This window comes from Paenibacillus sp. LPE1-1-1.1 (assembly GCF_040676435.1).
GTDB lineage: Bacteria > Bacillota > Bacilli > Paenibacillales > Paenibacillaceae > Pristimantibacillus.
Map to the genome: position 1 here is coordinate 863,144 of NZ_JBEGHY010000001.1, position 115,343 is coordinate 978,486.

At 49.4% G+C, this 115,343-nt stretch carries 95 protein-coding genes and 1 pseudogene; 21 read left to right on the plus strand and 75 right to left on the minus strand.

Annotated features, from left to right (window positions below; all coding sequences use genetic code 11):
- Positions 1-261 precede the first annotated feature (261 nt).
- The gene (locus tag MRBLPE1_RS04010) at positions 262-615 is read left to right on the plus strand and encodes a hypothetical protein (protein WP_364141833.1); all 354 of its coding nucleotides are present in this window, start codon (positions 262-264) and stop codon (positions 613-615) included.
- A gap of 125 nt (positions 616-740) precedes the next feature.
- Here the strand turns inward: MRBLPE1_RS04010 and nasC are convergent, their stop codons facing one another.
- The 5 genes from nasC to nirB (MRBLPE1_RS04035) all read right to left on the minus strand — a co-directional run bounded on the left by nasC (position 741) and on the right by nirB (MRBLPE1_RS04035) (position 9,338).
- The gene (gene nasC, locus MRBLPE1_RS04015) at positions 741-2,882 is read right to left on the minus strand and encodes an assimilatory nitrate reductase catalytic subunit NasC (protein ID WP_414698828.1); all 2,142 of its coding nucleotides are present in this window, start codon (positions 2,880-2,882) and stop codon (positions 741-743) included.
- A 4-nt stretch (positions 2,883-2,886) separates the two neighbouring features.
- Entirely contained in the window at positions 2,887-5,256 is a 2,370-nt protein-coding gene (nirB, locus tag MRBLPE1_RS04020) for a nitrite reductase large subunit NirB (protein WP_364141835.1), read from the minus strand.
- Positions 5,257-5,357: 101 nt separating this feature from the next.
- The gene (locus MRBLPE1_RS04025) at positions 5,358-6,536 is read right to left on the minus strand and encodes an MFS transporter (protein WP_364144474.1); all 1,179 of its coding nucleotides are present in this window, start codon (positions 6,534-6,536) and stop codon (positions 5,358-5,360) included.
- Positions 6,537-6,568: 32 nt separating this feature from the next.
- Positions 6,569-6,904: a nitrite reductase small subunit NirD gene (gene nirD, locus MRBLPE1_RS04030; RefSeq protein WP_364141837.1), complete on the minus strand. Its 336-nt coding sequence runs from the start codon at positions 6,902-6,904 to the stop codon at positions 6,569-6,571.
- 16 nt (positions 6,905-6,920) lie between these two features.
- Entirely contained in the window at positions 6,921-9,338 is a 2,418-nt protein-coding gene (gene nirB, locus MRBLPE1_RS04035) for a nitrite reductase large subunit NirB (protein WP_364141840.1), read from the minus strand.
- A 1,193-nt stretch (positions 9,339-10,531) separates the two neighbouring features.
- On the opposite strand from nirB (MRBLPE1_RS04035), the gene MRBLPE1_RS04040 reads away from it, so the two are divergent.
- Both MRBLPE1_RS04040 and MRBLPE1_RS04045 read left to right on the plus strand, forming a co-directional pair.
- Positions 10,532-10,654, plus strand: a complete 123-nt coding sequence (locus MRBLPE1_RS04040) for a sporulation protein YjcZ (protein ID WP_364141842.1) — start codon at positions 10,532-10,534, stop codon at positions 10,652-10,654.
- A 189-nt stretch (positions 10,655-10,843) separates the two neighbouring features.
- Positions 10,844-11,650, plus strand: coding sequence for a DUF2935 domain-containing protein (locus tag MRBLPE1_RS04045; RefSeq protein ID WP_414698849.1), 807 nt, complete (start codon positions 10,844-10,846; stop codon positions 11,648-11,650).
- A gap of 142 nt (positions 11,651-11,792) precedes the next feature.
- Here MRBLPE1_RS04045 and MRBLPE1_RS04050 read toward each other — a convergent pair whose 3' ends face one another.
- The 6 genes from MRBLPE1_RS04050 to MRBLPE1_RS04075 all read right to left on the minus strand — a co-directional run bounded on the left by MRBLPE1_RS04050 (position 11,793) and on the right by MRBLPE1_RS04075 (position 19,044).
- Complete coding sequence (locus tag MRBLPE1_RS04050; RefSeq protein ID WP_364141846.1) at positions 11,793-12,674, minus strand: carbohydrate ABC transporter permease; 882 nt, start codon at positions 12,672-12,674, stop codon at positions 11,793-11,795.
- A gap of 13 nt (positions 12,675-12,687) precedes the next feature.
- A complete protein-coding gene (locus MRBLPE1_RS04055) occupies positions 12,688-13,569 on the minus strand; it encodes a carbohydrate ABC transporter permease (RefSeq protein ID WP_364141847.1) in 882 nt (293 codons plus the stop codon).
- Between the two features lie 94 nt (positions 13,570-13,663).
- Complete coding sequence (locus tag MRBLPE1_RS04060) at positions 13,664-14,989, minus strand: extracellular solute-binding protein (RefSeq protein WP_364141849.1); 1,326 nt, start codon at positions 14,987-14,989, stop codon at positions 13,664-13,666.
- 110 nt (positions 14,990-15,099) lie between these two features.
- The gene (locus MRBLPE1_RS04065) at positions 15,100-15,888 is read right to left on the minus strand and encodes a response regulator transcription factor (protein ID WP_364141851.1); all 789 of its coding nucleotides are present in this window, start codon (positions 15,886-15,888) and stop codon (positions 15,100-15,102) included.
- A complete protein-coding gene (locus MRBLPE1_RS04070) occupies positions 15,863-17,644 on the minus strand; it encodes a cache domain-containing sensor histidine kinase (protein ID WP_364141853.1) in 1,782 nt (593 codons plus the stop codon). The genes MRBLPE1_RS04065 and MRBLPE1_RS04070 overlap by 26 nt, the downstream gene beginning before the upstream one ends.
- A gap of 185 nt (positions 17,645-17,829) precedes the next feature.
- The gene (locus tag MRBLPE1_RS04075) at positions 17,830-19,044 is read right to left on the minus strand and encodes a chromate transporter (protein WP_364141856.1); all 1,215 of its coding nucleotides are present in this window, start codon (positions 19,042-19,044) and stop codon (positions 17,830-17,832) included.
- Between the two features lie 258 nt (positions 19,045-19,302).
- On the opposite strand from MRBLPE1_RS04075, the gene MRBLPE1_RS04080 reads away from it, so the two are divergent.
- From MRBLPE1_RS04080 to MRBLPE1_RS04105, 6 genes are all read left to right on the plus strand, one after another.
- Complete coding sequence (locus MRBLPE1_RS04080) at positions 19,303-20,976, plus strand: ribonuclease J (RefSeq protein WP_364144477.1); 1,674 nt, start codon at positions 19,303-19,305, stop codon at positions 20,974-20,976.
- Between the two features lie 164 nt (positions 20,977-21,140).
- Positions 21,141-21,983: a Ku protein gene (locus MRBLPE1_RS04085; RefSeq protein ID WP_364141859.1), complete on the plus strand. Its 843-nt coding sequence runs from the start codon at positions 21,141-21,143 to the stop codon at positions 21,981-21,983.
- Positions 21,980-22,870 (plus strand): DNA ligase, encoded by an 891-nt coding sequence (locus MRBLPE1_RS04090; RefSeq protein ID WP_364141862.1) that lies wholly within the window; start codon positions 21,980-21,982, stop codon positions 22,868-22,870. Before MRBLPE1_RS04085 ends, MRBLPE1_RS04090 begins: the two co-directional genes overlap by 4 nt.
- Positions 22,867-23,028: a hypothetical protein gene (locus tag MRBLPE1_RS04095; protein ID WP_364141864.1), complete on the plus strand. Its 162-nt coding sequence runs from the start codon at positions 22,867-22,869 to the stop codon at positions 23,026-23,028. Before MRBLPE1_RS04090 ends, MRBLPE1_RS04095 begins: the two co-directional genes overlap by 4 nt.
- Before the next feature lie 2 nt (positions 23,029-23,030).
- Positions 23,031-23,345, plus strand: coding sequence for a hypothetical protein (locus tag MRBLPE1_RS04100; protein ID WP_364141867.1), 315 nt, complete (start codon positions 23,031-23,033; stop codon positions 23,343-23,345).
- Positions 23,346-23,641: 296 nt separating this feature from the next.
- Complete coding sequence (locus MRBLPE1_RS04105; RefSeq protein ID WP_414698829.1) at positions 23,642-24,304, plus strand: TetR/AcrR family transcriptional regulator; 663 nt, start codon at positions 23,642-23,644, stop codon at positions 24,302-24,304.
- Between the two features lie 87 nt (positions 24,305-24,391).
- On the opposite strand, the gene MRBLPE1_RS04110 is transcribed toward MRBLPE1_RS04105, so the two are convergent.
- The 10 genes and pseudogenes from MRBLPE1_RS04110 to MRBLPE1_RS04155 all read right to left on the minus strand — a co-directional run bounded on the left by MRBLPE1_RS04110 (position 24,392) and on the right by MRBLPE1_RS04155 (position 33,843).
- On the minus strand, positions 24,392-25,387 hold the full coding sequence (locus MRBLPE1_RS04110; RefSeq protein ID WP_364141873.1) for a cell wall hydrolase: 996 nt from the start codon (positions 25,385-25,387) through the stop codon (positions 24,392-24,394).
- A 147-nt stretch (positions 25,388-25,534) separates the two neighbouring features.
- Positions 25,535-25,669 (minus strand): annotated as a pseudogene (locus MRBLPE1_RS04115) (AraC family transcriptional regulator); the annotation flags it as partial.
- A gap of 21 nt (positions 25,670-25,690) precedes the next feature.
- Positions 25,691-26,953, minus strand: coding sequence for a glucuronate isomerase (locus MRBLPE1_RS04120; RefSeq protein ID WP_364141876.1), 1,263 nt, complete (start codon positions 26,951-26,953; stop codon positions 25,691-25,693).
- A 100-nt stretch (positions 26,954-27,053) separates the two neighbouring features.
- Positions 27,054-27,353 (minus strand): hypothetical protein, encoded by a 300-nt coding sequence (locus tag MRBLPE1_RS04125; protein ID WP_364141879.1) that lies wholly within the window; start codon positions 27,351-27,353, stop codon positions 27,054-27,056.
- 31 nt (positions 27,354-27,384) lie between these two features.
- A complete protein-coding gene (gene larC, locus MRBLPE1_RS04130; protein ID WP_364141881.1) occupies positions 27,385-28,782 on the minus strand; it encodes a nickel pincer cofactor biosynthesis protein LarC in 1,398 nt (465 codons plus the stop codon).
- Position 28,783: 1 nt separating this feature from the next.
- On the minus strand, positions 28,784-29,458 hold the full coding sequence (gene larB / locus MRBLPE1_RS04135; RefSeq protein ID WP_364141884.1) for a nickel pincer cofactor biosynthesis protein LarB: 675 nt from the start codon (positions 29,456-29,458) through the stop codon (positions 28,784-28,786).
- Positions 29,455-30,270, minus strand: coding sequence for an ATP-dependent sacrificial sulfur transferase LarE (larE, locus tag MRBLPE1_RS04140; protein ID WP_364141887.1), 816 nt, complete (start codon positions 30,268-30,270; stop codon positions 29,455-29,457). The genes larB and larE overlap by 4 nt, the downstream gene beginning before the upstream one ends.
- A 26-nt stretch (positions 30,271-30,296) precedes the next feature.
- Complete coding sequence (locus MRBLPE1_RS04145) at positions 30,297-31,844, minus strand: gluconokinase (RefSeq protein ID WP_364141890.1); 1,548 nt, start codon at positions 31,842-31,844, stop codon at positions 30,297-30,299.
- Positions 31,808-33,085, minus strand: a complete 1,278-nt coding sequence (locus tag MRBLPE1_RS04150; protein ID WP_364141892.1) for a lactate racemase domain-containing protein — start codon at positions 33,083-33,085, stop codon at positions 31,808-31,810. Before MRBLPE1_RS04150 ends, MRBLPE1_RS04145 begins: the two co-directional genes overlap by 37 nt.
- Entirely contained in the window at positions 33,082-33,843 is a 762-nt protein-coding gene (locus tag MRBLPE1_RS04155; RefSeq protein ID WP_364141895.1) for an SDR family oxidoreductase, read from the minus strand. The genes MRBLPE1_RS04150 and MRBLPE1_RS04155 overlap by 4 nt, the downstream gene beginning before the upstream one ends.
- Positions 33,844-34,015: 172 nt before the next feature.
- Here MRBLPE1_RS04155 and MRBLPE1_RS04160 point away from each other — a divergent pair, with 172 nt between their 5' ends.
- Positions 34,016-34,999, plus strand: coding sequence for a LacI family DNA-binding transcriptional regulator (locus tag MRBLPE1_RS04160; RefSeq protein WP_364141897.1), 984 nt, complete (start codon positions 34,016-34,018; stop codon positions 34,997-34,999).
- A 395-nt stretch (positions 35,000-35,394) separates the two neighbouring features.
- Here the strand turns inward: MRBLPE1_RS04160 and MRBLPE1_RS04165 are convergent, their stop codons facing one another.
- Together MRBLPE1_RS04165 and MRBLPE1_RS04170 are read right to left on the minus strand one after the other, a co-directional pair.
- Positions 35,395-36,711, minus strand: a complete 1,317-nt coding sequence (locus MRBLPE1_RS04165) for a multi antimicrobial extrusion protein MatE (protein ID WP_364141900.1) — start codon at positions 36,709-36,711, stop codon at positions 35,395-35,397.
- 166 nt (positions 36,712-36,877) lie between these two features.
- A complete protein-coding gene (locus tag MRBLPE1_RS04170; protein ID WP_364141903.1) occupies positions 36,878-37,714 on the minus strand; it encodes a phytanoyl-CoA dioxygenase family protein in 837 nt (278 codons plus the stop codon).
- Between the two features lie 128 nt (positions 37,715-37,842).
- Between MRBLPE1_RS04170 and MRBLPE1_RS04175 the strand changes: the two genes are divergently transcribed.
- Complete coding sequence (locus tag MRBLPE1_RS04175) at positions 37,843-38,775, plus strand: helix-turn-helix transcriptional regulator (RefSeq protein WP_364141905.1); 933 nt, start codon at positions 37,843-37,845, stop codon at positions 38,773-38,775.
- A 110-nt stretch (positions 38,776-38,885) separates the two neighbouring features.
- On the opposite strand, the gene fsa is transcribed toward MRBLPE1_RS04175, so the two are convergent.
- Together fsa and tkt are read right to left on the minus strand one after the other, a co-directional pair.
- On the minus strand, positions 38,886-39,551 hold the full coding sequence (fsa, locus tag MRBLPE1_RS04180; RefSeq protein ID WP_364141908.1) for a fructose-6-phosphate aldolase: 666 nt from the start codon (positions 39,549-39,551) through the stop codon (positions 38,886-38,888).
- Between the two features lie 40 nt (positions 39,552-39,591).
- Positions 39,592-41,577: a transketolase gene (gene tkt, locus MRBLPE1_RS04185; protein WP_364144480.1), complete on the minus strand. Its 1,986-nt coding sequence runs from the start codon at positions 41,575-41,577 to the stop codon at positions 39,592-39,594.
- Positions 41,578-41,701: 124 nt separating this feature from the next.
- Here tkt and MRBLPE1_RS04190 point away from each other — a divergent pair, with 124 nt between their 5' ends.
- Entirely contained in the window at positions 41,702-42,580 is an 879-nt protein-coding gene (locus MRBLPE1_RS04190; RefSeq protein WP_364144483.1) for a LysR family transcriptional regulator, read from the plus strand.
- Positions 42,581-42,695: 115 nt separating this feature from the next.
- Here the strand turns inward: MRBLPE1_RS04190 and MRBLPE1_RS04195 are convergent, their stop codons facing one another.
- From MRBLPE1_RS04195 to MRBLPE1_RS04225, 7 genes are all read right to left on the minus strand, one after another.
- Positions 42,696-44,534 carry a DUF2264 domain-containing protein gene (locus MRBLPE1_RS04195; RefSeq protein WP_414698850.1) on the minus strand — a complete coding sequence of 613 codons (1,839 nt, stop codon included), beginning with the start codon at positions 44,532-44,534 and terminating at the stop codon, positions 42,696-42,698.
- Positions 44,531-44,716, minus strand: coding sequence for a hypothetical protein (locus MRBLPE1_RS04200; protein ID WP_364141914.1), 186 nt, complete (start codon positions 44,714-44,716; stop codon positions 44,531-44,533). The genes MRBLPE1_RS04195 and MRBLPE1_RS04200 overlap by 4 nt, the downstream gene beginning before the upstream one ends.
- Positions 44,717-44,804: 88 nt before the next feature.
- Positions 44,805-46,406 (minus strand): response regulator transcription factor, encoded by a 1,602-nt coding sequence (locus tag MRBLPE1_RS04205; RefSeq protein WP_364141917.1) that lies wholly within the window; start codon positions 46,404-46,406, stop codon positions 44,805-44,807.
- On the minus strand, positions 46,399-48,228 hold the full coding sequence (locus tag MRBLPE1_RS04210) for a cache domain-containing sensor histidine kinase (RefSeq protein WP_364141920.1): 1,830 nt from the start codon (positions 48,226-48,228) through the stop codon (positions 46,399-46,401). Before MRBLPE1_RS04210 ends, MRBLPE1_RS04205 begins: the two co-directional genes overlap by 8 nt.
- Positions 48,229-48,299: 71 nt before the next feature.
- Complete coding sequence (locus MRBLPE1_RS04215) at positions 48,300-49,697, minus strand: ABC transporter substrate-binding protein (protein WP_364141923.1); 1,398 nt, start codon at positions 49,695-49,697, stop codon at positions 48,300-48,302.
- A gap of 136 nt (positions 49,698-49,833) precedes the next feature.
- Positions 49,834-50,676 carry a carbohydrate ABC transporter permease gene (locus MRBLPE1_RS04220; protein ID WP_364141926.1) on the minus strand — a complete coding sequence of 281 codons (843 nt, stop codon included), beginning with the start codon at positions 50,674-50,676 and terminating at the stop codon, positions 49,834-49,836.
- Positions 50,677-50,696: 20 nt separating this feature from the next.
- Positions 50,697-51,635, minus strand: a complete 939-nt coding sequence (locus MRBLPE1_RS04225) for a carbohydrate ABC transporter permease (RefSeq protein ID WP_364141929.1) — start codon at positions 51,633-51,635, stop codon at positions 50,697-50,699.
- A 233-nt stretch (positions 51,636-51,868) separates the two neighbouring features.
- Here MRBLPE1_RS04225 and MRBLPE1_RS04230 point away from each other — a divergent pair, with 233 nt between their 5' ends.
- Entirely contained in the window at positions 51,869-52,246 is a 378-nt protein-coding gene (locus MRBLPE1_RS04230) for a PH domain-containing protein (RefSeq protein ID WP_364141932.1), read from the plus strand.
- Positions 52,247-52,697: 451 nt separating this feature from the next.
- On the opposite strand, the gene MRBLPE1_RS04235 is transcribed toward MRBLPE1_RS04230, so the two are convergent.
- The 10 genes from MRBLPE1_RS04235 to MRBLPE1_RS04280 all read right to left on the minus strand — a co-directional run bounded on the left by MRBLPE1_RS04235 (position 52,698) and on the right by MRBLPE1_RS04280 (position 65,963).
- Positions 52,698-53,513 carry an ABC transporter permease gene (locus MRBLPE1_RS04235; protein WP_364141934.1) on the minus strand — a complete coding sequence of 272 codons (816 nt, stop codon included), beginning with the start codon at positions 53,511-53,513 and terminating at the stop codon, positions 52,698-52,700.
- Positions 53,510-54,541, minus strand: coding sequence for an ATP-binding cassette domain-containing protein (locus tag MRBLPE1_RS04240; RefSeq protein WP_364141936.1), 1,032 nt, complete (start codon positions 54,539-54,541; stop codon positions 53,510-53,512). The genes MRBLPE1_RS04235 and MRBLPE1_RS04240 overlap by 4 nt, the downstream gene beginning before the upstream one ends.
- 244 nt (positions 54,542-54,785) lie before the next feature.
- Positions 54,786-56,300 carry a glycoside hydrolase family 28 protein gene (locus tag MRBLPE1_RS04245; RefSeq protein WP_364141939.1) on the minus strand — a complete coding sequence of 505 codons (1,515 nt, stop codon included), beginning with the start codon at positions 56,298-56,300 and terminating at the stop codon, positions 54,786-54,788.
- The gene (locus MRBLPE1_RS04250; protein ID WP_364141941.1) at positions 56,297-57,877 is read right to left on the minus strand and encodes a glycoside hydrolase 43 family protein; all 1,581 of its coding nucleotides are present in this window, start codon (positions 57,875-57,877) and stop codon (positions 56,297-56,299) included. The genes MRBLPE1_RS04245 and MRBLPE1_RS04250 overlap by 4 nt, the downstream gene beginning before the upstream one ends.
- A complete protein-coding gene (locus MRBLPE1_RS04255; protein ID WP_364141943.1) occupies positions 57,874-59,454 on the minus strand; it encodes a glycoside hydrolase family 43 protein in 1,581 nt (526 codons plus the stop codon). Before MRBLPE1_RS04255 ends, MRBLPE1_RS04250 begins: the two co-directional genes overlap by 4 nt.
- Positions 59,451-60,584: a glycoside hydrolase family 88/105 protein gene (locus tag MRBLPE1_RS04260; protein WP_364141946.1), complete on the minus strand. Its 1,134-nt coding sequence runs from the start codon at positions 60,582-60,584 to the stop codon at positions 59,451-59,453. Before MRBLPE1_RS04260 ends, MRBLPE1_RS04255 begins: the two co-directional genes overlap by 4 nt.
- Positions 60,585-60,623: 39 nt before the next feature.
- Positions 60,624-61,502: a carbohydrate ABC transporter permease gene (locus tag MRBLPE1_RS04265; RefSeq protein WP_364141949.1), complete on the minus strand. Its 879-nt coding sequence runs from the start codon at positions 61,500-61,502 to the stop codon at positions 60,624-60,626.
- Between the two features lie 78 nt (positions 61,503-61,580).
- Positions 61,581-62,540, minus strand: coding sequence for an ABC transporter permease (locus MRBLPE1_RS04270; protein WP_364141952.1), 960 nt, complete (start codon positions 62,538-62,540; stop codon positions 61,581-61,583).
- A gap of 90 nt (positions 62,541-62,630) precedes the next feature.
- Entirely contained in the window at positions 62,631-64,169 is a 1,539-nt protein-coding gene (locus MRBLPE1_RS04275; RefSeq protein WP_364141955.1) for an extracellular solute-binding protein, read from the minus strand.
- A gap of 264 nt (positions 64,170-64,433) precedes the next feature.
- Entirely contained in the window at positions 64,434-65,963 is a 1,530-nt protein-coding gene (locus MRBLPE1_RS04280; protein ID WP_364141958.1) for an extracellular solute-binding protein, read from the minus strand.
- Between the two features lie 144 nt (positions 65,964-66,107).
- On the opposite strand from MRBLPE1_RS04280, the gene MRBLPE1_RS04285 reads away from it, so the two are divergent.
- Positions 66,108-68,414: an AraC family transcriptional regulator gene (locus tag MRBLPE1_RS04285; RefSeq protein WP_364141960.1), complete on the plus strand. Its 2,307-nt coding sequence runs from the start codon at positions 66,108-66,110 to the stop codon at positions 68,412-68,414.
- Positions 68,415-68,478: 64 nt separating this feature from the next.
- On the opposite strand, the gene MRBLPE1_RS04290 is transcribed toward MRBLPE1_RS04285, so the two are convergent.
- From MRBLPE1_RS04290 to MRBLPE1_RS04340, 11 genes are all read right to left on the minus strand, one after another.
- Positions 68,479-69,078 (minus strand): ABC transporter ATP-binding protein, encoded by a 600-nt coding sequence (locus MRBLPE1_RS04290; RefSeq protein ID WP_364141962.1) that lies wholly within the window; start codon positions 69,076-69,078, stop codon positions 68,479-68,481.
- A complete protein-coding gene (locus tag MRBLPE1_RS04295; RefSeq protein ID WP_364141965.1) occupies positions 69,075-69,920 on the minus strand; it encodes an ABC transporter ATP-binding protein in 846 nt (281 codons plus the stop codon). The genes MRBLPE1_RS04290 and MRBLPE1_RS04295 overlap by 4 nt, the downstream gene beginning before the upstream one ends.
- 9 nt (positions 69,921-69,929) lie before the next feature.
- Positions 69,930-70,808 (minus strand): ABC transporter permease, encoded by an 879-nt coding sequence (locus MRBLPE1_RS04300; protein ID WP_364141968.1) that lies wholly within the window; start codon positions 70,806-70,808, stop codon positions 69,930-69,932.
- A complete protein-coding gene (locus MRBLPE1_RS04305) occupies positions 70,798-71,835 on the minus strand; it encodes an ABC transporter permease (protein WP_364141971.1) in 1,038 nt (345 codons plus the stop codon). Before MRBLPE1_RS04305 ends, MRBLPE1_RS04300 begins: the two co-directional genes overlap by 11 nt.
- 1 nt (position 71,836) lies before the next feature.
- Positions 71,837-73,447: an ABC transporter substrate-binding protein gene (locus MRBLPE1_RS04310; protein WP_364141973.1), complete on the minus strand. Its 1,611-nt coding sequence runs from the start codon at positions 73,445-73,447 to the stop codon at positions 71,837-71,839.
- Between the two features lie 216 nt (positions 73,448-73,663).
- Positions 73,664-74,557: a response regulator gene (locus MRBLPE1_RS04315; RefSeq protein WP_364141976.1), complete on the minus strand. Its 894-nt coding sequence runs from the start codon at positions 74,555-74,557 to the stop codon at positions 73,664-73,666.
- Between the two features lie 6 nt (positions 74,558-74,563).
- Positions 74,564-75,853, minus strand: coding sequence for a sensor histidine kinase (locus tag MRBLPE1_RS04320; protein WP_364141979.1), 1,290 nt, complete (start codon positions 75,851-75,853; stop codon positions 74,564-74,566).
- Positions 75,854-75,994: 141 nt separating this feature from the next.
- Positions 75,995-76,645, minus strand: coding sequence for an amino acid ABC transporter permease (locus MRBLPE1_RS04325; RefSeq protein ID WP_364141982.1), 651 nt, complete (start codon positions 76,643-76,645; stop codon positions 75,995-75,997).
- 15 nt (positions 76,646-76,660) lie between these two features.
- On the minus strand, positions 76,661-77,314 hold the full coding sequence (locus MRBLPE1_RS04330) for an amino acid ABC transporter permease (protein WP_364141984.1): 654 nt from the start codon (positions 77,312-77,314) through the stop codon (positions 76,661-76,663).
- Positions 77,315-77,381: 67 nt separating this feature from the next.
- Entirely contained in the window at positions 77,382-78,227 is an 846-nt protein-coding gene (locus MRBLPE1_RS04335; RefSeq protein ID WP_364141987.1) for an ABC transporter substrate-binding protein, read from the minus strand.
- Positions 78,228-78,246: 19 nt separating this feature from the next.
- A complete protein-coding gene (locus MRBLPE1_RS04340) occupies positions 78,247-78,975 on the minus strand; it encodes an amino acid ABC transporter ATP-binding protein (protein WP_364141990.1) in 729 nt (242 codons plus the stop codon).
- A 290-nt stretch (positions 78,976-79,265) separates the two neighbouring features.
- Here MRBLPE1_RS04340 and MRBLPE1_RS04345 point away from each other — a divergent pair, with 290 nt between their 5' ends.
- Positions 79,266-80,702, plus strand: coding sequence for a PLP-dependent aminotransferase family protein (locus MRBLPE1_RS04345; RefSeq protein ID WP_364141993.1), 1,437 nt, complete (start codon positions 79,266-79,268; stop codon positions 80,700-80,702).
- Between the two features lie 62 nt (positions 80,703-80,764).
- On the opposite strand, the gene MRBLPE1_RS04350 is transcribed toward MRBLPE1_RS04345, so the two are convergent.
- Positions 80,765-80,899 carry a hypothetical protein gene (locus tag MRBLPE1_RS04350; RefSeq protein ID WP_308998417.1) on the minus strand — a complete coding sequence of 45 codons (135 nt, stop codon included), beginning with the start codon at positions 80,897-80,899 and terminating at the stop codon, positions 80,765-80,767.
- Between the two features lie 42 nt (positions 80,900-80,941).
- Positions 80,942-81,892 (minus strand): carbon-nitrogen hydrolase family protein, encoded by a 951-nt coding sequence (locus MRBLPE1_RS04355; RefSeq protein WP_364141997.1) that lies wholly within the window; start codon positions 81,890-81,892, stop codon positions 80,942-80,944.
- A gap of 243 nt (positions 81,893-82,135) precedes the next feature.
- On the opposite strand from MRBLPE1_RS04355, the gene MRBLPE1_RS04360 reads away from it, so the two are divergent.
- The gene (locus MRBLPE1_RS04360) at positions 82,136-82,276 is read left to right on the plus strand and encodes a hypothetical protein (protein ID WP_364142000.1); all 141 of its coding nucleotides are present in this window, start codon (positions 82,136-82,138) and stop codon (positions 82,274-82,276) included.
- Between the two features lie 94 nt (positions 82,277-82,370).
- On the opposite strand, the gene MRBLPE1_RS04365 is transcribed toward MRBLPE1_RS04360, so the two are convergent.
- From MRBLPE1_RS04365 to MRBLPE1_RS04390, 6 genes are all read right to left on the minus strand, one after another.
- Positions 82,371-83,759 carry an ADP-ribosylglycohydrolase family protein gene (locus MRBLPE1_RS04365; RefSeq protein WP_364142003.1) on the minus strand — a complete coding sequence of 463 codons (1,389 nt, stop codon included), beginning with the start codon at positions 83,757-83,759 and terminating at the stop codon, positions 82,371-82,373.
- A 43-nt stretch (positions 83,760-83,802) separates the two neighbouring features.
- On the minus strand, positions 83,803-84,615 hold the full coding sequence (locus tag MRBLPE1_RS04370; RefSeq protein WP_364142006.1) for an MBL fold metallo-hydrolase: 813 nt from the start codon (positions 84,613-84,615) through the stop codon (positions 83,803-83,805).
- Between the two features lie 40 nt (positions 84,616-84,655).
- The gene (locus tag MRBLPE1_RS04375; RefSeq protein ID WP_364142009.1) at positions 84,656-85,498 is read right to left on the minus strand and encodes a sugar phosphate isomerase/epimerase family protein; all 843 of its coding nucleotides are present in this window, start codon (positions 85,496-85,498) and stop codon (positions 84,656-84,658) included.
- Entirely contained in the window at positions 85,488-86,243 is a 756-nt protein-coding gene (locus MRBLPE1_RS04380; protein WP_364142012.1) for an N-acetylmannosamine-6-phosphate 2-epimerase, read from the minus strand. Before MRBLPE1_RS04380 ends, MRBLPE1_RS04375 begins: the two co-directional genes overlap by 11 nt.
- 38 nt (positions 86,244-86,281) lie before the next feature.
- Complete coding sequence (locus MRBLPE1_RS04385; protein WP_364142016.1) at positions 86,282-87,241, minus strand: Gfo/Idh/MocA family protein; 960 nt, start codon at positions 87,239-87,241, stop codon at positions 86,282-86,284.
- Between the two features lie 75 nt (positions 87,242-87,316).
- Complete coding sequence (locus tag MRBLPE1_RS04390) at positions 87,317-88,684, minus strand: N-acyl-D-glucosamine 2-epimerase (protein ID WP_364142019.1); 1,368 nt, start codon at positions 88,682-88,684, stop codon at positions 87,317-87,319.
- A gap of 231 nt (positions 88,685-88,915) precedes the next feature.
- Between MRBLPE1_RS04390 and MRBLPE1_RS04395 the strand changes: the two genes are divergently transcribed.
- Positions 88,916-90,454 (plus strand): DUF4127 family protein, encoded by a 1,539-nt coding sequence (locus MRBLPE1_RS04395; protein WP_364142022.1) that lies wholly within the window; start codon positions 88,916-88,918, stop codon positions 90,452-90,454.
- Positions 90,455-90,545: 91 nt separating this feature from the next.
- Here MRBLPE1_RS04395 and MRBLPE1_RS04400 read toward each other — a convergent pair whose 3' ends face one another.
- The 11 genes from MRBLPE1_RS04400 to MRBLPE1_RS04450 form a co-directional block, all read right to left on the minus strand.
- On the minus strand, positions 90,546-91,607 hold the full coding sequence (locus tag MRBLPE1_RS04400; protein ID WP_364142025.1) for a Gfo/Idh/MocA family protein: 1,062 nt from the start codon (positions 91,605-91,607) through the stop codon (positions 90,546-90,548).
- 37 nt (positions 91,608-91,644) lie between these two features.
- Positions 91,645-92,418 (minus strand): N-acetylmannosamine-6-phosphate 2-epimerase, encoded by a 774-nt coding sequence (locus tag MRBLPE1_RS04405; protein WP_364142028.1) that lies wholly within the window; start codon positions 92,416-92,418, stop codon positions 91,645-91,647.
- Positions 92,415-93,374 carry an ROK family protein gene (locus MRBLPE1_RS04410; RefSeq protein WP_364142031.1) on the minus strand — a complete coding sequence of 320 codons (960 nt, stop codon included), beginning with the start codon at positions 93,372-93,374 and terminating at the stop codon, positions 92,415-92,417. Before MRBLPE1_RS04410 ends, MRBLPE1_RS04405 begins: the two co-directional genes overlap by 4 nt.
- 42 nt (positions 93,375-93,416) lie before the next feature.
- Complete coding sequence (locus tag MRBLPE1_RS04415) at positions 93,417-94,412, minus strand: carbohydrate ABC transporter permease (protein WP_364142034.1); 996 nt, start codon at positions 94,410-94,412, stop codon at positions 93,417-93,419.
- 14 nt (positions 94,413-94,426) lie between these two features.
- The gene (locus MRBLPE1_RS04420; protein WP_364142037.1) at positions 94,427-95,329 is read right to left on the minus strand and encodes a carbohydrate ABC transporter permease; all 903 of its coding nucleotides are present in this window, start codon (positions 95,327-95,329) and stop codon (positions 94,427-94,429) included.
- A 2-nt stretch (positions 95,330-95,331) separates the two neighbouring features.
- The gene (locus MRBLPE1_RS04425) at positions 95,332-97,902 is read right to left on the minus strand and encodes a DUF5696 domain-containing protein (RefSeq protein WP_364142040.1); all 2,571 of its coding nucleotides are present in this window, start codon (positions 97,900-97,902) and stop codon (positions 95,332-95,334) included.
- Between the two features lie 4 nt (positions 97,903-97,906).
- Positions 97,907-99,970 carry a YIP1 family protein gene (locus MRBLPE1_RS04430; protein ID WP_364142043.1) on the minus strand — a complete coding sequence of 688 codons (2,064 nt, stop codon included), beginning with the start codon at positions 99,968-99,970 and terminating at the stop codon, positions 97,907-97,909.
- Between the two features lie 20 nt (positions 99,971-99,990).
- A complete protein-coding gene (locus tag MRBLPE1_RS04435) occupies positions 99,991-100,863 on the minus strand; it encodes a carbohydrate ABC transporter permease (RefSeq protein WP_364142046.1) in 873 nt (290 codons plus the stop codon).
- A gap of 2 nt (positions 100,864-100,865) precedes the next feature.
- Positions 100,866-101,738, minus strand: coding sequence for a carbohydrate ABC transporter permease (locus tag MRBLPE1_RS04440; protein ID WP_364144485.1), 873 nt, complete (start codon positions 101,736-101,738; stop codon positions 100,866-100,868).
- Between the two features lie 96 nt (positions 101,739-101,834).
- Complete coding sequence (locus MRBLPE1_RS04445) at positions 101,835-104,729, minus strand: extracellular solute-binding protein (protein WP_364142049.1); 2,895 nt, start codon at positions 104,727-104,729, stop codon at positions 101,835-101,837.
- 86 nt (positions 104,730-104,815) lie between these two features.
- Complete coding sequence (locus MRBLPE1_RS04450; protein WP_364142052.1) at positions 104,816-106,207, minus strand: ABC transporter substrate-binding protein; 1,392 nt, start codon at positions 106,205-106,207, stop codon at positions 104,816-104,818.
- Positions 106,208-106,760: 553 nt separating this feature from the next.
- Between MRBLPE1_RS04450 and tlp the strand changes: the two genes are divergently transcribed.
- Positions 106,761-106,976 carry a small acid-soluble spore protein Tlp gene (gene tlp, locus MRBLPE1_RS04455; protein WP_364142055.1) on the plus strand — a complete coding sequence of 72 codons (216 nt, stop codon included), beginning with the start codon at positions 106,761-106,763 and terminating at the stop codon, positions 106,974-106,976.
- A gap of 108 nt (positions 106,977-107,084) precedes the next feature.
- Here tlp and MRBLPE1_RS04460 read toward each other — a convergent pair whose 3' ends face one another.
- Entirely contained in the window at positions 107,085-107,951 is an 867-nt protein-coding gene (locus MRBLPE1_RS04460; protein ID WP_364142058.1) for a MurR/RpiR family transcriptional regulator, read from the minus strand.
- 112 nt (positions 107,952-108,063) lie between these two features.
- Positions 108,064-109,077, minus strand: coding sequence for a phosphotransferase (locus MRBLPE1_RS04465; RefSeq protein WP_364142061.1), 1,014 nt, complete (start codon positions 109,075-109,077; stop codon positions 108,064-108,066).
- A 194-nt stretch (positions 109,078-109,271) separates the two neighbouring features.
- On the opposite strand from MRBLPE1_RS04465, the gene MRBLPE1_RS04470 reads away from it, so the two are divergent.
- The 3 genes from MRBLPE1_RS04470 (at position 109,272) to MRBLPE1_RS04480 (ending at position 114,578) form a co-directional block, all read left to right on the plus strand.
- Positions 109,272-110,849, plus strand: coding sequence for an FAD-dependent oxidoreductase (locus MRBLPE1_RS04470; RefSeq protein WP_364142064.1), 1,578 nt, complete (start codon positions 109,272-109,274; stop codon positions 110,847-110,849).
- 182 nt (positions 110,850-111,031) lie between these two features.
- Positions 111,032-113,737 (plus strand): family 10 glycosylhydrolase, encoded by a 2,706-nt coding sequence (locus tag MRBLPE1_RS04475; protein WP_364142067.1) that lies wholly within the window; start codon positions 111,032-111,034, stop codon positions 113,735-113,737.
- Positions 113,738-113,756: 19 nt separating this feature from the next.
- Complete coding sequence (locus MRBLPE1_RS04480; protein ID WP_364142070.1) at positions 113,757-114,578, plus strand: creatininase family protein; 822 nt, start codon at positions 113,757-113,759, stop codon at positions 114,576-114,578.
- A gap of 112 nt (positions 114,579-114,690) precedes the next feature.
- Here the strand turns inward: MRBLPE1_RS04480 and MRBLPE1_RS04485 are convergent, their stop codons facing one another.
- Positions 114,691-115,239 (minus strand): SGNH/GDSL hydrolase family protein, encoded by a 549-nt coding sequence (locus tag MRBLPE1_RS04485; protein WP_364142073.1) that lies wholly within the window; start codon positions 115,237-115,239, stop codon positions 114,691-114,693.
- Positions 115,240-115,343: the final 104 nt, after the last annotated feature.

Consider the following 115,343-nt stretch of genomic DNA (forward strand, 5'->3'; position numbering starts at 1 on the left):
AAATATTCCGGAAACTTTATTTCTAAGTCTCTTAAATAGTCATATGACATTGAAATACTGTTACGGTCACAAACACACAAACAAGCTGCTCCAATCAAACATAATCTACACTATACTCCATCGTGAGCATGTTTATGGAATAAGGGCGGCCTCTACTGAATGAGAGATTGAAATGAAGCAGTTATTTTGCGGGCCTGCCTTATCTTACTAGCTAATGGAAATTAGCGAGGAGACATCATAGAGCAAAGGAACGTGGTAAACGTGAAGCGAAAGAAAAGAGTCCGTACAAGCGAAGTTCTTCCTGCTGCAAGCGAACCAATCAGCGATCCCGACATGTTGGCACCCGCAGAACTCCCTTCTGCACAATCGTTAGAAAGCGAAAACAAGGCGCCGTCACGCTTCTCCGGCTTTGACGGAATTATGTCAATCATGGGGAAAGTCCAACAATTTTGGGGCATCTTTCAACAAATACAGCCTGCATTCAAAATGGTAGGATCATTGATGGGCCCGAAAGCATTTGTATCTAGCATGCCCAGCAAGAAAACAAGAGTGAAAAGTAAAACGTCCCGCAAAAGATCACGGCTGGACGCAGCCCGCCGCCTTAAATCAAAGTAACCGGGCATCGAGAAGAAACGTTTATCGGTGACCTCATGCCGTTTCATTCCCGCGATGCACAGAAACCCCAAAGGACTAGGTCCCTTGGGGTTTCGGCTTTTCACTTTCACCATTCGAAGTCTCTTCTACATCGATTCGACAAGGGGCTTTGCGTTAACCGCACATACTTTAAACCCCGGCATTTTGCAGGTCGGATCGAGCGCTTGATTCGTAATTTTGTTGACATTTTGGATATCGCCCCAATGCATGGGTACAAATACCGTATCCTCACGAATCTCCCTCGTCACTTTGCTTCGGACGACGATGCTTCCCCGCTTCGATTCCAGCTTGATCAGCGAGCCGTCCTCGATCCGGTATTTTTGTGCCGTCTTCGGATGAATTTCCATAAAGGATTCAAAGCTGCGCGCCGCCAGCGTATGGCTCCTCCGGGTTTGAACGCCCGTCAAATATTGCGAGAGCACCCGGCCGGTTGTCAAATAGAGCGGGAACTCCCCGCTGACCTGCTCCGCAGGAAAATGGTTTTCTACCGCAACGAGCTCTGCCTTGCCTCCGGGATGCGCGAACGCCGTTTCGAATAATCGCTTCTCTCCAGGGTGGTCCAGGCTTGGACAAGGCCAATAAACCCCTTCTTCCTTCCGCAGCCGATCATAAGTAATGCCGTAATAATCAGCAATCCCCCCTCGGCTAGCAATCCGAAGCTCCTCGAAGATTTGTTCCGCGGCCGTATAGGAGAAATACCACTCTTTCCCGAGAGCCTCGGCAATGCCGCAAAGAATTTCCCAATCATGCTTCACTTCATCCGTAACTTCCCGGCTCGCTTCCCGTAATAGGACACGCCCTTCTAGGTTCGTTAAAGTCCCTTCGTTCTCCAAATACGAGGAGGTCGGTAAAATCAAGTCCGCCATTCGTGCCGTCTCCGAGAGGAACATGTCGGCCACCACCAGGAATTCCAGCTTACGCAGTCCCTCCTCCACAAAGTTGGCGTTCGGATTGGACACAATCGGATTGGAGCCCATGACAAACAGCGCACGAATTTCCTCTTCATGGATTTTTTCCATCATTTCATAGGCTGAGACGCCTTTTTCAGGCAATTCTTCGGGCAGCACACCCCATACTTCAGCAATATAGGCGCGATCAGCCGGATTTTCAATCAACCTGTAGCCTGGCAGCTGATCAGCCTTTTGCCCATGCTCCCTGCCTCCTTGGCCGTTTCCTTGCCCGGTAATCGCTCCGTAGCCGCAGCCTTCCTTCCCGATCTTCCCGGTAATCAGAACCATATTCAGGAAATTGCGCACAGCCATATACCCGTCCGTCTGCTGCTCTACTCCCCTTGCGGTAAACACCATGCCGGTTGCCGCTTTGCCAAACACTTCAGCAGCCCCGCGAATTTGCTCGAGCGGAACTCCCGTAATGTCAGCGATATCGTTTAAGTCAACACTCGCCAGATGCTCCTTCAACTCGCTAAAGCCTTTCGTCCGTTCTTTGGCAAAAGCTTCATCCACATAACCATCGTCCACGATCACTTTTAACATGCCGTTGACCAATGCGGCATCCATTCCCGGTTTCACCTTTAAATGAAGATCCGCAAGCTCGGTCGTACCCGTGTTGCGAGGATCAATCGCGATGATGAATGACCCGTTCTCCTTCGCCCGCGTGAAATAAGGCATAAGCGTAGGCTGGCATTCCGCAATATTCGTCCCCGCCAGTATAATGCAGCGTGCCATTGGAATGTCGGACAGCTGGTTCGTCAAGCCGCGGTCCATTCCAAATGCCTTATTGCCGGCCGATGCCGCTGCCGACATACAAAAACGCCCATTATAATCGATATATTTGGTCCGCAGCGCGACCCGCGCGAATTTCCCAAGCAAATAAGCGGATTCATTGGTAAGTGATCCGCCGCCGTATACTCCTATGGCATTGCTGCCGTATCGCTGCTCCGTTTGCGTGAAATTGGATTGTATGAGCCGATAGGCTTCCTCCCAGCTGACTCTAACGAATTCCCCATTGACCTTAGCCATTGGAAAGGCGAGACGTTCGCCGCTGAGGGCATGCTGATATGCGTTCATCCCTTTGATGCATAGCCGCCCTTCCGAAGCCGCGTTGGGCTTTGGAAGAACGGTATAGGTATTGCGTTCCTTGCCGAAATGCTCCACGATTTGCATTTTACACTGCACGCTGCAAAAAGGACATTGCGTATCCATGACATGATCATGTCCGGCAGCTGCTTCGAGTTCAGGGTTATCGGTTAGTGCCTTTAATGGTTTCATCTGATCACCTTATCACTGCAGCTGTCGGCTGCTGATTTGCTTGCTCTGGCGAAGCTGCGAGCTTCTCCTCCATGCGGTTTCCTAATAATTTCAAGAGAAACGGATCGAACAGCGCTTCCCTGATTTGCAGCAGACCCATTCGTTCAATCCATTGCGACAACCGTTCCGCGAAATGTCCGGTTTCCCTGTAATATTGAAGGAAGGCAGCCGCAAGCGTCAGCAGTTCCTCATCCGTTGCAGCCGTACAAAGCAATTGTCCCGCCTTTACCAGCCTTTCGCCGCTGCCGCCGACATACATTTCCCAGCCGCCAGGCACCCCAACGATCCCGATATCCTTCGACAGCGAAGCCGCGCGGTCGTGCGGGCTTGCCGATACGCCAATCTTTATCTCTTGCGGCAATTGCGCCCGCTCCAGCTTCTTCTCCAAGGCAACGCCGAGAGCGATGGAATCCTGCATCGCGTCGGCTGCAAAGCTGATGCCGCTGCATGTTCCTACGCCGCTTATGGTCTTCCCGTATGACGGTCCGCTATCCGTCATTGCCAATCCCGATCTGACGGCAGATACATCCGCTGCCGCAATACCGAGCAAGCCAAGCTGCGGACCTTCCAGCAGCTTCACAACAGGAATGCCGTATTTGTCGACAAGGTCAGCGATTTGTCTCAGCTGATCCGCGGTTGTTAGGCCTCCGTACATTTTCGGCATAACCGCATAAGTACCGTCGGCTTGCATGCCTGCCGGTTTATTCGCAGCTGTATTTAGTACGGATGTGCCGTGAACCCCTGCATAATAATCCAGCGCGGGACGGCATGTTTCACACCCTGTCTCCGTTTGCCAATCCAATGCGGTCATGATTTCAGCCGTATCGGCAAAACGCCGGTTCTGAATTTCAATCATCAGCTCATCATGGCTAAACGACGTGCAGGCACAAACCGTTTCTTTCTCCGCGGTCTGACCGAAGCCGTGTAGATGCACATAATCCAAGATGCTGCTCACCATCGTTTTACAGCTGCCGCAGGAGCTGGATGCTTTTGTGCATTTTTTTACTTCATCCACCGTTTGCAAGCCTTGCTCTTCGATAGCCTGCATAATTGTCCCTTTGGTTACTCCATTGCAGGAGCAGACCAGTTCCTTATCGGACATGGCCGCGATTGCGGCAACCCCCGATTCCTGGCCGCGCGCGCCGGCTCCGTTCATTTCCTTCTCATAGACGGAGATATCCGTCTGCTGCTTAATCATTCCTAAGAGTTTCGTGCCCTCGCTGATCTCACCAAACAGAACCGCGCCTACAATCTTATTATCGCGTATGACGATTTTTTTGTACGTGCCGCGGATACCGTCGATCCATTTCAACGACTTGACTTCGTCGCTGTCCATAAATTCACCGGCCGAGAATACGTCTACGCCCGAGACCTTCAGCTGCGTCGCAAGCACCGAACCGTGATAGCCTTCATTTTCCACACCGCAGATGGTTTTCGCGAGCACCTTACCCTGCTCATAAAGTGGTGCAACGAGGCCGTATACAATGCCGCGATGCTCCGCGCATTCGCCTACCGCATATACGTTCGGCACGCTCGTTTGCATGTAATCGTTAACGACGATCGCGCGGTTGGTTTCGATCTTGCCATCCTTAGCCACCTGCACATTTGGTCTGACGCCTACGGCCATGACAAGCAGATCCGCATCCGTTTTCGTGCCGTCCTTGAACTTCAGCCCGACCACGCGGCTCCGTCCGATAATTTCTTCCGATTGCTTCTCGAGCAAAAAACGCATCCCTTGCTTTTCGAGCTCCTTCTGAAGCATTTTGGCGGCCGTTCGGTCAAGCTGCCTTTCCATGATACTGTCAAAAATATGAACGACATCGACCTTCATGCCGAGGTTCAATAATCCCCGGGCCGCCTCGAGTCCAAGCAAACCACCGCCGATAACGACGGCCTTTTCATAGTTTTTCGAGGTTTCGACCATCGTTTCGCAATCGCGGATGTCCCGAAAAGCGGTGACGCCTTGTTTATTCGCTCCCGGCAACGGCAGCATAAAGGGCAAGGAACCCGTAGCAAAGATCAATTCGTCATAGTTAACGCTCTTCCCAGATTCGGTCATGACTTTCTTGCGGTCAACATCCACATTCGTTACGGTTTCGTTCGTAAAAAGCTGGATGTGATGGTCTTTATACCACTGCCAGTCATTGATCGTGATATCTTGGATGGTCGTATCGCCCTGAAGCACCTTAGACAACAAAATACGGTTGTAGTTAGGATGAGGCTCTTTGCCGAAAATCGTAATTTCAAAAGCATCCCGATCGATGTTTAAAATTTCTTCGACACAGCGAACGCCCGCCATCCCGTTTCCGATCACAACTAATTTTCTTTTCGCCATCATTAAACCTCCAATTAAATTGAAACGGCTGCCGTCTTTTTTAGAAGAACCGTTCCGTTTGCATTTCCGGTTTTCCGGCTTGCACTGCAGGTGCCGGGCAACTATGCGGAATACTCCATGTTTTTCTGGACTCCCGTTGGTTTCGGCCTCAGTGCGGAATAATTAAGGATTAAGCATGCCAGGGCGAAAATAACCATAAAAATAAATCCTAAGTTGTATTGGCCGGTCGCGTCCTTGACGATACCGAGCACGATCGGAGGAAAAAACCCGCCGATGCCCCCCGCTGCGCCAACAATGCCCGTAACCGCTCCCGTATTCCCTGAAGATACTTCAGGCACCATTTTGAACACGGCCCCGTTGCCTAATCCAAGAAGCAAAGAAATGAACAAACATAAAGAGCTGAAAGCGACGAAATGATCCAGCGTTATAGACAAGACAAGCGCAGCGGCCAATATCCCGAAAAAGACAACCGTGAGTATATTCTTGCTGCCGAACCGGTCTGCCAGATAGCCGCCCGCCGGCCGAATCAACGTAGCCGCCAAGACGAAACCGGCAGTTCGAAGACCTGCGTCGAAAGCGCTCAACTGAAATAGATCTTTAAGGAGGGTTGGCAGGTAAACGCTGAAAGCAACGAAACCGCCAAAGGTCAGAAAATAAAAGAACGACAAACGCCAAGTTGCTTTATCCTTCATAACGGACAAGGATTGTTTCAAGGTTTTGGGTTCGGCCGGCTTTGGCGCATCCTTGGTAAAGGTATGAAACACCAATGCCATAACCGCTATTCCGATTGCCAGGCTAAAAAACACCCAAGATATGCCGTACGACGTTGAAATCGAGGGAAGCAGGAAATTCGCTCCCGCTCCCCCCAAATTGCCTAGGCCGGCAATGCCCAGAATAAATCCTTGGCGCTGCGGCGGATACCATCTGGACACAAAAGTCAAAGAGATAGCAAAGGTGGTGCCCGCCATGCCGATGAATAAGGCGCATATCAACATCATAACGTAAGAATCCGCGAATCCTGCCGCAACCATAGGCAGAATCAAGAACAGCATCGTGAGCGTGAACACTTTCCTGCCGCCGTGGCGGTCCGTTAGAATACCCATCGGAATCCGCATGATCGAGCCGAGCAATACGGGGGTTGCAATCAATATGCTCTTTTCCAGCGTACTCAGGTTAAATAGCTCCTGAATCTGTCCTGCAATAGGCGGAAATACCGACCAGATCATGAATGATACGGTCATCGCGACCGTTGAATAGATAAGTGCTTTTGTTTGATTCATTGCCATTGGCCCAATCTCCCCGAATGATTTCCTTAGGATGCTTTATAAGCTGTTTCTTCCACATAAAGAAATAAGTCGCCGCTCTCAGGATCTGCTTCCACCTTGAAGGAAACGACGCAGCCTTCATCCGGCTCCTGTACCTGTCCGTCCTTCAGATTGATTTTCCAATCATGCAGCGGGCAAAAAACATGATGGTCGCAAACGATTCCTTCGGAAAGCTTGCCGCCTTTATGCGGGCATTTATTTTCAATCGCTTTGATTTCACCGTTCGAAAGTTTGAATAATGCAATTTCCAAATCTCCGATGGAGATTACTCTTGAGCGCATGCTCTCGATTTCCGAAATATGGCCGATTTTAACTTGTTTCATGCTGATGACACCCTTTCTAGTTCATTGTGGGAATAGGTAGATTTTCGAATGTTGTGCGCAATTTATCAGTTTCCACAATTTCTTTCCATGGATCTTGTGTCAGGCTGAGCGCCAGTTCAATCCGTTCGACGAGTGCCAATCGGTCTTCTTTCTTCTCCAAGGCAGCTTTAATCGTATCCAGGCCGACTCTTTCAAGCCATTCCGCAGTACGTTCGTTATATTTGCCGGTTTCACGGTAATACTGCATGTAGGCTCCCGTCCATTCCAGAACCTCTTCTTCCGTCTTCACCTTAACGAGCAGGTCGGTGACTCTTACTTTCGTACCGCCGTTTCCGCCGACATGAATTTCCCATCCGCCGTCGATTGCAACGACGCCAAAATCCTTGATCGTCGCTTCCGCACAGTTACGAGGGCAGCCGGATACGGCCATCTTAAATTTCGCCGGTGTGCTCAAACGTTCGAAGCGCTTCTCCATTTCGATCCCCATGGCCATCGAATCCTGCGTTCCGAATCTGCAGAACGTCGATCCTACGCATGTTTTAACCGTACGAAGCGTTTTACCGTATGCGTAACCCGACGGCATGTCGAGATCCGTCCACATCGAAGGCAAATCTTCCTTCTTAACGCCCAGAAGGTCGATCCGCTGTCCGCCTGTAATTTTTACTAGCGGCACTTCATATTTCACCGCTACTTCGGCAATTTTCTTCAGATCCTGCGGTGTCGTTACCCCACCGTAAATTCTCGGAACAACAGAGTACGTGCCGTCCTTCTGAATATTGGCATGATTTCTTTCGTTAACGAATCTCGATGCACGCTCGTCTTCGTGCTCCTCCGGCCACACCATGCCGAGGTAGTAGTTCAACGCCGGACGGCATTTGGAGCAGCCTTCCGGATTGTTCCAATTTAGTACGTGCATAACTTCCTTCGAAGTCGTTAATCTCATCTCGCGGATACCGTCAACCACTTCATCACGGCTAAGCGTCGTACAACCGCAAATGCCTTCCTTGACCGTTTTCACGCCGTCCGCGCCAAGTACATACGTCAGCACATCTGCAATTAGCGGTTTACAGCCGCCGCAGGAAGCGGAAGCTTTCGTGCACGCTTTAATATCATTGACGCTCGCGCATCCTTTTTCATTGATCGCCGTTACAACTGCTCCTTTGGAAACGCCGTTACATCCGCAAACTATTTCATCATCGCTCATCGAGGCAATCAAATCAGCGTTGGAAGGAGCCGATCCGCCCGAGCCGAGCAATATTTCTTTTTCTTTCCCCGTTACATCCTCGCCGCTGCGGATCATGGAGAACAGGCGCGCGCCATCGCTTATATCGCCGAATAATACAGAGCCGACAACCTTGCCGCCCCGAATGACGACTTTCTTGTATACGCCGCCGAACTCATCCTGCACACGAACAGCGCGTGTATCAACATCATCCAAGTATTGACCCGCCGAAAACACATCCACACCCGAAACCTTCAGCTTCGTAGAAACGACGGAACCGTGATAGCCGTCCGTTTCTAGGCCCGCCAGTTTCTTGGCAAGCACGGCGGCTTGCTCGTACAATGGCGCGACTAGTCCGTATGAAATGCCGCGGTGCTCCACGCATTCGCCAACCGAGTAAACATTCGGAATATTCGTTTCCATGAAATCGTTGACGAGAATCCCGCGGTTAACTTCAATGCCGCTCTTCTTAGCCATCGCCATGTTAGGTTTAATGCCGACTGCCATAACCAGAAGATCTGCAGACTCTTCGGAGCCGTCCGTAAATCTAAGGCCAGTTACCCGCTCTTTCCCTAAAATCTTCTCTGTATGTTTGCCGAGAAGGAATTTCATGCCTTGCTCCTGAAGTTCCTTCTGCAGCATGAGCCCAGCCGTTTCGTCCAGCTGTCTGTTCATCAGAATTTTGTTGCTATGAATGACGGACACTTCCATATTCAGATTCAGCAGTCCCCGCGCTGCTTCTAGTCCCAGCAAACCGCCGCCGATAACAACCGCTTTTTTGTACGTTTTCGCCGTCTCCATCATCGTTTCGCAATCTTTAATGTCGCGGAATGCGATAACGCCTTTTTTGTCCGCGCCTGGCAGCGGAAGCATGAAAGGCAGCGAGCCGGTTGCAATAATGACATCATCGTAAGGTACTTTAATGCCGCTTTCCGTGCTTACGATCTTACGTTTTGTGTCGATGCCGCTTACCGTATGCCCTGCGTGGAGGATAATATTGTTTTCTCTGTACCAGTCCCAACTATTGATAACAATGTCATTCATATCCGCATCGCCTGCTAGAACAGATGACAACATGATTCGGTTATAGTTCGGATGAGGTTCGCTTCCGAAGATGGTAATGTCATACCGGTTCGGGACCAGCTTCAAAATCTGTTCGATACAATTTACACCCGCCATACCGTTACCTATCAAAACCAGCTTCTTCTTCATCCCATTCACACTCCTAAATAGTTAAGCATCATAAATCAGACCATTAATCACTAAGATAAGCTATCAAACTTACGTCATATTTACTAACATCAAATTCCTTAACACTAATTTACCGCATTTTGCCGAATATCTCAATGGTTTTTTGTGAGGTAATTTAACATTTATAATAAAATAGCGTATGAATTTTATTCCTAACGTTCTAATGTTCGTGTTTTCGGCTTTTTTTCACTATGAAAACGTTTTAAAATGTAAATCGATTCCAGTTGAAACGAAGTTAAAGTATTCAAATTTCTGATGTGTTACTTTACTTCCCATATCTTTTGGCCGAGCTTTAATGAAATGCTGCTCTTTTTTCACTTCAACGAAAAAAAGCGGCGAGTATTGCTGAACAAAAAAAAGGTGTTCCCTTTTGTTGGAAACACCTTTTACCCATTCCCGATCCATCGGTTTTGAACATCGATTATATTAACTTTCAAATGGTTATGATTCTAGCAGCGGATTAGAAACAAATAGATCATGCGTGAAGCCTTTTATGATTTCCAATACCGTTCATCCCCAACGAATGCCTCATTAAGTTTACTTATGCAATCGTCTTCGGCCTTGCTATAATTAGCCACAGACAGCATCCCTGCAATAATGAACAATAATTTCATCTAAACCACTCCTCATCATCTATTAGCTAATAAATACTTTGCGTCAAATTATATGACACTTAAATCTAGTTATTTTCTTACGGAATTGTTTTATATGTCACATAATATAACACCGTAACTTTAGAGTCAATTCATGGAAAGCGAAAATGCTATTCGGTTTTTTTATGGAGATGTTCAGTTATTCTAATAAAGAAAGATTGCAGCCTCCACCATCTGCTGTTGCCGTTCTTCTGCCAATAAGAGCAAGCAAATAAAAAAACTCCCTTGCTAAGCAAGGGAGTTAATAAATTTCAACGTTGTTACACTCCGGCTTCATGAAACATATCGGATGATTTTTTGTAAGCGACCGTTCCAAGGAGCAGAGTCGGGATACTGCTCAGTAAAATAAATAAGGCAAACAGCTTCGTTTTTAAAACGAATACTTTTCCAAGTAAGCCATCATTTGTCTAGGCTGCTGTCATTACGGTACAAACGTCCATACGCAAAGTGCCGTCCATACATAATCTACAGGGTACTCAGAACTTTGGGAGGTGAAAAGGAATGGGCGGATTTGTAGGCGGTGCTAACAACAGTGTTGGCATGATCCTGGTATTGTTCATTTTGTTGGTCATTATAGCGTGCAGCTGCGGTGTTTTTGGCGGCGGATACGGCAAAGGCTATTAATTTCACCGCATCTGTATAGCAGCGTAAGTTCGCAGCTTGGTATACGCGGTACTATCGTTAATCATAGCAGCAGGCTGCCGGGATTTTCCCGGCAGCTTTTTACATACGAATAAGGCATCAGAACCAACCAAAAAGCATACGGAGAGGCCTGCCGTCATACAGTATTTGGAGTATGATCACTCGAAGGAGATGATATCATTGCCAGATCCGTTTGTAGCACGGTCTTTAGAGGAAGTAAGATTTTGGTCGCGGATAATGAAGGAGCATTCCTTATTTTTGAGACTGGGCTTCCGATGCGAAGATACTCAGCTGATAAATGAAGCAAATCAATTCTACGCCATTTTTGAAACGATAGAAAATAAAGCCAACGCATACACGATGGGAACGGATCCCGCCGTAATCAGAAGATTTAATGAAGAAGTCCATACTGCCGTGTCCTATATTTGGGCCTTCAAGAGAAAGGTGCTTGGTTTGATTCTGACCTGCCAGCTTCCCGGCGCAAACAACTTTCCATTGCTAGTAGATCACGTGAGCAGGGAAGCCAATTATTTCAGGAACCGGTTAGCGGAATTAAATCTAGGCAGATTGGAGCCATTGCCTGACGCGATCATAGACGAGAATGTATTCTTCCTGAGAATCATGGCCGACCATGCCAAATTTATTAGTCATCTGTTAGATCCATCAGAGCGGCAGCTGGTTGAGCAGGCCAATAACTTCAGTCAAGAATTCGACCAACTGCTGTTTCAAGCCAAGGATTTGGAGTCCATGCGTCCTCAATCGCAAACGGTCCCGCTTCTTGACCAATTTCTTGATCAAAATCGGGTTTCCGTAAAATCGCTTCGCGACTTTAAGAAAACGGCGCGGGACTTAATTGAAGCCTGCCGGATTAAAAGCATCATCCATCCGCTGCTGGCGGATCATGTGTTTAGGGAAGCGGAACATTTCCTAATCATCATCGATATGTTCGATGAAAGCCTTACTGGTAAAACCGGATGACGTTCCAGCTCTGGCAGAGCTGTTAAGAGAAGCACAAAGGCCATGCAAACTGGTGCTGGGCATAGCAAAAAACGAGTACCGTCTCTTGAAGACAGTACTCGTTTTTGTTTGTGATTGTTAGCGGGGCAAGATTGGTCCCCTCTCAGCCTTTGACCGAACCTGCGGCAATCCCTTCGACAATCCGATTGCTAAGGAAGAGAAACGTAATCAAGATCGGCAAAATGCTGATCATGAGCGTTGCGCCGATTGCTCCCCAGTCCGTCGTATATTGGCCGATAAAATTTTGAACGCCCACGGTTAACGTTTTGTAAGCATCCGAGCTAATAAACGTATTAACAAAAATAAATTCATTCCAGTTGTAAATCATGTTTATGATCGCCGTCGTTGCAAGAACGGAGCTCGTCATCGGAAACACGATCTGCACGAACATCCGGTTAACCGAACAGCCGTCTATGATCGCCGCTTCCTCGACCTCGCGCGGCAGCGCATAATAAAAACCTAGCAGTATCATAATCGTTATCGGCATATTAAACGCGACATACGACAAAATGAGAGACAAAGGATGATCCGTTAAACCGACTTTATTAAACAGACTAAACAGCGGTATGAGGGTCGAATGAACGGGAATCATCATCGCAACCATGAATAAACCTAGCACGAATGAGCTGCCCTTCCATTTCATCCTTGTAACGGCATAGGTAACTAGACTGCCTAGAATGACGGTCAGCAGCGTAGCCGCAATCGTAATCCAAACGCTGTTGAAAAAATAAATATCGATGTTCCCTGCGCTCCACACCTTCTCGTAGTTTTCCCAGCGAGGATTTAACGGAAGCGACAGCGGAGGAAGATTAAATACTTCCTGATTGTTTTTAAGCGAGAAAAACAAAAGCCATACGAGCGGAAACAATTGCATCGCGGCCACCGCAATCAATACGGCATATAACACGGAATACCCAAGCTTAGAGCCAATGCCCGGACCTGATTCCGTTATCCCATGCCGGTTCTTTGCGTTTCCAGAAATCATGAAACGTTCCTCCTTACGAGTATTGGATCGTATCTTTGGTTGCGGTTAATTTGCGAATGACCCAAGTAACAGCAAGGCAGATGACCAGAAGGAAAAAGCCGATAGCGCTTCCGTATCCAAAGTCGTATGCCCGAAACGCCTCGTGATACATATAAGAGGCCATCACTTCGCTGGATCCGTTTGGACCGCCATCTGTCATAACAAAAATCAGATCGAAATATTTCAAAGAACCGACCACGGCCAAAACGATTGTTACTTTAATGACTTCCATTACGAGCGGAAGTTTAATTTTCCATGCAATTTGCAGCGCATTCGCCCCGTCAATCTTAGCTGCTTCCTCTAGCGATGCCGGGATGTTCTTGAGCGCCGCATAATAGATTAAAATATAAAAACCCGCGTATTGCCAAAGAATCGGTATAAACAAAGCGAATAATACGATTGAGGACTCAGCGAGCCACGCGGGAGGGTTTGCGATACCCAGTGATTCCAACACACTGTTCAAAACACCGTTTGTCGGATGGTAGATTTTGAGCCAAAGCTGCGCAATGGCGACCGATGAAAGCAGCATTGGAAGAAGATAGATTTTGCGAAATAGATTTGCTCCTTTAATACGAGCAGCCAATACCATCGCGACGATGAGATATAGCAAAAGACTGATTCCGGAAAACAATGCCAACAGAAGCGAATGCCATGCGCTGTTCCAGAATGTTTGGTCTTTGAATAATGCGAGATAGTTGTCCAGCCCAACGAATTTCATTGCGCCGATACCATTCCACTCGTTTAATCCGTAGTAAGCGGTCAGAACGATCGGGATGTATACGATAGCCAGAATCAGAAGGAGAGACGGCAGCACATATAGCGCGATTATTTTTTTGTTCGAAAGCACTTTGTCCAATTGGTCCGGCTCCTTTCCGCCAAATTTGATTTTGCGGAAGACCTATTTGGTAGTTATACCTATAGATCTTCCATCCCTGCATAGGATCAAAACCTTATTTTCCTGCGGAAATTGCCTTGTCGTGTTCCTCGGAGAACTTCTCCGGTGTCGCCGCTTTCCCGAACAGTGCTTGAATCATATTAAGATGCGTCTCGGCAGCGTTGGCCTCCATTTGTACATCCGCAAACAAAGTAATGCTGCTTGCTTGATTCATTTCATTAAAGAGGTCTTTGTACAGCTGTGGCAGCTCCATGCTCGAAGCATCAACTTTGGTAGCGGGAATGACGCCTGCTCCGGTTACGGATTGCTCCCCCCATTTGGTAACGAAATATTCTACGAATGCCTTGGCTTCTGCTTTGACCGCCGAATTCTCGGCAACGAATAGCCCAACGCCCGGACCGCCTACCCAGCTGTTGATGTCTCCTTTGCCGCCCTCAACCGTCGGGAATTTGAAGAAGCCTACGCTGTCGCGGAAATCCTGCGGAATGTCTTCGTTTGTCGTGAAGTTCGGCAGCTCCCATGTACCCATCATGTACATTGCGGCTTTGCCGTTCAGAAACTCCGACTTCGCTTCTTCGTTCGATAGTCCGTTAAATCCTTTTACGAATGCGTTGCTGTCGACAAGCGTTTGCACCTCAGTCGCTGCTTTTACCAAACCTTCATCCATGAATGATCCGGACCCGTTAATTGCGCCGGATAATGCTTGCTGGCCTGCCATACGGTCAGCCAGGTACATATACCAGAGAGAACCGGTCCAACGATCCTTGTTGCCGAGTGCTATCGGAGCTACGCCATTATCGGACAGCGTTTTCACAACGGCCTTTAATTGCTCGTAGGTTTGCGGTATTTCAAGCTTATATTTCTCGAATATTGCTTTGTTGTAATATACCGGCGCAATATTGAATTCCAGTGGAAGCGCATACGTCTTACCGTCAATGGCATAAGCTTCCGTCGTGCCTGATACGAACTTGCCATTTAGCTCGCCGCTTAACAAATCATCTACCGGCGTGAACAGATTCCCTTTCACATAAGGCTGCAAAAATCCCGCTGCCCACGTAACGCCGACATCCGGTAATTTATTGGAAGCGGATAGTACCTTCAGCTTGTTCTTGTACTGCTCATTATCCAAAACCTCTTGTTTGACCGTAACGTTCGGATGCTCGGTCTGATATTCTTTAATAATTTGATTTACGATTTTGTTTTGTCCTGCGGATACGCCTTCCGGCCATAGATGCATAAAGTTAACTGTTACTTTGTCCTTGCCGTCGCTAGCGCTGCCATTCGCGGCGCTGCTGCCCTCATTGCTGTTTTTACCGCAGCCTGCTGCCACCAATACGAGACAAATGATTAATGAAACCGTAATCCATTTTTTGCTGAACACGTTTACATCCCCTTCTTTCTAATCGTTAGCGCGATGAAACCGCTTTAATTAGATTGTAGCAACTTACCGAAGTTGCCGTAAGGTAACAAGCATTGGGACTAATACCACTATTATTGGATTCGCTCATCGTGATCCGATAAGCCTTGGCGATATTGTCCCGGACTGACATTCTCGATCGTCCGAAAGACTTTCACGAAATACTTTGCCGTTTGGTAGCCAACCTGCTCAGCGATTTCTGCTATCGATAACCGGGTATTCACAAGCAGTTCCTTTGCCCTTTGTATTCTTCTTCTGCTTAAATAGTCGCTAAACGTAAGCCCTGTCTGCTCTTTAAACAGGACGCTGAAATAACTGGCATTCATATGCAAATGCTCAGCTACCGCACGCATCGACAACTGCTCGCTCAGATGCTCGTCTAAATAACGATGCGCTTCGCGTACCTGCGCCCCGTACTGCTTCTCCTCCTGCACCGTCTCCAGCAGCTTCGGGTCAAAAAGCTTCTCCATCCTCTCAATCCGGTTCATATCCTCTTCCCGTTTCAATGCCGTCTCTACCGCTTGAACGAGCTTACTTTTGTCCAAAGGCTTTAATAAATAGGAGACAACTCCCAGCTGGAGCGCTTTTTGGGCGTAATCGAATTCTGGATGCCCCGAAATCACGACCACAACCGGCGGATGCGCCATTACGCTTAACCTCTCGACTAATTCAAGTCCGCCAACCTCGGGCATTCGAATGTCGGTTACGAGTAAATTGACATCGTTCTGCTGCAGCCAGGATAACGCTTCTACCCCGCTGGACGCCGTTTCTATCCGATACCGGCCGAGGGACCACGCTTCCAATGTTTTACGAATGCCTTGCCTTGTTCTTGGTTCATCATCCACGATTAGTATTGTTTTCACGCTTGGTATGCCCTCCGAATCTATTCGGTATTTCAAAAATAATGGTTGTGCCCTTCCCCAGCTCGCTTTGAATATCCAATCCGCTGCTTTCCAGCTGGTAATAAAGCCTAAGCCTGCGCTCAACGTTGGAAATTCCAACGCCGGTTCCCTTGGACCCGCTCACATGCCCTTCTTTCATGGACGCTTGCAGGGCACGAACGGTATTCGTATCCATTCCAGGGCCGTCGTCGGTTACCATAATTCGCGTATACCCGGATCGGCTCGAAGATTCCGCGTGCAGCAAGACCGTGCCTGGCCCGATCCGCTGCTCTACGCCATGCAGAATCGCATTCTCGACCAGCGGTTGAATGAGCAGCTTCGGAAGCGGTATGCTTCGGCAATCATCATCGGCTTCGATCCGCCATGACAGCCTATCGACCATTCGCATCTCCATGATCTTTAAGTATCTTTCCGCATGATCTAACTCGTCGCCTATCGTCACCCATTCATCATCGTCAGTCCGATTGATGACGTAGCGGAACAATCCCGACATGGCAACAACGATTTGCGCAAGCTCCTCTTCCCCCTTCTCGTCCAGCTCCCAATAAAACGCTTCCAATGTATTGAACAGAAAATGCGGATTAATCTGCGATTGCAGCGCTTTAAGCTCCGTTCGGCTTTGAATGATTTCCTTTTGATAAACAACCTCGATTAGCTCATTCAAAGAATCGACCATCTGGTTATACGTATTGTTCAGCTCGTTGATTTCCATCGTTGAGGATGTGTTCGGATTAGCCTTCAATGTGCCGAACCTTGCGCCCCGCATCGCCTTTATCAAGTTTAGGATTGGCCTTGTGATCATCGTCGACAAAATAAAAGTTAAAACGAGGAACAGTAAGCCGCCGACCGCCCCAGAGACGATGATGGCTGTACGGAGCACGGAAATACCGGCAGTCGCATAATTCACAGGGGTTAATATGGCCAGCTTCCACCCTGTTTCCTTCGACTGCTGTTGAATAACGATATAGGACTCGCCCTCAACTGTAATGGTTTCGCCCCCGTGGTCCAGCATCATTCCCGCATCTACGTCAGCCGGAAAATCCGAAAAGATATTTTGCCCGGTCCCGTCAAAAAGACCCATGGTCTCCCGCGTTTCGTTTTCATTGTCCGCCTCGTTATCCGTTAGCTCAAAATAGCTTTTTTCGATATAAACCACTAAATAACCAGCATGGACAAAGGACCGGTCCATCAGGCGCACATGGCGTATGGCAATGACAACATCCGGGTCCTGCGGATCGAAACCAAACCAAACGAGGCGGCCCTTTCCGCTGTCTGCGCGCTTAATCCATTCCTCCGGCACCCGATTTTCCAGGCTTACATCGTCAAGCGGGAACAATCTTCTGTAATCCGTGGTGTACATTTCAAGCGACCGGATGCCCGTAGCGTACGCCTCGTATTTACGCGCATCCTGTTGGAGCGATTGACGCTCTTCGAAACGGATCGGCTTGCCGTCAATTTCTTGCGCCAATAGTCGCTGGATGGAAGGATTCGTAGCAACCTGCGCCGTAAGCGTATCGATTTGACCGAGCAGTACGTCCAGCTTGCCCATCGCCTGAACGGCCGTCTGTTGAATATGCTTCTCCGCGCTGTTTCGCAAAAGGACAGAAACCTGATCATACACGAAGTAGCCGACCGATGCCAGAACGATGACCATGACTAGCATAAATCCGATGAATATCTGGTTTCGCAGCGTATTAAGCTGTCCTAGCTTTTTCAATATTTACATTCCCTTCTTAAGAAGCTATATCGAAACTACTATACACAATCCCCGAGAATAAAAGAAAGCCCCGACTTAAAGCATTTCATTCCATTTATCATAAGAGACGCAATTTCAGCTTGAATAAAATGAAAAGGAAAAGGGGTAATGAACGATAAAACCGTTCATTACCCCTTTTTTACTTGTTAAAGGAGACCAAGCATGATTCCGCCTGCCGATCCCGTAACAACGATCAACCAGGAAGGCAGCTTCCAAATGGCAAGCATAACAAACAAAATGGCGGCCAGCGCGAAATCACCCGGTTCCATAATCGCGGTCGTCCATAAAGGATCGTACAGCGCCGCTAGTAAAATACCAACAACGGCAGCATTAATTCCGATTAACATGCCTTGGATTTTTGGATTGTTCCTCAAAACATTCCAAAAAGGAAGAGCGCCGGCAACAAGAAGGTAAGCCGGCAGAAAGATGGCCGTCGTCGCAATAATCGCACCCGATAAGCCTCCGGCAACGGTTCCGAGATAACTCGCAAACGTAAACAGCGGCCCCGGTACGGCCTGCGCTGCCCCATACCCTGTTAGGAAATCCTCCTTGCTTACCCATCCCGCGGAAACGATTTCGTGCTCGAGAAGCGGTAAAACCACATGGCCTCCGCCAAATACAAGAGAACCTGTACGGTAAAAACTGTCGAACATCGCCAGCCATTCGAGATCCGACGCTTGTCTGAGAAGAGGCAGCGCAATTAGCAGCATAAAAAAGAGAACGAGACAGGTCACGGCAAAGGAACGGCTGATCGTTATGTTCAATACAGGGGCTGCTTCCGCTGCCTTCTTACGGTACAGCCATAGCCCGATAAGCCCGGCTGCAGCAATAATGATGATTTGGGAGTACGCCGTCTGCCAAAATAACATAATCGAGGCTGCCATCACCGCGATCATCGCCCTATCCCGGTCTGGCGCAAGCTTCTGCCCCATCCCAAGGACGGCATGGGCGACGACGGCTACAGCTACGATCTTCAATCCATGGATCCAACCCATGAATCCGATGTCATAGCTTTTAATTAGGAAAGCGAACGCCACTAACGCAAGGATCGAAGGAAGCGTGAATCCCAGCCAAGCCGCCAGACCTCCTAACCACCCTGCCCTTACGATCCCTGCTCCAATGCCGACTTGACTGCTCGCGGGTCCCGGCAGAAACTGGCACAGCGCCACAAGTTCCGCGTAACTTCGTTCATCCATCCACTTTCGACGGCGGATATACTCATTATGAAAATAACCAAGATGCGCAATCGGCCCTCCAAAAGATGTTAATCCGAGTTTTGCGGAAGCGCCGAAAACCTCTATTACGGCTGTAAACCTTCCTATCTTTTTATCTTGTTTTACGGTTTCTCGAATCGTTTCCATTTCGTTTTCTAGCTCCCTTGATCAAAAATGAAACTGCAGGCTGCTTTCATTGTAACCCGTGCTGGGACGAGATTCAGCCCTTTTTTGCTTTTTAACAAATTCTTTATATATTCGCCTTGCAGTAAAAATGAAATCAAAATGGCAAGCCTATGCTGCATATAACAATGACATTAATGGCACAATAATCCGAGTTTTAAGCTTAACTTTTTCTTGAAAAGCTTAATGATGATTGTACCGGAGGGACAAACAGTGAATAAGATGAGCATAGAAACGGATACGCTTTCGATCTTCGCCCTTGGCGGCGTGTATGAAATCGGCAAAAATATGTATGTTGTACAGTATGGGGACGATATTGTCGTCATTGACTGCGGCTCGAAATTTCCTGACGAAACCCTTCTAGGCATCGATCTGATTGTCCCTGATATTTCTTATCTCTTGGACAATAAAGATAAAGTACGCGCTTTGGTGGTTACCCATGGGCACGAGGACCATATCGGCGGTATACCGTATATTTTAAAACAGCTGAACATTCCCTTATACGGTTCGCGTTTGACGCTCGGCTTAATTAAAGGAAAGCTGAAAGAGCACCGTCTCAAAGAAACGACATTGCATGAAATCCAATCTGACTCTTTGATTGAATTAGGCGCCATGAAGCTTTCTTTTTTCCGAACGAACCACAGCATACCTGATTGCCTTGGGATTGTATTGGACACTCCAGAGGGAACAGTCGTTCATACCGGAGATTTTAAATTTGACCTCTCGCCCTCCAACAAACAATTTCCCGATATTCACAGAATGGCTGGCATTGGCGAAAAAGGGGTTCTCGTTTTATTATCCGAGAGCACGAACGCCGAACGGCCGGGCTTTACCCCCTCGGAGAGATTGGTCGGAGAACGGATCGAAGAAGTGTTCCAGAAAGCGCAAAACAAAATTTTCTTGTCGACTTTCGCTTCCAACGTCAACCGCCTGCAGCAGGTAGTAGATGCTGCGATCATTACAAACCGCAAGCTGCTGCTGCTCGGCAGAAGCATGGTCAATGTGGTGGCGATTGCGCAGGAGCTCGGATATATCAACATACCCGATGGGATGCTGATTGAGGCAAAGGAAGCCAATTCGCTTCCGAGAGAGCAAGTAGCCGTTTTGTGTACGGGAAGCCAAGGAGAGCCGCTGGCCGCGCTTTCCCGCCTTGCAAGCTCCACCTATCCGCATACCGAAATTTCACCTGGAGATACGGTTATTTTAGCGTCTTCCCCCATTCCCGGCAATGAAAGAAACGTTGCGAGCATGCTGAACCATCTCTATTTGCTTGGCGCAAACGTCATCCATGGATCTAGTGCTGCCTCAGGCATGCATGTCTCCGGTCATGGCAGCCAGGAAGAACTTAAGCTTATGCTAACGCTGATGAAACCTAAGTTTTTTGTTCCCATTCACGGGGAATATCGAATGCTGTATCAGCACCGGCAATTGGCAGAATCCGTAGGCGTCGAAAGCGACCATATCTACATTTTAAATAACGGTGATATCCTTGATATCAAAGGCGAAAATGTCCAGCAGCTGCGCAAAGTCACAGCCGGAAATACGCTTGTCGATGGACTCGGGATCGGTGATATCGGAAATATCGTCTTACGAGACCGTAAACACCTCGCCGAGGATGGTATTCTAGTAGTGGTGATTACGCTTAGCCGAACCGAAGGGACCATTCTATCGGGACCTGATATCATTAGCCGCGGCTTCGTCTATGTGAGAGAATCCGAAGCCCTGCTCGGTGAAGTCAGCCAGTTAGTAATAAAAACGATCGGAGACCTTCAAGAGAACGGAAATGACGGGAAATGGTCTATTCTCAAGCATCGAATCAAGGAATCGATAAGCAAATATTTATACGCCAAAACAAAGAGAAGACCGATGATTCTGCCCATCATAATTGAAGTGTAGATGAAGACGCAGATAAAGACGCAGTTCCCCTCACCTCTTTTTAGAGCTGCAGGGGATTTTTTTGTTGCGCGCATCCAGATCGTTAGATGTCACGGAATATATTTCAAAGCCGTATACTTTTTACCGCCCAGAGCACCCTAAAAGAAAAAATGGATGTGATAGACATGCATACGGTCTGGAAAGGCGCAATCAGCTTCGGGTTAGTCCATGTGCCGGTAAAAATGTATACCGCCACCGAGGATAAAGACATACATTTTCGAAGCCTGCATAAGGAATGCGGGATGCCGATTAATTACGCAAAAACTTGCCGGCACTGCGAAAAGGAAATCGGCCCGGATGAAATCGTGAAAGGTTTCGAATATGAGAAAGACAAGTTTGTCATCGTTAAAGAAGAAGAGCTCGATAGCATTAAAGATGAATCCGCTAAAACGATCAAAATATTAGATTTCGTTGACTTACAGGATATCGATCCGCTGTATTTTCAAAAAGCCTATTACTTATCACCTGACATGGCTGGAGCCGGCGCATATAGTTTGCTGCTTGAGGCCATTAAACAAACGGGGAAGATCGGCATTGCCAAAATATCCATCCGAAGCAAAAGCAGCTTGGCTGCCATCCGGGTGGTCGGAAACTGCATTTGTTTAGAAACGATGTATTTTCCGGACGAAATCCGCTCATTAACCCAGGTTCCTAATTTACCTCCCGTAAGCGTGGTGAACGAGAAGGAATTATCGATGGCCAAAGCACTCGTGGAGCAGCTCAGCGAGACGTTTGATCCGGAAAAATATACGGATGATTACCGTTTGGCGTTAACTGCATTAATCGAGCAAAAGATGGCCGAGGAAAGCATCGATATCGTATCCTCCCCTGCCGCAGAAGGACGCTCTAACGTAATTGATCTCTTGGCTACCTTGCAAGCCAGCTTAGATGCTACCAAGATGACCCCGCCTGCGGCTGCGCCAAAAAGAAAGCGCACCGCGAAGAAAGCGAAGGATCATGTCTCATGAGCATGCTCCTTCCTTCTGTCCCGATGGCGCCTGTAACCTCGCCCGATATACCGGTTGGTCCGGATTGGGGGTATCAAATTAAATGGGATGGCGTGCGCACGCCGGTACGGCTGGATGGCAGAAATGGCGTCGAGCTTTTTTCGAAGCGAATGGAGCCCCGAAACGGTACCTTTCCGGAAATCGTCGATCTCTTAAAGCCAATCAACATTGGGGCTTCGGTTTTGGATGGAGAAATCGCGTATTTCGATGGCACAAGGCCGAATTTCCAACGTGTTCGGCTTGGCGTCCGCAAAAGAAAATATGACGAATCCCTCATTTACGTCATGTTCGACTTATTGTATGACGACGGAGAAGATATAAGGTCCCTCCCTTTCAAGGAGCGGTATGCGCGGCTTGCCGCCAAATTCCCGAACAAGGAGCCGCGGCTGTTTGTCAGTGACCTGTTTTATGATGGACCCGCCCTTTGGAACTGGGTTAATGACCGGGAATGGGAAGGCATCATCTCCAAGCATTTGGACAGCCCTTACGTCGAAGGCAAGAAACATAATCATTGGTTTAAAAAGCGGAAAGAAGTACGGATCGTCGCAGATGTGGTAGGAGTGAAGCTGAAGGATAAAAAAGTATCCAGTCTCGTGCTGCGTTACGAGGATCGGTACATTGGCCATGTCTCCGGCTTGGACAACGCATCGAAACAGGTGCTTGAGCAATTCATGCGAACCCATCGCGGGAGTTGTCCTTTTCCGGAATTGTCGGCAGGCATGAAAAAGTCTGACGTCATTTGGTTGAGTGTGCCGTTCCCCTGCCGCGTGACTGCTCTGGAGTTTACCGATACCGGTCTGCTGCGGCAGCCCAAATTAATTGGATTCGGAGGCGGTGATGAATCATGAAAGAGGGAGATAACGTACGGTTGAGAGGTTATCCCAAAGATTCAAAAATAGGCAAAGTCCGCAGGGTATCTAATCTGTATGTTGAGGTTTCCTGGATAATGGGCAGCGGCTGGAAGCACGTTGTTGAGCATGATATTCATGATTTGGAAGGAGTATAGGAATGCTCAATGAAAAGACAACGTTAGTTACCTGCATCGGCTGTAACGGGGTAAGCCAGATCCCTGTCGAGGATTTACTGGATCATCTGTGCATTCACTGCGGCAAATCAACAATCGAAATGAAAGAGAAGGACAAGGAATCATTAGTAAGCGATATCGATAAGGCTTCGGATGAGCTGGATTATGTTGTCGGAGGGGTCATGCAAGGCAGCATGGGACCCGACGAAGCCGTGGAATGGCTCGAACATGATGCAAGTGAAATCGGCAATACGCTGGATAAAGCACGTGAATATATCGAGGATAACAAAATGGGATAAGTGCGAGGGGCAATGAAGGTAGTCACCATCGTTGCCTTTTCACCCCTATTGCATTCAGCGTATGCTCTTTCCTGCAAGATCAGATTGATTAACCTTATTCTTATATGTAACGGATTCACTGCGCGGTCGAAGCATGCTTCCGACAAGCCGGAGACCTTGCTTTCGCGTAATGAACCGTGATAACTGCGCCCCAATATAATTTTGCATGCCCGGTACGACAAACAGCTTTCCTTCCTCCAAAGCCCGAAGGGCAACCTCTACAACTTTTTCCGGTGTGTCTTTCTTTCCGACAGAGTATGAGCGATCATGACAATTCCTCCGCAAACACGAACACACGACAGTTAAAAACCTACCAAGAAGTCCGTTTGCAAAATAATGAGAATCTCCGCAAGCTTGTTATTGATGCTGCGGCAGCGCTTTTACAAGAAGAGGGACCGGAAGCCGTAACCGTGCGCAGAGTATCACAGAAAATGGATTGCTCGACGAAAATTATTTACAGCTTGTTTGTCAATAAAGAAGGATTGGCTCAGCAGCTTTATCTTGAGGGCTGCAAAATTCTTGCCCATGAACTCGAGGGGACGCCGCAAGCTGCCCATCCGGCTCAGTATATACGGAATATAGGCGAAGCCTATTGGCAGTTCGGACAGCGTTACTCCAGCTATTATAAGCTGATGTTCGGAGGAGCTTTCGCTGATTTTAAACCGGATGAGGGAAGCATGCAAGGCACCGTAACCGCCATGCGTCAATTATTGACCGTGGTCAGCCATGCGCAAGAAAATGGATTGATTTCCGGCCAGTATGACACCGAATCCGTTGTGCGTATTTTCTGGGCCCCGCTTCACGGTGTTATTCATCTTTACTTTGGCGGACACTTGGGTGATGTACAATCGGCCCATGCCTTATACCGGCAAACTTTATCTTTGATTGTAAGCTCGTTCTTTCCGGATCCAATTCGCTGAAAGGGAAACCAAATCAATAGGCATCATTCCGCGTTCAAGAAAAAAGCCCGCTGCGGCCTGACGGCCATAGCGGGCTAACCTATCTTCCTATCTTGCAAAACGATGATGGCCGATTGTCGCAATGACATCCAGGCTAGACCAAAACGATCCTTTGGAAACATTGGGGTTAAAGAAATAGACCGCATTCTCCACGTTGTTTTTGCCGTTCAAGGCATCCTTGGCGGCGCGAAGCACGCTTGCGTTAGGTTTACTTTTGTCAAGCAAACCGTTATGGGCTGGCGGGAACTGCTTCCCTGAATAGATAACGTCTCGGATCGTATCCGGGAAGTTTGTATCCTTCACCCTGTTTAATATGACATTGGCTAAGGCAAGCTGGCCCTCATAGGACTCATAACCGGCTTCAACCATCGTAATTTTGGCAAGCAGCATGAGATCCGATTCCGTGAACGGTTTTACCGGATGATTGAAGATCGAAGGAATAACGACTTTTAGCTTCGTTCCCGGATTGTCGATTGCTTTGCCATCCAGTCCGTTCCGCTTCAATAGTTCGGGCTTGCTGCTGCCAAATTCCTTGCTTATATCATCCAATCCGTACACTTCCGTTATAACGGCTGGCTGCACCGTTATGAGTTCGATGACATCTGTTTCCGTATTCAATTGCACGTTAGCGTGCAGCAATTCCGACAGCTGACGCAGAGGAACATAGAGCCTGCCGTCCGTCAAGATTGGAGCCGCATCCATCCGGTAGCGGCCTTCGTTGAAATAGACTACGGGCACGCCGTTACCCAGCACGATGGTATCCCCTAAAGCCGTATGTATCGTTACTTCCTCATTCACGCCGTCCCAATTAAAATTCGCTCCGAATAGCCCGGCTATGCGAGCCATAGGCACATACAATCTTCCGTCCCGTATAAAAGCAGGGTCTGTCATCGTCACCAATTCACCGTTAAGTTTTATCTTCAAATCACTCGGAGTCCCGGCTTCTCCCGCGGAGACGATAGACATCGGTCCGTTACAGAGCAGAAAAAACGCCAAAACCATTACGGTAAAAAGTCTTTTGAATGGCATGCCTTCTCTAATCATGAGTACCTCCCAGCACATCATGTTGGGTTAAACTCCCAACATTCATCTTCTGGGCAAAATTATATCACAGCTAAATACACCTTTAGGATTAACATTTTCACAGAATTAATCGCGCGATACCGTTTCTTGTGCGTTTCAAGGAGCATTCTACATATTTTTGCGGTATTCATTCGCTGACATCCCGGAGTGAGCACGAAATAATTTATTGAGATAACTGGCATTGCCATAAGCAAGCTCTTGCGGGAATTGTTCAATGCTTTGATTGGATTTGTCCAGCAGCTCCCGGGCTTTTTCCCTTGCCTGTTATTGCTCCTTGCCAAGAAAACGCCAAAAATTACGGTTCAGCATATCATCCAAATCTCTCTGTATTTCTTCTTCCGTTACGGTCCAACCGCTGTGATGCAGCTTCTCGTATTTGTCCGCCAGCACGTTCCCGATAATTCTTCTGGAATGCTCCCATTTATAGATCAGCTGCTCGAAGACGCGGCAGTCAGAATGCTGCGGAATCATCGAAGTCCCAAGAAGCTCTAAGCGGAATCGCGTCATTTCTTCGACCATCGATTCGATGTGAAGAAACCACCAACAGCCGAAAATCATCAGATTACGGAACTTGCGGGCAAGCACCGTCAGTTCATGCTGGTTTTCTCTTGCCAGCATCGTAATAAGAAACTTCTGCTCCGGATATCGGCGGCATAACGCTTCCACTGCCGACACGTCGGACTGCATGCTCATATCGCCTGCCAATCCCAGTGACGGATTCACTTTTCTCCGAACGCCAATCATGAGCGCAAACGGAATATTTTGTTTTTGGCATACCGGAATCATAACCTCATCTATCATTTTGCTTCGATGATCATCGGCAGGATAGGTGAAATCGCCCGGCATGGACACGGCAAGGTAGAGCGCATCCATGCGAATGATCCATTTCGATAGAAATCGGTGGGTCTCCTCTTTCGTCCGTTCCGTCCACTCCGCCTGTACATCATAACCAAGGCTTTGAAGCTCGCTCACGGCATGAGGCCAATCATTAAGCAGGGTATCCACTCGAAGCGCTGCATAAAAACGGGGATCCGTTTTACCTTTGCCTGATTGCCAGACAGGACGTTCTACGGGATCGAACGGGTCGTTAGTCATAACGATTTTCTCGATACCCGCGATTTGCATGACGGTATCAACCTGTTCTTGTACCGTGCGTTTCTCGAGTGCAAGACGGTAATCGTCCAAGTTACGGGAGGATACGTCCAGTCCCAGCCGTTTGAGAATCGTAATAAACCCGGTTGCCGCCTCGCTCACCGGAGAATGATCGAGGAATAGCAATTTCCATATCCAATCCGCTTGCTCCCGCTTAGACAAAGACCAGAAGTGGTCGTATTCTTCCTTCGACCACCTGAAACTCTCCGAAATCAAATAATGATAGGTTAGTAATTCATCAATGCCCCACAAAAGCAAATTCCCGAATTCAGGCGCATATAAATGCGTATGCATATCGGTGACAGGCGTGCTGAGCGCCAAACGCTCAACCGTCTGCCGAAGATCAACCAAGCTCATATCCATTTGTGTACTCATTTTCATTTCCCCTTTTCTTAGCTATTCCATTGATAATTGCTTATATAGAGAAGGATGCCAAGCACCCTATCAATAACAACGTTGTTAAAAATAGCCGCACTTACTCCAGCAAATAGCTTACCCCGAGAACAAAACTGAATATACAAGCGGCATACATCGTAACCGGAAGCAGCGGACGAACTTTTTTGGCAAAATCATGAAACCAAAGGCTGACAATCGCTATGAGTGCGTGAGAGAGCAGTAATCCAATGCTAAATGCCGCTACCGCAAGCAAACCGTGGTTCGCTGCGGCTGCTCCCTCCAATAAGCACCGTTCCCATTTCTTCTTCCTATCAAAATCAGGATAGCCATAAAGATCAAAGTCATGCCTACCGCCTTGCCCATCCAATAATCGGCCCATATCGGCATTAACTCCACTAGTATCCCTACTCCTATTCGTTTAACAGTTTATAGACTTCGCTGTAGACGGCTTCAAGAGGAATACCGAACGTTTTTGCGGCTTGAGCCGCATCCTCATATTCCGGCGATTGGCGAATGATCTTATCTCCGTCTAGAGCTTGCTTCACTCTCACGGATCCGAAAGGGGTTTCCACATTAATCCACTTGCGCGCAAGCGCCCTGCGCTGCCATTCGCTGCGGCGCACTCCGAAAGTCGAGGTTTCTGCAAGCATTGTCTCCTCGCATCGCGCACTGTTTGCCGGATGGCATAGAACGGTGACAAGAACGCCGGGACGGTTTTTTTTCATATAGACCGGAGTATGATAAACATCGAGAGCTCCGGCTTCGAACAACCTTTCCATGGCAAATCCAAGCGTCTCCCCTGTTGAATCATCCACCTGCGCTTCGAGGACGACAATCGTCTCGTTCATACTTTCCTGCTGCTCCTGCTGATATAAAACAGCTCTGACAACGTTTGGATGGTCGAAATTTTTTGTGCCTGCGCCATATCCGATTCGATCAATCGTTCCTGCGGGCAATGGACCAAAGTTTGAGGCCAGCGCTTTGACGATCCCGGCACCGGTGGGCGTTGTTAATTCCCCTTTCGCCGTGAACTCAGATAATGGAACGCCGCGCAGCAGCTCTGCCGTCGCGGGAGCAGGTATCGGATACAAGCCGTGGGCCATGCGCAGCCTGCCCGTTCCCGTTGGAACGGGGGAAACGATGATTTTACCGGCATCTAGGCTCTCCAGTGCAAGGCAAACGCCAATCACGTCCAAAATGGAGTCCATCGCTCCCACCTCGTGAAAGTGGACATCGGCTGGGTCCATGCCATGAATCTTGCCTTCTGCTTCAGCGATTAGGCGAAAAATAGACAGACTTCTCTCTTTCACCCGATCCGGCAGAGCCGAAATCTCGATCATTTTCATGATGTCAGATGCTTTTCTGTGCTCATGAGAATGCTCATGATGATGGTCATGTGCGTGAGCATGCGAATGCTCATGATGATGGTCATGTGTGTGGGCATGCGAATGCTCATAATGATGATCATGTGTGTGAGCATGCAAATGCTCATGATGATGGTCATGTGCGTGATCATGCGAATGTTCATGTTGATGGTCATGTGTGTGGGCATGCGAATGCTCATGATGATGATCATGATGGTGATGATCGTGTTCGCCGTTATGCTCACTTTGATCGAAACTTAGCTTCAACCACTTCGCGGTTATGCCTCTCCGGTCTACCTTTACGAATTCCATCGTAAAAGGATCGATCGGCAGTTTCGATAAATGGCTTATAATATAATCCGCGTCTGCGCCCAGATCCACGAGTGCGGATAACGCCATATCTCCTGCGATGCCTGAAATACAATCCAAATAAACCGTTCTCATCCTATGTGCCCTCCGCTACCAATTGTAAAATCATTGCAGCTTGAAACCCTGCCCCGAAGCCGTTGTCGATATTGACGACCGTCACGCCGGCAGCGCAGGAGGTCATCATGGCAAGAAGCGTTGTAATCCCTTGAAGATTAGCGCCATAACCGACAGATGTAGGCACCGCAATAACCGGCCTGCGAACGAGTCCACCGACAACGCTGACTAAAGCGCCCTCCATACCGGCTACCCCAATCACAACAGACGCTTCCCGAATGCGTTCCTTTTGGCTAAGAAGCCGGTCGATTCCCGCGACTCCGACGTCAAAGATACGATCAACCTCGCAGCCCATCCATTCCGCTGTCCCTGCCGCTTCCTCTGCCACCGGTATATCCGTAGTCCCCCCGGTCAGCACAGCCACTTTCCCCGGAAGCTTGCGCGCGGATTGACCCAGCGAGATAAGCCTGGATCCTTCTTCATAACGAGCCTCAGGATACCTTGCGATCACTCGCTCCGCCATCTCGGCCGTTGCCCGGGTGACAAGCGCCCTGCCGTGAATCTCCATGAGCCTAGAGAAAATGATTTCAACCTGATCCACGGTCTTTCCCTGTCCAAAAACGACTTCCGGATGTCCCGTCCGCGCGTCGCGCCCCACATCCAGCTTGCAAAATCCAAGATCCTCAAACTCGTTCATTTCGCCGAGCCTCCAAGTTCAAGTACTTTATTCATACTGCCGCTCCGGTAACCGGAAAGGTCCATTGCTACATAAATAAATCCAAGCTCTTTCAATCGATCTGAAATGATGGAAGCATGGCTAATGAGCTGCTCCATTGCTCTCGGTTCTACTTCGATTCGTGCGATATCGCCATGGCTCCTGACCCGTACTTGCCCGAAACCCAGTGAACGAATATAGCGTTCAGCTTCTCCTACACGTCCAAGCTTCTCGATCGTAATCGTCTCGCCGTATGCTATCCGGGAGGAAAGACATGCGAATGACGGCTTATCCCAAGTCGCCAGTCCGTGCTCGCGGGATAGATCACGGATTTCTTCCTTATAAAGACCCGCTTCCTGCAAAGGCCCCCGCACGCCTCGTTCTTTCGCCGCTTGAACCCCAGGCCTATGCTCATTCATGTCATCTGCTATGAGCCCGTAGACGATATGACGGTAAGCTCCGTCCTTGATGAATGGCTCGATATGCTCGAATAGACTCTTTTTACAAAAATAACAACGGTTTGCATTATTCTCTTTGTATCCAGGAATACTTAATTCAGACGTTTCGATCACCTTATGAGTCGCGCCAATGCTCTTCGCCAGCCGGATCGCTTCCTCAAGTTCTTCCGTCGGATAGGTTTCCGAATCGGCTGTGACCGCCAAGACCCGCTCGCTTCCCAGTGTTTTTATTGCGGCATCCAGAAGAAAAGTACTGTCTACGCCTCCGGAGAACGCTACCACAACCGATTCCATTTCTGTTAGAATCGCCTGCAGCTTGCTATATTTATCATGCATAGTATTAACACCGCCTTCCGTTAAATTCATCCAACCGACGTTTGCTGCAGTTTCGATATTTCCCTCATAGGCTCTTTCAATCGATCGTATAAGTTTAAATATAGCGGGAGTATTTTTTGATAGAGTTTATGATTGGCCAAATCGGGTTCATAGAGACTGCCCACCTGCTCCTTCCACCTCAGAAGCGTGCCGCGGCAGCCATCCATCGCGTATAATCCAAGCTGAGCGGCTCCAAGTCCTGAGCTTTCTACGGACTCGGGTACCCGTACGGGCACGCCCAGCATATCGGCCATCATTTGGCACCATAAGGCCGAACGCGCAAAACCTCCGGATGCCCTGACCTCCTTAGGCTTTTCACCAGCCTGCTTCATTAATGATACGATTGCCGTAATCTGAAACAGGACGCCTTCCATTGCAGCGCGAAGCATATCAGGCTCCCTATGCGCGAGCGTCAATCCAAACATGACGCCTTTGGCCTCGGCATCCCAGAAAGGAGCCCGTTCTCCCGATAAGAGAGGAAGAAACAGCAGGCCGTTTGATCCCGGAGGCACAGCACCAGCAATAGGAAGCACTTCATCTAAAGGCTTACCGGGGTAGAGGCGATCCGAGATCCACCTGGCTACGATAGCACCGTTGTTGGAAGGCCCGCCTACAATCCAATGATCTTTCGTCAAGGCATAGCAGAACAGCTTCCCTTCTGCATCGAAGGTAGGCTTTTTTACGGTAGTGCGTACTGCTCCGCTTGTGCCAATCGTCACTGCCAGCACACCTTCCTCCACTGCGCCAATCCCGAGATTGGCTAATACCCCGTCCTGTGCCCCGACAATGAATGGCGTGTCCGTGCCGAGTCCCATCCGTTCTGCCGCTTCCCTGCTCAGCCCAGTAATTCGCTCCGTCGAAGGAACCAGCCGTGGCAGTTGATCCTCACGAATACCCGCCAGAATTAAAGCTTCCTTATCCCATGTCAACGTTTCGAGATGAAATAAACCGGTAGCGCTGGCAATCGAATGGTCCATCATCATAATTCCAAATAACTTATTCAAAATATATTCTTTTATACCGGCGAAATGATGCGCGGAATGAAATAGATCCGGCCGCTCCCCCCTCATCCAGATCAGCTTGACGAGCGGCGACATCGGGTGGATCGGCGTGCCCGTTCGCGAATAGACCGATAATCCCGTTCCGTCATTCATCAACCGCTCAGCCTGGGCCGCGCTGCGCTGGTCCGCCCAAGTAATGCTCGGTGTGAGCGGAAGACCATTCGCATCAAGCAGAATCAAGCTATGGTTAGCTGAGCTGAAGGCAGCACACCGTATTTCGTTAGCTTGAAAGCCGCCTTGCTTCATAAGACTGCCTACACTATCCATTACTGCATTATAGATAACATCGGGATCCTGCTCGGCATAACCGGGACTCGGCGTATGCAGCGGATAGGCAATCGAGTGGCTGCCTAGAATTTGTCCTGCCAGGTCGACTGCCAGTGTTTTTGTACTCGTCGTTCCGATATCAATGGCTATGACTATTTTGGCATCACCGCTCATTTTGGCAAAAATCCTTCCTCGTCGAACGTCCACTCGTAAGGTCCTTCCAAAATCTCGATGCGCGGATTTCTTTTTGCTTCCTCAAGCAGCGATACGGAAATTTCAATCGTTCCAAGATGCAGCGTATCGCGAATCCGAACCAGCTTGCACTTTGTGTAATCCAAAATGTTACAGGTTTTGATCGCCGCTTTAATCGCGTCGCGATCATTTTCAAGAGTAGTCGCCTGCTTTGTCGGCGCACAAACCGTAGAGGTCAGTCCATTGGCATAGGTTGCCGGCCAATCCGTCTTGCTTACTAATCTGCTTGTCGTGAAATCGGCTGTGCCCACTCCGTTTGCATTGCCCTGTGACTCTGGCGTCAGATCGAGAACAACCATCTTGTTCACCTCTGGTCCCCCGTGCGCATATGGCGTCGGGTACCTGCCCGTGATATTCGGATCCGCTCCGTCTCCGCTAATGTTTTTACCGATGTAATCAATAACAAGAACGTCCAGATCAGTAAATAGGATTTGCGGGAGTCGGCTCTTCGCCTCAATTAACAGCTCCTTCTCTCTTTCCTCCATCGTATCCGTTCCGAGAACCTCAATCCGGCAGATTTGGTCGTACGCATTCTCTACGACAGCAACTCCAAACCGGATCGGAAGCTTCTCGATCATCACGCGAGCCATTGCGGGTACATTATCAGCCATATACTTAAAGCCAAGCTGATGGCATGCCTCTGCTCCTTTTTGCTTGCCGAGTCCGATTGAGATCATTTTAAACATGCCGCTTTCAATCGCCCCTCGAAAAGCCGTATGCGGCTTTATGCGGTTAATGACGATGATGGCATCCGACTCCGTGGCGGCGATTTTGTCACAATAAATCGGCAAGCCGTTCGGCAGGCGGTCAAGCTCTACGACCTCCATCGATGAACGGACCGGACAACCCATTCGCTCCTCGTCTATGCCCAGGTGAGCAAGCACCTCGGTTTGCCCTTCCGCTGTCGCTCCGCCATGGCTTCCCATACAAGGCACAATGAAAGGCTCGGCACCGATTCTTTTCAATTCATCAATAACAGTCTTTGTGAGCTCATCGATTCGGGAAATTCCCCGGCTTCCGACGGCCACCGCAACCCTCTGACCTGCAGTAATCCCGGTCATGGAATCAGCCGTACGCAGCCGCTCAATCAAATCTCCGATTGGATCCTCAAGTATGGTGTCATCAAACGACTGGCGAATTTTCACCAGCTTCGGTAAAGGCGTATTTTCAACTAAACTTCGAAGTAAATCACTCATATGGTCATCGCTCCAAACCCTCCGTCAACCCGGATCATCGCTCCGGTGACAAATGATGATGCTTTGGCCGAGGCCAAGTAAACAATGGTTCCCTTCAGTTCCTCCGGATCTCCGAAGCGGTTCATTGGCGTGTGCTTCATAATCGATTCCACTCTGTCCGGCGATAAGATTTTTTTGTTTTGTTCTGCCGGGAAGAAGCCGGGAATGATGGCATTAACCCTTACTTTGCTCGGAGCGAACTCCCTGGCCAGATATTGGGTTACGCTGTTTACTCCCGCTTTCGATACCGAGTAAGTAAATACCCGGGACAGCGGCGGCGAAGAGGATACGGAAGAAATATTGATAATGGAGCCGCCATCCCCTTGCTCGATCATCCTTTTACCAAAAACTTGGCTGGCCAAAACTACGCTTTTGAGGTTAACATCCATAATACGGTCCCATTCCTCCATTTCGAGATCAAAAAACGGTGTCGCGCTATTTGTTCCCGAGGCATTAACGAGCGTATCCACACGACCGCCCCATTCAAGCACTTTATTCAAAACCGACTGCAGATCCTCTTTTTTTGTTGCATCCGCCTGCAAAGCAATCGCCGTTCCGCCATTTCGTCCAATCTGCTCACAAACGAGTCGAGCTTTTTCCATGTCCCTGCCGACGACCGCCACTTTTGATCCTGCTTCCGCAAGCGCGGCAGACATGGCACTGCCTAACACGCCATTGCCCCCGATAACGACAGATACGTTATTTTGTAATTCTAACATCTATAAAGCCACCTTTAAATCCAAATTAACAACGTTGTTATTTTTATGATATCCGAATATCCCATTGCTGTCTATACGAAAAATATGCCGCTTTCATTTGCAAAAAATGTATTCTATGATAAAGTGAACGACATAAATTAGAACTCGGACTAGTGCCTCCCGGAGGGAATCCATGGTAACCATTAAAGACATCGCAGACCGAGCCGGCGTCAGTTTCTCCACTGTCTCCAAGGCATTGAGAGACAGCCCGCTCGTACAGAACAAAACCAAACAGCATATCCTTACTATCGCAAAGGAAATGGGTTACCAACCCAATATCGCAGCCCGAAGTCTCGTCTCCAGAAAAAGCGGGGCGATCGGCGTTGTATGGCCATCCATTGAACGCGCTGCCCTTTCCTCCCTAATTACAAAGATAAATGAACAACTCGAGAAAAAGGGTTACATCACACTGCTATCGATAAGCCATTTGGAATCCGCGATCGAAATCTTTCGCCGATACCAAGTAGACGCCATACTGGTCTTTGGGGACAGGGATAGTATTTCCAGCTTCAACAACTTGAATCCGCTGCAGATCCCCATTCTCACCTATGGCGCAGCAGGCTACACACCGTACTCTGCCGTTGACGTAAACCGTGGCCAAGCCGTTCGTCTTGCCGTTCGTCATTTGGTTGAACTCGGTCATAAAGATATCGCCTACATTGGCGAACCTAACTCGCAAGATCCTTTGCAGACCGTAAAGATCGAAGCTTTTCGCGACGAAATGACCCGTCATGGCTTGCCTGTCAGGAAAGACGCGGTTCTTCAAATGAACGGCTTAGAATTTCACGACGGTTACATGGCTGCGCGTACGATGCTGGAGCAAGCGGCATGTCCGACAGCCGTCATCAGCGGCGGCATCGATTTGACACGCGGCATCATCCGTGCCATTGGAGAGCACGGGCTTCGCATTCCGCAAGATATTTCCGTTGTCAGTTACGACAACCTGCCTCAGATGGAAGAGCTTGAAACGCCAATGACCGTTGTCGGCGTAGCCATCGATACGATCACATCCGTCATTTCAACAGCCATTCTCGAGCTTATTGACAATCCGGAATCACTTAAAACCGTATATTTAGAGCCTGAGCTCGTGATCCGTGACTCTACTTCCCAAAGGTGATAGACGATGCAAGAAATCGTTTATCCCTTTCTCTTATATCCCTTAACTAGCTCCATTCCTTCCACACGGTAAAAGGCTGTTATCCATTCATCCAGTACTTTCGCTTGGTTTAATGGAATTTTCCATTGATCCACTTCTCTCACACCTTTACAAGTAAACGCCGTCAAACGCGTAGGCCATTTGAAACTGCTTTTATATTATTATATTTGGAGGCAATTAGCTTTCGACAGCGTTGCTCAAAATGCCCCGGGATTTGACTGAAATTGCTTTTTTAGTGCTTTGGCTGTTTTTTGATCTTCAAGCTGTAAGCAAAAAAAAGTCATCGCTGCCGGTGTCCCGCTAACGATGACTTTTTTCATTAAAAGAAAAGCGGTGCTGCCGCCCCGAAACAACCGCTAAGCGCGATCCAGTGGTTTAATAAACCGCAGCGCCAGGGCGACAAATACAAGCTCCGCTGCCATACCGATCGATTGGGCCAAAGCCCCTATCGTCCCGTTCCATTCCGGCGATAACACGATACACACGATCAACGTAGTAAAGGTAAAGCTCAAATTGGCAATTTGGGAGCCGATAATGAGCTTCGTTTGCCCGCGTACAAGCACAATACCATTCATGACATCGAGCCAAGGCATAACGAGGGCAAACAGCACGAAGCCCTGCAGCACCCGGATGCTCTCTCCTTGCAGCCGTCCATGCACGCCAATGACATGCTCGAGCAAAATAATGCCTATAGGCGTAAACGCGATCAACCCCATCAATAAGGCGGGTACGAAACCAAGCATGAGAACGAATTTTCGGACCGCAACCGGATCGATCCGATAGAAATTAATGACAATCTGATGAAAATAACTAAAAAAGCTGCTAATCAGCATGACGAGACTAGCCGCGATTGCGAAAGAAGAAATAGCCAACTGGGCATCCCAAGTTTTCCCCAGCATCGCATTGATGGCGGGTCCGATCCATACCGAAATAAACGACGAAAACAGCAATGGCTTGTAAAAAGAAAAAACATGCCGTTTTCTTTCTATCGGATGGTTCTCCAGCTTTTCAGGCATTTTTCGGACCAGCAATCGTCCCTCCAAAAAGCTGACTGCAGCTTCGATGATCATCCCGAATAGGAAAATATAAGCTCCTACGGTCCCGCTGGTAACCCCTGCATGCACAAAATACAGAGAAAGCGCATACATGCCTGCCAGCCGGATCGCCATACCGATCGTTAACCATTTCGTCCGTAAATTATATATAATAACGCCTTGATAAAAGCAGCGAATACCGGAAAACAAGCTTACGAACATCAGCACTCTATACACATGAATAACATCTTGGACGTTGTCATGGCCGACACCGAACACTCCCCTAAAAATAAGAGTGCCAAGCGGCGTATAGCTGATGATCACCCCCAGCGCCATAATGCTGGCAAACACAAGCTGCGCAACCGTGAGCGTCGAAATAAATGACCGTTTGTCCCGGACAAGCGCGGAACTGGTTTGCCTGAGCAGCACGGCTGGCCGCTCCGTAATAGCGAGTAGACTCATCGCAACCGCATAACTGGCGATAATGCGTTCGGGGTCAGCGGCCTTGCTCAACGTACTGTTAATGATAACATGCGAAATGGTGACTAAACTTGCCGAAATTCCTAACGGCAGAAAAAAAGACCATAACTTCTTCAAGCTTACGGATTGCTGCTTTGCTTGCGATAGTGGCAGGTTCATTGCTTTGGCTCCTTCAAGTCTGACGGTATAGCCATCATCTGTGTTTGTCCTCTAGTTCAATTATAGCCCTAGTCCACCGATAATTCCTACACTTCTTTATCGATTCGTTCGTTCTTCCCAGTGAGAAATAAAAATAGCTGCCGAAAAACTTCCGGCAGCCTCGTTGCTATCTTTTGAACAAAATAGGAAAGTAGTCGTTTGCGAAAGCTTGGCCATGAATAGGACGCGGGCCCAGCAAACGGATGTTGTCATGTCGTTGTATCCCTGCTCGGTAGCTGGTGCCGCCTTTCATCACATGCGCTACGACGGATAGCCGGGGATCATTCGTACGATTTGGTCCCGACCCATGGAAAGTAAGTCCGTGATGAAAGCTTGCTTGACCTGCCTTCAGGATACATGGCTCTTCCACCCAATCACGGTCACCCGAATGCTTCAGCTTCAGCTCCTCCAGGTTTTGATTGAAGAACGAGTCGCTGTCTGGAATCAACCCCCACTTGTGGGATCCCAAGATCGTCATCATACCGCCGTTCGATAAGTCCGTGTCCTGAAGAGCGATCCAGACCGTGATCATATCGTGCGTATCCGAGCATTGCCAATAGCCGTAGTCCTGATGCCATCCCACATTACCGTCACCGGAAATCTTATCGCCTATACCCGGTTTGTATATGATCTGGTCATGCCATAACCGGATTTCATTTGTCTCCAGCAAATCTGCCGACAGTTCGCCGACCAACGGATCCGTTACCATTTTTCGTATTTCATCATTAATCCACCAGCCATTGTCCAGTTTACGCAGCGCGTCCGGATTGTCGCTTAGCCGAAAATGGTTCATCGGCAGTCCGTCGCCGTCATATTCTCCTGACCAAATCCGATCATGCGCTTCGCGCAACCGCTCAATTTGCTCGTCGTCAATTAGTTTTGGGCTAATCCAATACCCGTCCCTGTTAAATAACTCCTTATCCTTTTGCGTAATTTGGTAAGAACGTTCGGCTTGCAATGTCATAAATAGCGCCTCCTTATTTGTGGTTGCTATCATCTTAACCTCCGCAGGCACCCTTTGACGTTCATGTGATTACGAAGTAGGATAAGAAACATAGAACGCATATAGAAACATAAGGGAGATCACTCCTCATGGCGAAACCTCATGCAGAATCTAATAAACCAGCTTCATCGGAAAAAGAGCAAAACTCCTTAACGCGAAGCGCCCGCTGGACATACAATACAGCCATTGATCCAAGCATCCGTCTCGTACCGGAGTTTGTTATGCTTGGAAGCGATGAATTGCGTAAAGCGTTGCCACTTGATGAGCATGAACATCCAGGATGCTATGAGTTCGTCCTGATTGAGCGGGGAAAAGCCCGCTGGGAGCTAGAAGGCGGACTTTATGAGACGCAGGCAGGCGATTTGTTCCATTCACGCCCCGGCGAGAAACACCGGGGTGGCTTCAACGTGATCGAGCCCTGCAAATTTTGGTGGTTGATTATTAGCGCTCCTCACCGGAAAGGCTGGCTTCAATTGGCTCCGGAAGAAAGCATACTCATGGATCAGCTGCTATCACGATTGCCTCGTGTTATGCAAATTGGACTGCCTCCCGTTGAGTCATTCAAGAAATTAAAAAAAGCGCTAGCGATTGATGGGCCTCTCCGGAGTACCGCCGTGCGCAGCGCCCTTCTTGATATTCTGCTTGCCATCGTTCAGCCTAGCGCAAGCACCTATGCGATCGCACCTGATTTACTTCACCAAATTAACGGGCTTATCGCCAAAATGGGCAATGAACCGGAGTGGCGTCCAACCGTAGAAGAACTTGCTGCAATCGCCGGCGTCAGCGCTTCCCATTTCTATCGGATCTTTCAGGAATTTACCGGAGAGCCGCCAATTACTTACGTCGAGCGGCTTCGCGTGAAAGCAGCATGTCGTCAGCTCGTGGAATCCCAAGATTCGGTAACGGATATTTCACATCGTTTAGGCTATCAATCAAGCCAGCACTTTGCGACCGTTTTTAAGCGCTTTATAGGTGTAACGCCTACCCAGTGGCGCAATTCGCACAGTGATTCATCAAAATAGTAAAATAGCTTGTTCCGCGGCAAATGCCGGAGTCCGGATCATTCCTCTCACCAAAAGAAAAACGCATTCCATTGGAATGCGTTTCTGTGTATGATCGACATCAAAATTTATTATGAAACTGTTTTTTTCCAATCGGCAGCAAATTTCTCCATCCCTTGATCCGTTAGAGGATGTTTGGAGATTTGTTCGATAACCGAGAACGGAATCGTTGCGATATGCGCACCAGCCATTGCTACGCGAGTCACGTGATCCGGGTGACGGACGGATGCAGCGATAATTTGCGCATCCAGGTTATGCGTGCGGAACAATTCAGCGATTTTGGACACTAGGAGGACGCCGTCTTCCGAAATGTCATCCAAGCGGCCCAAGAATGGAGAAACATAAGTAGCGCCTGCGCGAGCGGCCAAGAGCGCTTGGTTCACCGTGAAAATCAACGTTACATTCGTTTTCACGCCTTTTTTAGTCAAGTAACGGCAAGCTTCCAAACCAGCCAACGTCATCGGGAGCTTGATGGTGATGTTTTTGTCGCTATTATTGATTTTGATCAGTTCATTCGCTTGCGCGATCATTTCTTCGGCTGTAATCGCATCAGGCGTTACTTCGGCAGAAACGGATTCAACTTCTGGCACTTCCTGCAAAATCTCGGCAATACGGTCTTCGAACTTTACGCCTTCTTTGGCAACCAAAGATGGATTCGTCGTTACGCCGGACAAAACTCCGATTTTATACGCTTTTTTGATATCTACCAGATTTGCAGTATCGATAAAAAATTTCATAGTTAACTACCTCCGTTTATTTTATAGTTCTTTATTTTTACTACAGCAATTCTTTTGCCAATCGTACTACATTCTCCGTGGAGAAACCAAAGTATTCCAAGACTTCGTTACCCGGGCCCGAAGCGCCGAATGTATCAATCGATAACACTTTTCCGCTATGTCCCGCATAACGTTCCCAGCCTAACGAAATGCCGGCTTCCATCGCAATACGCTTCGTAATGGAAGCTGGAAGAACACTCTCTTTGTAGTCAACAGATTGACGGTCGAACAATTCTCTGCTCGGCATGGCAACCACGCGCACAGAGATGTTATCCCGCTCCAGCTCGGCTTTAGCGCTCACTGCAAGCGATACCTCGGAACCTGTTCCAATCAGGATGAGATCCGGCTGATTGTTAGTTTCCGTTAGGATGTATGCTCCTTTGGCTACGTCTTCCGTATTCGCCTTGGTCGACTCATATATCGGAAGATTCTGTCTGCTGAGCACCAGTGCTACCGGACCATCATTTTGCTGCAAAGCATACGCCCATGCGCTGGCTGTTTCGTTCGCATCCGTCGGCCTAATAACCGTAAGTCCTGGAATCGTGCGAAGTGCAGCCAAGTGCTCGACAGGTTCATGCGTAGGCCCGTCTTCGCCTACAGCTATTGAATCATGAGTGAACACGTAAATCAAGGGCAGCTTCTGCAGCGCGGCCAAACGAATCGCCGGGCGCAAATAATCGCTGAATACGAAGAAGGTGCTCACGAATGGTTTTACGCCGCCATGCAGCGCCATGCCGTTCCCGGCAGCGCCCATCGCGTGTTCACGGACGCCAAAATAGATGTTGCGGCCTGAATAGGAATCAACAGCGAATGTTTGCCCGCCCGAGATGTCCGTCATCGTCGAATGCGATAAGTCTGCGCTGCCGCCAAAAATGGAAGGTACGGTTTTCACATAGTGATTGATAGCTTGGCCGCTCGCTACGCGGGTCGAAATGCTTTTGGATTCGTCAAACGTAAGAATGTCCTCGGCTTCCAGCAATACGGTACCGCCGATAGCCAGCTCAAGCTCCTTGCCCTGCGAAGGATACTGTGCTTTATAAGAAGCGAACAAACGGTTCCATTCCTCTTCCTTAGCCGCGCCCGCTTGTTTAAGCTGCTCGTAATGAGCTTTGACTTCTTCCGGAACGGTGAACTCATTCTCATATTCCCAGCCGTAAGTTTCTTTCGTTGCTTTCGCTTCTTCTTTGCCCAGCGGATTGCCGTGCGCTTTGTTCGTTCCCGCTACTTTACTGCCATAACCGATAATCGTCCGAATTTCGATAAGCGTCGGCTGCGAATCATTTTTCTTCGCGGCTGCGATCGCTTCGGAAATGCTTGCAATATCATTTCCGTCCTCAACCCGTATATATTCCCAGTTCGCTGATTCTGTTCTTTTTCGAATATTTTCGCCGAAAGAAAGATTAAGCGCACCGTCCAATGAAATGTCGTTTGAATCATACAATACGATTAATTTGCCAAGCTTCATATGTCCTGCCATGGACATTGCCTCGTAAGAAATTCCTTCCATAAGACAACCGTCTCCGACAAGCGCATACGTGTGATGATCGATAACCGGGAAACCGTTTTGATTGAATTTCGAAGCTAGATGAGCTTCGGCCATTGCCATTCCGACAGCCATCGCAACGCCTTGTCCAAGAGGACCGGTTGTCGCGTCAACGCCATCCGTATGCCCAAATTCGGGATGTCCCGGCGTTTTGCTGTTCAGCTTGCGAAATTGTTTTAAATCTTCGAGCGATACCTGGTATCCTGACAAATGCAAGAGGCTGTACAGCAAAGCCGAACCGTGGCCCGCAGATAGAACGAAGCGGTCGCGGTTAAACCATTTGGCATGGCCGGGATTGTGATTTAAATGTTGGGACCAAAGGGCGTACGCCATCGGCGCTGCTCCCATCGGCAATCCTGGATGTCCGGAATTGGCGCTGTTAATGGCATCGATGGACAAGGTTCGGATCGTATCGATAGCTAATTGATCAATTGTTTTCGTTATAGGCATAATATTCTCCTTCTTCCTCTCTCCGCAAGCTCTGGTTTCTATTTCTTAGTTCCACTATAATACGATTAGGAACCATACAAGTAATTAATATATTTCACAGGAGCTATAGACCATGTCTATGAACAATAATTATGAATTGTACAAGGTTTTTTATTGGGCTGCGAAAACGGGAAGTTTGACGAAGGCTGCCAAAGCCTTGTACCTCACCCAACCGAGCGTCAGCCATGCCATCAAACAGCTGGAAGACAGCTTCGGCATTTCGTTATTTTACAGGACTTCAAAGGGCGTTACGCTTACGCAAGAGGGCACCATGCTGTATTCCTATATTGAGCAGTCCCATATCCTTATCTCGCTGGCCGAAGAGAAAATGGCGGCGCTCAAAAATCTGGACAGCGGCGAGCTGCGTATCGGCGGTAGCGATTCGCTGTTCAAGCATTATTTGCTTCCGTATTTGGAAGATTTCCATCGTCATCATCCCGGCATCAAGCTTCACTTGAATCATGGAACGACTCCGGAAATCATTACTTTCTTAAAGGAGGGAAGAATTGATTTGGGCGTCGTTCGCATGCCGATCGTCGATTCGCAGTTAGAAGTGACGGAGAGCATCAAGCTGCAAGATTGCTTCGTAGCGGGGGCCCGTTATGCCGAGCTGAAGGATGTAGTTCTAACGCTCGATATGCTTCTTCAGCATCCCGTTATCCTCTTCTCGCGCAACAGCCGGGCGCGAATGGCCATAACGGAATTATTTCAAAACTACGGTTATACGCTCAAGCCTGAAATCGAGGTCGGGAGCGTGGAACTTCTTATCGAGTTTGCACGGAAAGGACTCGGAATTTCATACGTCACCAGAGAATTCGTATCGAATGAGCTGGAAGAAGGCTCTCTCTTCGAAATTCAATTAGATGTGCAGCTGCCGCCCACGCATGTGGGGATCATGATTATGCGGAACATGCCGCTTTCCAGCGCGGCGAGCAGGTTCATTGAGCAGGTTCGATAGATTTGCACGGCAGCCAGGGATAATAAAAAAGTTCCCAAACACGGCTCTGTTTAAGAGGTCCGCGATTGGGAACTTCAGGCTGAAAATAGATAGGAATGCTAATAACTATTTTATATTACATGCTTATTATTAGCTCCTTGCCCGAAGGGCCCGTTATTCTTAACTGACTGGCTTCGGAAGTTACCGTAAACCGCTTCTGCCAATCCTGCGGCGCGAAGGCACTGCTTATTCCAGGCTCGCCATAAACGGCGGACACGAGCACATGCACGCCCGGCTTCAGATGCGCCTTCAACGTCGGAATCGCCGTTCTTGGGTGCATGAGGTTCGTATTCGATTGAACGCGCAGCAGTTCCGCATGCTCGTAGCCCATGATTCCGGCAATGCCGCTGCCTCCGAATGCGCTTTGCGCGGCGGCAGCGCCCTCTTGCCCGATCAGAGCAAGCGTATGATCCAGCGGCAGCGCGAAGCCGCCTTCTGCCGCGTCCAGTTCCCTGGCCGTCTCTATATAATGAACACGGAGATGCCAAGGCAAACCGGCCAGAATGTACGTCGTAACCTCCACATCGCGCCAAGGCTTCCACCTTGCCGCAATCCAATCGCCGCTGATTGAGGTTTCTTCGTTTCTTCTTCGAACCCGGTAAAGATTGTCGCCTTCGCTAAGGGCCAGCATCGAGTCGAATGCCCCCTGCGAAAGCCCCCACTCCGCCCGCGGCACGCTGAATCCGAACGATGCGGAATAAACAAACTTTTCGTATTTGGCCGAGGTATGGGTATGTTCATTTGTTGTCAAATGCCCGGCATTAAAGGCCGCGATATGCCCTGATTCCTGCTGCCGGCATATAATCATATGCGGGGACCGCTGGACCGATAGACTCGGCAGCACCGGCAATGGCAGCTCATCGGCCAGCCAGAAAGGATGGTCCTCCGGCAAGGCAAGCGGCAGAAAAGCTTTCATAGCCCAGTATACGGAGCCCGGAGCATTATAATTTTCGGCCATAATCAGGTTCGGATAGGTGTAGCCGATCGTCATAACGCCGTCGTTTGCAAATATCGGCTGCTTAAACCACCAGCGAAGATGCCGCATAACCAAACCCTTGAGTATGCCTGGCGAGAAGGAATCCACGTCTGCAAATGCAAGCGCGCCCCATATTGCGCCCTGCGAGAAGCGATACGTCATGCTGCGGCCATATGGGATAGCACGGCCGTCCTCGGCAAACCAACTGATAAATTGTTTGGCAAAAATGCCTGCGCGGTTTTTGAAGCGTGCCGTCCGCTCCGGGTCTTCAGCGCCCATCAGCTTCGCATATAACAAACCATAGTAGTGAATGGCAAATGGCACGTAGTAATCGCTGTGCCCTCCGATTCCGTCCGCGTACCAGCCTTCATCCAGATAAAACGCTTCGATTCGCTGCAAATTCTCTTCCATCTGCTCTTTGGCATAAGGCAAGCCCAGCTTATAAAAACCCGTATTGACCAGCACATGGAAGAACAGCCAGTTGCATTCATAGACCGGATGCTCGTTGATTTGGTTTAGCCAATCATAAAATTGCTGCCTGGCCTTGGGACTAAGCGGCTCCCAGATTCGTTCGGGGATAACAGCAAGAGCAAAGCCCAGCGCAGCCATTTCAACGAGGCGTTGATCGTAGTCTGCTATCGCCCCCCAGTACTCCTCATGCAAAGGATCGATACCATTCGTTATGCCGTTCAGACAGATTTCCAGCAGCTGCTCGTCAATGCTTCCGCCTGCGATGAGCGGAACCAGCCCCCACATCACGCGCGAAAATCCTTCCATCTGCGCAACCTCAGGCGCGTAGCCCGCTCCGGTTACACCAAGGTCTAGGCGTGCCCCTCCTTTTGAATAATAAGGAAGCAAAGGCTTCACCAGCTGGTGAAAAGCGAGCTCCAGATCCGCTTTGCTTTGCAGCGGATTCGATGCAATGGCATGCTCAATCATTCCCATGGGATGCCGCAGCCTCCTTTCAGACCCGAATGGCCTTTGAGGAAAAAGCAACCGCCGCAAACCAGCGGATCAACTCCGTTTCGGGTGCTTATCTTACGTATTTTCGCGGCGCTCTGAACCTTCGCTCCATCCAGCCATTGCGTTGTTTGGATCGCACTAATCGATATTGCAGACATCTCATCGTTCCCACCTGTCTTAGAAATTTCTTTCAAGCGCATTATACCGCGGCAATGCTCATTCCTTGCTATCCCGTAAGGACGCTATTTAGCCGCGGTATTCGGTTGGCGTAACCCCTGCCTGCGTCTTGAAGGTCTTAATGAAGTAGCTTTGATTGTCGTAACCCAGCATCGCGCAAATTTCATTCACGGAATGGCTTGTTTGATCGAGCAGCTCCTTGGCTCGTTCAATCTTCTTGCGCGTGACGTATTCGATGAAAGTCATACCGGTCTCCTTTTTGAAGAAACGGCTGAAATAGCTATGGTTCATATGCAGATGCGCGGCCACTTCTTCCAGCGTAATTCTGCGGCCGAGATGCAGGGAGACATAGTTGTATGCCTCGGTCACCTCACGGCGCTTACTCGCCGGCGTGCCTTCTTCCCTCACCGAAATGTAGGAACGTAAATGCGATTTAAGCCACTGGAATAATCCCCAAAGCGAATCGAACTGGACGATTTCTTTGTGAAGCGTCTCCGCTGACGTAGCTGACGACGTATAGAGCAAGGCATGCAGCTTGAGACGCAAATCAATCAGCAGCTTGAGCACCCAATCCCTTACTTCATCCGAAGGAAATCTGGACTCCCGAATAAGGGCTTCCCATTTGACGGCGGTAGCCACGATCTCCGCCTCGTCCTTGGCGATAAGCGCTTCCCTGGCTTCCGCACCCGCTGAATCGTAGTGCGCGAACAGCCCTGCTGCACGCAAGACATCCGGCTGCCACTTGGCGATTTCACCCTCGGTTAAATAGAACCGTTGTTCCTCCGAGGAGACCAGCGCGCTGAGCATTTGTTTGAGCCCCTCCGGGCTGTCGCAGCCGCGGCCGGTCAGGAAGGCCATACGTATTTTCAGTACCTTGCCGAGCGTATTCTGTATGCCGTGCAAGCTCTCCTGCACCTGATCATGGACATTTCTCTTGATGCCTGGCTTATATGCGAACAAAAAGAGCGATTCACGATTGCTGTAACCGACATGCACGGTATGGAGCGGAAGCGTGCCGCTGAGCTCCTCCATCACGTTGCTGACCGCGAAATGAAGCGTTTGATCGGAATCAAAGCGGTTCTTGATCACGCCGTAATTTTCGATGCAGCCTATTACGGGAATACAATGCTCGCCTGCATCAAGCAGACCGTAAGTCCTGAATTCCTTTTGCCACTGCGCCGCAAAGATCAACGGCTGTTGAATGAAATTGCGGAACGTTTTTTCTTTGCGCAGCTCCCGCGTTTCATTGACCACATGCCTCATCTGGTTCTGCTCCTGATGCATCTGCCGCTCCCCATCGAGACCGGCCTTGAATTTTCCGAGCAGTCTGACCAAGTCCTCCGGATCGAGCTGATCCTTCAGCAAATAATCCTGCACGTTTAGGCGCATGGCCTGCTGCGCATATTGAAACTCGCTGTGGCATGATAATATCGCGATCCGGACCGAAGGGTTCAGCTGCTTCATTTTGGAGGCAAGCTCCAATCCGTCCATCTTGGGCATCCCGATATCCGTTACGAGAATATCGGGCTTTTCTTGCTGGGCGTGCTCCCAGGCGGCCAGCCCATTCTCATGCTTACCGCATAACTGCAGGCCGAGCGATTCCCAGTCGACTACCTCGGACAACAACTCCAGCACCGGATAGTCATCATCCACGAGCATTACTTTATACATGAGTGCGACTCCCTTCTTGGATTGGAATTCTCATCATAATCCGGGTTCCCGAACCGGGTTGGCTGCTGAATGTCATGCTGAAGGCGTCTCCGAATAAGATTCGCATGCGCTCGGCCACATTTTCAACCCCGATGCCCGACAGACCCGATACCGTTCTTTCCTTCACCTGCTTGGCTTCGGACGATTCGGCCGATAAGCGCTCTCTCAGGCGGTTAAGCGCTTCCTCCTCCATCCCTTTGCCGTCATCCTCGACAGACAGCTCCATGAACCGCTCCGTCTCTTCCATGACGGTCTCGATCTGAATCGTCCCCGCGCTTTGGCTTAAACCGTGAATCAGCGCATTCTCCACGAGCGGCTGAAGAATGAAGCGCGGAACCTTCACATGAAAAGCCGAAACGGACACATCGAGCACAAGCTTAACTTCGTTCTTCTGCCTTAGATTCATTAATTCCACGTAATGTGTCAGCAGTTCAATCTCCTCATGCAGCGTAATGACGTCATCGTCCCTGCTGATCGTCATCCGCAGCAGCTTGGATAAGGAGGCGATCATTTTCGCGCTGTCCTGATCTCCGCCGCGCATGACCTTCATTCGGATCGAATTCAGTACGTTGAAGAGGAAATGCGGATTGATCTGGGCTTGCAGCATGGCGAGCTCGGCCTTCCGCTTTCTTGCCTGCGTCTGCGACACCTCGGCGATCATATCCTTGATGCGATCCAGCATTTGGTCGAACAGAAAGCCTAGTCGGCCGATTTCATCCTGACCCCGCACACCGGAGCGGATTTCGAGATTCCCCCGCTGAACGCCTGCCGCGACCTTCCCGAGCCGGATAAGCGGCCTAGTGAACGTTCGCATCAGGGTAAGCAGCAGGAGAAGGAAAACAAAGAAAGAAATCAGCTGGAACAGGAATACTCGTTTAAAAATCGAACTGATGTTGACGATCGCATCCTGATAGGGCTGCGCAGCAACCAGATGCCAATCATTAAAGCTGAGCTTCGCCTTCGTCAGCAGCATCTTCTGATCGCCGTCATTGATGATTTCGGACGTGGGTTTTTGATTATTCCAGTCCATTTGCCCGCTGTAAAGGAACGGTTTGTTGATTTGATCTCGGTGGGGGGATGAGATAATGTTTCCGCTCCCGTCAACGAGCATGACTTCCCGCCCCCCTGTCAGACCGTCAAAAATCCGGCTGATTTTGTTTTCCATCATCGTCACGATAACGTATCCGTAGATTTTCGAGCTGTCCAGCCGCAGCGTGCGCGCCACCGATATTTGATACGGACTGTCGTGTTTATCATAAGGAAATAGGGTGGGCGTCGAGCCTACCCAATAGGATTGCAGCCCATCCAATTCCTGAAGATGTTTAAACCATGGCTCCTTCAAAAAAAGCATCGGATCGAACTCGTCCTTCGAATAGTTCGTAAAAGTAGTGCCGTTCGTAAGAATAATGCTGATATAGCTCTTCTCTCCGATATAGGTTAAGCTCTCGAGCTGCTGCATAATACGGTTAGTCGCCGTAAAACGGCTGTAAAAGTCGATGGGCTGTTCTCTCACGCTTTGCTTAAAAAAGGCATTCATATCCGAATTCACTTGAATGTAATTCGTCAGGTTCAGCATGCCTTGCAATAAACTGTTGACCGAGCCGTTCACCAGCTTCATCGCGTCTGTCGCATTCGCGCTGGCCTGCTCCTCAACGGCCTCCTGCGTCAATGAATTGTAAATCAACATGGTCAGGACGGCCGGAACTAAAATACAGACGATGGAAGCAGCCGATAATTTTGCGCGTACCGTACGGAAATAGGATGCGCTGAGCCAACGATACATGGTTTGTCCCCCTCAGGATAGAAAAAAAGGGGGACGCAACTTCCGTCCCCTACCGGTATTATTATAACGTATTACTTTTTGTTTGCCGCAACAATTTCATCCACCCGCTTCTTGGCGTTTTCTACGGTCGCATCGATATCCTGGTTGCCTAGGATAAGCTTCTCGTATTCTTCGTTAATCGCTTTATAAACTTCGGCCTGATACGAAGCAGGAGCGATAATTTGAGAAGCTTTGGAGTTTACGAGCGTATCGACAAGCGTCGCTTTGTCCACAAGCTCCGGATTTTTTGTTCCGGCAAGAATCGTATCGATTATGCTTGCGATCTGCTCGTTTTTAACGCCGTTCCAAGCCGGGATGTTTTTCCCCTGCACGACTTGGCCTTCCGTCGTGTACCAGCGTACGAATTTGTAAGCCTCTTCCTTGTTTTTGGACGTCTCCGACACGGCCACATAGTCAGTCGTAACCGGCGTCAAGCCTGTTTCATCGCCCGGGTTGTTTTTCGGGAAAGGAGCGACAGCCACATTGAAAGTGAGCGGCACCTTGTCCGTTCCGCCAATCTCGGTGTTCATCCAAGAACCGATCGTCAGCATGCTGACCGACTGGTTGAAGAACTGATTGCGGTAAGCCAGCTTCTGTGAAATCATATCCGAATAAGGAACGGAAGACTTATCCTCTTTCTCCATGCGCAAGCGCAGCTCAAGCGTAGCCTTGAAGTTCGGATCATCCAGGTTAGACGAGCCGTCAGGTTTCAAGAATTCGGAGTTTTGCGGCTGATTTTCCAGCATAAGCTTCAAGAATTCCATCCATCCGCCGTTTTGCGGACCGTGGAAGTAAGTGCCGTAGCGCTTGGTTGCTCCATCGCCCTTCGTCAACTTTTTCGCATAATCCGCAAATTCATCCCATGTCCAGTCGCTCGGAACCGCAAGGCCTGCTTCATCCAAATGGTCTTTGTTAAGCAGCACGTACCAAGGATTGAATTTACCTGGAAGCGCATAAACCTTGCCGTTCAAGTGGGTATCTACTTTATAATCTTCTTCGACCTTGTAGCCGTCCTTTGCGATGAATTCATCAAGCGAAGCTGCCATGCCAAGCGCCACGCGCTGCGAATAAGCCGCAGCGTCGCTGAACATCAGCACATCGATTTGCTCAGAGGACGCGGCCGCGAGATCCAGCTTTTTCGTCGCTTCCTGCGTATCGCCTTTCTCGCTGAGCTGGACGAGCTCAACCGTAACTTTCGGATTGGCCGTGTGGTAGGCATCAAGCGTCGCTTTCCAGTTGTAGGCTTCTTCCGTTCCGTAAGTATAGAGTCTCAGATTTACAGCATCCTCCGTTTTGGCCGCGTTTCCGTCAGCGCTCGCATCAGCATTCGTGTTCGCGCCGTTCGAGCCCGTGTTCGAGTTTCCGCATCCGGCAAGCATGCCCGTCAGCAATACCATGGCAGCGGTTCCCGTTAACCATTTCTTTTTCATTTGTTTGCCCCCTAATAAATTCAATATAATGTCTTTCGGACTTGATAATATAAATTATAGAGCGAGCCGGAATCCGTTGGATGCAACAATATTTACTTATTTTGAAAAGAAATCGACTTTTTTGCCAACGCTTTCATCAGCCTTTGACGCCGCCCATCGCAATCCCTTCGATGACGCTCTTCTGGCCGATTATGAACACGATCAGAAGCGGCAGGATCGCGGATACGGCAGCAGCCATGATCAGCGAGTAGAACTCGCCGCTCATCGAGGTAAACTTCTGCATCGCCAGCGGAATGGTGAACAGCCGGTCGCTGCGCAAGAAGATCAGCGGGCCCTGATAGTCGTTCCAAGTCCAGATGAAGCGCAGGATCGCATACGTAGCGACGGCCGGCTTGACGAGCGGCAGAGCAATGCTCCAGAAAATCCGGAAATGGTTCGCGCCGTCGATTTTGGCCGATTCAATAAATTCCTGGTGGACGCCCATGAAGAACTGCCGAAGCATGAACGTGCCGAGTACGCTGAAGCTGCCAAGCAAGATCAGGCCCAGCAGGCTGTCGAACAACCCGATTTGGCGGTACAAAATAAACTGCGGGATAAGAATGGCTTGGCTTGGCACCATGTAAGTGGCAAGAACAATAAGAAACAAATAATTGCTGCCTTTAAAATGAATTTTCGAGAAGCCGTATGCGGCCAGCGCCGAGATCAGAGCGGATATCACCGTAGTGGTCACTCCGACTTTTATGGAATTAAGATAATATTTCCAAAAAGGATATTCTCCAATCCAAACATCCTTATAATTTTGAATCGCATTCCACTTTCTAGGAATCCACTCGATTGGATACACGAATACGTCTTTTTCCACCTTAAAGGAGGTAACCAGCATCCAGATGAATGGAAGCAGGAAAAGTATGCTGAGTCCAACCATAATAACCGTTAAAATGGCCTTACGCCAGTTGATGCTCTTGTTTGTTGTCGGCATGTAATGCAGCCCCTTCCTTTTTAATAATTGACCCAGCGCTTCTGTGCCATCCACTGCCCGAATGTAATCAGCAGGACGAACAGGAAGAGCACGACCGCAATCGATGACGCATAACCGACTTTAAGGTTGACGAAGGCCGTATCGTACAAGTACCAGACCATCAGCGAGGTCGAACCGATCGGACCGCCCTGCGTCATAACCGCTATGACGTCGAACACTTTGAACGTCGAGATGATGCCGGTGACGAGCAGGAAAAATGACGTTGGCGAAAGCAGCGGAAACGTAATGCGGGCAAATTTGGTCCAACCGTTCGCACCGTCAATATCGGCTGCTTCGTATAGGTCCTTAGGGATAGATTGCAGACCGGCGATGTAAATAATCATGTTGAAACCGATGGAAGTCCAGACGACGATCATCATGATCGAGATCAACGCGTAATGAGGATCAGCGATCCACATCGGCGGATTGTCGATGCCGATTGTTTTCAAGAACTGGTTGATCGGCCCGTAGGATGGCTGGAACAGCACCTGCCAAACCACGGCAACGGCTACAATGCTTGAGATGTAAGGCATAAAATACGCTACTTTGAAATAACTTTTCAGATAGACATGACGGTCAATAATGACGGCCAGCACCATCGAGATGATCATATAAATCGGTACGGCGAAGAGGAACAGAAAATTGTTGCGCACTGACCGCAAAAATTGCGAATCATGCAGGAGCTTCTCGAAATTCCCGAATCCAACCCAGTTTATGCCATTCCAACCTTGTACAAAATTCCAATCCGCAAAGCTAAGCACGATCGTAGCTAAAATCGGAAGAAGGACCAAAATAAATACGCCGATAAGCATCGGTCCGACGAACAGCCAGCCCGCAAGCGTCTCTCCGCTTTCCAGCGAGCGCACTTTTTTCGGCTTAGCTAAGCTTTGGTTTGCAGCCGCCCGTGTTGTGGTTTCCATTACAAGCACCTCGAATTCCTAAGAGTATATTTTGAAGTTGTCCTCATTATAAAGAAAACGAGAATGTCCGATGTGACGGTATTTTGATCTTTTTTAAGATAAAATTGACTTCTTGATTGGATAAGCACGAAAAAACAGGATCCCCTAAAAAGGATCCCGGTTTCAATAAAGGAGTCTCAGCCTATTCATAGAATTACATTGGTGGACTATTAAATGTCGATGGGGGAATAGCAATGGGGTTTCTTGACGGGTTGATGGGCAATGCATCCGAGCTGAAGATGGATGATGTAAACAAAGAATTCAAGCATCTGCTTGGAAGCACGGAAAGGTTCGAGAAAGCGTACAAATTGATTAGGGATTTGTTTATATTTACGGATAAACGGCTTATCCTCGTTGACAAGCAAGGGATTACGGGAAAAAAAGTGGAAATCCACTCCTATCCCTACAAGAGCATCACGCATTTCAGCATCGAGACCGCTGGAACGTTCGATATGGATGCGGAGCTGAAAATTTGGATTTCCGGGACAGCAGCCCCTGTCGAGAAAAAATTCAACAAAAGCTTAAATATTTATGAGCTTCAAAGCGTGTTAGCGGATTATGTGATGAGGTAAGCGAAGGATCACGATTGGAATAGCCATCCCTTAGCGGGATGGCTGTTCTTTTTTATTTTTACCCGTTAAAGGGGCACCAAATGATTTTCTGCTGATTCTATCCGTATCTATCTCTATCTCATTTACAAGGAATTTCTCCCGTTAAAAATTGCATGCTGCTCTCCGCTCCACGCTTAGATGGAATTTCTCCCGTTAAACCAAGACTTCTTCAGAAAAAATGGCCTATCCATCGAGATTAACATGAGTTTTTCCAGTTAAACTCCATAAATATCAATTAAACGAATTATTAGCGGGAGATTTTCCATCTAATTTATATGCTGTTTACCGATGACGTTGACTTGCTCCGAGAGAAGGTGAATCGTATATCATTCCGGCAGTATCAAAGCTGATTTCTGGATATGATTCATTCACATCGCTGCCTTTAGGCACGATCCCGTTATGTTCAGTAATACTATGTCCGGCGCATATAGGCGCGTACCGTGATCGGTGCAAAAATCGCCACAATGACAGCAGCTCCACCGAGTGAGATAACGAGATCCCAACCTATGGTTCCCGTGTTGGCAAGTTCACGTACGGCAGTAACGAGGTGCGAGATCGGATTGATATTAACAAACCATTGAAGCCAGCCGGGCATGGTATCGACCGGCACGAAGGCGTTGGATAGAAACGTGAGCGGAAACAGCACAAGCATCGATATCCCTTGTACGCTTGAAGCCGTACGTGCAATCACGCCGAAGAAGGCAAATATCCAGCTAATCGACCAGGCGCATACAATCACAAGAATTGCGGCAATGGCAACATGATCCAGACCTCCATCAGGACGGTAGCCCATGATATATCCCATGGTAAAGGTGAGAACAGTCGCAATGGTATACCTGACGGTGTCTGCGAGCAACGCCCCCGCGAGCGGAGCGATACGCGCGATAGGCAGTGACTTGAATCGGTCAAACACCCCTTTATCCATGTCCTCACGCAATTGAACGCCCGTGACGATTGAGGTCGTGATTACCGTCTGCACGAGAATGCCGGGAATGATGACCGGTAAATAGTTCACTACATCACCGGAAATCGCACCGCCAAAGATGTAGGTAAACATCAAAGTGAAGATAATAGGCTGGAGCGTTACGTCAAACAATTGCTCGGGCGTGCGCCGGATCTTCAGTAGCCCCCGATAGGCCATCGTCAATGAGTTCCGTATCGTCTGGCCAAAGCTCGTGTAGTTTTTCAACTCGCGATCGGCACCCGGTTGAATTGAAGTTGTTCTCATACTTTTGCCACCTCTGCTTCATTCGATTCATGGGACGCCGGTATCCCTTCCTCCTTAACACCATGGCCGGTTATGGTTAGAAATACCTCGTCGAGGGTCGGCTTCTGCACACTCATCTCGGCTAAGTGAACCCCCGCTTCGCGGAGGGCATTAAGAAGATCAGTGACCCGGTCGACGTTCGTTACCGGTGCAGTGATTTTTCCTGCCTCGTACGATACGTTTGATTGAATGCCGAGTATTTGGTCAACAGTCACACGGGCGGCCTCGATATCTTGTGGATTCTGGACTTTCAAATGCAGAGACGAGGTGCCCACTGATGCTTTCAGTTCATCCAATGTACCCTCTGCGACCACTCGGCCATGGTCAATAACCGCGATTCGGTCTGCCAGTTGATCTGCCTCTTCAAGGTACTGCGTCGTTAGCAGGACGGTTGACCCCGTATTCACCAAGCGGCGGATCGTATCCCACATCTGTGCGCGCGTACGCGGGTCCAGTCCAGTAGTCGGTTCGTCAAGAAAGAGAAGCGGCGGCTGTGCAATAAGGCTCGCCGCCAGATCCAGTCGGCGACGCATGCCGCCGGAGAAATTTTTGAGCGGCCGCTTTGCGGCCTCCGTCAAACCGAATTCCTCAAGCAGCTCCCATGCCTTTTTCCGTGCCTCTGAACGTCCAAGCCCTAGCAGCCGCGAGAAAATGATCAGGTTCTCAGTAGCGCTAAGCGACTCGTCAACCGACGCATATTGACCCGTCACCCCGATTAACTGACGGACAATCTGTGACTCCTTCACTACATCGTGCCCGAATATTCGCGCTGAGCCCGCGTCCGGCCGAAGCAAGGTCGCCAGCATTCTAATCGTTGTCGTCTTGCCCGCCCCATTCGGACCAAGCACGCCGTATATCATACCAGTGCGCACGTTCAAATCCACGCCATCCACAGCCCGATCGTTCCCGAAAGCTTTCACGAGTCCGCGCGCTTCGACAGCCCAATCGCCGTTGTTGGGTTCTGCTTTCTTCTTAAATCCAAGATCCATTGCAATTCCTCCAATATCAGATGATGTAGTCATCCTACCTCACGTTTTTAAACGGAATATAAACGGAATATAAACGAGGCTAGACTGTGCGCCTGGTTTTCACCTTTTCTTCGATCTAAAAAAAAGAGGCCAGCCTAAGCGGCTGACCTCTTCTCCTAATTGTTATACAACGATTGAATGGCTTTTGCCTAGCCAATAGAGTGATCCTCTTCCTTTATCCTGCTTCATTTAACTGCTCATGCTGTTATGCGAGAGGGGCCACCTTTATGTTGGCGGAGCTGTTTCCTGTTACTAGAATCGGCGTATTGACGCTCGTATCCTTCGTTTCTCCTTGCCATTCAACCATTTCTACATCTTTGCATTCATGGAAAGATGCCAGCGGTCCTTCCTTCACTTGCAGGCGGATGTTGCGAAGCTTTAGCCCTGCCGCAAACCTGCATAAAATGCCCCGTTCGCTTTGAATGACTGCTTTTTCCAGCAAGCAGTCACTGAGCGGCATCTCCGCAAGCCCGTTAACAAGCAAACCGACCGACGCTCCAGCGCAGTAAATATTCCGCATCGTAATTTTGCGGAAAACAGGCGTTCCCTCATCGACTGGATATTCCCTGTCATCGAATCCCTCAGAGCCCTCTACGCCTTGATAAAATAAATGAAACGATATCGCTTCAAGCGCGATATCTTTCATGCGGATGTTCTCGATGCGGATATCCTCCACGATCCCGCCGCGTCCTCTCGCGCTTTTGAAGCGGAGACCGATATCCGTCCCCATAAAATCGCAATCCGATACGCGGATATGATTAACGCCGCCGGACATCTCACTGCCGATAACGAAACCGCCATGACCGTGATAAACCTTGCAGTTCGTCACCGTCACATATTCGCAAGGCATGGCTAGCCTGCGCCCCGCTTCATCCTTGCCGGATTTCATGCAAATGGCATCATCTCCGACATCGAACGAACAGCCGTCTACCGTGACGAAGCGGCAAGAATCGATATCGAGTCCATCCCCATTTTGTGAATACCAAGGATTGCGAACCGTCGTATGGCGTACCGTGACATGCTCGGATCCCCAAGGATGCAGGCACCATCCCGGTGAATTTTGGAACGTAGGTCCATCAAGCAGCAAGCGCCGGCAGCCCCGCAGACTGACCAATGCCGGTCTCAGATAATCTCTTGCCGCCCAGTATTCCGCCGGGTCTAGACTGCCTTCCTGCTGCAAACGGCGAATTTCCGCTTCGCCATGCATGGCCTGTGCGGTTGGCCACCATATTTCTCCCTCAGCATTCTCCGCAACCACTCCGCCAGATGCGATCCGTTGTTTCCACTGCGATGCCGTCAGCTTCATCCGCTTGACCGGCCGCCAGGCGTCGCCGCTGCCATCAAATACGCCCGGTCCTGTAATGGCGATATCCTCTAGCTTTTCCCCATCAATCGGCGCGCGGCAGCGAACGGCTGGCTGACCCTCGAATTGCGATACGATTAACGGGTATTGCTCGAAATTACGGCTGAATGTGACGAGCGCTCCCGATGCCGCATGAAGCTCCATGCGGCTTCGCAGGACGATGGGCCCGGTAAGCCATAAGCCTGCCGGTATGACGACGCGTCCCCCGCCTGCGCGATCGCATGCCGCAATCGCGCGTTCGATCGCTTCCGTATTGTCCGTCATCCCGTCTCCAACGGCGCCGAATTGCGTAATCAGAAAATCGCGTTCCGGAATTCGCGGCAGTTCAACCTTAGGAAACGGCTTCATTCCGCTCATAGGCCGCGCACCTCCTCCGGCGCGCTTACTCGGAACCAATCCGCGTCGACGTAACCGCCCTGTGCCTGCTCCCCGCGATGAAGAGCGAAAATCCCCGCCTTCGCGCCGACCCAGCGGCTTTCGCGTGCGGTAAACGGCGGCGCATCCATTGGATGGTACTGCTTCCCGTCCTCACTGTAAGCAAAGATACAGCTTGCTTCCTGGCGGACAGAAACCCGAAGCCAGACGGTGCAGTTGTTCAGTTTATGGCTCGAAATACACTGCTCGGCTTCCTGATCCCCCTCCGTATAATGAAGCGAAAGTCCGCCGTCTTCCTCGCGGCAAACCGAAAGATAGGCAAATGCGAAGCCGAATACGACAAGACCCGCGGCATCTCCCTTCTTCAATTCCGAGCAGGATAGCTTTGCCGTCATATCGAACTGCTCCGCCGGAAACTTCTGAAGCAGCAGCTGCGGCACTTCGAACAGCGAGGAACTTCCTGAAGGCTTGGGCAGCGCATGCAATCGGATATGGCTCTCAAGCGCACCCAGCTCATACCACCTTGGATCTGGATTGGCCTGCCACTGCCACTGCTTGCCTAGCGTGCTTCCGCCAAATTCATCGGAAGCAAAAGGGACTGCAATCGGCGAGCTCCCCCTAACCTTGGGCTTCGGATAATGCATGACCGGTTCGCCAATCCCGTCACCATTCGCATCGACGCCCATGAACGGCCAATCGTCCTGCCACACCACTGGCTGAAGATGGATGATACGGCCATATGCCCCTTTATCCTGAAAATGCATAAACCAGGATTCTCCGGAATCAAGCTCAACGAAGCCGCCTTGATGCGGACCATTGACCGCGCTGTCCCCTTGATGCAGCACGATCCGATCCTCATACGGACCGTTGACCGCTGCCGAGCGCAGCACCGTCTGCCAGCCCGGCTTAACGCCTCCCGCCGGCGCGAAGATATAATAATAGCCGTTTCGCTTGTACATTTTCGGGCCTTCCATCGTGGGATGGCCTTCCGTTCCGTCAAAAACAATCTGTCCTTCGTCCAAAAGCTTGCTGCCGTCCGGCGCCATTCCGCACAGGCGAAGCTTATGCTTAATGCCGCTTCGGCTGTGTGCGAACGCATGCACGAGATAGGCTTTCCCATCCTCGTCCCAGAACGGACAAGGGTCGATGAGCCCTTTGCCCTCCTGCAGCAGATGGAGAGGCGCCCATTCCCCGGACGGATCAACAGCCGTGCTCATGAAAATGCCCACATCGGGATCGCCGTAAAATATCCAGTACTTTCCGTCATGATAACGCAGGCTTGGCGCCCATACGCCGTTCCCATGCTGCGGACGGTCATAGCCTGGCAGCGGCATTTCCTTTATCGCGTGATTGACCAAGGTCCAGTTGACCAAATCCTTGGAATGAAGGATAGGCAGTCCAGGCAGATGCCCAAAGCTTGAAGCCGTCATATAGAAATCATCCCCGACGCGGATGACGTCAGGATCCGAATAATCGGCATGAAGCACCGGGTTGCGATAGGTTCCGTCTCCTTGATCGGAGACCCATGGCTCGCGGGTCTGCTTTACATTTTCTATCATGTCTCTGTCCCTCCGTATTCAAACCAATCAAAGTCAGCAAAATTGCCGCTAACCGTTCCGTTCGAAGTGGCATACAGCCCCAAATAAGCGCCTACAAAACCGCCGGCGACATCCGAGCTGAGCAGCCTGCCGTCAACGTCTTCCGCAAGCGTCTCCCATTGCCCGGATAATGCGGCATACTGGAAACGATAGCTTTGCTGTTCAGCCTCGATTTTGATGTACAACTTGTTGCCGCTCCATTCCTGCGACGCCAGTATCCGTTCCTCCCCGCCCTTGCGCTCAACCAACCGCAATAAGCCCGAACCAAGAACCTTCGCATACTCGAAGCGCAGCATATAGTCATGGTTTTGCAGCAGCACGACGCCCGCCGCCTCCCCGTCACGCTCCGGGGCAAACTCCATCACCGTACGGGCCGCAAAGCCCATATGCTGCTGCCGCCTTCCGACGAAGCACGGATTAACCGGCTGGGTGATCGTCTCTGGCTTCAGCCTAAGCCGAAGAAAACCTGGCCTGTCCGTCAGGCTCCAGAAATCGCCGCGTGGCGTACGAATAAAATTCCAGCAGTCATCCAGCTTCCCGCTGTCGAAATGGTCGCAAGCGGGTTTAGCGGGGAACCGATGCTCCGGCAAATTCGGCCTGCGGGATTGCAGCTCCACCACACCTTTGCCCGGATTGATGACCGGCCAGCCGTCTTCCCAATCGACAGGCACAAGAAACGTCTCCCGGCCAAGATTGCGGTATGGTCCGCCATAAGGACGGGATGCGAGGCATACCATCCACCATTCGCCGGCCGTCGTCTCGACAAGATCTGCATGCCCGACGTTCGTTATCGCGTATTCCTGTCCCAAGTGGCGATGCGTCAATATTGGATTCGACTTGCAGCTCTCATACGGGCCCGTCACGGAGATGCTTCTTGCGACGGTTACCGCATGCGTAAATCCGGTGCCGCCCTCGGCTATCAGCAGATAGTAATAGCCGTCTTTTTTGTAGATATGAGGCCCTTCCTGGGCATGGGCGTTTTTTAGCGCCCCATCCCACAAACTGTATTTTTCGCCGATCAGCCTTTTACCCTTGATATCGAACTGCTGCAGCCAAATTTCCATGTGCTTCGGATACTGCTGTCCGCTTGGAGGGACGCGATTCGCCATGACGTACGCCTTTCCGTCGTCATCGAAGAAAAAGGAGGTATCGATGCCCGGGGCATCCGGCAGCCAGATTGGATCAGACCACTCACCCGCAGGGTCCTCCGCTGTCACATAGAAATTACGGCGGGCACCTGTCTGGCTGACGACGAATGTCGTGATCATATAGAAAATGCCGTCATGGCAGCGGATCGTAGCCGCGTATATCCCTTTCGAGCAAGGCGTGCCATCCAGATCCAGCTGTGACGGACGGTCGAGCACATGGCCCAGCTGCCGCCAATGGACAAGATCCTTGCTGTGGAACAAAGGAACTCCAGGGAAATATTCAAAGCTTGAAGTGACCATATAATAATCCTCGCCAACCCGGCAAATCGACGGATCGGGATAAAAGCCCGGCAGTATCGGATTGCTGAAATTTTCTTGCGACTCCCTCATCCCGCGGTCTCCCCCCTGCTCTCAGTCCAAGATTCCATCTCGGTGCAAGCGAGTATAAAAGCGCCAACGCCATGCAAGTCGTTCTCACTGACAGGTCTGGAAACGTAATAGTCATATTCTCCCGCAGAGGTGCCGATGCAAATATCCGGAACGATAATGCCCAGTTCATCCTCCTTAAGACGGGCAACGAGACCATCATACCCTTTCCATGCCGCATTCATCAGTTCTCCGTCAATGCATCCGTGCTTAGCGGCTTTGGCTATCGTATAGACAAACAAGCTGGTACAAGAGGTTTCGAGCCAATTGTCAGCCCGGTCTCCCTGATTGACTACCTGATACCATAAACCGCTCTCCGCATCCTGAAACCGTATCAGTGCCGTCGCGAATTTGCCCAGCGCTTCCTTCCATTCCATGGCGGCTGGATGCGACGCGGGCAAACGATCTAGAAAATCAGATAACGCCATTCCATACCAGCCCAAGGACCGTCCCCACTGCTCGGGGGAGCAGCCGGTTACCGGATCGGCCCACGGAAACTGCCGGCTTTCGTCATAAGCATGAAACAACAGGCCAGTATCTTCGTCGGTCATCCGCCTCCGCATGAGCCGCTCCCACTCCGCAACCATCGCTATCAAGCTTTCATCTGCGTAACGGTCCGCATATTCGAGTGCGAACACGCCTCCCATATACAAGCCATCCAGCCACATTTGACGCGGATATTTGTCTTTATGCCAATAGGCCCCCTCCGAAGTGCGGTTCAAGGTGCCGAACAGTCCCCGAAGCTTCTCGATCGCAGAACGGTACCGGGAATCGCCTAGGCTGCCATCATCAAACGGGAACAGCAGCAAGCCCGGCATGATGGCATCCAATTCATCTCGCGCAAAAAGGAAATTGCCATATTCATCAATTAAATGATCCACATATTGCTTGGAATAGCTTCGATAAGCTTCATTGCCGGTTCTTGCCCATACCTGCAGCATCCCATGAAGGAAAATGCCTTGATGGTAATGCCATCTATTCTCGGGAGGAAGCTGCGGCGGCGTATAGCGGGCCATTAAGGAATCGCAAGCGGCCTGCGCCCATTGTAAAGGCGTAAACGCAGCACGTGCTGCCGCGGTGTTTGTATCATTCATTTAGTTCCATGCTCCTTTCGTTATTGGCAAACCGATTTGCTACCCTTTTATCGAACCAATTAGCGCGCCTTTGGCAAAATGCTTTTGCAAAAACGGATAGACGATCAGGATCGGCACCGTGGCGACGACGATAACAGCCATCTTAATGGTCTGCTGCGGCGGCATCACATAGCCATTGCCCATATCCGACGTATCACCCGCAAGTCCGCTCGCCAGTACGACGATCTGCCGAAGAATAACCTGTACCGGCCACTTGTCTGCATCGTTCAAATAGAGAATGGCGGGCAAGTACGTATTCCAATAGTTTACGGCGTAGAACAAGGAGATCGTCGCAACCGCCGGCATGGAGAGCGGAAGCACGATTCTTGTAAAAATAGCCCAATAGCCGGCTCCGTCCATCTTCGCCGACTCTTCCAAGCCATCCGGCAAATTTTGAAAAAAGTTTCGCATGATGATGAGATTGAAGGCATTGACAGCCGTCGGAACGAACAAGGAAGCATAGGAGTCAATTAGCCCCATTTCCTTGACGACCAGGAAGCTGGGAATCAGACCGCCGCTGAACAGCATCGTGAAAACGACGATAAAGTTGATCGTTTTTCTGCCTAGCAGCTGCGGCTTGGATAAACCGTACGCCATAAACGATGTAAGCAGCATACTGAACAGGGTTCCAGCAAACGTCACGCCAACAGAGACGCCTAGCGACTTAAAGATTGTATTCGTTGAAAAAATAAAACGGTAAGCATCCAGCGACCAAACCGTCGGGATAATCACAAATGGCTTGCGGGCAAGCTCTCCTACGGTCGTAAAAGAGCCTGCTACGACATTGATGAACGGTAAAATCATAACAAGGGCAATGATGAACAGCAGCGTATAGTTAACGGCGTCAAAAATCCGTCCGCCTAATGCATGATCCTTCATTCGCGGCATATCCTCCTGTCTCGTTTCACGGTGAAATATACGTTTATTTATAAACGTGAACTATAAATGCTCCTATTTTTAGTAAACGCCTTCTTCGCCTGCTTTTTTGGAAAACCAATTCGCACCCATCACGAGGATGAGTCCCACGATGGACTTGAAGAAACCCACCGCCGTGCTGTAGCTGTATTCGCCCTGCTTCAAACCTGCCGTATAGACATACGTATCGAAAATTTCCGCTACCTCTCGGTTCATCGAGTTCAATAGAAGATAAATATGTTCGAAACCTAGCTCCAGCACATCCCCGATCTTCAGAATGAGCAGGACGATAATAACGCTTCTAATCGACGGGAGCGTAATATGCCAAATTTGACGCAATCGGCCGGCTCCATCCATCCGCGCCGCTTCATACAATTGCGGATCGATGGCTGCCATTGCCGCCAAATAAATAATCGTTCCCCACCCGGCCTCGCGCCATATGATTTGCAGCACATACATCGGACGAAACCATCCGTTACTCATTAGAAAATTGATTTTCTCCAAGCCCATCATCACAAGCAGCTCATTGATCAGTCCCCTATCCATAGAGAGCATGATGAATGAGATCGATACGATGATCACCCATGACATAAAATGCGGAATATAAACAATCGTCTGTACAAACCGCTTAAAGAAGGAATGCCTAACTTCATTCAGCATAACCGCGATGATGATTGGAACCGGGAAAAAAAATACCAGATTCAGGGCGAACAATATTAACGTATTGCCCAATATCATAAAGAAATCAGGCTCTTGAAATAGCCTTGCAAAATGCTCGAAGCCGACCCATTCGCTGCCGCCGATCCCTTTATACGGCTTGTAATCCTGGAAGGCAATGGCAATCCCTCCAATAGGCAAGTATTTGAAAATAATAAAGAACAGCAAACCCGGAATAATCATCAGGTAGAGCGCCCGGTCTTTCCACACTTGTCCTAATTTGCCTCTCCTTCGTTTCACCCGCGGAGCCGGAGCCGCGGCTGTCCTGACCGTTGCTTCATTCATTCCTAACCCATCCTTTCTCAGCAGGACTTGAAGAAGGCTGCTGGATCAGCAGCCCCATATGCTTACTGCTTCCATGTTATTTTCTATCGATTATCCGTTTGAGTTGTATTCATCGATCATTTTCTGTCCGCCGTCTTTCATCCACTTATCGACCGCAGCCTGGAAGCCCGCTTCATCAATGTCGCCAAGGATGTATTTATATGTCGCGTCTTTAATGATCTCGGAGAGGCGGACGCCTTTCTCGATCTTCGTCTTAGACTCCAGCGCTACGGTTGGGTCATTGATCAGAATACTTTCGTTGTCTTTAATCAGCTCTTCGGATTTCGCTTTCACCGGCAGCGGGTACGACGGATCAAGCAATTCGGCAATCGTGCCCTGCCCGCCGATTTGGAAGCTCAGATATGGCTTGGTTTCACGATTGGTCAGCTTCGTGTCCTCCGACGGCACCACAAGATTGTCCTGCAAAGTGTAATGCTCTCCCTCAATGCCCCATTGAATGACATTGGACAGCTCAGGCGACATCAGCTGGTTGAAGAATGCAAGCACCTGCTTGAGTTCTTCTTCCGATTTGATTGCCGATTTCGGGAACAGGAATACCGAGCCGTAACCGGCCGTTGACCAGATGCCCGCGCCTTTCGGGCCTTCGATGCGGTTCTGGATATCGAGCTCGCCGGCAGCATTGATTTCCTTCACTTTCGGATCGAGGCTTTGCACGTCGCCCAAAGCGCCGATGTAGACGCCTGCTTTGCCGGTCGTGAACAGATTCTGTTGATCGTTCTTGGCTGTTACAGGGAAGTCCTGGTTAATCAAGCCTTCTTTATGCAGCTTCTTGAAGAAGTTCATCGTATCCATATATTCAGCAAACATAAACTCAGGAGCCAGCTTGCCCTCTTGCTCTCCCCAGCCGTTAGGCGTTCCGAAATAGGAACTGACTGTCTTGAACGCGCCGTAAACCAAATCGCTGCGATCCGTCAAACCCATCGTATCTTGCTTGCCGTTTCCATCCGGATCCTGCTCTTTAAATGCCTTCAGCAAGTTGTACAACTCATCAATGGTCTTAGGAGCCGCTAACCCCAGTTTATCCGCCCAGTCCTTGCGGAAAATAATGCCTTGGCGGGAAAGCGCGGATTCACGGTAAAGCGCATAAATTTTGCCGCCTACCGAGGTATTGTTCAGGACGTCCTTGTTCAGCTTGGACAAGTTCGGAAATTCATCGATGAACGGTCCGATCTCCCAAAATTGCCCGTCCTTGAGAGCGTCGCGGAACAAACCGAGAGACTCTGCGTTTTTCAATTGAACGGCTTGAGGCAAAGAACCTGTCGCGAAGGCCGCATTTAGCTTGTCGTCATAGCTGCCGTCCGGAACCCATTGAATGTCCAGCTGCGTATTCGTTTTCTCTTCGAGCAATTTTTCGATCTTGTCCGAAGGAACCTCCGGCTCATGCAAGTCCAGCATTACGGATAATTTGAGCGGATCTGCAGGCTTCTCCGTACTTTGCGCAGCACCTTCATTAGGCTTCTGCGTCGCTTCATTATGGTTTGTTTCGCCTGCATTGTTGTTGCCGCATCCCGCTACAAGAGCCATCGATACAGCAGCGGCCGCAAGTACGATCGCACTTTTTCTCTTCATTCGGCTGACCTCCGTTTTTTGTTGTTTCCGTTGCCTCATCACTATAAGCGCACAGCTGCCATTCCGAGAATAATCTCAGGATTTGGTGCTGCAAACCCTTGCTGCTGCTGGATTTCCGCGTTCGCTGAAGGCCAGATCAAATGTAAAGATTATGCTGATTATGCGGAAGCACGCAGAACGATCAAACAAAAAAACAAACAAAAAGGCCTCACCAGCAGCGATGGCATTCGCTCTGGCAAGACCCGTTCGGGTTCAGCTATTCGGTTATTGGTTTTGCAGCTTGCGGTATGCCTCGTTAAACTCTTCAATCACTTTGCCGCCGCCTTGTTCCTTCCACTCGGCTGCCGCCGATTCGAACCCGGCTTCGTCGATCTCTCCGATTATAAAATTATACGTAGCATCGCTTATGATCGTCTGAAGCAATACGCCTTTATTGTTATACGTAACCGACTCCAACGATTCGGTTGGATCATGAATCAATTGCTCGTCATTATCTTTCACCAATTGCTCTGCCTTCACTCTCGTCGGCCATGAGTATCCCACATCCAGCAAGCCTGGAATAGTGCTGTGACCGCCGATCTGCAGGGCAAGGTACGGCCTGACCTCCTCACTGAGCCGTGCATAGTCATCGGAAGGAATGACTTTCCCTCCTTCCACCGTATAGTGCTCGTTCTCGATTCCCCAGTAGATCATATTGGCAATTTCCGGTTCCATCAATTGATCAAAGAAGGCGAGCACTTCCTTAAGCCCGTCTTCCGTTTGAATTGCCGATTTTGGAAAAAGCACGACCGAGCCATAACCAGGCGTTGACCATATGCCGTAGCCTTTCGGCCCCTTTACCCGGTTCTCGACATCAAGCCTCGCGTCCGGCTGCCGTTCCTTCAATTTAGCATCGAGGCTGACAACATCGCCTAATGCGCCGATATATACGCCGGCCTTGCCCTCAATGAAAAGCTGCTGCTGATCCGCCTTGCCTATTACCGGAAAATCGACGTTCATTAATTGCTCTTGATGGAGCTTGCGGAAAAACTTCATCGTCTCGATATATCCCGGAAACATAAATTCGGGCTGCAGCCGTCCCTCTTTCACTCCCCATTCATTCGGCGTGCCGAAGTAAGAGCTAATTGTCTTGAACGCTCCATAAATGAGATCATTTCTATCCGTTAGCCCTATCGTATCCGCCTTGCCATTGCCATCCGGATCATCATGAGCGAACCGCTCGATCATCGTGTACAGCTCATCGATCGTAGATGGCGGCTTTAGCCCCAGCCGCTCAGCCCAATCCTGCCGGTAGATGATGCCCTGCCGGGATAAAGGCCGCTCCTGATACAGACCGTAATATTTGCCGTCAACGGCCGTATTGCGCAGCACCTCGCGATTGAGCCGTTTCAAATTCGGAAATTGATCCAGCAGGGTGCCGATCTCCCAAAACTGACCGTCGCGAATGGCGCTGCGAAACATAACGAGCGAAGCGCTATTCTTCAGAAATACTGCCTGCGGCAAACTTTCAGTCGCAAGCGCCGCATTCACTTTCTCCTCATAGCTGCCGTCGGGCACCCATTGAATGTCCAGCTTCGTCCCCGTCTTCTCTTCCAGCAAACGTTCCAATCGGTCCGGCGGGACCGTCGAAGTATGTAAATTGGCTAATATTGAAAGGGCTGCCGATGGGCTGCCGCTCGTTTCAGTCTTCCTGTTTTCACTATGATGATTGCCATCCCCTGCACGGACGCATCCACCCGCCAGCAGCAAAATAAGGATTAGCAGCATAAAGCAACCTAACCGATTTCTTTTCATTCCGCTTACCTCCGAAGCTATAGCCTTTGCGGTTCCAAATCAACTCTATTATCTACGGATGCCGTTTTTTTGTACAGCATTACTTGTGCCTATTCCTTCGTTTGAGTAGAATGGATACATCTTCTTTTGGAAAGGCTGATTGGAATGAGGAAGCACAACTTATACACCAAAATGCTGCTTTTCGGTTGTTTGACAAGCATTTTGCCTCTCTCCGCGCTCGGATTTTTCTCCTATATGAAATCTTCCAATTCCATACAGCAGCATGTCAATGAAAGCAGCATTCAGATTATGAACCAATTAAACGGGAATATCGAACAGGTGCTTCGAACCGTCGACTACACGCTTAATTATGTCATTAATACGAATCAACTGCAGGAGGCCTTATACCAGCCCATTACGTTCAAGGATTTCCAGCTCTATAACCAGCTGAAGGAAGAACTTAGTCTGCTGCAATCTCCCGACACCCGCGTCACGGATGTCATACTCGCCAATTCGGCATCGAACTGGATCATTAATAATCGGGGCCTCTACAAATTTGATGAACACGCTTCCAAAGAGGAGCTGCTCCAATTAATCGAGAGGCCGGGCAAAAGCACCGACTGGCTGCTGCTCAATTCCACCGATCTCGGCTCCAGCGATACGTTAAGCTACGGCTGTCCTTATACGATTGCGTTAGTCAAAAAAATGCCGCTGCATACCACGGACAAACGCGGGGTCGCAATCGCGACTATTCCGAGCTGCAGTCTTGCAAAAATCATGGATTCGCCAAATGAAGCCCGCGAAGTCATGGTGCTGGATGAGGATTACCGCATCATCGTCCATCATGACCCTTCGAAGATCGGAACGCTTCTAACAGATAACGGCACTTTAAAGGAAAGTGATCTTGCCCAAATCTCAGGCAAGTCCGGCCAATTCCGTAATGATTTCATCTCGGTTACTTATGTTCGCTCCGATTTCAATGGCTGGGTCTACGCCAGCTTCACCGACCTCTCGGAGGTGTCGAAGGAAGCGAGATCGATCGGTTGGTTCACCTTTTACGTCTGTCTGCTTATTATTTTGCTCACGCTTGTGCTCGTCTGGCAAGGAAGCAGAAAAGTTTATTCACCGATTCGCACGCTGTTCCAGAGCATCGCCAATCGTCTGCCCGAGATTACGCAGTCCAATAAGAACGAGCTGCAGTTAATCGACGAGCATATTCGCGACTTGTTCCGCTCCAACGAGAATTTGCTTCATGAGGTGAACCAGAACAGCCGGCAAGCCCGCACTTATTTTCTGCAGAAGTTATTTCAAGGACAGGTAAGCGCAGCGGAGAGCGACGAGAAAATCCGATTGTTCGGTTATGATAAACAAGTAACCCAGTGGGAGCATCTGGCGGTCCTTACGCTGCAGATCGATATTCTAAATGAAACCCGCTATGAGCAGAAAGACCTCGACCTGCTGCTTTTCGCGATTACGAACATTGTGGAGGATACCGTGCCTTCCTCAGACCGTCTTCCTCCGGTCATCGTCGATCAGACGCAGGTGACGCTATTCGGGAGCGGCAATCCATCACTGGAGGAGTTCAACAACCATCTTTATAAACTGACGGAGACCATTCAGCTGAGTTTGAAGCAATATCTCGATCTTGACGTCAGCATCGGCATCAGTTTGCCGTTCCGCACCTTGAAGCAGACGACACGGGCATATCAGGAAGGGATTGAAGCGCTCAAGCATCGATTGAAGCTTGGGAAAGGCGTCATTATCCCTTATTCCAGCTTGAATGCTGGCAAACATACGCGCGTTTACTTCTATCCCGTGCAGCTTCATAATGAACTGATTGACGCGATTAAGCTCTCGGATGAGGTACGAGCGTCAGAGCTGCTTAAGGAATGGCTGGGCCAGGTATTTCTCAAAGAGAGGGAGCCACAGGATTACCAGATTTCTCTCGTACGCTTGCTCAATGATCTAATGATCGTGATGCAGGAAATCGGTATGCAAATCGATAAATCGAATATCAGAGGATCAACGCTGTATGAGGAACTGATGCAGCTGTATGTCGCTTCGGAAATTGAAGCCTGGTTCCAGAAAAGGCTCATCCTTCCTTTGATCGCCGTCTTCCGCGACCGTCAGGAAACGCAGTACCAGAATATATCGGAGCAGATTATCGAAATTATCCATCGTGAATACGGCACGGCAATTACGCTGGAGGAATGCGCCGCAAGGATGCATTACAATGTATTTTATCTCAGCAACGTATTTAAGAAAGAAACGGACATGACCTTTAGCGAATACCTGTCCCAGTACCGGCTGAATCTTGCGACCAAATGGCTTGTCGAGACGGATATTTCCGTTAAGGAAATCGGCGAACGGCTCACCTTTACCAATTCACAAAACTTCATCCGGGCGTTCCGCAAGCAGGAAGGGATGACCCCGGGACAATACCGCAGCAAATATATGCAACATGAAGTTTAAACGCATGCAAGCTCGTTCTATTGCCGATTTTTGATCAGCAGCAGGACGAGCTCTACATCCCATTTTAGGTTAAATGAATCGTTCTTGTGCAAATGACGTTGGCCAAATTCTCGTTGTGGGTGATTGCCAGAATGCCAATGTCGTATTTCTTGGCGTATTCCAATACGACATCCCAGATTTGGGATTGCGTAATGACATCCAGCATCGTACTGATTTCATCCGCGATGATGAAGCGTGTCTCAGGCTTCAGAGCTCTCATCACGCAAATTCGCTGCAGCTCGCCGCCTGAAAGTTCATTTGGCCAGCGGTTTAGAAACTCTTCCTTGATACCCAGTTCTTTCCTTAACTCGTCATCGTACGCCCCGGCTTCCGATAACGTCTTTCCAAGCTTCCATTTCGGATTCACGGCAAGCTCCGGATGCTGATAGATCAATTGTACGGGAGAGTAACTTCGCGTCGGTACGGATTTCCCATCCAGTATGACCTCTCCTCTGTACCCTTGGATCTGGGCAGCCAATATTTTCCCAAGCGTGCTCTTCCCCCGTCCGCTTGTTCCGACAAGCCCCACCACTTCCCCAGCCCTTACTTCTAACGAGACGTCTTCCAATATCCATTCTTTGCTGCTGTTATATTTAAAATAGATATGCTTTGCCTCCAGTTTCATTTTTCACCGCCTTGCTCACTATTCGTTCTATTTAAGTAATCACCGTAATCTTTATTCCGGATAGAATGAAATCCATTTTGCGGCAGAGCGTGCCATAGCGCTTTGCTGTAAGGATGCTTTACATTATCCGGTGAAGCCTCAAAGGCCTTTGCCTCCACGATCTCGACAGATACCCCATTATTAAATACCGCAATCTTGTCAGCGATAATAAAAGCAAGGTCGATATCATGAGTAATCATCAATATGCCTCTGCCCTTGCCCGCTAATTCCTTCAAAGAGCTCAGCGTCTCGTCAACCATCGACTTATGCAGGCCAGGCGTCGGTTCATCGGCAATAATCAGATCGGCGCCCGAGGTTAATGCCGTCCCGATAAGAACGCGCCTTGCCATGCCGCCGGACAATTGAAATGGATATTTACTTTTCACGTCATTTCCAAGCTGAAAGCGGTCCATAACGCTTTTGACCGCGCTTTTCACGCTTTTGAGCGGGCTGTCTATTTGCTTCCCCGACTTCATAAGAGGATCCAGATAACCGACGGACTGCGGGATGAGCGATATTTGCCTGCCCCGCAGCTCTTCTTTTTTCTTTGGGGTAAGCTCCTCCCCCTTATATTTGATGCTTCCGCTAGTAATGGCATTGGAGGGTAATATTCCGAGAATCGCATGCGCGAGCAGGCTTTTACCGGAGCCGCTCGCGCCTACGATGGCCATGATCTCACCCGGATACAGAGCCAATGAAAAATTCGAAATGACCTGGGCAGCGTTTTGATGCAAGCCTTTTCCGTATTGTTTGAAGGCTACGCTAAAGTTTTCTACTTCAAGCAGCGGTATTTTTTGATCCATGTTTTTCTCCTATTCGTGAGCTTTGTACGGGTTATAGAGAGCTTGAACATTTTCGCCAAGGAGATCGAAAAGCCTGACAATGGCAAGCAGCGAAACCCCAGGCATAAGCGCAATCCACCATTGGCCCGTGCTTAAATAATTAAGCGATTCCGACAAGATCACCCCAATGCCGGGTTGATGCGGCGATAAGCCAAATCCGAGAAAGGTCAGAGACGCCTCATGCAAAATAGTGTGCGGAAACATGAGTATCAGCCCCACCAAAAATTGCGGGTAAACGTGGGGAAGAATATGATGCAGCATGATATAACCATTGCTCTTTCCAAGACTTTGGGAAGCGATCACATATTGGCTGGTTTTTAACTGCAATACCTCCGCTCGCACCACGCGCGCCAAATAGGTCCAATGCGTCAGAATCATGCCGACGATAATGCCTTGCGGCCCTTTTCCCAAAATAAAAGAAATGAGAATGAGAAAAATAAGCATCGGCACTCCCATCACGACATCAATCAGCCAATTAACGATTGCATCTGCCTTTTTTCCGCCGATAGCCGCCGCCGTTCCCATAAATAGGGCAAGGATGCCGCTTCCTGCCGTGGATAAAGCACCGATGATAATACTGAGAGAGAGGCCTTTCATTGTACGCAAAAACATATCTCTACCGAACCAGTCGGTCCCATAAATATGGTTAAACGAGGGCTGAAGATTTTTATCGACAAAATTGACCTGAATCGCACTTTCTGAAATTAAGTTGCCAGCTATTAAAATAGTTATTATAAGCAATGCGCAGACCGCAATATAAAATCGCGTTTTTTTACGTCTATTCGCAAAACGGAATGTGAATCTTTTATTTTTATTCGGCTCGGACCATACGATCGTATTACTGCTCACGCCGATAACCCTCCCTTATGCGGGGATCTACCAAGGAATATAATAGATTCGCGATAAAATTTCCCATAAATACAAAAGACGATGCGAACAATGCGATACCAACCAGTAAGGTCAAATCCGCTCGTATTCCGGCTTCTACAACGGCTTTGCCGAGACCCGGATAAGAAAAAATGCCCTCTGCCAATGTGGATCCCCCGAATAACTCCGCTATAGAGCCAAATTGCAGCGTAATGGCTGGAAGCAGTATATTCTTAAAGCCGTGTCTTTTAAAAATGAGCCATTTTTTCTCTCCCCTGGCTTTAGCGAACAGCGCGTAGTCACTATCCAAAACATCAACAAATTTCTGCCGCGTATGCAGGGCAATGCTCGCAACACCGGTCAAGCTCAATGTAAGGGCTGGAAGAAATAAATGATAGAGCTTATCTGCCAAGCCTACTTCGGCAGCCGTGACATGGATCGGAGCGCTTAGCCCGATTGGAAACCAGCCTAAGCCTACTGAAAATACGATTAAAAGCAGAATGCCCACCCAGAAAATCGGCGCGGAGGCTAGCGTAAGACAGTACATTTTGATTATTCGATCGATAAGTTTTCCTTTATTCAGAGCACCTATAATGCCCATTCCAAAGCCAATAACCCCAGATAGTACCCATGCAGTCCCCATAAGAAGAAGAGAAGCAGAGAATTTCTCCGCAATAACTTCCTTTACCGGTTGGTTGTATACGATGCTGGTTCCCATATTCCCGCTCAGCAGGCCCCTAATCCATTTCACGTACCGAACGGCGAAGCTGTCGTTTAGTCCCCAGTAATCTCTCAAATGCTCGATTTGCTCCGGGGGCAAAGAAGCATGCTCTCCTCCAATGTAGGCTTCAATCGGATCAATCGGGGAAAATTTCATTAGAATGAAGCAAACGATCGACACGGCAATCAAAAGCAGCAGCAAGCGCAGTATTTTGGTCGCTAAAAACCGTAATATATTCGTGAGATGGGTGGCTGCTATCATGGGACCCGGCTTAACTTCCGCCATCATATCAGCGCTTCACCCAATCTTTAATATTTTCTACCGTAATCCAATAGGCCCCTCTGTGGGGCGCGGGTCTGAAATCTCCAATTTCAACGCCGTTTTTAATATAGAACGTATGATGGAAGGCGACCATCGGCACAAACGGGCTATCACCCAGCGAATTGGCGCCATGTTCTCCGTCCCACTGCGCTTTTTTCCAAAATGCCATGGCTTCATCCTGATTTGTCGTCTGGATCGCTTGATTTAAATATTCGTCCACGAACTCATTCTTATAGCTGGGCGAATTGGTTGTTCCATTAGTTATGCGGTCTGAGCTAAAGTTCGTATAAATTTCGAATGGGCTATCGGCACCTTTGCCAAATAAATAGGCATCTTTATAGATCAGCTTTTGCTTACTGATTTCATCCCAAACCTTGGCTTCGAGATTTACTTTGATTCCGATTGTTTGGGCACTTTCCTGAACGCCGAGCACCACGGCTTGCCTCTCCACATCGCCTGGGGTATACAGCAGCGTAAATTCCGCCTTTAGCCCATCCTTCTCCACAATACCGTCCTTGTCTGTATCTGCCCAGCCGCCTTCTTGCAAAATCCGCTTAGCCGATTCCACATCTGCGTTTTTTATGGCGTTCGCTTCATTATCCCAAGGCATTCCAGGGTTATGGGAATAAACCGGCCTGGCACCGCCGTTCAGCGCATTTTTGCTAATTCCTTCACGATCCATACCGTAGGACAGCGCTCTTCGGATGGCTGTATCAGAGGTTACGTCATTTCCTACCGGTATGCCTTCTATCTCGTATGTACCGCTTTTTACCGTCGGTAAACTCAAAGAAACAATATCCATCGTTTCAATGCTTCTCTGCGTATAACCTGGGATCTCTTTGCCGATATAATCCATGCTGACACGGGCAATATCAATTTCTCCTCTTTTGGCGCCTGCAAAGCTAGCGTCCATATCCAGGTAAAGGAAGGTTACTTTCTTGATGTTCGGTTTTTTCCCGTAATAAGTCGGATTGGCTTCGATAACCAACTTCTGCCCTTTTTGCCATTCGACGAACTTATACGGGCCTGAACCGATCGGATTTTGTCCGTACGCCTCGCTATAGGCATGCTCTGGAATGATCGCGATTCTGGTTAACGTATATTCAAAGGTGGAGTCGGGATGGTCCAGAACAAACTTGACGGTATAATCATCTTCGGCTATGACCTGTTTTACGTTAGAAAGATCAATGTACGATGTCGTTTCTCTCACCTTCCCGAAAGTGAATGCCACATCGCCCGCCGTAAGCTTTTCCCCGTCAGAGAACAGTACATCGTTTCGCAGCTTTACCGTTAATTCTTTCCCATCCTCGCTTACTGATCTCTCTATTGCCAAATCATTAACCAAGTTCATCTCTTTATCGAAAACGACCAGCTTGCTTTGGAACAACGCCTCGCCCAGGCCCGGCCAGTCAAAAGCGGGATCGAAGCCTTTGGCCGGCTCCCCTTTGATAGACACAACGATTTCCTCGGATGCTTCAACTTGATGAGCCATAATAGGCTCGGCTTTCTTCTCGCTAGAGCAGCCGCTAACCACGATAACCAGCGTCAAAAATACGGATAACCATAAACTTCTTTTCATCATTTCCTCCTAATATTTACTTTTTTGATGAAGACTGTCGGTCTTAATAGTAATTATTACGATTAAATTTGTCAATGACTACTTTTTCGGTTTTAGCTGCGCTATTAAAAATAATTGCCCTATGAAACAAAAAAAGCCGCAAGGCATTCGCGGCTTTTCTTGCTTTTCACGGGGCATGGGCGTTTCGGGATTTCTATTTTTGTTTTCCGGTGTTTATTAATATGGCTGGCTTCTTCGATTATCGAGCACTTCTAAGTAGAGCACCTGCAGAAACTTTTTGATATTGATTTTTCCTTTTCCCGGCTGCAGCTTTTCATCGATCTCTTTCATCTTTAAACGGATCTCTTGAAAGTCAAAATAGAGCGGAGCATAATGCTCAAATTTTGGATTGCCGTAGTCCGTAAGTCCAATGCTCGCGAGGTTTGAAACCGCGCTCATTACCGCACGGCGAATCCGCTGCTCTACAGCCTTAACCTCCCTAGCGGGGTCGTGATGGGCACGGGCGGCAATCTCATACAAATCTTTTAGAGGAGGAAGCGAATCCGACTGATCATGATGAATAAGATGTTCCATGATTTCAATCATGTCCCTGCTTCCGATTTCGCCGATTATTCCCATATCCCTCAAAATAGGCTGAATGATTTCTCGAGCCGTCTGTTTTCTCTCGATGTACCCTACATTCGTATTCAGATTGCTGAGCTTTGCCATAGATTCCTTGATTTCATTCAAATAACGCCCGATTTTCCAATGCTCATTCACTTTGGACAATACAGCTTGGACTTCCACCCGATTAATCGGTTTATGAATATAAAATTCGATTCCTGCCTGATAGGCTTTGCCAATCATCTCTTTATTTTCGATTTGCGATATCATGACATATTTTCCGCTATAGCCTTTTTGCTTCAGTTGATTTATGGTCTCGATTCCATCCTGATCCGGCATCAATAAGTCAATCAGCAAGACGTCGGGATTCGCGCCCAGAACGGCTCGTTCCCCTTCGCTCCCGTTTTCCGCCGTAACGACTACCTCGCCAAGCCAGCTTTTCTCGATGATGGTTTGCAGCATTCGAATGCTTACCGCATCATCATCCACTATACCAAATGAAAGCATTGGTCATCACACCCCTAATTTCAATGTATGGGTCGAAAAGGCCACAACAAAGGTGGTTGTTTCTTCGGACTGTCTAGAGGTATGCAAACTTAGCTTTCCTCCTGATGAATGAACGATATCGCGAACATGCGATAAGCCGATTCCAGTAGCCGCACATCCCTCATCATTAAATTTAGTCGTAAATCCCGGTTCAAAAATGACCTCCTTATTCTGCTCCGCAATTCCTGTTCCCGTGTCGGAAACGACAACTATCGTTTCATCCTCCTGTTCATAAACCTTGATACGAACCCATCCCTTTGTGTCAATGGCTTCCACCGCATTTGAAACCAAATTGTTAAGCACGGTTAACAGCGGAATAAAATGGGCCGTAGCGTAATTGGTGTCTACCTTTTTTTCAAAATGAACCTCCTTCTTTAACATCTTACTATAGCCGGAATTCGATTGGATAACAAAAATAACGATTTCAGCAAGGGTCATGTCGGAAGCCGTTTCCCGGCTGAATACCTTAAGCAATCCAGATAGAATGCGCTGGGAGTCCTTCTTCACCTCATGAATCTGCTGCGTAATTTCCAGCATGGAGCGGCTGGCGTCTTTTTCGCCGGCGCTGCTCAGCTTACAATACAATTCATGACTCTTGGCTGTAATTCGCTCGATCGTATCCATTGATTTTTTTAAATAAAACACTTCTCCGTACAAGCCTGAACCGACATTAAGCATTTGCTCCATCCGTTTTTGCTGTTCGTTATGAACGGCCCGCATCTGGCTTATGATTATACTGCTGTACATTCCAACCACAAAGATGCTCCGCACCACCGAGGTTACTCCTATCAATATCAACTGTCCCTTATAAAGATATGCTGAATCAAATAGAATACTGCGAGTCAAAAGCTCTATTTCATTAGATACAAAATCGATAAGCGATATCAAACAGGATAAAAGGAGCGGATGGCCTTTTGATAAAATACCTTGAATCCCCTTCATGCCGATTGCGAAAACGATGTAATAAAGCGCCGCTGACACATGGGTTTTCAGACTTGCATAGAAAGTGAACGTATCGTACGAAACGAATCCGTCTATGGCCGATCGGAAAACAAGCACCGTAATTCCCGTAACCACTCCCGAATACACGCAGGGCAGCTGCCGCATTAACAACAGGGACAACAGAAAAGCGCTGCTTCCGAGACCAATGCGAAATACTTCTCCGTTAAAGGGCGTTATCTTGAATTCGCCTGCGATCGCCGTCATCACAGCCACCAGCATCATTTGCATTCCGACGTTATTCCTATATCTTTGCAAGTAATCCCCTCCCTGTATCCCTCATTGTAAACAACGGGATATTATTTGCATATCCGCAAAAAGACTGACTTCTCATGAAGTCAGCCATTCGATTCATCTATATGCTGCTGGAAACCCGGATCTTGTGACGATGCCTCACTTTTAAACGACTTTAGTCTCCATTCTTTTTGCGATGATGGATAAGGCGTAGTTAACAGTAAAGTATAGGATTGCGGCTAAAAGGAGAACCGGAATGACATACTGATTACTTTGCCCGATAACAATTTTCGATTGGTTCATCAGTTCCGGCAACGAAATAACAACGGCCAATGACGTATCTTTCAGTAATGAAATAAATTGGCTGACAAGCGGAGGCACCATACGACGCAGCCCCTGCGGCAAAACAATATGCCAGAGCGTGCGCATGTAGCCGAGCCCCGAAGAACGTGCCGCCTCAATTTGTCCCTTTTCGATGGAATGCAATCCGCTGCGGACGATTTCGGAAATCATAGCCCCTTCAAATAATGTCAAAGCAACAATCGCGGCATACACCGGACCTAGTTGGATGCCGACATCCGGCAGCGCGAACCGTGCGAAAAAAATAATGAGAAGCAGCGGCAAATTCCGCAGCAATTCTACGAGCAGGCCAAGAATCGGCGAAAGAACAGGCACTTTCATATAACGAATGGTTCCGACAATAGAGCCAAGCACAAAGCTTAGAATAATAGAAATGAACGCAACTTTGAGCGTCATGTAAAAGCCTTCTAAAATAAACCTTAAATTCTCACTTGATAAAGCATTGGCGAAATCCATCTGTTCTCCTCCTTTCTATCCATGTTTAGCCAACCTGTTTTCCAAGTAATGCGCAGCATAGCTTAATGGCAGAGTCAGCACCAAATAAAATACGGCAACAAAAATATAAGTATCAAAGGTGGCATACGTTTTGCTGGCAATCCGATCGCCGAAATACATGAGATCCAAACCTGCGATAACACTGAGCACCGACGAATTTTTAACTAAGTTGATAAACTGGTTGCTAAGCGGAGGAATGACAATTTTGATTGCTTGCGGAAGAACAACATGTCTCATCGTTTGCACATACGTTAAACCGGAAGAATTTGCCGCTTCTGTCTGCCCCTTTGGCACGGCCATGATTCCCGCCCGGACGGCCTCCGCAATAAAGGCTGCCGTGTAAACCGTCAGTCCGATTGTCCCGCAGACAAATCCGCTTAGCGTTATACCAAGCGCGGGCAAACCCCAGAAAAAAATATATACAACCAGCAGAAGCGGTATGTTACGGATAAACTCAACATAGGCGGTTCCTCCCCATCGCAATGGCTTGATGGACGAAATACGGAATACCGCAATGACCGTCCCGAGTACGAAGCTGCCGAGCAGCGCTATGATGCTGGAGTAGATCGTATTGATAAAGCCTTCCATATAGAAGTCAAAGTACTCTGTTATGATCGAGAAATCCGGCATGGTTTATCCCCCTTACCTATAAAAGAAGGGTGGCCGTGGCCACCCGTTTGGTGTTGTCATTGATCTGCTACTCGGACGGCGCTTCCCCAATCCAGTGCTCATAGATTTTCTTGTATTCACCGCTCGATTTCATCGCTGCCAGCTCTTTATTGACGGCATCCACCAGCGCTGTTTCCCCTTTCTTGATCGCTATACCGTACGGCTCGTCGGTGAAAGGCTCGCCAACCACTTCATATCCGGCATCTTGTGCCATCATTCCGTACAGGATCGCATTATCCGTTGTCAATACATCGCCTTGACCCGCTTTAAGCGCGGCGAAGGCATCCTGGTAGTTATCAAATTCAAGCACGGTTGCATCCGGCGCTTTTTCTATAATATTGTCTACGGAAGTGGAGCCCTTTACGGCCAGTACTTTTGTTCCTTTCGAGATGTCTTCGATGCTCTTAATCGCGCTCCCCTTTTTCACGAGCAACGACTGTCCTGCTTTAAAATACACCTCTGAGAAATCGACTTGTTCTTTCCGCTCTTCCGTAATGGTCATTGTTGCAACGATTAAATCAATTTCATTGTTATCCAGCATCGGAATCCGGGTCTTTGAAGTCACTTCCTTCAGCTCAAGTTTAGTCTCATCTCCTAGAATCGACTTCGCCAGCGCTTTCGCAATATCCACATCGAAGCCCTCGACTTCATTGCTCGCAGGATTTTTAAGGCCAAAAAGCTTCGTATCGTATTTCACGCCGACAACCAGCTTGCCTCTGCTCTTGATCGAATCAAGCAGCGAAGCATCCGCTTCTGAGTTCCCGTTTGTTGATCCTGAGCTATTGTTCGCCTTCTCGCTCCCGCATCCCGCTAATACACCTACCGACATCACGATCATCATTAAGGTAACGGACAACCATTTCTTTGCCATCATTTCGAATCTCCCCTTTATCCTAATGATTTAATACACGATTTAAAAATAAGCGAGCCCGCTCCTCGCGCGGATTGGAAAAGAACTCTTCGGGGGTTGCTTCCTCGATGATATGTCCCTTATCCATAAACACGACCCGGTCAGCTACTTCCCGCGCAAAACCCATCTCATGCGTGACAACAACCATCGTCATCCCCTCATTCGCGAGCGCCTTCATCACATCCAATACCTCACCAACCATTTCAGGATCGAGGGCGGATGTCGGCTCATCGAAAAGCATGACCTGCGGCTTCATCGCCAGTCCCCTGGCAATAGCTACACGCTGCTGCTGTCCTCCTGACAGCTGGGAAGGATATTGGCCCGCTTTGTCCATAATCCCAACCTTCTCTAAATAATACATCGCGGTTTTTTCAGCTTCCTGCTTCGTCAAACCAAGCACCTTCATAGGGGCCAATGTAATGTTATCGATTACTTTCATATGCGGATACAAATTGAAATGCTGAAACACCATTCCAATATCCCGCCTTAGCTTGTTAATATTCGTTTTCTTATCATTGACTGTTTGACTGTTGATGATCAGATCACCGCTTGTGATGGTCTCCAAACGGTTAATGCACCGAAGCAGCGTACTTTTTCCGGAACCGGACGGTCCCACTACGACGACGACTTCCCCTTGCTCGATCTGCAGATTAATATCCTTGAGCACATGGAAATGACCGTAATGCTTTTCAACCTGCCGAAATAAGATCATCGGACCCCTCCCCTCCAATCTCATCAACCAACATTTGTCAGATGCAAGTTAGATAACCTCACATAAATTTTACAGGCAGACTACGTGAACTTATAAAATCCTACATTTTATTGAAATATTTTTCTGCACCGCATTGGATCTGTACATATGTTTTTGGATAGGGTACGTTAAGTTGAGGACGAAATGACGATAATACCAAATGGTGTTCATGCCTAATCTGGGAGCAACAACATTATTTTGGATACAGCATGATATCAATTACTATTCTGTTAAAAAGGCGTTGAAAGCTAATGTGGAGACCTGATCGTTCGAATAAAAAACCTTTATATCAGCAAATTGTCGAATATATGGAACGGAGAATTTCATATGCCGAGTTACCGCCCGGCAGTATCCTGCCATCCGAGAGAAAACTAGCGGAACAACTAGGCGTGAATCGAAGTACGGTCATCCAAGCGTATGAAGAACTGCGTGCTTCCGGTTTAGTGGAGAGTACGGTTGGCAGCGGTACTTACGTAAGCCGGACAAAGTGGGGAATTTCACCGAAACAAACACCGAACTGGCGTCAATACACGGAAGGCGGGACATTCCTGCCTAACCTTCCTTTAATGAGACGTATTCGTGAGGTCACTCAAAATGATCCATCGGTCATTAATATGGCTAGCGGCGAATTATCTTCTGATCTGTTTCCGAACGAAATGATATCTGATTTGTTGCAAGAACAGCGATTCCAAGAGCATCTTGGTTATGATGATCCTCAAGGCTACGATCTTTTAAGAAAATCGCTTGTTCATACCTTAAAAGAGTACAACGGAATCAACACAATGGAATCCTCTATCCTTATCACATCCGGATCACAACAGTCATTATATTTAATTACCCAATGCCTTTTATCGCCCGGGGACGCTGTTGCCATAGAAGATCCGTCTTATTGTTATTCCTTACCCATGTTCCAATCAGCAGGATTGCGTATCTTCCGTTTGCCAGTCCGCGATGACGGCATCGATCCTGATGATCTAATTCAGCTTTATCGTCAACATCGAATCCGTATGGTATTTGTGAACCCGAATTATCAAAATCCTACCGGTACCATTCTTCGTGAAGATAAACGCAGACGCTTGCTCCAGGTTGCCACTGATTTGCGAGTTCCGATTGTGGAAGATGATCCGTTTAGCTTAACTTCCTTTAGCGGGACAATTCCGGCCTCGCTGAAGTCAATGGATACAGACGGGATTGTCCTTTATATAGGTTCTCTTTCTAAAGTCGCCGCTTCGGGGCTTAGAATTGGTTGGATGATTGCCCCCCAATCCGTCATTGGCCGTTTAACCGACGCCCGGCAGCAAATGGACTTCGGACTAAGCATCGTATCGCAATGGGTCGCGGAACGACTCTTAACATCGGAGCATTTTGACCGGCATATTATTCATTTGCGGCAAGCTTTGGATCTAAAACAAAAAATGATGGCTCGATCAATACAGGACACGATGCAAGAAAAAGTAACCTTTACGCCTCCGCAAGGAGGATTAAACCTATGGTGTAAAATAAACCAGCCTATCGATGATACAAGGTTATTGGAGGAGTCGATTAAGAGAGGGGTCGTATTTGTGCCCGGAAGTGTTTACGGTTCAGAGCCGGGATTTGTGCGGTTTAGTTTTGCCAAACCGAAACTCGATGAGATTCCATTAGGCATTCGTGCGTTTTCCGATGCGCTTGAAGTGTTCCACAAGTAATGGATAGGGTTCAAATAAAAAAATACAGCCCTTCTCTTCAATAGAGATAGGCTGTATTTCATTTATTGACCATCAATCCGGTCGTCATGGTCTTCCCATCTTTTCGAATAGGCTTTATTTGTAATCCAAAACGTGATGCACGACAAAATGACAACGATGATAGCCGAAAAAATCCAAACACTTACCGGTACCTGCATACCGCTTCTCCTCCTTGTGGTATCGATTAATCTCCTTGTCAACTAGGATTTGAAGATAACGATATCTTTTTTCATTTCGTTGACAACCAATTGAAAAATGTCAGGTCTGTTATAATGCCCCACCACATCAAAATCATAACGGCTTTTGGCAATGAGCGACATGTCTAGATCCGCATAGATAATCCCTTCCTGGTCATATAGCGGCTGTTCCACATATTCTCCTAATGGTCCGACGATCGCACTGCCTCCCCTGCACAATATATCGGGGTCCTCTTCGATGTCAAGGTAGCCGGCAAGATCAGTCGGATAGGTTGATTTTGTTACGAACTGGTTGCTGGACAAAACATAGCATCGGCCTTCGCAGGCAATATGCTGAAGCGTTGCCTGCCAAGTAGCGCGAGCATCCGCAGTAGGCGTAATTAGAATATCGATACCTTTCGCGTACATCGCTGTTCTCGCAAGCGGCATATAGTTCTCCCAGCAAATCAATCCGCCTATGCGTCCGAATGGCGTATCAATAACGGTAAGCGTACTCCCGTCTCCTTGCCCCCAGAGCAGCCGTTCCGCGCCTGTAGGCATCAGCTTGCGATGCTTCCCGAGCACTTGTCCGTCCGGTCCGATATAAACAATGGAATTATATAAGGTTGATCCGCTGAATTCCTGATCTTTCTCCACGACGCCTACAACGAGATACAACTCATTTTCTTTGGCAATCTCACCTAGACGATCCGTATCCTCGCCAGGTATTTCGATCGAGCTTTCCCAATGTCTGTGCCAATCTTCGCGTCCTTCACTCGTTCTGCTACCGACACGAGTACCAAGAGTCAACCCTCTCGGGTAACCGGATAGGAATACTTCCGGGAATACGAGGAGCTTTACGCCTTGCTGCCGCGCTTCAAACGAATATTTCTCTATTTTTTGGAAAGCGGATTCCTTGTCAAAAAGAATCGGAGCAGCCTGTACGACAGCAACCCGAACGTTCTGTTTCCCCATGATGATCCCTTCCAATCCTAAATATTGTTTCCCATTGCGTCGTTTATAATAACCAAACAACAAATGGCTTGTTAATAGAATAGATCCGATTATAGGAATTGTAACCGTCCAATTCAGAAAAGAATAACCCATCCATTTTGAACAATGGAGGGTGTAATGCAGCATCAAATGGATGGTTACAGACTTTTCGAAACTAGATAATATGGTGGCAGGTGACAGGGACTATCGGGAGGGAGGGTCAACATGAATTACTTCATCATTCTAAGTGCATTGTTCTTTGGCGGCATCACCTATATTTTAATGGCCGGAGCATCTATCATTAAAGATGACGATCTTATTCAAGAAAATATAAAAAACAGCTTCATCAATGTTCCGTCAAAATAGTTCACAAATAATGGGCCGCGTTCGCAGCGTGGCTCTGGACATGAAAAAACCTCCAACTAGGAGGTTTTTTCACCGCATCGATTTAATGATTAGCCTAATCCATCCATTCGATATAGGGATTATTTTCAATCAGCTTCATCGTTCTTCCCGCCAGCTCAGACAGAGGCACGATTCCAAACCCGTCTACCCCTGACCGGATTTTATCATTTAACGGCTTTACCCACTTTTCCGGCAGTGCGCGCGCGCCTTTTTGCATGCCGATGATCGAGCCTGCGGTAGCAGCATTGCAATCCGTATCGAAGCCCGAAAGGACTGCCAGACCGATCGTCGCTTCCAGCTCGCCTTCGCCGTACAGCAGGGAGGCAGCCACGATCATCGCGTTGGAGATGGTATGGCACCAGTGATGGGGATTGCTCTCGTCATATTTATGATGGATTCGCTCTACAACCCTATCGAAAGGGACAAGTTCTTCGTACCATAGCAGTACCGAACGGATATCGCCGGCAAGCCTGCAATGAGACGGAATTTGGCCGAGCCCGGCTTGTATGACATCCTGCCTGTTATCCGTGACGGCAGCCGCAGCCAGCATGGCGGCGACCCACATCGCCCCGTAAATACCATTTTTCACATGGGAAATCGACGCATCTCTCCAGGCCATTTCTGCTGCCTTCACAGGGTTTCCTGGATTGATGTAGCCATACAAGTCCACTCGGATTTGAGCTCCGATCCATTCCCTATAAACATTGCGATAGGCAGCGGAATGCGGAGGATCCATCCGGTTAACCAGGTTGCGGTAGGCAATCCGCTCAGCCGTGCAGGTGCGCAGCAGCGGCAGCAGGTTAAGCCAAGTCTCCGCTACGTCATCCGGCGAAAAGCCATAGCCGTATTTTTCAACGACGGCGAGCCCGATGATCGTATAGTTCATATCATCGTCTTCGACCATATGCTTCACATTATTAATCCAGCTTACGGAATCATTGCCGTAGGAGCCGCCTTCGTTCGTGACGCCATACTTCTTGGCGATTTCCGGGTCGATGTCGGAAGAAATATAATAATGAACGGGGAAGTTTCCTGTCTCCTTTAGCAAACCCGCAATCCGATCCTTGCGCCAGCCCTCGATCGGCTGCCCCAGCAAGCAGCCTGCAGAACGGCCCAGCCATGCGCCGTAAACTTTATCCGCCAGATCGGTTTGCGGAATAGGCAGCTTGGAAGTTGGGTTTGCGTCCGGTCGTTCCTTCTGGATTTCCGGCAGGGTCGAAGGCTCTACAAACGGGAAGTCAGCCCTCAAGGGCTGCCTCACCATTTCATCCAGATAGGCAGCCGCCATTTCTTCCCGCTGAGGGTCATTCGGCTGCATAGCGGCCAGCTTCCCATAGCTGGCATCCAATGCGTCGCCGATTTCTCTCCCCTCGTCAATCGCCTGCTGTCTCTCGATCTCAAAATGATGGCCGTATGCCAAGTAGTACTGTTCGGAGGCTTTCATTGCTTTCGATCACTCCATTCAGACCCTGCATCCAGAGCCCGTATTATAGCTGCAATATCATGCCGTCAAACGCAACGATGATCTGCTCTTGATCAAAAAACTGTGTAAGGTCGTCATGCAGCAGACCGATATTATGGGAGAAATGGGTAACGGCAACCTTTCCGTCTTTGCCGAGAATTCCTTTGCTTTTTAGCCGATTCCTTATTCCAAGAACTGCCTCGCTATTCAGATGTCCTCCGGTAAACGGCAAATGGCCGTTCGTGCAATCGAGAATGGCCAGATCCAAAGTCGTCTGCTCCAGCCATGTCCAGGTATCCTCGGGAAGAAGGCCCGTATCATGCCCGTAAAAGATACGCTTGCCGTCCTTCTCGATCACAAAGAGCAGGCAGGTTTCGTCCGGATCATGGTTTGCCGGGAGCGGCGTAACCTTTGCCGTTCCGGTATCAACGGTTTCGAACGGTACGATTCTGCGCAGGACCAAACGCTCCGCATCCGGTCTTCCAACTGCATCTCGGCACTTGCGGATAACGGCATCATGGCCGTAAACCTGCAGAGGCGCATCAAGCCCGTGCGCATAAACGGGCAGTCTCATTTCCAAATCCTCCGCGCGAAGATGATCCAGATGCGTGTGCGTAATGAACAAATCCTTTACCAAGCCCAGATCGATGCCGTCGCGCAGGACATGGTGAAGCGTATCCGGCGGAAAATCGATCTTGAGCACCCCGTCAATGAGGACGGAGCTCCTTGTTCGCAGGTTTCTGCCGCCAAGCTTCCTTGCCTTAAGGCAATGTATGCAGCGGCAGAACAACGCAGGAAAGCCCTCCGCCGCGGCGGTGCCAAGAAAATGTACGTCCAAGTATGCAGCTCCTTTCTATTTTTTTCGTTATGGGACCTGCCTAAAGAGTCGCAACGATGCGGGTAACATGATTAACCGCTTCCATCGATCCATGCCGCGGCTCCTCGTCGCCTTCGAATTCCACGGTAAGCCACCCGTCGAAACCTGATTTTTTTAGCTCGCCGAAAATGTACTTCAAGTCGACTGCGCCTTCCCCGGCTATTTTGCCAAGAAACAGCTCCCCCGTTAACGCACGTATGACCGCTCCTGTCGTGCCTTCCGGCACTGGCATGAAATCTTTTACGTGTACATGCCCGACAAAACCCTTCAGCTCGTCGATCGCGTCGCTTGAGCTTTGACCGACGAGCAGGAAGTTGCCCGTATCGAACGTGCTGCGCAGCGCATGGGAGTTGACCTCTCGAATGATGGACATAACCTGATCGCTGCGTCCCGCGAATAAACCGTGGTTTTCCAAGCAAAGCGTCACACCCTTTTGCTCTGCATAGCGGGCAGCCGCGCTTAGTCCATCAATAACGTACTGCATGCCCTGTTCAAATGATATCGAATCGTTCGGAAGATCACCCGAGAACACCCGGACTACCTTGGCTCCGAAATGGACGGCAGCGTCAACGGCATCCGTGACCTCCTTCAGTTGCGCTTCCCTTTGCGAATCGTCTGCCGTGACGAAATTATTGCATGCGCTGAAGCAAGCGACCTTTAAGCCATGCTTTTGCAGCGCTTCATCGATCAAAGGGATATCCTTTTCCTTATCCCGCCAAAAACAGCTGAGCAGCTCCACTCCCGTAACGCCTGCTTCGGAGGCAAAGCCAAGAAAATCGGCCGTATCCCATTTTCCCTCATACCATAATTTATGCACGCTCCACATGCTCAAGCTAATGTTCACAATAATCACGCTCCTCATGGAAAATAGGATAATAGCGTTCATTTTTTGTGGCCGTTTCTTCTTTTCGAATACGCTGTACATACCGCTTAACGATTTCTTGCGGCCGCGTAATGGCTGTACCGACAACTACGGCATGTGCTCCAATGTCGAAGCTGCTTAAGCACTGCTCAATGCTCCATAACCTGCCTTCCGCGAGCACCGGAACCTTTCCTAGCCGGGACAGATTCCCGACAAGCTCTAAATCCGGACCATCCTGCTGCGGACTGTGCGGTGTGTACCCGGACATTGTTGTTGATACGATATCCACACCAAGCGAAATCGCATGGACCCCTTCTTCGTAGGTCGATACGTCTGCAACGATTAGAATTTGCGGGAAAGCGCAGCGAATTTCGCGAATGAGGTCATCCAATGTCTGGTTTCCCGGCCTTGGCAGTCTCGTGCAGTCTACGGCGACGAATTCTGCGCTGGCCTCTACAATGTCCCGCACCTCAACAATCGTCGGCGTAATGTAGACATCCGAATCCTCATATTGTTTTTTATATAAACCAATGACGGGCAGCGAGCATCTTCGTTTTATTTCACGAATATCCTCCGGCGTGTTTGCCCGAATCGCCGCTGCCCCTCCTTCCTCTGCTGCCGCAGCCATAGCCGCCATAATACGCGAACCGTGCAAAGGTTCATTCGGGAGTGCCTGACAAGACAAAATAAAACCGTCCTTCAGGTCGGAGACCAGTCTCTGCTTCATCATTTCACCTGCTTTATCGTTATGAGAGTGCACACGGGTCACACTTGATAATCCGCAGAACGGTAGATCGCTTCTGTCAATTGAATCACCTTTCTTGCATAATCTCCCGATACCATTACCTCGTGCTCGCCTCTGACAGCGTCAATAAAGCTCTTATCCTGATTCGTTGTTTGCTCGGGCAGCTGAACCGGAAGGGAACCATCCTTATATGTCAAAACCTCGATCTTGCCGTTCTCGAGATAAATTACCCCTAATTCACCGCAGAAGGAATAGAACTCCTTATAGCCTGGTACAAATCCAACGATGTTCAGCGCGGCAATAGCGCCTTCTTCAAAGCGAATGCTCGTAAAAGAATCAATTTCAACCGGCGCGCCATGCATGCTGAGCGTCGCTTTCACTTCCGCCGGCTTCAGCCCGGTCGTCCACAGAAGAACATCGATAATATGACTGCCGGAATCCATCAGCATACCGCCTCCGGAAAGAGCCGCATTTTGTCTCCAGGTGCCGGCTTGGCTGCTCTTCCAATCCTGGTACAGCGTCGCGTTGACCGAGACTAGCTTGCCAATTATCCCGTCTGCAATCGCTTGGCGGATATAAATGAACTCCGGTTGAAAATGTCGTTGATAGGAAACCTGAATCAGCTGCGAACGTTCTTCTGCAGCCCTGATCAGCTGCTCCGCTTCCTGGGAGGAGCAGGTCATCGGCTTTTCAATTAACACATGGCAGCCAGCGTTCAAAACATCCAGCGCCTGGGCAAAATGAAGCGTATGCGGAGAGCAAACGATAACGGCATCCAATCCTTTATCATCGAGCATCTCGATATGGCTCGCATACCTTCGGGTATTCACCAGACCGAAGGAGGTCAGAAAATTCAAAGCCGACTGGTCGTTCGGCTCGGCAACCGCCGAGATTTCCACGCCTTCCAAGGCCAGCATTTGGCTTGCATGAAGATGCGCAATGCCTCCCGCTCCAATAAAACCGATACGAATCGTTTTCATCTGTTCCTCTTCACTCCCCATGGTTATGGATTGCTGCATATGGCTCTCAACGGATCTGTCCGTCCCATTTCATTTTCATAACGCTCCCTGAATGGACAGCCTCGTCCCATTTCGAATGGCATTCGCTGGCTTTTCCTTGAATAACCGCCGTTCCGGCGTATCACGGATCGCATTCAGTTCCAGAACGAACGGGCTGGAAGGCAGCATCCCCGAACGAAGAATAACCCGGTTGCCGTCAATCGCGATAGTGTCCCAAGTCGTGGACAGAAGTTCTCCACCGTCCCAAACTTTGTAGCACGAAGCACTTTTCGCCGAATGCTCATCGATCCGTTTATTAAACGAAATTACAATCTCATGGCTGCTTTTTCGTTCGGCAAGCATCGGAACAGGGTTCTCTTCATACATATATCCGCCTGTATGATACTCGTAAGCCGTCCAAGACGCATACCCAAGCGCAAAAACCGTTTGACTGAATGCCTTCAGCCATTCTCCGCTTTTGACCATGTGCCGCGCAGAACCGATATCGGCTTGAACGGCTAATGGCAGCTTGGGAAACATCTCCCTGATCTGGTCCGCGAATGGCTGATAGCCTTTAACGTAATCCGCCGGCAGGCCTTTCCGCGTCCAATCCGGCCAATGCGTCTGCAAAAAGTGTATATCCGGCCGTACCTTCTCTATCATTGACGGTGCGTGCAGACCTTGGTCTTCCCGGAGACGCTCCAGGCTGTCCGGTCCCGCATCGATAGCGAGCGACCAAGTGGCGACAGCAATATCCGGTCTGGCCTCGCGGACGCCACCTGCCCCATTGATCATTTCATCTATAAAACCATTGACGGCATCTACGCGAAAGTCGATCCATTCACGGTAAGCTTGAACATTGCGAAGGTAGTAGCCGGGAGCGCCAGCGTTTGTAAAATCAGGCATATCGATTCCGTATCGCGCCCGGAACGCGGCTTGCGCAAGCGGTCCGACATCTCCGTAAACGCCTCTTTGAATCCCGCCCCATTCCGGAAAATACGGCTCGGCAATTTCGATCCCGTCAAAGGGATAGTCCGTCACCAGCTTTGTTAGCGCCGACTTCTTCCACTGCACGTATCCTTCGCTAAAAGGAGACAACCGCCAGAAGCCGTCATTCGGTTCCTTGAGAAGCTTCATCTGCCAGGATGGCCATTCCTCCGGAAAATGCTCGGTAGAGAACGTACCGTTTCCGATCACCATTGCCCATACCGGGATCCCTTTTTGCCGGAACGCCAGCAGCAGTTCTTTCTGTATGACATGCTCGTTTACGACAAAATAATGAACGCTTTGATATCCCGCAAGCTCGATTTCCTGGGCGATGCTCTCTGGCGACCGCTGCTGATAATAAGCAAATGCAGGATCGATCTGGATGCTGGGACCAAAGAGGGCTTGCTTGGCAAATGATCCCTTGGACAAAGTGGACAATCGAATATACCTCCTTTTTCCAATTTCATTTGTAGTTTACCACCAATTCGGGGATAACGGAATATTTTTTTATTTAATAATTTTAATTAGGATATTTCCTCCATTCACGATTTTATGATCACATTAAAGAAAATATCCATTTAAATTTATTTTAATAAAAAAACATTCCATTCGTTTGGATTGTTGTATAATAGGCTTAATTCTTCATCTATCCATTATGGAGGTCATTGTATGAGTAAAGTCGTCTATCTGCCGCTCGACGAACGTCCTTGCAATGCAAAATTCCCGAAAATGATTGCTGCCATCAGCGATCTATCGCTCGCGGCACCCCCGAATGAGCGGCTTGGCAGAAAAAAAACGCCTGCTCGCTTTGAAGATATCCGCGATTGGCTGCTGCAAGAAACCTCCGATGCCGACTATTTGATTCTTTCGGTAGATATGCTCGTTTACGGCGGAATCGTGCCTTCCCGTCTTCATCGATTATCACTTCAGGAATGTACGGAACGACTCGGCCTTCTCCAGAAATTGAAGCTGCAAAACCCCGCCCTTCGCATCTATGCCTTCAATCTAATCATGAGAGCCCCGGCATACAACAGCAGCGACGAGGAGCCAGACTACTACGCTCATTACGGCCATTCTATTTTTCGGTACGGCTGGTTAAAAGACAAGCAGGCTTCAGAGACGCTTACCGAAGAAGAAAGCCGCGAATGGCTGCAGCTCCCGCTTGATGTGCCAGCCTCCATACTGGAAAATTTTCTTCAGCGCAGGGAAGTTAACGCTCAAGTCAATGAACAAGTCATTCGCCTGGTGAAGTCCGGCCTCATCGATCATCTAGTCATTCCTCTTGACGATAATGCGAAATACGGCTTCAGCCCAATGGAGCAGCGCAAGCTTCTTGTAGAGGCGGAACAATGCAATCTCATGGATAACGTGCTGATTTATCCTGGGGCCGACGAGATCGGGAGCATCTTGTTCGCAAAGGTGTTCTGCGCCATCAAACATTATCAGCCCGAAGTTTTCGTCCGCTACTCCTCCACGTTAGGACCTGCCATTATTCCGAAATATGAAGACCGAAGCCTGAATGAAAGCGTCAAATCTCACTTAACCTCTGGGGGCGCTTATATGGGAGACTCCTCTCAGACGGCCGATTTCGTGCTCATGGTCCACTCCCCTCCCGTTTCTTCGCAGGATGTGGCCGAATCGCCGAATTTATATCGTGAACGTCACCGTTCTTATTTCTCGGAGGTAAATATTGCTGAATTCGTCACGGCGATCGAGGCGCTTTCCCGCAAGGAACATATGGTTGCGCTGGCGGATGTCGCTTCTTGCAACGGGGCAGATCACACCCTCATGCAGCTGATGTCCAAAAAGGGTTTGATTTCCAGACTGTCAGCTTTCGCTGGCTGGAATACTTCGGGCAACACGCTTGGAACCGTCATATCGCATGCTATCGTTGCTTCCTACTATCGCAAAGACGGCAACCGCCTTGAACACAGCGACTGCATGAGCTCTCATTTTTTACTATACCGCCTGATTGAAGACTGGGGCTATCAAACGATCGTGCGGCAGGAAGCTGCCCGTCACTTGCCGGAGCTCGGCGGTACCTACTTTGATGTAGGGGCAATCCATGAGCCAGTTTCGGAGCTCGTTACGCAAAATCTGCAGCGCTTCTGCAGCGATTATTTAGGAGATTTAGCGGAAAAGAACGCTGCCGGATTAAAAGCCGAGCTTCCTTGGAACCGGATGTTCGAAGTCGACTTGACCCTATAAAAAGCCACCCGTCACCAGCCAACTCACTATCGAAAATGCTGTTCCCCGGCTTACACCCGGAGGAACAGCATTTTTCATGAGAAGCCCTCGCTCAGCTGAAATGGATTTCCTGGCCTTTCTCCGCCGATTCATAAATGCCGCATAACATTTTCATCACTTCGAGCCCATCCTCGACCGGACTCAGCGTTTCTTTTCTTCCGAGGCAGCTGTCGATGAAATGGTTGATTTCATTTTGGAAACCGCTTGAAAAATCGAAGCCGAGCTGGTCAACCTGCGGCGTAATGTTCAAGATGGTATCATGTCTCTCGCCAACGATAAAAAGCCCCGGCTCGATTTCCGCCCCGCCCCTGTCACCGAATATTTTAACGCTGATCTCATCCTGCTTCGCATGCAGCGTAAAGCTTACGTCAACCAGCAGCGACGCGCCGTTCTCGAATCGGATCAGGGCGTTGGCCAAATCCTCTACCGTATTTTTGCTGGAGTCATAGTCCGAGGCTTTATAGAAAGCCAGATTTTGAATATTCGCCCGATTGCCGAGCCGCCGATAGGTATTTCCGCTGATCGACTTCACCTTCGGCTTCCCCATCAAATACCAGCATAAATCGATGATGTGTACGCCAAGATCGATGAGCGGCCCGCCCCCTGAGCGTTCCTTGTCGGCGAACCAGCCGCCCGGGTTTCCTAACCTGCGCAGGCAGGTCGCTTTCGCATAATAAATGTCGCCAAGCTCGCCCGCGTTGATGAAGCGCTGCAAGATATCCGTATTCGAGCCGTAGCGCCTCACGAAACCAACCTGCAGTACCTTCCCGCTCTTCTTAACCGCTTGCTGGATGCGCTCCGCTTCCGCGACGGTTCTGCAAAGCGGCTTTTCCACGAGCACATGCTTGCCGGCCTCTACGGCGGCAATGCTAATTTCCGCATGCGAATTATTCCAGGTGCAAATGCTTACCGCATCGATTTCCGGATCGGCAAGCAGCTCGCGGTAATCGGTGAACACCTTCTGCGCTCCGTGCGCAGCCGCCTTATTTTTTGCCCGCTCTTCGTTCAGATCGCAGATGGCATAGAGGTTGACTTCCGGATTGCGCACATAGGAATTTAGATGAATCTCCGAGATGGACCCTGCGCCGATCACGCCGATGTTTACTTTTTTCATCGTACATAACTCCCCTTCATCATTTGATATGGCCAGTTTATTCCTGCGGTTTGTTCCCCTTGGCGCAGGAGTGCGCCGCATTGCGATTGTTCCCTCTCGCTTCCTCCTCATGCAGTCCCTGCATTTTTGTTTGGATGCGGGTGACAAAACGTCTGACGACCTCCTGCGGCCTCGTGATTGCGGTCCCGATCACGACGGCATGCGCGCCGGCCTCGTAGCAGCGCAGGCATTCCTCGACCGTCCATATCCTACCCTCCGCGAAGACAGGCACCTGCCCGAGCGCGGACAGCTTCCCGATCAGCTCAAAATCAGGAGTTTGCAGCTTCGGACTATAGGGCGTATAGCCCGACATCGTCGTCGATACGACGTCTACCCCCAGCTGCATGGCCATGGCTCCTTCCTCGAAGGTCGAGATATCCGCCATAATAGACGTGTCTGGGAAGCTTTTGCGAATTTCAGCAATGAGCCGGTCAAGCTTCTCATTGCCAGGCCTCGTCATTGACGTACTGTCGATCGCCACGATATCCGCACCCGCCCGGATGACCTGATCGACCTCTCGCAGCGTAGGAGTAATGTAGACATCGCTGTCGGGATAATGTTTTTTATACAGCCCGATAACCGGCAGCCTGCATCTGTTTTTGATGGAGGTAATATCCTGCGGCGTGTTGGCGCGAATGGCCGAGGCTCCGCCCGCTTCCGCTGCGGCCGCCATTGCCGCCATGATATCCGAGCCGTATAAAGGCTCATGCTCTTGCGCCTGACAGGAAACGATAAAACCATCCTTTAGGCTGGAAATTAACGGTTTGATCATAGCGACACCTGCTTACTGGAGCGTTCCTCGGCGTAATGCCACACTTGTGCGGCTGCACCGATCACACCTGCGCCCGCACCGATATACGAAGGAACAATCCGGCAATCTTTCCACATGCCCGGAGAGGTTCTCGCTGCAGCTTCCTTCTCTAATGCTGCAAAAAATGCGTCTCCCGCTTCAGCCACCCCGCCGGCAATGATGATCGCCTGCGGATTAAAGGTGTGTATGATTCCGCTTATGGCCGAAGCCAACGCGCGTATAACCACCCCCATAGCCCGAACGGCATATGGGGCGCCAACCGTCCAATCCGCTAGAACCTCTTTGGCGCTCAGGCCGCGCGTGTTAGAGGCATCATCATCGCCAAGCGCCTCAAGCGCAACCCTTGCAATGCCGGTGCCGGAAGCGTACATCTCAATGCAGCCATAATTGCCGCAGCTGCAGCGGGGGCCGTCGAATTGGACCGAGGAATGACCAAGCTCGCCGGCCCCTCCCGACGTTCCGCGTAGAAGCCGGCCGTCAGCCACGACCGCCCCTCCGACTCCGGTACCGAGCGCAAGGCATACGTAATGCTCGTACTGCCGGCCCGCACCGAAGCATTTCTCCGCAATCGCGATGACATTCACGTCATTGTCGACATATACGGTTAAACCGAAACGCTGCTCCACGGTTTGCTTGATGGGAGTCCCCGTCCAGCCCGGAAGCGTATCTACAGCAAACGATACGGCGCCGGTCGCAAAATCGATCTGACCCGCGCTGCCAATGCCGATCCCGGCGATTTGCTCCTCGCCTTGCCGGATCAATTTGTCGATGCCGCCTAACACCGTTTGCATGACATGCTCAGGCCCCAGTCCTGCGAGGGTAGGTACGATTTCATGGCGAATGATCCTTCCGGCTTTGTCGACAAGCGCAAAGTGAATTTTCGTTCCTCCGATATCTACTCCTATGGCATAGTTCATTGCAGCACTCCCTTATCGTTTGTCCTGTAGCCCGGATCATCGTTACCCAACCAATCCCGTACGCTCCACGCTCTCAACGAAGTAACGCTGCGCAAATAAATAAAGGATAAAAATCGGTAAAATCCCAAGCAGCGTCCCCGTATTCAAATAAAGCGACGTATGGGATATGCCCCCGACATATTCGGGACGAACCGCACCCGGCAGCAAATCCAGCATTCTTGCGAGAAGCGTGTAATTCGGCGCGAATAGATTCACAAAGTAGCTGTCATTCCACTGCCATATGAATGAGAACAGCATGACCGTTGCAATCGCGGGCACCGCATTCGGCAGCATGACTCGCAGGAAAGTCCCGGGAATGCCCGCTCCGTCCACATAAGCGGCCTCCTCCAGATCCTTCGGCAGCGAACGGAAAAACTGCCGGAAAATAAAAATATACAAGCCGTTTTTCAAGCCCATGGCAAGACCCGACGAGATGAAGAACGGCCAGAAGCTCTCCAGCAGGTTAACGCCGTCTTTCCCCGTAAAGAGATGGTATAAGCCAAAAACATCGAAGAAACGGTAATGTAAATAGGTCGGTACCATAATCGTTTGAGGCGGGATAACGATCGTGAAGATGACGATTCCGAACAGAATCGAACTGCCGCGAAACTTAAGCCTTGCAAAGCCATAGCCGGCCAATGCGCAGGAGGTTAATTGCAGCAGCGAAGTGCCAATGCTAAGGATCAGCGTATTGGTTACCGATTCCGGATACTTCAGATAGCCCATGACGGTTTTGATGTTTTCCAGCGTAAAATGCCTGGGCAGCCATACGACCGTCGCGTCGAACATATCCTGCTTGTCGCGTAAGGCGATAGACAGCTTTGTAAGGATGGGATATACAATAATGAAGCAGATCCCTAAAATGAGCACGGTACGAATGATCACCCACAGCCAATGCTTCGCTTTCTCGAGCGGACTATGAAGTTCATACCAGCTCGTTACGGCCCGCGCCGCGGCTGAGGCCGAGAAGCGCTTGCCAGCTTTCGATTTCGCTTCCATAGCTCTACTCCCCCTTAGTCGTAGTAGAAAACCCGTTTCGAGATCAGGTACGTTGAAATGACCAGAATGATCGATATGACAAGAAAATAAATCCATGACATCGCCGAGCTTACGCCAAAGTCCAATCTTCCGAATGCGGCGTCCTGAATCATTTGCGTCATGTTATTGTCGTAAAAGGAATCGATGATGGTATAGACCACATTCGTTAAAATAAGCGGAGATATCATCGGAAACGTAATTTTCCAAAAGGCTTCATAGCCCGTGGCGCCTTCCATCTTCGCCGCCTCATAGAGAGAAGGAGAAATCGACTGCAGTCCGGCAAGGAAGATTAGAATCTGTACGCCGGAAGAACTGATAATTTGGTAGATACGATCTACCGCGCCCGTCAAATAGTCGACGATTTCCATGCTTAGACCCGCTTGGAACAGCAGCGGCTTGAGCTCGATGCTTCGCAGTCCCGAATAGTTGCCCTCCAAGTCTGTTGAAGCGGAACCGATCATTTGAGCAAGAAAGTTGCCGTTATCCAGCTTGGCGATCACTCCGGAAGCCAATACGACGGGAAGAAAAATGATCGCCCTTGCAAGCATCCTTCCCCTAAACTTCTGCGCCAGGAGCGTCGCGGTAAATAAACTGAAGAAAATAATCAGCGGCACGTTCAATGCCATCGTCGTTACAGCCTCGGTCAATGTACGAACATACCATGCGTCGACAAAAAAGATATTGCGGTAATTTTCAATGCCCACGTATTGGAGGGAGTAACCCTCCGCGTTAAGCGTCAGCTTATGGAAGCTGAATTGAAGCGACTGGAAAAACGGGATGACCATCAGCAGCAGGAAACCCAGCAGCCAGGGGGTTACGAAGAGCACGCCGTAAATTTCCTTTTTGCGCTCCAAGCTGAGTGTTCGTTTCTTCGACATCCTTATCCCCCCTTAACCAAGTAATCATTTGCTTCGATCGTCACGCCATCGACGGAGGCAGCAGCCCCGCCGTAATTGACGAAAACCGTCAAGCCGTTCTCGTATACGGTTTTGTAGACGCGTTCCGCGAGCTTTTCGTGCTTCATTATGCTCTGTCCGCGAACCTGCTTTAACACTTCGTTTACCTCGCCGTAGGCTTGAACGGCTTCTTCGAACCATTGCTCGTAATGGTTCGAGTAAAGATAGCTGAACCTGGTTTCCTTCAATACGGACGGATCCTCATAGAACCAGTTGAAATAGACGTTTGAGCCGGTCTCGAGCGATCGCAGCACATTCGTTTGGACCTGCTGGTCATCTGCGATGTTGTAAGCTTTTCCCGCATATTCGATATAGCCGTGCAGCACCATTTGGATAAAAGGTACGGATTCCCCGGCCAGCTGGTATTCATTGCTCGTTTGCGGCAGGTTAAGAATATGCGATGCGTAAGGAAGCGCATAGGCATTACCCCCGTTGACCAACATGTCAGGCGACTGCGACGAAATGGCTTGAAGCTGGGAAGTTACGATCCGCTTCGCGTCTTCTCTGGTCACCTCTGCATTTCTGCGGAAATCGGAATAAAGCTCGGAGCCCAAATCCCTTAAGGAGATCGATCCGGGATTCAGCTTCTTGAAATCCGACAGGAATCCATTCACCGTAGAGGCGAGCCTTCTAGGCGTTAGCAAATAATGCGACAACAGCTCGTTATGCTTAAAATAGGCGGCACGGTCGAACTCATATATTTTCGCGTACCGGCGGGAGATGTACTGTGCCGAGTCTTTGCTTGGACTGAATTTCCCGGAATTGCTATACACATGCAGGAACGCCGCATCAGGGTAAAATCCGCCGCCGCTCTTCCGGAGCTTCTCCGCTAAGCGGTTCCATTCGTCTTTGCTTCCAATGACGCGATCCATTTCGATTCCCGAAGCAATCGTATGGTTTAAGCCTTCATTAAACCAGCCCTTGTAACGAAGCCGAACATTCTGAATTTGATTGGCGTGGAGTTGATCGACGAGCTTCTCGGCTTCCTTCAAATCCGTTAGGGATACAAGCGCTTCGTAAGGAAAGCCGAGCAGGTTTTTCTTTTTCGGGATGTTGCCGGTAAGCTCCAGATAAAACGGCGTATCTCCCTCTGTTTTCAGCTTGGTCAGTCCATACGCCTTCTCCAGATAAGCGCGGTAGCTCGCGGCCATTCCGGAATAATCAGCCTGCTCCCCGCTTAACAGGGAATAACGGATTTGCAGTTTGCCTTTATAGGTTTGCTTCGGCGTTTTGTGCATGATCTCGTTATTGCTGAGACGAACCTCATCCTTAGGCAAAATAAGGAATTGGGCCGCAACCGTATTAAACTCATGCAATCGCCCGCTTATGTCCGCGGACAGCTTGGCGAGCGCTTCCCCCTCCTCGATGATGGCGAGAAAAGCAGCATCATTCTTCTTCATCCCGAATACCGGCAACCGGTTTGGCTCAAGCGTGTTGAACTTCTCCCTTACGTAGATCGAGCTGTCTTCGCCGTATATCGGGATTAAGATGGGCTGTGCTTGAATGTTGCCGCTGTTGAATCGAATCAGCGTGCCCGACCCGTCGGGTACAAAAATATAGCCGTCATCCTTTCGCCCTGCCGCGCCAAAATTCTCCAGCAAACTGATCGAATGGATGCGATAAGGCGGCGTATCCTCCGTAATGGATGACGTATCGATGGAAGCGATCAGGTCACGGCCATCCAGTGTATAGTGAACCGTTGCCGAAAATTTCGGATTGGCCGCCGCCTGCGCAGCTTCCCCGCTGCCTGCGTCGCCGTTATCGATGGCAAGATCCTCTTCCGTATATTCCATTTTCTCGAAGAGGGCCAGCAATTTCTTCATCACGGCTTTTGGAATTTCCCGGCGCTCGTACAGGTTTTTCTCTTCATTAAATTTATACCTGACCTTCAGCTGTTCTTGATCGGCCGGATCCTCCAAGCGCTTCAGCAATCTCTCCTCGAACCGTTCCTTGCCCACCGTCTGCGGAATCGATTCAAGCCCCTTTTCGGGATCGCCGAATAGGTACGTGACCGCTAACCCGGCTGCGGATTGTTTAATCTCGAACTGTTTAAATTTCACGCTGTTGTTATAGCTGTCGTAATCCTTGTTCTGTCCGTTTTGCGTCAGGTAGACGAACGAAATTTGCGAGGCTAGTTTCCCCTTTAAGTAAGGGGAAGCGAGCTTATCCTCCGCGCTGTCCGGATTCGACCGCCAAATCTGACCGCTTTGTTTATCAAGGACCGCAATCTCTGCCGTTGTCCGGCTGATATAGAGCCGAAGCTCGTCGTTCTCAAGCGCCGGATCAAGGCCCTCGATTCGGGGCACTGCTTGGACCGACGCGTCCATGGCGCGGAGGGAAGCATCGGGTATTCCGTTTTCCGAATCGGAGGGCTCCGTTTGAGCAGCAGGGATCTCGGCGCTTTCGGACGAGCCAGTCATGCATGCTGTAAGCGAAAGCATGGCAACCAGCAGGGACAATGCCATCCACTTCCGCAAATTATCGTGAATCGTCATGGAATTATCCCTCCCCTAATCTGAACATCGCTTCTTTATAGATCGTAGCCGCGAAAGAAAGCATCTGCTGCGCCAAACTGAAGAAAAGCAAGCCCAAGAAAATGATGATGCCCATCACGATCATCGTCAGAATCATCGTCATGACGGTTTTGCCTACCGTATATTGGTGAACCGTAAGCATGCCGACAAACAGTAAGCCGAAAAACCACAGGAATCCGAACGATTCCAGCAAGCGGTAGAAAGAGCCCTCCTGAACCGTGATCACGTTGGATAATAAGATAAGCGGAATTTGCATCAGTACGACCGGTATGAGCGCATATGCGGTCGCCATTACGATCTCCTTGAATTTCCCTTCGCCGTCCATCAGAGTCGTCATGGACCAGTTGGCGATGCACCATAAAAAAAACGGGAGAACGATGAATTTGATCTCGTCGAGCAAATTTACGCTCTCCGCATTAACGCTTGGGTTAAAGATAAATCCGGTAAACTGCCTCTTCAAGACGTAGAGAAGGGAGAGGACGAGCAGCAGCAAGAGCGCGAACCAAATCTTCCCTTTTTTCTCGAACTTCAGCTCCCAGAAGCCGTTAAACGGATGGAAGATCGTATACCACCCCATCAAGGCGACTCCCGGCTCTGTTTCCCTTCTCTTCATCAATACTTTCGCCGTTATGAGCAGAACCGCGACGGCTATTACGCTTGCCGCAATTTTCCCGAAATGCTCCCACATGAAATCCTTTCGGTAGCGCTCGAAGGCCCGGGAATAATATTCACGGTGCATGCCAAGCTCGAAATGCTTCATTGCTTCGTAATTATGCCCCTGCCTAAGCTCCGCTTTCCCGATTCCTAAATAAGCGATTTCCAGGTTATTGTTTAAAAGCAGCGCCTCGCGCCACTTCTCGACCGATTTCTCTTCCTCACCCGAATCGTTAAAAATTACGGCATCCCGAATCACCTGCCCGTAGCGGGTCGGCTCGAATAGGACAAGCTGGTTCAAGCCTTTATCGAGCACGATCATCTTGTCGTCAAGCATGTCGATATCGGACGGCGTCTTAAAGGTGCCGACCTGTTCGCCTAGGAGACCGTAAATATACATAAGCTTGCCTTCCCGGTCGTACGTAAATATCCGTCCGCGCGTGTTGTCCAAAATGCTGTAAATGCCGTTCCGGTCAAGGGAGACGCTTTGGATCGCGGACGTGCCGGATCTTGTGCCGCCGATACGGAACCTGACGTCCCCTTTCGGAGGATGGTAGCCCGTTCGCTTCAACACGTCTGTTCCGGAGGGATTCAGACGCTTCACCGGCGCATCTGAAAACTCCTCGCTTGTCGTCGCGTAAATGAAGCCCTCCTTATCGATATCGACGTTATTGAATTCGACGGGGATAAACAGCACCATCTTCGAACGCTGCTCCTTCGTCATGACACGCTTCCAGAATAAATCCGCGGCGCTGTAACGCACTTTATTGACGCCCATGAATCCGGTGAATTTCCCTCCGGAATCGAACTGCATGATGCCGTTAAATACGCCCTTGCCTACAACGTAGAGCCGGCCTGCCGAATCACCGACCAATTTAATCGGCTCATATACGAAGCTGTCTCCAAGCACTTCACTCTCCGGCGCACCGATCACGCGGACCAGTCCGCCATCCTTTGTCAGCTCGACGATACGTTTATTTCCCGTGTCCGCAATAAGCAGATGTCCGTTTGAATGAACGAAGATCCCCTGCGGCGCGGAGAAGCCATCCGCTTTATCGCCGTTCTCAAACGTATCGATCGTTTGAATCACGCTTGCCTGTTCATTCAGCACGACGATCCGGTTATTCCCTGTATCGGCTACGTAAATATGATTGTCAGGTGTAACGTATAGATCTTCCGGCGATTTGAACGGTCCCGAGCTTAACTGTTCCCCTCCGATTTGCTTGACCGGCAAATAAGGCACGGGCGCCGGCTCGGGATCTCCCCACCAAGAATAGTTGTAGCCATCGTATGGCGCAGCGTGTACCGGCACTGAAATGCCAACCATTATCAGCAGTAGAGGGAAGAGCAGCAGATATTTACTTAATCGATTCAACGTAAGCCTCCCCTTTCCCATCATTCTTTCATGCCGGAGGTTGACATCGTTTGAATAACACTGCTCTGAGACAGCACAAAGATGAGAATCGGAACCGTTAGCAGCAGCAGCGTCGCTGCCATGGAAGGACCGGTCCGGACGATGCCTCCCGCCAAAATCTGGCTTAACGCATAATCGATCGTTTTGAGCTGCTCGCTGTAGATGTACATGGAGCCGGCTGCCCCTCCTGCTCCCCACAAACCTTGGAACGAGAAAATAACGAGCGTAAGCCATGCGGGCTTAACGACGGGCATGACGACGCTCCAGAAAATGCGGAACTCACTGCAGCCGTCGATTTGCGCAGCCTCCAGCAGCGCATCCGGAATTTGCTCCATGAATTGCTTCATGAGGTAGAGCCCTAGCGATGAGCCGATTGCCGGTATGATGATAGCCCAGTGGGTATCCAGAAAACCCAGCCACGACATCGTCATGTAATTCGTGATTTGCGTGACCGTTGCCGAGAACATGAGCGACAGGACTACGATCGAGAACAGAATGCCCTTGCCTGGAAATTTCCGTTTGGCCAGCGGATACGCCGCAAGCGAAGCAATCAGAACGTGACCGGCCGTACCGACGATCGCGATAAAAAAGGTATTGAAGATATACCGGGTAAAAGGTACCCACGAGCCCGAAAGCAAATGATATAAGTCCGTAAAGTTCGTAAGCGTCGGATTCTTGACAAAAAAGTCCGGTGGAAACTTCAAAATTTCATTAATCGGCTTGAAGGCATTGCTGATGACAAAAACCAGCGGCATGGCCATAAAATATCCGACCGCTGCCAGCAGCAGAAACAAGGCGATATCGCCCGTCCATGAACGGCTGACTCTTTTCTTCTTAAAGCTGATAGGGATCACGCTTACTCACCGACCTTCGCCAGCAGCCTTCGCACGATGAGATTGGAACCGAGCATCATCGCGAACAGCACGGTCGCAATAGCCGACGCATAGCCCATCTCAAATCGAATGGAGCCGTAATCCATCAAATGCGTTACGATCGTGTGTCCCGCATATTTGACGCTGGGGAAGCCTGCCAAAGCGGTTGCCACCTCCGCAACGCCGAAGGAAGCCGTAATTTGAATGACCGCGCCGAACATGAGCATCGGCCTCATCGAAGGCAGCGTAATGAACCAAAGCTCCTGCCATCGGTTGCGTATGCCGTCGATTGCCCCTGCCTCGAACAGCGTCTTGTCGAGACTCTGCAAACCTGCGATGAATGCAAGAAAGCTCGTTCCGAGGCTGAGCCAAAGCTGCACGACGATAATGATCGGAAGAATGTATTTCGGTGTCTTCAGCCAGAGGATCGGTTCCAATATCAAATGCCATTTCAAGAGAAAGGCATTGATATAACCGTAGGAATCGCTGCTGAACAAGAGCGTCCACACGATAAAGGCGCTGCCCGACAAAGCCGGAGCATAGAAGACTAACGTCGCGAAGGCTCTGATTTTGGGAGGAAACTCATTAATGATCCAAGCAAGCACAAAACATGCGATATAGCTGACAGGTCCCGTGATTGCCGCAAAAATCAACGTGTTCTTCAAGGCAATAAGGAAAACATCATCCCTTACGAATAATTGGGCGTAATTCCGCCAGCCTACCCATTGCGGAAACTCCAGCATATTAAAATTGGTGAAGCTGACCAGCAGCGATAAGCAAACGGGAAAGACGGTAAAAGTAAAGAAGATGAGGAAGAACGGCGCAAGCATGGCATAAATGACCTTGTTCTTCTTCATTTCCTTCCATGTGTGATTCAACCGCGGCCGCGGATTTCCGTTCTCCAGCCTAAGCTTGGTTTTCTTGACGAGCGGAATCATTTGGAGCCCTCCCTTCTACTTCGTCGGCAAATCGAACTCTTCGCGCTTGATCGTGATTTCCTGATTGATCGTCCTGACATAGTTTTCAAGCGTTTCCCGCGGCTCGCTGCCCTCCGTGTACACCTCGTAAAAGGCATTGTAAATATGGCGGTCCAGCGAGTAGCCTCCCGGAACTGCTGGCCTTCCGACGACCCATTCGAGCTCGTCAACGAGCTGGTTCAATTCCTTCGCCGACCATGGAAGCTGCTGCAAAGCCTCCAGATTAGCCGCTGCATAGCGGGCAGATTCGCCCAGTATGGCCTCCATTTCGCGTCCGAACGTAACCTGCGCTTCCGTATCCGTCCACCATTTCATGAATGCCCAGCTGGCCTCTTTATTTTTGGCGTTTTTAAACATGACCGTTCCTGTCGCCGTGCTCATCGTGTCATGCCGTACGGTTCCATCTTCCGCCCGGGTTCCCGGTACCGCGACAAAATTCCATTGGCCTCTAATTTCCGGGGCAAAAATGGTCAAAAAGTTGAACGTCGTGTAATCCGCGATGCCGATCGGCATTTCGCCTGTCCGAAAACGGTTGATGAAGTCAAATTCGATCGGAAGCTTATAGTTGGTATAGAGCTCCGTCCACTTTCGGAACGTTTCAATGCCGATCGCCGAATCCAGGTCCGTTGCGATACCGTCTTCCTGATAAAACCGTCCGCCGTTTTGGTAGAGCATCGATTCGAATACGATATTTTGCGGCAGGGCCAGATCCATGTTGTGCTTCTGGAGCTCGGGAATGATCCGGTACATATCCTCCCACGTTTGCGGAACGTCCAGATTCAGCTCCTCCAAAATATCCTTGCGGTAAAACAGCATCGGGAACGACTGCGTCTCCGGAAGCGCGTAAACCCCGTCCTGATAATCAAAGCTGGCAAAAGCGCTGCCCATGAACCGGTCTCGCACCTTATCGAACTCCGGGAAAGCAGATAAATCCTGCAGCGCGTTTCGCATCGCAAAGTTAATGACATCCGATTGCGTCAACGCAATATCGGGTCCCTTCCCTGCCAGCGTCGCAGGCAGAACGACCGCCGGATTGACAAGCTGCAAATTTACCGATATGCCGGTATGCGGAGTAAAGGAATTATCGATCATGGAGCGAAGCAATTGCGCCTGGTCCCGGCCTGCCGCAATCCATACGGTTACTGTCTTTTCATCTTTCTTTTCGTTGCTGATATGGCTGTAATCCTCGGAAAACGATCTTGCAAACGACATAACCTCATGCACGGATTTGCCGATCATTCCGGTGCTTACCTTCGGAAGAGAAACGTCCGGCGATTTGAAAAATAAGTAATCGACCTCAAGCGGTTGCTGATTAACGGTAAGCAGCCATGTCCCGAGCGCCGTAACATTGTCCTTGAAGCTCTTAAGCCGCGAGGTTAACGTCTCGGTGCGGCTGCCTAGATCCTTCAATTGATAGGAGGTTGTTCTCAGTATGGTGGTGCTGGCGCTCGTTCCTCCGACCATCTCATCCATCCGGTCCGCAGCGGCGGTAAGCAAATTGCTTTGCGCCTCGAACACCTTCTGCAGCTCGGGGATTTTCTTCTCCAGCTCGTAATCGCGGAGAGGATCGGGCGAAGCGGAAGTAATCATGATGATTTTGAGATATAGAGAGTTCAGCTGCTGGATGCTCGAGCGCACCATGCGGATCGTTTCCGCCAAGTCGCCCATCGTAAGCTCCAGCTTGATTTGATGCTTCCCTTTCGTTAAATAAAATAAAAACGGTTTTCCGTCCTCGCCCGGCGTTCCGATTTGCCATGCCCCGTTATAACGAAACGGTATAGCCTCGGCTTGCTTGAAGGGTATTTTCCCGTCAATGGACAGCTCTCTCACTACATTGACGCCTCTGACCGTATTTTGCTTATACCTGAGACCGAATTCATAGAGTCCGTCCTTCGGAATATCCACTTCCCACGAAATCCACTGGCCGGGAATTTTCCAATTGACGCCTCCGATCGTATTCATTCTAATTTTCGATACATGATAGGGTTCCGTTCCCGGACTGGAGCGATCGTTAAGCGGGTACAAGGATGGATTCGATTTGAACGCGGCGTCCTCGCCCTGAAACTTGATAAACAAGCCGTTCGTCGTTTCATAACCGAGCTCTTGGTAGGTTTGCGCCATGCTTGCATAGGCGGGGATTTCTTCTTGTTGAAAAAGCGTCAAATAGTCTATGATCATCGGTTCTCTAAGAGAAACGAGTGAAATTCGATGTTGGCCTTTGGATAGATAAAAAGAAAAGGGCTCTCTGTAATAACCTTCCGCATCACGCAATATTCGCTCCTGCCACTGCGGGCTTTCGACCTGTCTCGGCCTCAAATCATTTTGTTTGGCATCCTGCTCCAGCATGTTCAGCTCATTGCGCCATACCCGCGAAAATACGAGCCTCGAAGCTTCTTCAAAGGGAACCTTCCCGTCTACGAGGAGTTCTCTTTCTATGGGGGACGTGTTTCCCGCCATCGGAAAATAACGCAAGCCGATATGATATAACCCGTCTTCCGGCACATCAACATCCCAGTGGATAGCTCCCGAATCTTCCGTTGCGACGACAGGTGTCGCAGCACCCTCGTAATCTTCCATAGCGCTAACTTTCATGCCATCGGAAGCGGCATAAGACTCTCCTTCAATCCTTTGCGTGCCGGAAGGATGCGGCTCGTCAGCATATTTCGCAGCATAATCCTCATAGCGATTGCCTGCCGAAGCGGAAGCGGCTGTCTTCTTCTCCAATCGGTTCGGTGATGCTTGGACTGTTCCCAATACGTGATCGCTGCCTGATGATCGGCTCGCAGGAACGATGGAGACGATTATCACGAGCATGACCAGGGCCAATAGGGCGCCAATCCATCTCTTTGTCTTCCTGGTTACCTTCAGCATGCGAACCCCTCTTTCCTCTTCAAATGGCCGTCCATATAAAAGGACGGGAATCCCTCGTCGGGATTCCCTGCGATGCTTCTTTATTTTTATTGCGCTGCCGGTGCTTGCGTATTCAGTTCTTTATCGATCGCATCTTGGGCGATCTGTTTATTGCGCTCCAGCACGGTTTCTGGCGACTCGCCCCGATTCGCAATCGAATAGGAAATATCGCCCAAAGCTCCGCCAAGCGGGAGAAAGATCGGCTGCGCGTATTTAAGTGAATCGAGCATCACTTCAATGTCGCTTTCATCGGCAAGCAGTTGTTTCTCCGCTTCCTCGCGGTTAATCGGCTCTACCCGATCCCACATTTGAATCTGTTCCCAGATATAGGCTTTTTCTTTTGCTCTTTTTACGATTGCCGGGATATAGAACTGCACGTAATTTTCGATGCTGCCTTGCCATTTCGTTGCTTTCGGCCCTTTCGGGAAATAAACGAAGCCTTGTTCGTCCGTCATCGTCGTTCTGGTTGCGCCTTCCCATACCTCGCCTGTTACCATAGCTGCTTTGCCGGAGTTAAACATCGTCTGCGAATCGTTATAATCCTCGAAGTTCTCGTTTTTGTTGGGAGCGACGACCTTATGCACATTAAACAAATCGCTGTAGAAGCGAAGAGCTTCTAATAAGTTCGGATCGTCATAGTTGAAAACATGCTTGCCGTCTTTTTGCTGGATAAATGCGGAGTCGTTGGAATGGATGATGATCCGGGACAGATTGCCTGCGATATTGGTCATGCCCCATTGGTCGGTTACGCCGTCGCCGTTCGTATCTTTCGTGGCTTTTTTGGCGATGTCGAGGACAGCGTCCCATGTCCATTTGTCTTGCGCGATTAATTCATGGGGATCGGGCAGGCCTTCCCGCTCAAATAATGTTTTGTTGTAGTAGATCCCGGAGGCGTTGTTGATATTGGAGGTAAAGCCGTACATTTTTCCGTTTACCGATCCGTGCTGCTTCAAGCCTTCCGGCCATTTCGGATCGTCAAAATCGAAGAAATCATCTACGGGCATAAACAATCCCTGGTTGATGGCCGGCACGGCGAAATAGTAATCCAAAGGCACGATATCGGCTACCGACTCGCCGGAAAGCGCGGCATTCGTAACCATTTTTATGTTTTCGCCCCAAGGCACCTTTTCCCATACGATTTTCACGTTATATTTTTCTTCGGCAGCCCGCCACTTCTCCAGAGTGGCCGCACCTTCCGGCGTTTCCTCAGACGGACCGTCGATCCAGTGTATAATTTTCAGCGTCTCGCCGTTCATGTCGATCACAGGCTCTTCGACCGCTGGCGGCGCTTCCGTCGGGGCTGCCGTTTCGGGGGTCGCATCATTCGTGGGTTTATTTGTTGGCGTTTCATTTCCGTTACCGGAGCCTTTGCTGCATGCCGATACAAAAACGAGCGTAACCGCCAATAGAATCACAGCCAATAATTTCATTTTTCGCATAGCTTTACCCCTCCAATGGATGAAATGCAAGAGCACACTCTTACCTTACATTTGCTGCGATTTGGCTTTATTCTGGTCATCCCTCCCCGTTATCGGTTCAAGTTCTAACCCCTCATCGGTGCATGCTTGCCCATTGTGTTTGGAAGGTCTACGGCTGCGATTTATGTGATTGTCTGGTTGGTTCGGATTGCGCTGCAATTATTGCTGCCAGGAAGTTTTTTCCTTTCCTGATCACAAGATATCATTATCGGAGGAAATATTCAACAATTTTATTTTTTATGAAAAAATGATCCTTTTAAAGCAACTGCTGCTTATGAGCTTAGACCTTAAAAATATTCGTTTCCCATGTGATTCTTCCTCCTTCATAGGGATACTTTTTAAATGGGGTCATCATGGAAATTTGCTCCACTATTAATTTATATATTAGAGAAAAATACCTTTATTCTTATTGTCAGAAAATTGAATCATTCATTTGATGGCACTTTGTTGGCATAACCAAATAAGATTTGGGCCATCTTAACAAAGTATTATTGCGAGGAGAGGAGGGATTACATTGGCAAAACCAGATAACCGTGCGGATAATGCCGTACATTTGCAGCAGCATATTGACAATACGGAAGCTAATTTGCAAGAGGCAGAGGAGTACTTAAACGAATTTGCGGATGAAATATCAGCTGACGAGAAAAATACGATCGAAGCCAAAAACGAACGCCGCAAAGAAAGCATTCAATCTTTCGCCGCGGAAAAGCAGGATGAGGCTGGACAGTAAACGATTGCTTTCTTAAAACAAAAAAGGAACTGCCATTTGGCTGTTAAGCCATTTGGACAGTTCCTTCTTTTTTTGCGATACCTGCATTTCGTTTAATCGCGTTTGTTTCTAATAAAGTTTGTCTACAACGGAGCGTGCCGTTTTCTCCAGAGCTTCGGAGGCATTATTCTTCTTCTGGGAAAGCAGCGTGCACAAAATATCCAACAAATGGATCTGCGTAATTTTTGTGGACAAGGATCCGCCTTCGGTTGGCATTTCCCGGGAAGGCACCAATAAAATCGTGTTGGCATGTGCCGTAATAGGAGAACGCATATGGCTGGTTAAGCAAATCACGTCTGCGCCGTTCGCTTTAGCCTGCCGGATCGGATCGACCAGATCCCGGGTGCTTCCGGAGGTCGATATGCCGAACACGACATCCCCTTTCTTCACGAGAGAAGCGGACATCGCAATGATATGGGAGTCCCGATGCGCCTCCACGTTCATACCGATGCGCATCAGACGGTAATGAAGATCGAGCGCCGTGATTCCTGAAGAACCTACGCCGAATATATAAATTTTATCCGCGCCGAGCATCCGTTTCACCGCCCGATCCAAATCCGCGGGGTTAATAAGATCAAGCGTGTTTTTCAGCATCATCTCGTTGCGAAGCGTAATTTTCCGGGCTTTCGTCAGCGTATCGTCTGCTTCCTCGATTTCTACGTTCGAGTAAGAAGGCACATTGACGAGATCCTGCGCAATCGATAGCTTGAATTCTTGGTATCCGCGGAAGCCCAGCTTGCGGCAAAACCGGATAACGGACGTTTCCCCTACCCCTGCCTGCTCGGATAAATCCGTAACCGTCGCCATGACGGCTTCTTCGGGATTGGATTTGACATAGTCGGCCACCTTTTTCTCCGCTTTTGTCAAGGATGTATAAATACTCGAAATCAATAAGAGTGTATTCGATTGATTGATTTTTTGACCGGCCGTCTTCATCGTTATCAGCTCGCTTCATAAGTATACTTACCTTACAGAATAGATTAAGGAATGGCGCAATACAACAATAATATACATTTTTCGCGGCACATTCGATCGTAGGATTGCATCCCTAATTTCCCTGGTTCACCCACTCAGACCAAACCTCGATGTTAGCAGCGAGCTCCTTTAAGGACGAGAAGGTCAACTGTACCTGCTCGGCGCCCATACGCTGCTCCGATTCTCCGAAAATATCGGTTCTGAGCGATCGTCTCATATTGTACTCCAGCCAATCGAGCATGCCGCCCATCCTGCCGTAGAAGCCCTCCTCTACGTTAGTCAGCGCGTTCCCCCCCGCTTTTCGATAGGAATTAATCATCGCCATAAAAAGCTCTTTATTCACTTGGCCGGCGTCGAGCCCGCTCCAGCTTAAAGCCGCATCTAGAAGTTCCATCGTCGGATTTGTCGGACCTGCCGCCTCCCAATCGATAATATAGGGATGACACCGCTCTTTCCAGATGACGTTTTTCGGATTTAAATCGCGATGACCGACGGTCAGCCTCTGATTCAACACGCTGCTCGCGCCGACAAAACGCCCGTTCCATTCCAGCAGTTCCGCAAGTCCGCGGTCGATTTGCTGCGCCCAACGCTCCCCTTTCCGGATGCCCTCCTCGGCTAACGCTCTCCAATGCTCCTGTCCAAAGGATTTCCAGACAGGGACAGGCTGCTCCCGGAAATTCATATGGTGAATGTTATGCAGCAGCGTTCCGATCATGCTTGCGTGCTCCGTTCGACAGTCGCTAGGAGCCAAAACGGATCCGTCGATCCAATCAAACAGCATAACGGTCGTACCTGATATCTGGTTAAGAGGATTATCGTTAACTCTCTTTGCCGAAACGACGGGTATACCCGCCATGGCCGCTGCTGCCGCAATCCGCTCCGAAAGCATATAGTTCGCCATGACACCTTCTCTGGACATAATTTCAGGATTCAACAGCTTCAATGCAAAATGTCCGGTCGTCGTCCGCAATTCCCACATCCGGTGCAGCAAGCCTCCGGAGACCGGCATAAGCTCGCCTAAAGGTCGCCCTATTTCGTAATGATCGCAAATCGCCGTAATCCATTGCATGTTGATATCCTGAGCCACCCTATTTCCTCCCCTGCCCCATCGTCACTGGCAAACGATAGGATAATGTTCCGAGATCGACACTGAAGCGCTCCAACCGCCAACGATAAGAAAAAGATATTTTTTTTAATTTTAACATAATAAGTGGATATAATCTCTATCCCATGATACGATATAGCAAATTTTCATTTCAAGTCTAGAGAGGCGGGAAAGGGATGGAAAGTCAAACGGGCACAGCAGACGTTATCGTTGTTGGCGGAGGGTTAGGCGGCTGCATGGCAGCACTGTCCGCAGTGAAGCTTGGCATGAACGTGATCTTAACTGAAGCCACGGATTGGATAGGCGGACAGTTGACCAGTCAGGCGGTTCCACCGGATGAGCATCCTTGGATTGAGAGCTTTGGCTGCACAAGCACCTACCGCGAGTTCCGCGACCGTATCCGGCGCTATTACAAGGAAAACTACCCGTTAACGGATGCGGCCAAAAATAACGAGCGTTTGAATCCGGGCAACGGCTGGGTCAGCCGGCTCTGCCATGAACCGAAAGCTGCGCTTCATGTACTGGAAGCCATGCTGGCTCCCTACATAAGCAGCGGACGCCTCACTCTTCTTCTCGGCTGGCAGGTTGAATCCGCGGAAACGAACGATGACCGCATTGATACCGTCCATATCAAGCATTCGGATGGAAGAATCAAGAAGCTGCGCGGTTCCTACTATCTCGATGCGACGGAATGCGGCGACCTTCTCCCGCTTGCCGGGGTTGAATACGTTTCAGGCGCGGAAGCCAAAAGCGAGACCGGGGAGCCGCACGCGCTCGATTTTGCCGATGCCCTCGATATGCAGTCTTTTACGTATGTATTTGCGCTCGATCATATCGAGAACGGAAATTTCACGATTGCAAAGCCAGAGCAGTATGACTTTTGGCGGAGCTTCATACCGGCGCATTCGCGGTTTCCTTTGTTCGGATGGAAAATGGGAGATCTACACGACCCGAGCATCGATAAAGAGATCGTCTTCCTACCGGATGGCAAGGAGCCGATGCCGTTCTGGACTTACCGGCGCATCTTGGACCGTTCATTGTTTTCGGAAGGATTTCTTGAAAGCGACATCACGTTAATTAACTGGGCACAAAACGATTATTATTTGGGACCGATCTATGGGGTATCGGAGGAAGAAAGACAAACGCATCTGAAGGGAGCGCGCCAGCAAAGCTTGTCGCTCGTTTATTGGCTGCAAACCGAGGCGCCTCGGCCGGATGGCGGCAAAGGCTATCCGGGTCTTAGGCTTCGCGGGGATGTGCTGGGTACCGAAGACGGCATCGCCAAGCATCCCTATATCCGGGAATCGCGCAGAATTAAAGCGGTCTACACCATTACGGAGCATGACGTAAGCCTTGAAATTCGGGGAACCGAGGGCATAAAGCGGTATGAGGACAGTGTAGGGGTCGGAAGCTATCATCTGGATCTTCATACTACCACGAAATCCAACCGCGGCTTCTTTATTCCCAGCCTTCCTTACGAGATTCCTCTCGGAGCATTCCTACCGGTCCGGGTGAAAAATCTGCTCCCTGCTTGTAAAAATATTGGAACGACCCAAATCACGAACGGCTGTTACCGGCTTCACCCGACGGAATGGAATATCGGGGAAGCTGCCGGCTATTTAGCCGCTTACTCCATGATGAATCAAGTTACCCCGCATGAGGTCCGCGAGAATAAGGAACATCTGAACGCTTTTCTAACCCTGATTACGAATCAAGGCATCGAGACGCATTGGCCGGATTCTATGAAGCTGTAGAACCGAATTAAAAATAAAATCCTCTTTTTATTAATTTTATGGAAAATAACTCCGCTTGCTGTTACACTACTGCTAGAGAAACCATCCATCATGAACATGAACAGCCTACTTCATCCGGGAGGCGGTGAGCGGTCAGCGTTCTGTTTTATGCGTACAAATTAGAATTCGAGGTGTATGCCATGATGAGAAAACGATTGGTTCATTTCGTTCTTTGTATTCCCCTTCTTCTAATCAGCATTTCATCTACCGCTTTTTCCGAATCCGCTTCATCTCCCCCTCCTTCCATCACGCTCGGAGACGGATCCACTCACAGGATTGACCTGATTGACCAGGAGAGAGAAGACGGCAAGCTCTCCATCTTCACCCGAAACTATGGCAGTACGACGAAGCCCCCGCTCCCTCAAACAATGGAAGCGATCATCACTAACGATATTGTCACCGCAAAATACGCAGGCAGCACGAAAGGCACTTATATTCCTTCCAATGGATACGTATTATCCGGGACAGGAAGCGCCGCAGCCTTGATCGATCGCTTACAAATCGGCGATTCGATTACGGCGAACTTCCCTATCCCTATTTTTCCAAGCAAATATTTCATTCTAAACGGCGAGGTCGTACCGATCACGCAAGTCAATGCCGGACGAGGGGCAGCGGACATCGTCCTCTATTTGCCGGCCTACGGCCCAGCCACAAATACGAATCCGTGGGGTATGGATATCACCGTCGAAGGCGGTAAGGTAACGAAGATATCCGCCATGATGCAGGATGCGAGCGGCAATTGGGTCGATAATAGCTCGCCGATTCCCGCGGACGGATACGTCCTTTCCATTCAGGCTGAAAGTCCGTTCTACAATAAATTAAACGGAACTGTGCAGATAGGGGATGCGGTTGAATTGAATATGAGCAATGAAGTGCTGATTCAAGCCTCCAAAACAGCGTACGACGCCTTAAATCCCAAATCGAGAGAAGATAATCCGGGCGGCTGGGACGACGGAAGCAATGCGCCGTTCCCCGGTAACCGCGGAGCCGACCAGCTGATCGTTTACGACAGCAGCTATGGGGCATCAACCGGAACAAACCCTTGGGGATATGAGGTGATTGTGAATGCGGACGGCAAGGTATCGCATGTCGGAGGCAATAATTCCAGCATTCCGACCGGCGGCTATGTCTTGTCGGGTCATGGCGTCAAAGCGAGCTGGCTGAACGAGCAGGTATCCGTCGGCAGCACCTTTATCCTGCTGCCGGACAAGAAGCAGGCGCTTTTTCTGTTCACTCCCGAATCCTACCTGGATAAAGCGCAATTAGGCATTAAAGCTGCAGAGGAAAGGCTGCTCCTCTCCAAGCAGCAGTTTCTTGACGTGAACTACACCGGAATCGAGCAGCAAATCGCATCCGCGCAAGCTGGCATCGAGGAATTGAAGGATTCTATCGCACAAGGGGATTTCACTTCCTTTACCGAAGGGTTTGCCAAGCTGAATGAGCAGGTTGAAACAGCCAGCTACATGAGCTATGAATCGCGAGCTGTGGACCACCGGTCCATTTGGATTCGTCCGAAAGAAACGAGCCTGGAGCAGGTCCAGCAGCATATCGCAAAGCTGCATGCCTTAAATATCAACTCCATCTACCTCGAAACATGGTGGAACGGGTTCACGATTTACCCTACGAGCCATCCGCTTGCCGCTCAAAATCCGATTTACGGCAGCTTCGACGTGCTGGATGCTTATATGAAAGAAGCTGACAAAGCAGGCATCGAGGTGCATGCTTGGGTCGAGAACTTCCTGGTCGGCGTCGGAAGTGCTGTCGGTCCAGTCAAAGCTTTAAAGCCCGAATGGTCCATGATCAGCAGAAAAGGCCATGATTACCAGGATGTTCCGCTCTACAATACGCAGTACTATTTTCTCAATCCGGCAAGGCCTGAAGCAAGAGATTTCATCTCGGAAATTTACAAGGAATTGCTGCAAAAATACGATGTTGACGGCTTGCATTTGGACTATATCCGCTATCCCGATGCCGGGGATTACACAAACGACTTCGGCTATGACTCCTATACGCGGGATCTGTTCAAGCAGCAGTACGGCGCTGATCCGATAGACCTGCATCCTGGCGATGAGCTATGGCGTGAATGGGTTGATTTAAGAAAAAATACGATTAACGAGTTCGTCTACCGAATCTCCAGCGAAGCGAAAAAGCTTAAGCCGGATATCCGGGTGTCCGCCGCCGTATGGCCCAACTACGTGGATGGACCGGAATTTATGCATCAGGAGCCAAAGGACTGGATAGCCAAAAATTATATTGATCAGCTCTTCCCTATGTCCTATCACCCGGATGCCACTTCGGTAGCCGCTGACTCGCTTAACTCCGTGGCGCTCGCGAACAACAAGGCTTTGATCGTCATCGGAGTCGGAACGAATCTCGGCTTGACGAAGGAAATGCTGCTGAATCAGATTAACGACTCTATCGCTGTCGGCGCCTCCGGCTCCGCCTTGTTCGAATTCGAATCCTTGTTCGAGAATGAATACGACAAGGCGCTTTTGGCAGGCCTTTACAGCAAGCAAGCCATCGTGCCCGATAAAAATCCTTTGTTGTCCTTGAAAACGATCGTTTCCGAGATGCAGCGCAAGATCAAAACGATCTATTTACCCTTCAAAGGAATGTCCGACGGTAAAAAGTATGAAAAAGAGCTGGAGAAGCTCGAGGAAGCATGGAAGGATAAAAAGGCGGCCAGCAAAGAAGGCGAAGAAAGCTTGAAAAAGATAAGCAAGCTGGTCGAACGGATTGACACCGATCCTTCTTTGAACGAGGAAGTGAAGAAGCGAATGAAAGCGGATTTAAGCTATCTTCACACGATTATTTCCGTCTTTCTATCGAAAGCGCCAAATGGAGCTTAACGGGGAAAGGACGAACTCCATGTTATGGGAAAACTTAACCGTCAAACAGTTTGAAGCTGCTCTCGAATCGACCGGCCGCGTATGCGTGCTGCCAATCGGCTGTCTGGAGAAGCATGGCGATCATCTGCCCCTTGGTACCGATATGATGATCGCGCGGGAAATCGCTGAAAAATCCGCCGAAATCGAACCCTTCGTCTTATTTCCATATTATATTTTCGGCCAGGTATCCGAGGTCAAGCATTATGCGGGCACCGTTGCTCTCAGCAGCGAGCTCCAGCTGCGCCTCTTGCAGGAAGTATGCAAGGAAATCAGGCGAAACGGCTTCAATAAGATCGTCTTGGCAAACGGGCATGGCGGCAACAATAACCTTCTGGGCTATTTTGTTCAGACGATGCTGGATGAAAGGAAGGATTATGTCGTATTTGCGTATAACCTATGGGAATTAAACGCAGACCAGCTGGCGCATCTCGATCAAAGCTATGAAACGCCAGACAATTATGGCCATGCCGACCATATGGAAACCTCCCAAATCCTTCATATGAACCCTGATCTGGTCCATATGGATCGATTGAACCCGGGGGAATGGGTATCCATGGAGCGCGGACGCCCGCTCACCGAACATAAGCTGTCCGCAGGTATTCACTGGTATATGGATTTCCCGAATCAGATCGCGGGTGATCCCTCCCTTTCATCGGCTGCGTACGGCAAGGAGTACATTTCGTTCTGTGCGGCTAATTTTTCCAAAGCGATCCATGCCGTCAAGAATGATCATGACTCCTTAAAGCTGCAGACGGAGTTTTTTGACCGATGCGATGACGTAAGCAATATCCGTCAAGCGTAAGCGGCTGTCTCCGTCGGCATTGGCAAAAGGCAGTAAAAAATGGCAGTCCAGCGCCTGTTTCCCAGGCTTGGGCTGCCATTTTACGGTTATGGTTATGATATCTGTATACCATTTATAAATATTTATGTATGTGCTCGATAACCTGTTCCGCGCATCTGCGGTTGCCCGTTTCGGATAAATGCAGTTTGTCTTCGCATATATTTTCGTTTAGGTCTTGTTTTACGAGCCGATTCAAATCATTGACTTCAATGCCGGTGCTGTCCATCAGCCTCGCTGCAGCCGCGTTGTATAAATCAATTTCGGCGTTGCTGCGCCCCGTCGCGTCTGCCGGAACCGGCGTCGTAGTGGCGAATATGATTCGCGCACCCGTTCGCTGAAGCTCGTTCGCTGTTCGTTTAAGCGTTTCCAAGTATTCATCGAGAGAAGTCAGCGCTTCTACCATCGGCGCTTCATGGTGCAAATCCCATAATCCATTATTCCAATGGACAATATCCGGTTTTCCCAGCTCCTTTATCCACAAATTGACGCCCCAAAGCGTATGCTTGGCAAATCTGCCGTTCTCTGCCGGCGCGACAACCTCCGCCTTCTCTTTCAACGCCTCTCTCACAAGCGGCTCATAGCCCATACGGATGGAATCACCTAGAAGAAGCACCCTTTTCATCTTCTCACCTTCCTCCCAAAATTATATATAGTATAGTTCTACAAGGGAATTTTAACCACTGTCTTGGACTGAATTCGAGAATTATTTTTTCGTTATAAACCGAA

Excerpts from the sequence above, each read along its gene's own strand:
- nasC (WP_414698828.1), bottom strand. The coding sequence starts at position 2,882 with ATGAAACCATTAAAGGCACTAACCGATAACCCTGAACTCGAAGCAGCT.
- nirB (WP_364141835.1), bottom strand. The coding sequence starts at position 5,256 with ATGGCGAAAAGAAAATTAGTTGTGATCGGAAACGGGATGGCGGGCGTT.
- MRBLPE1_RS04025 (WP_364144474.1), bottom strand. The coding sequence starts at position 6,536 with ATGAATCAAACAAAAGCACTTATCTATTCAACGGTCGCGATGACCGTA.
- nirD (WP_364141837.1), bottom strand. The coding sequence starts at position 6,904 with ATGAAACAAGTTAAAATCGGCCATATTTCGGAAATCGAGAGCATGCGC.
- nirB (WP_364141840.1), bottom strand. The coding sequence starts at position 9,338 with ATGAAGAAGAAGCTGGTTTTGATAGGTAACGGTATGGCGGGTGTAAAT.
- MRBLPE1_RS04040 (WP_364141842.1), top strand. The coding sequence starts at position 10,532 with ATGGGCGGATTTGTAGGCGGTGCTAACAACAGTGTTGGCATGATCCTG.
- MRBLPE1_RS04045 (WP_414698849.1), top strand. The coding sequence starts at position 10,844 with ATGATATCATTGCCAGATCCGTTTGTAGCACGGTCTTTAGAGGAAGTA.
- MRBLPE1_RS04050 (WP_364141846.1), bottom strand. The coding sequence starts at position 12,674 with ATGATTTCTGGAAACGCAAAGAACCGGCATGGGATAACGGAATCAGGT.
- MRBLPE1_RS04075 (WP_364141856.1), bottom strand. The coding sequence starts at position 19,044 with ATGGAAACGATTCGAGAAACCGTAAAACAAGATAAAAAGATAGGAAGG.
- MRBLPE1_RS04080 (WP_364144477.1), top strand. The coding sequence starts at position 19,303 with ATGAGCATAGAAACGGATACGCTTTCGATCTTCGCCCTTGGCGGCGTG.
- MRBLPE1_RS04085 (WP_364141859.1), top strand. The coding sequence starts at position 21,141 with ATGCATACGGTCTGGAAAGGCGCAATCAGCTTCGGGTTAGTCCATGTG.
- MRBLPE1_RS04090 (WP_364141862.1), top strand. The coding sequence starts at position 21,980 with ATGAGCATGCTCCTTCCTTCTGTCCCGATGGCGCCTGTAACCTCGCCC.
- MRBLPE1_RS04095 (WP_364141864.1), top strand. The coding sequence starts at position 22,867 with ATGAAAGAGGGAGATAACGTACGGTTGAGAGGTTATCCCAAAGATTCA.
- MRBLPE1_RS04100 (WP_364141867.1), top strand. The coding sequence starts at position 23,031 with ATGCTCAATGAAAAGACAACGTTAGTTACCTGCATCGGCTGTAACGGG.
- MRBLPE1_RS04105 (WP_414698829.1), top strand. The coding sequence starts at position 23,642 with ATGAGCGATCATGACAATTCCTCCGCAAACACGAACACACGACAGTTA.
- MRBLPE1_RS04110 (WP_364141873.1), bottom strand. The coding sequence starts at position 25,387 with ATGATTAGAGAAGGCATGCCATTCAAAAGACTTTTTACCGTAATGGTT.
- MRBLPE1_RS04120 (WP_364141876.1), bottom strand. The coding sequence starts at position 26,953 with ATGAGTACACAAATGGATATGAGCTTGGTTGATCTTCGGCAGACGGTT.
- MRBLPE1_RS04125 (WP_364141879.1), bottom strand. The coding sequence starts at position 27,353 with ATGGGCCGATTATTGGATGGGCAAGGCGGTAGGCATGACTTTGATCTT.
- larC (WP_364141881.1), bottom strand. The coding sequence starts at position 28,782 with ATGAGAACGGTTTATTTGGATTGTATTTCAGGCATCGCAGGAGATATG.
- larB (WP_364141884.1), bottom strand. The coding sequence starts at position 29,458 with ATGAACGAGTTTGAGGATCTTGGATTTTGCAAGCTGGATGTGGGGCGC.
- larE (WP_364141887.1), bottom strand. The coding sequence starts at position 30,270 with ATGCATGATAAATATAGCAAGCTGCAGGCGATTCTAACAGAAATGGAA.
- MRBLPE1_RS04150 (WP_364141892.1), bottom strand. The coding sequence starts at position 33,085 with ATGAGTGATTTACTTCGAAGTTTAGTTGAAAATACGCCTTTACCGAAG.
- MRBLPE1_RS04155 (WP_364141895.1), bottom strand. The coding sequence starts at position 33,843 with ATGTTAGAATTACAAAATAACGTATCTGTCGTTATCGGGGGCAATGGC.
- MRBLPE1_RS04160 (WP_364141897.1), top strand. The coding sequence starts at position 34,016 with ATGGTAACCATTAAAGACATCGCAGACCGAGCCGGCGTCAGTTTCTCC.
- MRBLPE1_RS04165 (WP_364141900.1), bottom strand. The coding sequence starts at position 36,711 with ATGAACCTGCCACTATCGCAAGCAAAGCAGCAATCCGTAAGCTTGAAG.
- MRBLPE1_RS04170 (WP_364141903.1), bottom strand. The coding sequence starts at position 37,714 with ATGACATTGCAAGCCGAACGTTCTTACCAAATTACGCAAAAGGATAAG.
- MRBLPE1_RS04175 (WP_364141905.1), top strand. The coding sequence starts at position 37,843 with ATGGCGAAACCTCATGCAGAATCTAATAAACCAGCTTCATCGGAAAAA.
- fsa (WP_364141908.1), bottom strand. The coding sequence starts at position 39,551 with ATGAAATTTTTTATCGATACTGCAAATCTGGTAGATATCAAAAAAGCG.
- MRBLPE1_RS04190 (WP_364144483.1), top strand. The coding sequence starts at position 41,702 with ATGAACAATAATTATGAATTGTACAAGGTTTTTTATTGGGCTGCGAAA.
- MRBLPE1_RS04195 (WP_414698850.1), bottom strand. The coding sequence starts at position 44,534 with ATGATTGAGCATGCCATTGCATCGAATCCGCTGCAAAGCAAAGCGGAT.
- MRBLPE1_RS04200 (WP_364141914.1), bottom strand. The coding sequence starts at position 44,716 with ATGTCTGCAATATCGATTAGTGCGATCCAAACAACGCAATGGCTGGAT.
- MRBLPE1_RS04205 (WP_364141917.1), bottom strand. The coding sequence starts at position 46,406 with ATGTATAAAGTAATGCTCGTGGATGATGACTATCCGGTGCTGGAGTTG.
- MRBLPE1_RS04210 (WP_364141920.1), bottom strand. The coding sequence starts at position 48,228 with ATGTATCGTTGGCTCAGCGCATCCTATTTCCGTACGGTACGCGCAAAA.
- MRBLPE1_RS04215 (WP_364141923.1), bottom strand. The coding sequence starts at position 49,697 with ATGAAAAAGAAATGGTTAACGGGAACCGCTGCCATGGTATTGCTGACG.
- MRBLPE1_RS04220 (WP_364141926.1), bottom strand. The coding sequence starts at position 50,676 with ATGCCGACAACAAACAAGAGCATCAACTGGCGTAAGGCCATTTTAACG.
- MRBLPE1_RS04225 (WP_364141929.1), bottom strand. The coding sequence starts at position 51,635 with ATGGAAACCACAACACGGGCGGCTGCAAACCAAAGCTTAGCTAAGCCG.
- MRBLPE1_RS04230 (WP_364141932.1), top strand. The coding sequence starts at position 51,869 with ATGGGGTTTCTTGACGGGTTGATGGGCAATGCATCCGAGCTGAAGATG.
- MRBLPE1_RS04235 (WP_364141934.1), bottom strand. The coding sequence starts at position 53,513 with ATGAGAACAACTTCAATTCAACCGGGTGCCGATCGCGAGTTGAAAAAC.
- MRBLPE1_RS04240 (WP_364141936.1), bottom strand. The coding sequence starts at position 54,541 with ATGGATCTTGGATTTAAGAAGAAAGCAGAACCCAACAACGGCGATTGG.
- MRBLPE1_RS04245 (WP_364141939.1), bottom strand. The coding sequence starts at position 56,300 with ATGAGCGGAATGAAGCCGTTTCCTAAGGTTGAACTGCCGCGAATTCCG.
- MRBLPE1_RS04250 (WP_364141941.1), bottom strand. The coding sequence starts at position 57,877 with ATGATAGAAAATGTAAAGCAGACCCGCGAGCCATGGGTCTCCGATCAA.
- MRBLPE1_RS04255 (WP_364141943.1), bottom strand. The coding sequence starts at position 59,454 with ATGAGGGAGTCGCAAGAAAATTTCAGCAATCCGATACTGCCGGGCTTT.
- MRBLPE1_RS04260 (WP_364141946.1), bottom strand. The coding sequence starts at position 60,584 with ATGAATGATACAAACACCGCGGCAGCACGTGCTGCGTTTACGCCTTTA.
- MRBLPE1_RS04265 (WP_364141949.1), bottom strand. The coding sequence starts at position 61,502 with ATGAAGGATCATGCATTAGGCGGACGGATTTTTGACGCCGTTAACTAT.
- MRBLPE1_RS04270 (WP_364141952.1), bottom strand. The coding sequence starts at position 62,540 with ATGAATGAAGCAACGGTCAGGACAGCCGCGGCTCCGGCTCCGCGGGTG.
- MRBLPE1_RS04275 (WP_364141955.1), bottom strand. The coding sequence starts at position 64,169 with ATGAAGAGAAAAAGTGCGATCGTACTTGCGGCCGCTGCTGTATCGATG.
- MRBLPE1_RS04280 (WP_364141958.1), bottom strand. The coding sequence starts at position 65,963 with ATGAAAAGAAATCGGTTAGGTTGCTTTATGCTGCTAATCCTTATTTTG.
- MRBLPE1_RS04285 (WP_364141960.1), top strand. The coding sequence starts at position 66,108 with ATGAGGAAGCACAACTTATACACCAAAATGCTGCTTTTCGGTTGTTTG.
- MRBLPE1_RS04290 (WP_364141962.1), bottom strand. The coding sequence starts at position 69,078 with ATGAAACTGGAGGCAAAGCATATCTATTTTAAATATAACAGCAGCAAA.
- MRBLPE1_RS04295 (WP_364141965.1), bottom strand. The coding sequence starts at position 69,920 with ATGGATCAAAAAATACCGCTGCTTGAAGTAGAAAACTTTAGCGTAGCC.
- MRBLPE1_RS04305 (WP_364141971.1), bottom strand. The coding sequence starts at position 71,835 with ATGATGGCGGAAGTTAAGCCGGGTCCCATGATAGCAGCCACCCATCTC.
- MRBLPE1_RS04310 (WP_364141973.1), bottom strand. The coding sequence starts at position 73,447 with ATGAAAAGAAGTTTATGGTTATCCGTATTTTTGACGCTGGTTATCGTG.
- MRBLPE1_RS04315 (WP_364141976.1), bottom strand. The coding sequence starts at position 74,557 with ATGCTTTCATTTGGTATAGTGGATGATGATGCGGTAAGCATTCGAATG.
- MRBLPE1_RS04325 (WP_364141982.1), bottom strand. The coding sequence starts at position 76,645 with ATGGATTTCGCCAATGCTTTATCAAGTGAGAATTTAAGGTTTATTTTA.
- MRBLPE1_RS04330 (WP_364141984.1), bottom strand. The coding sequence starts at position 77,314 with ATGCCGGATTTCTCGATCATAACAGAGTACTTTGACTTCTATATGGAA.
- MRBLPE1_RS04335 (WP_364141987.1), bottom strand. The coding sequence starts at position 78,227 with ATGATGGCAAAGAAATGGTTGTCCGTTACCTTAATGATGATCGTGATG.
- MRBLPE1_RS04340 (WP_364141990.1), bottom strand. The coding sequence starts at position 78,975 with ATGATCTTATTTCGGCAGGTTGAAAAGCATTACGGTCATTTCCATGTG.
- MRBLPE1_RS04345 (WP_364141993.1), top strand. The coding sequence starts at position 79,266 with ATGTGGAGACCTGATCGTTCGAATAAAAAACCTTTATATCAGCAAATT.
- MRBLPE1_RS04350 (WP_308998417.1), bottom strand. The coding sequence starts at position 80,899 with ATGCAGGTACCGGTAAGTGTTTGGATTTTTTCGGCTATCATCGTTGTC.
- MRBLPE1_RS04355 (WP_364141997.1), bottom strand. The coding sequence starts at position 81,892 with ATGGGGAAACAGAACGTTCGGGTTGCTGTCGTACAGGCTGCTCCGATT.
- MRBLPE1_RS04360 (WP_364142000.1), top strand. The coding sequence starts at position 82,136 with ATGAATTACTTCATCATTCTAAGTGCATTGTTCTTTGGCGGCATCACC.
- MRBLPE1_RS04365 (WP_364142003.1), bottom strand. The coding sequence starts at position 83,759 with ATGAAAGCCTCCGAACAGTACTACTTGGCATACGGCCATCATTTTGAG.
- MRBLPE1_RS04380 (WP_364142012.1), bottom strand. The coding sequence starts at position 86,243 with ATGAAGCAGAGACTGGTCTCCGACCTGAAGGACGGTTTTATTTTGTCT.
- MRBLPE1_RS04385 (WP_364142016.1), bottom strand. The coding sequence starts at position 87,241 with ATGAAAACGATTCGTATCGGTTTTATTGGAGCGGGAGGCATTGCGCAT.
- MRBLPE1_RS04395 (WP_364142022.1), top strand. The coding sequence starts at position 88,916 with ATGAGTAAAGTCGTCTATCTGCCGCTCGACGAACGTCCTTGCAATGCA.
- MRBLPE1_RS04400 (WP_364142025.1), bottom strand. The coding sequence starts at position 91,607 with ATGAAAAAAGTAAACATCGGCGTGATCGGCGCAGGGTCCATCTCGGAG.
- MRBLPE1_RS04405 (WP_364142028.1), bottom strand. The coding sequence starts at position 92,418 with ATGATCAAACCGTTAATTTCCAGCCTAAAGGATGGTTTTATCGTTTCC.
- MRBLPE1_RS04410 (WP_364142031.1), bottom strand. The coding sequence starts at position 93,374 with ATGAACTATGCCATAGGAGTAGATATCGGAGGAACGAAAATTCACTTT.
- MRBLPE1_RS04415 (WP_364142034.1), bottom strand. The coding sequence starts at position 94,412 with ATGGAAGCGAAATCGAAAGCTGGCAAGCGCTTCTCGGCCTCAGCCGCG.
- MRBLPE1_RS04420 (WP_364142037.1), bottom strand. The coding sequence starts at position 95,329 with ATGTCGAAGAAACGAACACTCAGCTTGGAGCGCAAAAAGGAAATTTAC.
- MRBLPE1_RS04425 (WP_364142040.1), bottom strand. The coding sequence starts at position 97,902 with ATGACGATTCACGATAATTTGCGGAAGTGGATGGCATTGTCCCTGCTG.
- MRBLPE1_RS04440 (WP_364144485.1), bottom strand. The coding sequence starts at position 101,738 with ATGAAGAAGAACAAGGTCATTTATGCCATGCTTGCGCCGTTCTTCCTC.
- MRBLPE1_RS04445 (WP_364142049.1), bottom strand. The coding sequence starts at position 104,729 with ATGCTGAAGGTAACCAGGAAGACAAAGAGATGGATTGGCGCCCTATTG.
- MRBLPE1_RS04450 (WP_364142052.1), bottom strand. The coding sequence starts at position 106,207 with ATGCGAAAAATGAAATTATTGGCTGTGATTCTATTGGCGGTTACGCTC.
- MRBLPE1_RS04460 (WP_364142058.1), bottom strand. The coding sequence starts at position 107,951 with ATGAAGACGGCCGGTCAAAAAATCAATCAATCGAATACACTCTTATTG.
- MRBLPE1_RS04470 (WP_364142064.1), top strand. The coding sequence starts at position 109,272 with ATGGAAAGTCAAACGGGCACAGCAGACGTTATCGTTGTTGGCGGAGGG.
- MRBLPE1_RS04475 (WP_364142067.1), top strand. The coding sequence starts at position 111,032 with ATGAGAAAACGATTGGTTCATTTCGTTCTTTGTATTCCCCTTCTTCTA.
- MRBLPE1_RS04480 (WP_364142070.1), top strand. The coding sequence starts at position 113,757 with ATGTTATGGGAAAACTTAACCGTCAAACAGTTTGAAGCTGCTCTCGAA.
- MRBLPE1_RS04485 (WP_364142073.1), bottom strand. The coding sequence starts at position 115,239 with ATGAAAAGGGTGCTTCTTCTAGGTGATTCCATCCGTATGGGCTATGAG.